The organism is Colwellia asteriadis, assembly GCF_039523295.1.
Classification (GTDB): Bacteria; Pseudomonadota; Gammaproteobacteria; order Enterobacterales; family Alteromonadaceae; genus Colwellia; species Colwellia asteriadis.
On the sequence record NZ_BAAAFA010000004.1, the window covers coordinates 173,014 to 288,356 of the forward strand.

Consider the following 115,343-nt stretch of genomic DNA (forward strand, 5'->3'; position numbering starts at 1 on the left):
TAAAACTAAAATCACACAACTTAACGGTACGGTCAACATTGACGCTGAGCTGGGTGTAGGCACAGTGTTAGAAATTAAAGTTCCTTTAACTTTAGCTATATTACCTACACTAATGGTTGTGGTTGGTAAGCAAACATTTGCTTTACCGCTTGCTTCAGTCAATGAAATATTTCATTTAGATTTATCTAATACCAACAGTGTTGATGGTCAATTAACCATTATAGTTCGAGAAAAGGCTATTCCTTTATTTTACTTAGATCAGTGGTTAGTCAAAGGGTATACATCGAAGCCTCGCGATAAAGGTCATGTTGTTATTGTACAGTTAGGTAATCAACAAGTTGCTTTTGTTGTTGATAGCTTAATTGGTCAAGAAGAGGTTGTTATAAAACCACTCGATAGATTACTTCATGGTACACCAGGCATGGCAGGAGCAACCATTACTAGTGACGGCGGCATTGCACTTATTTTAGATATAGCAAACATATTAAAGTTTTATGCTAGAAAGTCACCGGTTAATAAAAAACTGCGTAGTTAGCTATTGAAGGCGCTTTATTTTCGAGCGCCTTCAACTTACCTATAATCACTCATATAAAAAAGCAGAGATAATAAATGGCCTATAAGGTACTTGTGGTTGATGACTCCAGCTTCTTTAGACGCAGAGTCACAGACATCTTAACTAAAGATCCTCAACTTGAAGTTATTGGTGTTGCTGTAAATGGTCAAGAAGCTGTTGATAAAGCTAAGCTATTAAAGCCTGATGTGATCACAATGGACATAGAGATGCCCGTGTTAAATGGTATTGATGCTGTTAAAAAAATAATGTCTCAGTCACCAACAGCAATACTAATGTTCTCCTCTTTAACCCATCAAGGTGCACAAGCAACACTTGAGGCGCTAGAGGCTGGCGCTTTAGATTTTCTTCCTAAAAAGTTTAGTGAAATAGCTAAAAATACCGATGAAGCAGGGAGCTTGTTACGTCAACGTGTTTTAGAGATTGCCCGTAAACCTAATTTAAGGGCGCGGGTTAGTAAGCCTACGCCACCTGTGAGAAGTGATAGGCCACTAACTCGCGAAGTACCGACGAAAATTGTTGAGAGAAAAGAGGTTGGTACTAGCGTCAAAAAGTCTTCCAATACTATTTCACGTAGTTCTGGTAAAGAGTATAAATTACTAGCTATAGGTACATCTACAGGTGGACCTGTCGCCTTACAAAAAATACTCACGCAATTTAATGCTGATTTTCCATTACCTATTGTCATGGTACAACATATGCCAGCGGCGTTTACTGCTGCATTTGCTAGCCGCTTAGACTCATTATGTAAGATAAAAGTTAAAGAAGCCGCCGATGGTGACGTATTAAAGCCCGGCTGCGCATACTTAGCACCAGGCGGTCGTCAGATGATTATTAGTGGTACAGAGAGTGCAGCTAAAATCAAAATTTTAGAAGATGACTCTCCTAAAATAACCTTTAAACCAAGTGTTGATATTACGTTTGGCTCTGCAGCTAAAACTTTTTCAGGAAAAGTACTTGCCGTTATACTTACCGGTATGGGATCTGATGGAAAAGAAGGTGCCAGAATGCTTAAAACAAAAGGTGCTACCATATGGTCTCAAGATGAACAATCTTGTGTTGTCTACGGAATGCCACAAGCTATTGATAAGGCAGGGATATCTCAACTTTCTTTACCGTTAGATGCGATGGCGCCCTCAATGGTTAAGGAAGTCAGCCGTGGATAAACTCAGTATTGCAGGACTGGTTCTGGCTGTTTTAGCTATTTATATAGGATTTAGCTTAGACGGAGGAAGTTTTTCTGCTTTATTTGAACTACCCGCATTTATTATTGTCTTTGGCGGTACTTTAGGGGCAGTGATGTTGCAATCATCCATGGTGCAGTTTACTCATGCTATTTCATTGCTTCGTTGGGTCTTTTATCCTCCTGTTTATAATATAGAACAAGGCATTGCTGATATTGTACATTGGGCAGAGCTATCGCGTAGTGAAGGTTACTTAGCTTTAGAAGATATAGCTCTTGATATTGATGACCAATATACACAAAAAGGGCTGAACTCATTAGTTGATGGCGTTGAAGTTGACACATTACGTTTATCTTTAGAGCTCGACTTAGATATATACCGAGAGCATAACCTACGCTCTGCTAATGTATTTGAAGCGATGGGGGGGTATAGCCCTACCATTGGAATTCTAGGCGCTGTTTTGGGACTTATCCATGCGATGAATAATTTAACAGACCCCGCCTTACTTGGTACAGGTATTGCGACCGCATTTATTGCAACTATATACGGTGTTGGTTTTGCTAATTTAATTTATTTGCCGGTAGCAAATAAGTTGAGAGCCATTATTCACCAACAAACGATGTATCGAGAAATGATTTCTGAAGGGCTTATTGCACTTGCCAATGGTGATAACCCTCACGCAATTGAAGATAAGTTATCTGCATTTAGGTTGGATAGATGAATCGAGTACGTCGTAAACGGCATGAAGTAGAGCCTGACAATGTTCATCGTTGGTTAGTCTCCTATGCTGATTATATGACGTTATTATTTGCGCTATTCGTCGTACTTTATGCGATGGCTATGGTCAATGAAAAACCGTTTGATATTATTACTGAATCTTTTGGTGGTTTGTTTAAACCGACAGATCTCCACAGTATTAACAGTGGAAGTAGCAATGATATTTTACTGGTAAAGGCCAATGAATCGAAGAAAAATTTATATGGCGATGGCTTATTAGAAGTAGCAGGGCCTGAGCTATTTGATAATAAACAACAGCTTTCTAATATTTCTGATGAGAAGATTGGAAGCCACTTAACTTCATTAGAAGAGGAATTAAATACTGCACTATATGACATTATTGAGTCAGGTTATGCCAATCTACAGATTGATGGCGATTGGTTAGAAATTGAACTTAATAGTGCATTATTATTTCCTAGTGGTTCGTCATCGACCACTAATGCTGCCAAAGATCTTTTAAATGTAGTTTATAATGTTATTAATCAAAGCAGTAACTTTATTCGTATAAGAGGTTATACCGATAACCAAGCCATAAATACTGAAATATTTCCTTCTAATTGGGAGCTATCAGTGTATAGAGCAACAGCAATTCTTCGGTTATTGGAGCAATTTGGTATCGCACCAAATAGAATGGCAATAGAGGGATATGGGCAATATTACCCTACGGCTAGCAACAATACCGCTGAGGGAAGAGCTGAAAATAGAAAAGTGGTTATTGCTATTTCTAAGTTTGGTGTTGATAAAGCGAAACAACCAGTATTATCGAGTGTAGCGCTTGAGACATTAAGTAATAAAGATAATTCGCAAAGTACATCGGTACCTGATGGTAAAGTGAAAACACTTCAACTGAGCAATGGTGGCATTAGAGTTACGACAAGAGCTGACTCTGAAGTACAAAAAGAAAGCTCCGTTGATAATAACAACAACTAGGATGAATCTTTGATAGTTTGGACTGTAGCGAATCAAAAAGGTGGTGTTGGTAAAACCACAACAACTATCTCTTTAGCCGGAATACTGGCTGAGCGTGGACAGCGTGTGCTGCTTGTTGACACCGATCCTCATGCATCGCTAAGTTATTATTTTGGTATTGAATCTGAAGATCTAGATTTAAGCGTTTATGATCTATTTATTCAAGAGTCTTCTAAAGAACAAATTTTACAGAGTTTATGCCCAACTCAGTACGATAATATTGATATTTTACCCGCCACTATGGGGCTAGCCACGCTAGATCGCTCTTTAGGTAATAAAGGAGGGATGGGCTTAGTTTTAAAAAAGGCTATGCTAACATTACAAGCCGATTATGATTATGTACTTATTGATTGTCCACCAGTTTTAGGTGTACTGATGGTTAATGCTTTAGCAGCAGCTGATAGAATTGTTGTGCCAGTGCAAACAGAGTTTTTAGCACTTAAAGGTTTAGACCGTATGATTAAAACATTAGAAATTATGCAGGGAGAGCAAGCTGAAAAATTCAAGTATACTATAGTACCTACAATGTTTGATAAACGTACTAAGGCATCAATATTAGCGTTTAAAAAACTGCAGGATCTTTATGCTAATAAAGTATGGCCAGGTGTTGTGCCTGTTGATACTAACTTAAGAAATGCAAGCTTAGCACAAAAAGTCCCGTCTGATTATGCGGCTAATTCTCGCGGAAGCATTGCTTATAAAAGCCTTTTAAACTATTTAATTAAACAGCATGGCGAGAAAAAAGAGGTTACGTTGTAAATGAGTAAGTCGTTAACAGCAAGTAAAAAGCTGATGCAAAACTATCTATCTGAACTATTGACAGAGTCATCAAGTGAAGATGTTCAACAACCTATGTTGAAAAAAGCAATGTCAGCTCCTAAACCTGCCATTAAAGCTAAAGGTGATGATAATAAGTCACTAACCGAGTTATTAAAAAATGTTACTCCGCCGCTAAAGGTCGAGAGTAATGAGCCGATATTAGAAAATAAAGTACTAACAACCAGAAAAAGTGAAGCAAGTGCTATAATAGAAGAAAGTAAGTCCTATCGAGAGGGTGACTTTCAAGCAATGTTCTTTGATGTTGCTGGCTTGATCATTGCTGTGCCATTAATTGAGCTTGGTGGAATTCATCAGGTTGGAAAAACTAATAGCTTAATGGGTAAACCTGAATGGTTTAAAGGTGTGATGTTGCACCGAGAAGAAAAAATTAATGTTGTTGATACCGCATTATGGGTTATGCCTGAAAAATGTAATGATAAACTAAAAGATTCGCTAAACTATCAATATATTATTATGTTAAATGATAGTAATTGGGGATTAATGGCCGAAAACCTTATTGATACTGTGGTGTTATCACAAGATGAAGTTAAATGGTTAGATACAAAAAATAAGCGACCGTGGCTTGCAGGTTTGGTAAAAGAAAAGATGTGTGCCTTACTTGATGTAAGCGCTTTAATTAAGTTACTCGATAAAGGCAGTAATATATATCAAGAAAAATAATTTGTATGCAGCTACTCTGTAAATAAGCTAATACAAACGGTTATTTAAATAAATTAAGAGGCAAGTGGTATGGCAGACGAAAGACGTAGTTCTAATGAAAAAAATGATGTTAACGATGAAGTGTTGCAATGGGTAACTTTTAAGTTAGAAAGTGAAACCTACGGCATTAATGTTATGCAAGTACAAGAAGTATTACGTTATAGCGAAATAGCCCCCGTTCCAGGCGCCCCTTTATACGTTTTAGGTATAATTAACCTTCGCGGTAATGTTGTGACCGTTATTGATACTCGTGCCCGATTTGGGTTGGAGCCATGTGATGTCACTGATAATACTCGTGTTGTTGTAATCGAATCTGAAAAGCAAGTTATTGGTATTTTAGTAGATAGTGTTGCCGAAGTTGTTTACTTAAAAGCATCTGAAATAGATATTGCTCCTAATGTTGGTAATGAAGAAAGTGCTCAATTTATTCAAGGAGTTTCTAACCGTGAAGGAGAGCTACTCATTTTAGTTGATCTTGATAAATTACTTTCTGATGATGAATGGGATGAATTAAAACAATTCTAGTCATTTTCGAACCAGCTAAGCATACTTCTGCTTAGCTGGTTTTATTTAAGTTTACGGTGAAGTGTTCTAATGTCGTTGTTTACCCCCCCTATCATTTCTATATTTACTTTATTATTTGTCGCTATTGGTAGCCTTTTTTTGGTTTTTTTCCTTTATAAGTTTAATCAAAAATTAAATGAGTTAACGCATAAAAGGCAAACAGATGAACTTATAATACAAGAGTTACAAACGATTAATGAAGAACTTAAAAAACAGCAGTTAACCTTTCAAAAGTCAGCTAATGCTCAATTACTAGAAAGCTCTCAGGTAATGAAGCAACTAGAGCATCGAATTAAGTCACAGCAAGCGATATCTAATAACTTACAGCAACTCATTGAAAATATACAAGATAACCAAGAACAAGATAAGCTGTATAGCCGAGCGTTTAAGTTGGCGGAGAAAGGAGCAGATATTGATGAAATCGTTAAGGAATGCGAGTTACCAATAGCTGAAGCTGAAATGTTGTTATCAGTACATAGGCAGCGAATAATCACTTAAGCTCGATGTTTTATTCAAGAATGCCCCTCTCAATAAAGGTTTTCTAAAAAAGGAGGTTATGTTTACTCCAATACATGCTAAAGTATCTCGGTTTTTTTAGCTGAAATGGCAAGGATTCAAGCCTCGTGAAAGTCGTTCAAACTTCCTTTTATAAATACTTATTTTTCATAACGTTCCTGTTTTTATCAGGTTGTTCAAGCACGCCTCAAGAAAGTGAAGTTGAGGAATACTCAGCCAACACTAGTTTTATTAATGACTCAAGAGATCCCTTAGAAGTCATTAACAGACCTTTATGGACATTTACTTGGGATTATCTAGATAAATATATTGCTAAACCAGCTAGTGATGTTTATACAACTTACACACCGCCATTTTTACGTACTGGTTTATACAATATGGCATTAAATTTAAATGAACCAGCAAGTATCATTAATAACTTATTACAGCTTAAAATAACAGATGCGGCAAAAAGTACAGGACGATTTGTATTAAACTCCACTATTGGTTTACTCGGTTTTTATGATCCTGCGAGTGACTTTGAATGGTCAGGAGAGCAAGAAGAGTTTGGCGAGGTCTTAGGCACTTATGGTGTCGGAGACGGCCCTTATTTAGTTATTCCAGGTTTCGGGCCAAGCTCTGTCAGGGAAGAGGTTGGAGATTATGTCGACGGTCTGTATTGGCCGTTGGCGATTATTGATTTTTGGCCTAATGTAGTGCGTCTAAGTATTATTGGGCTTGAAAAACGAGCCGCGATAAGAGATCAAGAGCAATTAATCATCGAGTCTGAAGACCCTTATGAGTTTGTTAAAAACGCTTACTTTCAAAATATGCGCTATAGACTTTATGATGGCAATCCACCTGTGATTATTGATGAAGCTCAAGAAGCTGAAATTGATGCATTACTTGAAGAATTTGAGTAATTCATTACATAAGATTTATCGTTAAATAGAATAAACGTATACCTAAGTCACTCGTAATTTGCTAGAATTGCGAAAATTTTTTAGAACCTGTTTTATTGGAAATAATTTAAATGAATATTATTGAAGGCTCTTTTGAAGCAAAAGGCAAGAAATTTGCTATTGTTGTATCACGTTTTAATCACTTTATTGTTGATAGTTTATTAGATGGTGCTATTGATGCACTTAAACGTAGCGGTAATGTACAAGACAACGACATTACTGTAATTCGTGTTCCAGGTGCGTATGAGTTACCACTTGTTGCCAAAAAAGCAGCTAAAACAGGTAAATTTGACGCCATTATTGCTATTGGTGCTGTTATTCGTGGCGGCACTCCGCACTTTGATTTTGTTGCTGGTGAGTCTAATAAAGGCTTAGCGCAAGTTTGTTTAGATTCAGAAATTCCAGTGTCATTTGGTGTTATCACCACCGACTCTATTGAACAAGCAATAGAACGCGCTGGTACTAAAGCTGGTAATAAAGGTGCAGAAGCAGCTTTAGGTGCGTTAGAAATGGTTAATGTTTTAGCTCAGCTATAAGCGTACAACATCATTATTAAGTCAATGTAGGGTGTATTTAATACGCCCTAATTAATTTATATGACGCTATAATTTATAGAGTTATTAGCATCATTATTAAAAGTGGAAATATATTGTGAAACCTTCACCAAGAAGAAAAGCCCGTGAACTTGCCGTACAAGCCGTTTATTCATGGCAACTTAGCCAAAATTCAGTAACAGATGTTGAAGTGAACTTTATTAGCGAAAATAGCAAACGTCGTTTTGATATTGAATATTTCCAACAATTGCTTCGTGGTGTAACTCAAAATATTGCAGTGATTGATGAGGTTATTTCGCCTTTTGTTGACCGCCCATTAGACGAAGTTGACCATGTTGAAAAGGCCATTATACGTGTTGCTGTATACGAGTTAAAATATTGTGTTGATGTTCCATATCGTGTCGTGATTAATGAAGCTATCGAATTAGCTAAATCATTTGCGGCAGATGATAGCCATAAATTTGTCAATGGTGTTTTAGATAAGACAGTAAAGATTGTTCGCTCTCAAGAATAATTATTACGAAACTGATAAATATTATGAAAGAGTTTGATCTTATAAAACAATTTTTTACCAATCAAACAGTCAAACACAAAGAAGTTAAACTGGGAATTGGTGATGATTGCGCTGTGATTGCGCCTATCGAAAAGCAAAATATTGTTATTACTACCGATACTTTAGTAGCGGGAGTTCACTTTCCTTTGAATACTTCACCAAGAGCTATAGGTCATAAAGCTGTTGCGGTTAACCTTTCTGATATTGCAGCGATGGGGGCAACGCCTAGCTGGATTTCATTAGCATTAACAGTACCAAGTGTTGATGAGGGTTGGTTAAGTGAATTTGGAGCAGGTGTTTTTGAGTTGTGCGAGTTTTACAATGTTCAGTTGATTGGAGGCGATACAACACAAGGCCCATTAAGTATTACCATTACTGCGCATGGGCTAACTCCAAAAGATAGTTATTTGACTCGCTCAGGAGCTTCAGCAGGTGATTGGTTGTATGTTACTGGTGAGTTAGGTGATGCTGCACTTGCTCTACAACATATTAAGGGCGAAGTTGAATTAGAAGATAGCCTTTTTTCGACGATAAGAACTAAGCTCGATTTTCCTAAGCCCCGTGTACTTGCTGGTCAAGTTATTAGAGAGTACGCTTCATCAGCGATTGATATCTCTGATGGTCTTAGCGTAGATCTAGGCCATATTTGTCAAGCATCAAATGTTGGCGCTAATATTGTATTGGATGCATTACCTTTATCTGCCGTTTTGCGCGAAAGTTTATTGGCCGAAGATGCTGTGAAATTAGCATTGTCTGGCGGTGATGATTATGAGCTACTTTTTACTGTATCTGAAGATAATAAAGTTGGTTTAGAGACTGCATTATCTCATGCAGGAACACCAGTCACCTGTATTGGGCAGATTAATGCGTCCCAGACCATTTCAACCACATTAAACAATAAAGCAATATCAGTTAATATGGCTGGTTTCGAACACTTTTCGTGATCATTATTACACCTGTTATTAACTGAGATAATCATGTCTTCATCAAAAAAATCTGAAAATAAACCAGTCGAATTTAATTTAAAAAATCCTGTTCATTTTTTGGCATTAGGTTTCGGTAGTGGCTTATTACCTAAAGCCCCAGGTACTTATGGTACCTTGGCTGCTATCCCATTATTTTTATTAATGTCTGAGCTTAGTACCATGTATTACGCCTTAGTGGTTTTACTGAGCTGTATTATTGGGGTTTACCTTTGTGGAAGAACCGCAGAAGATGTTGGTGTTCATGATCATGGTGCGATTGTTTGGGATGAGTTTGCTGGTTTTTTTATCACTATGTTTATGATCCCGGTCAGTTGGCAGAGTGTTCTAGTTGGCTTTATGCTATTTAGACTTTTTGATATTATTAAACCTTGGCCTATTTCTGTAGCTGATAAAAAGCTTTCTGGTGGCTTTGGTATTATGTTTGATGATATTTTAGCCGGATTTTTCGCTTTAGCGATAATGCACATTATTTTTTAAAGCATTCAGCTCTAAGAGCAGATATTTACTAGAGAGACTTGAGTGGTAATTAATTACTCTTAATTTAGTGTAACTAGCTAATTCACATCAACGTTATTTTAGTGTCCTTCTTTCTTGCTCGTCTTATTATATAAATTTTATTAACAACGACTTACATGACATAACTTTTTCTTACGTGGTTGTCATAGTATTTTCTTTCTTTATACGCTACTTTAAAGTTAGGTCATTAATCATTTTCGTATACAAAAGCATAATATTTTTAATTAGCCCTTGTTTAATGATTTCTTGCCCTCAGGTTTATTAGTAAGACGGTATATAATTACCGTTTGCTAACTCGTCGTAAAGTAACAGTAAAAAAGGAATACCTATGAAAATAAATCTTTCTGGTCATCATGTTGAAGTTACTGATTCAATTAAAACGCATATAGAAGAAAAACTATCAAAAATAGCGAGCCATTTTCCAACCTTAATTGCCCTCGACGTTATTCTTTCGAAAGTACATAACCAATATCAGGTTGAAATTACAACAAATTACGAAGGTGGCAGAATATCAACTACAGGTATTGATGATGTTATGTTTCCAGCCATTGCTAGTGCAAGTAAAAAGCTAGATGCAGCACTTAAACACCGTAAAGGTCAGCTTAAAGCTAACTTACATAGTAAACCAGAAGCAACTACCCCTGAAATAGCCCATGAAAAAGTACAAGGAATGAACTTAGCGTAATTTACCCTGTTAGTTAATGCTACTATAAAGAGTTAAAGATTCGTCTTTAGCTCTTTTTTACGTTTAGAGTACAAATAATTACTGCATTAATAATCGGCTATGCAATAATCTAATACACATAAAAAACTTAGCATTTTTCTTATAAGGAACCAATTAATGCTTAAGCATTTATTCGAAAAAAATCAATCGGGCAAATTTATTTTCTTAAGTGTCTTAACTTTGGCGCTTACCGCTTGCGGACAAAAAGATGTTGCACCTAAAAAAGCGCCTGCACCGGCCGTTTCTGTTTATCAACTTAAAAGTGAAAAAGTTGGTAGTTATCGTGAGTTTGTAGCTCGAACAGAGGCGTACAAGGAGGCTAACTTGCGGGCGCGTGTTGAAGGCGAGTTATTAGAGCGAAACTTTAGAGAAGGCTCAGTTGTTAACAAAGGTCAGGTTTTATTGAGAATTGATCCAGCTGAATTTAATACTGCGCTCGCATCAGCCAAAGCTGATTTGAGTAGTCGTAAATCAGCACTAGATAATGCTATACGTAATTTAAAACGCGCGAAAGATTTAATTGGCGATGGCTATATATCTCAATCTGATTTCGATCGCTTAACCACTGAGGAGTCACAAGCAAAATCGGCTGTTGAGTCTGCGCAAGCAGCAGTTAAAAAAGCAGAGTTAGATTTGAGCTATACAACTATTGTTGCGCCTTTTACAGGGAGTATTGGTAAAGTAAATTACGATATTGGTAATATTATTGGGCCAAATAGTAATGTGCTAGCCACCTTAACTATTACCGATCCTATTTATGTTAGCTTTCAAGTCGAAGAGAGCGTATATGTGTCTTATTTACAAACCCATCAAAAATCAAATAATGCCGCCAATGTTGCCATTGATTTAGCCCTACGACTGCCTAACAACTCGGCTTACCCTGAGAAAGGAAGATTAGATTTTGCTGATACTAAAATAGATCAAGGTATGGGCACGGTTGAGCTAAGAGCCGAATTCCCTAATGCCGACGGCATTATTCTTCCTGGTTTATTTGTTACCTTGATTGCAGAAAGCACTATTAAATCGGATATGGTTTTAGTACCGCAAGCTGCTGTACAAGAAGGTCAGCAAGGAAAATTTGTACTGGTTGTTGATGATAATAGTTTAGTTAAACAAAGACCTGTTGAATTAGGTCGAAGAATTAATGCTATGTGGGCTGTTGAAAAAGGCTTACAAGATGGTGAAGATGTTATCGTTGAAGGGCTACAAAAAGTTCGTCCAGGTGTTGAAATTAAAGCCGTTATGAAAACCGTTGATGCCATCACCGGAGTTATTACCGATGCTAGTGCGCCAGCACCGAAAAGTTAAATAGGACGATTTCATGATAAGTAAAACTTTTATACATCGCCCTAAATTTGCTTTTGTTATTTCTATTGTTATAACGTTAGCTGGCTTGATCGCAATGAGCGTTTTACCAGTAAATATGTACCCTGAAATAACACCGCCGCAAGTTCAAATTGCCGCTGTTTATCCTGGAGCTAGCGCACAAGTTGTTGAAGAGTCGGTGATTCGCCCCATAGAAGAGCAGGTTAATGGGGTTGAAGATATGATGTATATCGAGTCTTCTGCTTCCAATAATGGTAGTGCTGTTATTACCGTCTATTTTAAGGTAGGAACCGATGGGGATATTGCACAGGTTAACGTGCAAAATCGTGTTGCTTTAGCGACAAGTTCATTACCGTCAGAGGTCACTCGTCAAGGGGTTGATGTTAAGAAAAAATCTAGCTCAATGTTGCTTGGTATTAATTTATATTCAGAGCAAGAAAGTATTGATCAGCTTTTTTTAAGCAACTATGCGACTAATTATTTAACTGAGCCACTAGGGCGTATTAAAGGCGTAGCTTCAGCAGAAGTTATGGGTGAAATGACCTATAGCATGCGTGCTTGGTTAAACCCTGAACGTATGACTTCATTAGGAGTTACTGTTACTGAAGTGCAGCAAGCACTTAATGAACAAAATATGATCGTGGCCGCTGGTAAACTAGGGGCAAGCCCAACATTACCCAACCAACAATTTGAATATTCTATTCAAGCGAAAGGACGCTTAAAAAGTCCTGAAGAGTTTGGCCAAACTATTATTCGTGCACAAACCAATGGTAATTTTGTTCGTCTTAATGATATTGCTACATTAGAGCTGGGCGCAGAAGATTACTCAACTCAAGCACGATTAAATGGTAAGGAAACTGCTTTTTTAGTTATTTATCAATTGCCTGATGCTAATGCGACTGAAGTTGCATCATTAGTTAAAGCTGAAATGAATAAATTGGCTGAGCGTTTCCCTGATGGTTTAAAGCATACTATTCCTTACGACACTACTGAGTTTATTTATCGCTCAATGGAAGAAGTGAAAGTCACTTTATTTCAAGCTGTTGGGTTAGTTATTCTTGTTGTTTTTTTATTTTTACAAAATTGGCGTGCGACCATTATTCCAACCTTAGCTATTCCGGTTTCTTTAGTTGGTACTTTTGCTTTTATGATTTTAATGGGTTACTCCATTAATACCATTACGTTATTTGGCTTAGTATTGGCTATCGGTATCGTGGTCGATGATGCCATTATTGTGATAGAAAACGTGGAGCGAATACTAAAAGAAGAACAGTTACCGATTAAAGAAGCGGTTACTAAAGCCATGGAACAAGTCTCAGGTCCTATTATTGCGACAACGCTCGTTTTGTTGGCAGTATTTGTTCCTGTTGGCTTTATGCCCGGTATTACCGGTGAGCTTTATAAACAGTTCTCGGTTACTATTTCATTTGCGGTAATTATCTCATCTATTAACGCATTAACTTTAAGTCCTGCACTTTGCTCTGTGTTATTAAGCGCTGAAAAAATGAAGCCAATATCTTGGTTGATGCCTTTTGAACGCTTAATTATTAAATCAACAAGTAAATACACTAGTGCCGTTGGATTTTTATTAAAACGTGTTGGTAGAGTAGGCGTTTTGGTTGTGGTTTTATTCTTTGGCGCTGGCTGGTTAACAACTTCGGTTCCAACCGCTTTTTTACCAGCAGAAGATCAGGGTTATTTATTTGTAGATATTCAATTACCTGATGCGGCATCAAGTAATAGAACACAAGGGGTTATGGATAAAGTCACACCTATTATTTTAAATGATCCTGCGGTGGACGATATTATTACTGTTGGTGGTTACTCATTACTTGGCGGGCCAGGCTCAAATAATGGTTTAGCCATTATTATCTTAAAAGATTGGGAAGAACGTACTGCACCAGAGTTAGGGTTGAAACAGACTATTCCACGACTTATGGGGCACTTGTGGAGTATGCCTGATGCTCAAATTATGGTGTTTAATCCGCCTCCAATTCCAGGCTTAGGTAATAGCTCAGGTTTTGAGTTTAAACTTCAAGATAGTGAAGGTAGAGATCCAGCAGAGCTTGCTCAAGTGATGAACGGCTTAATATATGAAGCTAATCAACGTCCAGAACTAACTCAAGTATTTAGTACTTACCGCGCTAATGTTCCGCAGTATTTTCTAGAGGTTGACCGTAATAAAGCGAAAGCACAAGGTGTTGCTCTGTCTGATATTTTTTTGACACTACAGGCACAGTTAGGCTCGTTGTATATTAACGACTTTAGCCAATTTGGTCGAACTTACCGAGTCACTATTCAAGCACAAACTCAGTACCGTAAAGACCCATCAGATTTACGTTATTACTTTGTACGTAACAAAGATGGTGAAATGGCACCACTCACTACTTTTGCTAAGCTGACCCCTATTTTAGGGCCAACTACTATAAGTCACTTTAACTTATATCGTAGTGCGAGTATTACCGGGCAAGCTGCGTCAGGTTTTTCATCAGGGCAGTCTATTGATGTTATGGAAGAGTTAGCAGCTCAATTACCCGCAGGCTATATTTATGAATGGTCAGGGCAATCTAAACAAGAGCTTGAAGCAGGTAATCTTGCGCCAATTTTATTTGGCCTAGCTATTGTGTTTGTTTACCTGTTTCTTGTTGCGCAATATGAGAGTTGGACTATTCCATTTTCGGTTATTGCCGCTGTACCTTTAGCTTTGTTTGGCGCAATGTTAGCTTTGTATACCATTGGTATGGCGAATAATATTTATGCTCAGGTTGGTTTAGTGCTGTTAATAGGCTTATCAACCAAAACGGCGATATTAATTGTTGAATTTGCTATGGAGCAAAGAGCCGCTGGTGAAACTATATTAAATGCAGCACTTAATGCGGCTAAAATGCGTTTTAGAGCGGTATTAATGACGGCATTCTCGTTTATTTTAGGTGTATTACCGTTAGTATTTGCTACGGGAGCTGGTGCTGGTTCTCGAGTATCTTTAGGGGTAACAGTACTTGCTGGTATGATCGCCGCGACTGTTTTTGGTACCTTACTTGTGCCTTATTTCTACTTGTTGATACAGCGTATGCGAGAAAAAATCAAAGGTGAAGCCTCGTTATAGCATAACAAAAACATAACGTTTTTAAGCAAAAAGGGTCGTATTAATACGACCCTTTTTTATACCTAATATTTACGATATTTTTTGGAAAAACTTCAGCGTAAGCTACTTTTCCTGAAAACGTACTACAACTAAACAACGCTTAGCTTTATTAGCTTTCCGTTTTTTTCGTATTTTCAGTAGACTCAATATTTTCGCTATTTACATCGGCTGCTAAGGCCTGCTTTTCGCGTTCTGCTTTTGAAATATATTTAGGCTTATTACTACTATGTAATTTTGCGTTAATCTTTTTCATTTTCTTTTTTAAGATACTGTTAATCTTTTTTTTACGGTTCATAAGTTATTATCTACAGTTAAATGCTGTTTTGGTGTTGGATAGCGTTGATAATTAGCGCGTTACATTAAAGTGCAGCGATAATGCTAATAACCATTAAAGGAATATACGGAAACATCACCGTAGGTTTCAATGCGCTGCTAATATACTCTTGTATCAGTGCGCCACCGCGAGGTCTGTTATCTTGCCAATCACTATAAAGCCGACAAGCAATGCTGTCGTCGTTATCTTTTATAGCGCATTCTAGCGTGATTATAGCATCACTGGTTCTGGCTTGGTAAGTCTTCCAAATACCTTCTTGTAGCCATAAGGTAAATAACAATAATAAGCTAATCATAGTAGGTAGGTTAACGGATATAGCAATAACAACTAAAGCAATACTAAAGAGCTTTATAACTAACGCATAATGTTCATATTTTTCATGATTATTATGTAATGTTTGCCATACTTTTGCTGATAAATTAATAGAATTTGTTGCCATATATTTTGAATAAACTAGGGTTGAACATTGAATACTGTTATTATGCGCGCATTAACTTTCGCTTGAAAGTATTTTGTCATAACTGGGGCACTTACCTTGAGTACATCAAATAATACCGAAAAAAAATCACTGTCATTTACCAATTTAAAGCTAAAGCCTGATTTAACTAAAAATTTAGCATCACTTGGCTACCATGACATGACCCCCATTCAGGCACAATCGTTACCTGATATGCTTAATGGTAAGGATGTGATTGGTCAAGGTAAAACAGGCTCAGGTAAAACTGCCGCCTTTGGTTTAGCTTTACTTGAAAAATTAGAAGTAAAACGTTTTCGTATTCAATCTATGGTGCTTTGCCCAACGCGTGAATTAGCTGACCAAGTCGCTAAAGAGCTTCGTAAACTAGCCCGCGCTGTTCATAATATTAAAATTCTAACCTTGTGTGGTGGTACGCCATTTGGACCACAAATTGGTTCTTTAGAACATGGAGCACATATTATTGTAGGTACTCCTGGGCGTATTGAAGAGCATGTTATCAAAGGAACATTAATTCTTGATGATTTAAACTTATTAGTACTTGATGAAGCTGACAGAATGTTAGAAATGGGCTTTGAAGCAGCGTTAGATAATATTATTGACCGTACACCTGTCGACCGTCAAACCTTGTTGTTCAGTGCAACTTTTCCTGATCAAATTAAAGCGATCAGCCAAAGTATTATGACCGATCCTGTATTAGTAAAAGTGTCGGTGAGTGAAGATAAATCAACCATCAGTCAACAGTTTTTTAAAGTAGATAACGATGAAGAGCGTTTAGATGCCTTGCGTTTATTACTACTTGATAACCCCGTTGAATCCGCCGTGATTTTTTGTAATACCAAAAAAGAAACCCAGCAAGTTGCTGACGCATTACATTTCGATGGTTTTAGTGTTTTAGCCTTGCATGGTGATTTAGAGCAGCGCGATCGCGACCAAACTTTATTACGTTTTGCGAATAAAAGCGCTTCTATTTTAGTGGCAACGGATGTTGCGGCTCGCGGTTTAGATATTGATAGTTTAGACGTCGTTATTAATTATCATGTTGCTCGAGATACTGAAGTGCATGTCCATCGTATTGGTCGAACTGGCCGTGCGGGTAGTAAAGGTGTGGCTTATTCATTATTTAGCGACAAAGAAAGCTATAAAATTGGCTTACTTGAAGACTATCTTGAACACACTATAGTGCCTGAGTTGCTACCGTCAGCTTCAGTACTTAATAACCCGCGTCCTCAAGCTAAAATGGCGACTATTCAAATTGATGGTGGTAAAAAGCAAAAAGTTCGTCCAGGTGATATTTTAGGTGCTTTAACTGGCGATCAAGGTATTAAAGGTGATCAGGTCGGTAAAATAAATGTTTTAGACAATAAAGCTTATGTTGCCGTGACTAAAACATCACTTAAACTAGCCATGGCAAAATTAGCTAAAGGAAAAATGAAAGGACGTAGCTTCAAAATTCGTCACTTAACGGTTTAGCTGACTTTTGTTTTTCTTAAGTGTTTTATTGAACGTTTTTAATCGAGCGTTCAATAATCTATTTATCATTAATTAACGGCCCATTAATCAATCTCAATTACCTCATGTTTAACAAACTAAGTTTTGATCACAAAGAGTTCATCGCATGAAGCTGGCTTATCAAAAACTATTAGATAGTAATGAACTTAGCTTTGATGAAGCGCAGGTTAATGCAGTAGATGCGCTTAACCAACTTGCAGAACAGTTACTAAATGCGGATAAAAGTACAACAGCATCAGCGAAGATCAAAGGCTTGTACTTTTATGGCAGAGTAGGGCGTGGTAAAACCATGCTGATGGACTTGTTTTACCAAAACTTAAGCCTCAATAGTAAAAAACGCATACACTTTCATCATTTTATGGAAGGTGTTCATTTGCAGCTTAATCGGCTAAAAGGCACGCCAGATCCATTAGCAGTGATTGCTAAGCAATGGGCTAAAGAAATAAAACTGCTTTGTTTTGATGAGTTTTTTGTTAGCGATATTGCCGATGCTATGTTGCTCGCGGGGTTGTTTTCTGCATTATTTAAAGAAGGTGTTATTTTAGTTGCTACTTCTAATAGTCAACCTGAGCTGTTATATCGCAATGGTTTGCAGCGAGAGCGCTTTGTACCAACTATTGCTTTAATTAATCAATATTGCAATGTGCTATCTATTGATGGTGATATTGATCATCGTCGTAAAAAGCATTTACCTTTAGATGCATACAAACATTACTTTTTAATTGAGCAAGCAGGCAACGATAAACTCGAACAAAGATTTTTACAGTTAACTCAACTTGATAGCCTTTATCAAGCAGACATTATTAATAATCAAGTTGAGTCAGGCCAAGGGATTAGCAAAGATGTTAGTGATGAAGTCATTAAAAAAATAATCATAAATAATCGTGATATTAGTTATTTATATAAAACTGAAACGGTGATTTGGTTTGATTTCTTTGCTTTATGCTCAGGTCCTCGCAGTCAAAGAGACTATATACAATTAGCCAAAGCTTATAAGACGGTACTCATTAGTAATGTTCCTACATTCTCAGGGAATTTAGTTCCTGCGGTGTTTTCTGGTGTTGAAGATAATTATCAACGTAGTGGCAATTTGTTAAGTGAGCTACGCCAGCTTGATGATGAAGCGCGCCGTTTTATTGCGTTAGTTGATGAGTTTTATGATCAAAATATTGTTTTAATAATCAGCGCTGAGGTAGACATTGAAGCACTTTACCAAGGCCAGCAACTTGCGTTTGAATTTGAGCGTTGTAAATCGCGACTTTATCAAATGCAGAAGTAGCATTCCCCTGCTTATATATTTAATGGTGGCTTTAAGTTAATTGACCAATCATTAGTGAGTTTAACCAATAAAAATAGCGATATTAAAACTTAATATTCTTAAGTTGCTGAAATATAAGTAAAAATAAAGTTGGTGCTAAATTTGTATTAGCTGTATAAGCTGCCTTAGTTGGTATAGATAAAACCAGTGTTATCGGTTTAACTCGTTTACGTGGTTTAAAGCCATTTATTTTAATAAGTATTCAAACTAAGTATTTTGATAATGTCTTTTCAAAGCACTTACATAATGACTTGGTTTATAAGGACACCTTTATGACATTATTTAAAAAAACATTAACCGCTTTTGCTGTAACTAGCTTATTTGTTGCGACTCCTATACTGGCTAATAATTCGTGTAATGTTAATTTATCAGGGCAAGTAAATATTGATAAATCAACTATTGAGTTTTTCGCTGAAGATAATAACAAGCAAAGTTTATATAAAATCGAGAACGATAAAAGTCTGCTTATTAATAACAGCTCAGTATCTTTAACGGCTAAGCAACAAGCCTTAGTGACCCAATACTCTCAAAATATTAAAGCACTTGTGCCACAAGTTGAAACTGTGGTCGTCGAAGGCGTTGAACTAGCGATTGATGGCGTAAACTTAGCGTTTAATGGCTTATTAGGTGAAGGTAATCAATTAGCTAAAAACCTAACGCAAGAGTTAGAAGTTATTCGTGATGATGCATTAGCGCGTTACTCTCTCGAGAAAGGTTTTACGGTTGGTGGAGACAATGATGAATTACAAGCTGATGAATTTGAAAGTAAAATAGAGTCTGCGGTTGAGCGTTCTATTACTAACTCTATGGGGGTTATCTTGATTGCGTTGGGTCAAGAAATGCTCTCAGCCAATGGTGAAGGAGAAAATTTTGAAACGCGCATGGAGAAGTTTGGTGAAACCATTGAAGTTGAAATGGAAAGCCGTACTGAGGCGATAGAAGCAAAAGCCCAAGAGCTTTGTCATGCTATTGCTAAAGTAGATGTTATTGAAGAGCAGTTAAAGTCATCGATTGATGCGTTATCTAACATTAATGTTGTTACTGTGAGTGTTAAGTAATTGAGTTGAAGCCAAAAAAATATTTAATTTATTCATTACCTAACATCAATAAAATATAGTTAGGCGAGCGCTAAGACAATAACCTTAACTATTGCTCAACACTAAGACCTTGTGCTGATATAATCACAAGGTCTTTTTTCAAGTAATCCTCTTTATGCACGCAGTACATCGTTTACACCTATATCGCAAAAGCCAAAGCACCACTACCTATAAATCACGAGGACAACGTGTTGTTCGCTGTGAGTTATGTCAATTAGCTAAACCATTTTGTATTTGTGCATTAGCACCTAAAGCTGAGCAAATTAACACTAATGCAGCTTTTTTATTGCTGATGTATGACACAGAAGTATTAAAGCCTAGCAATACAGGAAAACTAATTGCTGATTTAATTCCTGATACCTTTGCTTACCTTTGGTCACGAACCGAAGAAAATAATGAGTTATTGGCTTTGCTTAATGACGATAAATGGCAACCTTTTGTTGTTTTTCCTCAAGAGTATGCTGAACAAGAGCGCAAAGTTTTTACTAATCAGGTTAGCTGTGATGAAGGAAAAAGGCCATTATTTATTATGCTTGATGGTAGTTGGCGAGAAGCTAAAAAAATGTTTCGTAAGAGCCCATATTTAAATAAATTCCCTATGGTATCTTTTGACGGTAAAGCTGCGTTTAATCAAAAATCAGTAGATGTTAACTATTCACCTGTGGGGGATGAATCACGTTATACAGTTAGAAAAACAGAGCTAGAGTACCAGTTCTCTACTGCCGAAGTTGGCGCAAGAGTGTTAGATATGTTTGGTGAACATGACAATGCTCAGTTGTTAGATTTATGGTTTGATGTATTCAATTTTCAATACCAAAAGGGTGTTTGTCAGCGAAATAAAGGTAATATTAATTCACTGAGTAATTATGATGATTTTTTACAACACTACCTTCACAACGTTACGGCTAAGTAAGGTGCTACAAAGTAAAGTACTACTAAGTAAAGTACTGTTAACTAAATGAGCCGTTAGTAAATAATCCATTAGTAAATTATTCGTTAGTAAATAACCCGCTAGTAAATGTTACGAATAATCATAAACTTAAAAATTTATTTAAGCTTCTACATTAAATAAACCTTATCAGGTAAGTTAACGTTAAGGTAAACATACACTTAGCGTTAACTTGTAAATATTAGTTTGCATGCTTCATGCTCTTTGTCTTCTTTTTAATCACGTTAAAGCTAGTACTTATCAAATTAAAGCCTTAACTTAGCCTTATATCTCCTCACATAATACTTATAACGCTACAGTTGATATTAAGGTTTACTATGACAGTTAAAGAAATTCCCCTCATTATTGGTGGCGAAAAAATTCGCTCAAAATCAGATACTTGGTTAGATGTTTTAAACCCTGCAACCCAAGAAGTTGTTGCGCGGGTGCCTGTGGCAACAAATGATGAAGTCACTGCGGCTCTTAACAGTGCAGCAGAAGCCTTTAAAAGCTGGTCTAAAGTTTCTTTGACCAATAGAATGCGTATTATGTTGCAGTTTCAACAGCTAGTTCGTGAACATACTCAAGAGCTAGCAGAGTTAGTGACGTTAGAGCATGGAAAAACATTACCTGATGCAGTGGGCGAAGTAGGGCGAGCGTTAGAGGCTATTGAAAATGCCTGCTTAATCACGCGTTTACAATTAGGTGAAATGGCTAATAATGCTGCGACCGATGTAGATACTTATACTTTGCATAAACCGCTGGGTGTTGGTTTAGGCATAACTGCGTTCAACTTTCCTTTAATGCTACCTGCCTTTATGTTTCCTGCTGCTATTGCTTGTGGTAATACCTTTATTTTAAAACCGTCAGAGCAAGATCCCTCATCAACTATTCGCTTAGTAGAGTTAGCGATTGAAGCTGGTATACCAGCAGGCGTTTTAAATGTAGTCCATGGTGGTGAAGCTGTTGTAAATCAACTTATCTCCAGTGAAGAAGTTAAAGCAGTTTCTTTCATTGGCTCAACCGCCATCGGCACTCAGGTTTACGATCTTGCGGGTAAACATGGTAAAAGAGCCCAAGCAATGATGGGCGCTAAAAATCATATGGTAATAATGCCTGATGCTAATAAAGATAGAGCTATTAACGATTTATTAGGCTCAGCCTTTGGTGCTGCAGGTCAGCGCTGTATGGCAAATCCTGTGACGATATTAGTAGGAGAAACCCGTAATTGGTTACCTGAAATTGTCGAACGAGCGAAACTGATGAAAGTAGGACCTGGTACTCAACTTGATGCTGATTTAGGGCCTGTAGTTTCACCACAAGCCAAAGCTCGTATTATCTCTTTATTAGATTCAGGCGTTGAGCAAGGCGCGAATATATTAGTTGATGGTAGAAATTGTCAAGTTAAAGGGTACCCTAATGGTAACTTTGTTGGACCAACTCTGTTTACTGGCGTAACTACTGACATGGATATTTATACCCAAGAAATATTTGGACCCGCTTTGTGTGTACTGGAAGCAGATACGTTAGATGAAGCGATAGCGATTATTAATGCTAACCCAAATGGTAATGGTACTTCATTATTTACCTCATCGGGCTGGGCAGCACGAAAATTTGAAAATGATATTGATGTTGGCCAAGTTGGTATTAATGTGCCAATTCCTGTCCCAGTAGCTTATTTTAGCTTTACCGGTTCACGTGGTTCAAAGCTAGGTGATTTAGGCCCTAATGGTAAACAAGTGGTCAGCTTTTGGACTTATACTAAATCGGTCACAGCAAGATGGTTTGAGCCAGATCACCAAGACGGATCAACTGTGCACACCACTATTAGTTTGAAATAGAGTACCCAGTTTATCTTGAGTATATTAGAAAAAAGAGCCGTTACTTTACAATAACGGCTCTTTTTTTAAGGCTTTATTTAGCTAAGGCTAAGTGCTAGCTGTTTTTATTAGTGCAGTATTCTGGCCCGAATTGTACCGTCAATACGTTTTAATTCTTTTAGTGCTAGCTTGCTATCTTGTGAGTCAATATCAATAACGACATAACCAATTTTATCATCAGTTTGTAGGTATTGTGCCGCAATATTAATATCATGCTCAGCGAAGGCTTTGTTAATTTGTCTTAAAACACCTGGCTGGTTGTGATGAATATGTAATAAACGACTAGTATTTCTTTGTCCTGGTACAGAATGCTCTGGTAGTGATACTTCTGGGAAGTTAACCGCAGATAAGCTTGAGCCATTATCAGAGTATTTAGCTAGTTTACTTGCTACTTCTAAACCAATATTTTCTTGGGCTTCTTTAGTGCTGCCACCAATATGTGGTGTTAAAATAACATTGTCAAAACCACGTAATTCAGAGATAAATTCTTCATCATTACTCTTTGGCTCTACTGGGAATACATCAATTGCAGCGCCTGCAATTTTTTTGCTACTTAATGCTTGCGCTAGAGCTGGAATGTCAACCACAGTACCGCGAGAAGCGTTAATGAAAATAGCACCGTCTTTCATTTGTGAAAATTCAGTTTCACCAATCATGTTTTGTGTTTGCTGCGTTTCAGGAACGTGTAAACTTACCACATCAGCTTCATTTAATAGCGCTGGTAGTGATGTTGCTTGGCTTGCATTACCTAAAGGTAGTTTAGTTTCAATATCGTAAAAACGAACACGCATACCTAAGGTTTCAGCCAAAATTCCTAACTGCATACCAATATGACCATAGCCGATAATACCTAGTACTTTACCGCGAGCTTCTACAGAGCCTAATGCTGATTTGAACCATTCGCCGCGATGTGCCTTGGCACTTTTCTCAGGAATGCCACGTAGTAGTAATAATGCTTCACCAAGCACTAATTCAGCAACAGAGCGAGTGTTAGAGAATGGCGCATTAAACACTGGAATACCTTGCACTTGTGCAGCGGTAATATCAACTTGGTTAGTACCAATACAGAAGCAACCAATAGCTACAAGTTTTTTAGCGTGACTTAAGACTTCTTCAGTTAATTGTGTGCGCGAACGTATACCAATAAAATGTACGTCAGCTATTTTTTCAATTAACTCTTCTTTTGAAAGAGAGGTTTTAAGTGACTCAATGTTTGAGTAACCTTTACTTTTTAGTTCTTCTAAAGCGCTGGGATGAAGGCCTTCAAGTAATAAAATCTTGATCTTGTCTTTTGCTAATGAATTCTTGTTAACGTTGTTCATAAAATGGCTTCACTCAATTCTAACTAAATTATTATTAATACCAATTAATAGAAGTAATTGATATAGATGGCTAGATACCTAAAATGGAAGTTTAACATACCATATAGTGCATAAACTCTAAAGCGTTTATTGCTCCTTGTAGTGAATAAATATTCTAACTATATGATTTATTAATCAATGAGGATAAGCTTTTAACGTAAGGGGAGCGAGTTTAATAAATTACTCCCCCGAAAAGGCTATTTATTTAATAACTTTTACACCATCGCTTGAGCCTAATACTAAAATATCTGCGCCACGTAGTGCAAATAAACCGTTAGTAACGACACCCACAATGGCATTTATGCGTGTTTCCATTGCTTTGGGATCGAGAATCTCTAAATTATGAACATCAATAATTACATTACCGTTGTCAGTAACGACGCCTTGTCTGTATGCTGGATCACCACCTAACTTTACTATTTCTCTGGCGACATAGCTACGTGCCATAGGAATGACTTCAATCGGTAACGGGAAATCACCCAAAAGTTTAACTTGCTTAGAGCTATCAGCGATACAAATAAACTTGTGTGCTACTGCCGCGACAATTTTTTCGCGTGTTAGTGCGGCACCACCACCTTTTATCATTGCCATATGCTCAGTAATTTCATCAGCGCCATCAACATAAACATCAAGCACATCAACGCTATTTAAATCAAATACTTCAATACCGTGAGCAATTAAACGCTTAGTAGACTCTTCTGAGCTTGAGACAGCACCAGTGATTTTATCTTTAATTGTCGCTAAAGCATCAATGAAATGATTAACTGTAGAGCCCGTACCTACACCAACAATAGTGTCATTTTCTATAAACTCTAGCGCTTTTAATGCTGCCGCTTTTTTCATTTCATCTTGGGTCATGCTAAATGCCTTTAATTGGAAGTGGTCTACAATTTTGAGGGCTGATTATAACACCCATTTTAGCTTTTTAGGTAGCGCTTACTAGGGGTTATGATTTCAGGTAAAGGGATATCCCATTGTTCAACTGGAATGCTGTCAACTCGTTGGCAGTTGTGGGCAATACCGATTGGGTAAAATAGTGAGTTATTATGTGGTGTTGTACAGTTTGTTGTGTGTGAGCTTTGCTGTGTAAACCACTTTGCTAAAGTTCTATCGTAGAAGCCACCGCCCATGCCTAATCGGTTACCATTGTTATCAAAAGCAACTAAAGGCGTGCATAAGACATCAAGCATTTCAATAGGGCATACCTGTTGAACGTTGAGTTTAGGCTCTAAAATACCGAACCTGTTATTTTGCAGAGAGGTTTTTTCATCAAAACGAAGGAACAATAAATTATGGCGGTTAAATGGGTGAATAACAGGCAAGTACACTTGTTTATTATGTTGCCAGCACCATTGAATAAAAGGCATTGGGTCTAGTTCACCATCATTCGCTAGGTATAGTGCGATGTGACGAGCGTTTTGTATATAAGGTAAATTGCATAGTTGCTGCTTTAGCTGAATACTTGCAAGGTTTTGCTCATCAGGGCTTAAGGCGTTGCGCTTAAGACGAATGAGTTTTCTTAATTCAGTACGTTCTTTGAGAGGGTGTGACATAGGCAATATCAATTCAGGTAATTAAGATGTGGTAAAGCCGCTAATCATCGCGTTAAATATTTCGCTAACTAATGAGGCTGTTGAGCATCTTTAGGCTCAGTGTATTAAACAATATCTTAACCTAAACTCAGCGAGAATAGTAAGTAACCTGAGCTCAGCTTAATAAATGTTGCTCTAGCCGCTATTTTTCCTAACTTCTTCGTTAAATTTACTTGCAATAGGCCAATTGTTGACGCGAAATTTGCCTTGCTTATCATATGAAAAGAAGAAAAACTATCAAGCTAGTGATTCAGAAAAGTAACTTTTGCTGATACTCCAAATTGTTAAATATCTCTTAAACCAAGTTCAGGTTAAGTCGTTAATTTTTTACGCGACAAAAAAAGCTGATAGGTTACGCTATCAGCTTTATATTGTATTTAGACTTGTATGTAGCTAGGAAGATTAGCTGCGTGTTTCAGAAACACCTTCGTGAGTCGCGGTTACTGAAAGCTCTTCTTCAAGTTTGCTGTCAATATCTGAATGCTGATCACCTTCGGCGCCGTGCATCCATTCAACTAACTTGTTCGCACTTAAGAAAATAATAAGCGCCGTGACTAAAGCTGCAACACCCACAGACATAAAGATGTTACCGGCATTAGCGACTTGCTCTTCACCTTCACCAACAAATTGACCAATAAAAGCTGCTAGCTTATTTGATAGTGCAGTAAAGAAGAACCATGCACCCATTAATAATGACGTGAACTTCACTGGTGCTAACTTAGACACTAACGATAAACCAATAGGTGATAAACATAGCTCACCTAACGTATGGAATAGGTAAGCAAATACTAAGAATAACATGCTAACTTTAATGGTTACATCGCCACCTTGAACCATAGTAGCACCAACCATAACAAAGAAGCCTAAGGCTAAAAATACCATAGCTAAAGCAAATTTCTTTGGCGAGGTAGGCTCTTTAGAGCCCATACCAACCCAAATAGAGGCTATTACAGGCGCAAGTAAAATAATAAACATCGCGTTAAGAGATTGGAACCAAGTTGCTGGTACTTCAAACCCCATAAAGTTACGATCAGTAAATTGTGACGCGTAGATATTAAATAAGCCACCGGCTTGTTCGAAGCCAGCCCAGAAGATAACAGAGAAAACACTCATGATAAGAATTACTTTAGTGCGATCTTTTTCTTCTTTAGTTAACGCGCGTGCTTTTAAGTCTTCTTTGTGTTCAGTAACTTTTTTCGCAGAAGGAACAACGCCGATATCACCTAAATATTTATTAGCAAGAGTTAGCTGTAATGCTAAACCAATTAACATACCAACACCGGCAGCAATAAAACCGTAATGCCAGTTTACTTCTTCACCTAATGTACCAACGATAAATGGTGATAAGAATGCACCTAAGTTAATACCCATGTAGAAAATAGTGAATGCACCATCACGGCGATGATCGCCTTCTTGATATAACTCACCCACTAAGCTTGATACGTTAGCTTTAAATAAACCATTACCAATAACGATTAAGGCTAAACCGATATAAAACACGGTTTCTTCCATACCAACAATCATTGATTTTGGAATACCTAGCGTAAAGTAACCTAGGGCAAAAATAATACCACCGTAAATAATTGCTTTACGTTGTCCAATAAAATTATCGGCTAACCAACCACCAATCATAGGTGTTAGGTATACCGCCATAGTAAAGCTACCATAAAGGCCTAAGGCTTCACTGGTAGTCCAGCCAAAACCGCCGTCTTGAACTGAAGCTACTAAATATAATACTAAAAGGGCACGCATGCCGTAATAACCGAAACGCTCCCACATTTCAGTACCAAACAATAGGAAAAGTCCTTTAGGGTGGCCGAAAAGCGTACCCGCATTAGGTTGTGTCATATAATTATCCCAAAAATTTTATTTATTATGTGTTTTGCATTTATTACGCAATTTATTATGTATTTTACGTTAGTTTTTTTGGATTAAAGCCTTAGTAAAGATTAAATCCAAAAGAGTGTTATACCTTTGTGGTGAAATAAAGGCAAGTATAGTGCTGAATCAAGGTAGTAAACGCTTTGGACATTGTAGCGAAATGTTTCCTATGGAGCATCATAATATCAAGGAAATTGAAATGGGGGGTTGTTCTGAAATCATCTTATTAGTAAGTAACTTTAGTTTTTAAGCGTAAACATAAAAATGAAAAATCTTTGGTTTTATATGAAAGGAGCAGTTAAATAAACAAATCCTTTATGAAACAGCGGGTAAATATTGTGTGGTTTTCTATAAGCTGGTAGACTTCTGCGCTAATTAATTTGCAATGAATGTGGCAGCTTCAGTCTGTTTTGTTGTATTTTGAACAGCGTTTAATTTTAAACACTCAATAAATACGTAACAGCTCTAGTTTTGGCCTCGGTTAAATTAAAATTCAAATGAATAACAGGAATTATTTGCACTAATGATGACATCCTTCAAATCGATACTGGCAGCGATCGCCATCGTAGTTTTCTCACAGAATGCTTATTCTCAGCAACAAATCAGCCAAGCTCAAATTGAACAATTTAAAAAATTGCCGCCGGGTCAACAACAAACATTAGCCAAGAGTATGGGGATTGATTACAAAGACTTACAGTCAATGTTATCAGGCAAAACTAAGCTTTCTTCTGACGAAGAAAAAAACAATACTGAAGTTTTTCCTCGAGGAACCATGTTTGATGAAGATGGTAACCCTGTATTTCCTGAGCTTGATGAAATAGAAAAAGAAGAAGAGGAGCTTGAAAAAGAACTCAAACCATTTGGTTATGATGTTTTTGCTAATGCCCCATTTACGTTTTCTCCTACGATGGATATCGCGATTCCAGAAGGTTACATTATTGGACCTGGCGATAAGCTATCTATTCAAGTTTTTGGCAAAGAAAGTATTGATGTTGAAATGACAGTTACCCGTGAAGGTGAACTCGTTTTTCCAGATATAGGGGCGCTCAGTGTTGCAGGTTTAACCTTTGTTGAATTAAAACAGTTTCTTAACAATAAAATTAAAGAACGTATTATTGGTGTAAATGTTGTTGTTGGTATTGCATCTTTGCGTTCAATGCGTGTATTTGTTTTGGGTGATGCTTTTAAGCCGGGTCCTTATACCTTAAGTTCTTTATCAAGTATAACTCATGCATTGTTTGCTGCTGGTGGTATTAATGACATTGGTTCTTTACGTAATATTCAGTTAAAACGTTCAGGAAAGCTTATTAAAACGCTTGATTTATATGAGCTACTCATCAATGGTGACTCGTCTAATGATGTATTATTACAATCAGGAGATGTTGTTTTTATTGCCCCAGCAGGTAGAACAGTAACTGTTGATGGTGAAGTGAGACGTCCCGCTATTTATGAATTAGCCGATGATGACAGCTTTGCCGATGTTATTAATATGGCTGGAGGTTTTTTACCCTCGGCCTTTGCTAAATCAACGATTGTTGAGCGTTATAACCAAAGCCATTTACGAAGCATAGTAAACGTTGATTTAACTAATAAAACAGAACTGGCTAAAAAAGCACAGCAAGGTGATTATATTCGCGTGATGAAAACCGCTGAAATGTTTGAACAGTCGGTTACTGTTATCGGTGCGGTAACACGGCCTGGAAAATATCAATGGCAACAAGGACAGCGTATTAATGACTTACTTGCAGATATAGACTCGCATTTACTTGTTAATGCTGACTTAAATTACACTTTGGTTGTGCGAGAAACTGATTTTGCCCGCAATATTGAAGTACTACAGCTTTCTTTAGCCAAAGCGATTACCAACCCCAATTCAGTCGATAATATTCCGTTATTACCAAGTGATAAAGTGATTGTCTTTTCAAATGTATCTAAGATTAGTGATGAAAATATCACGTTAGATACCCTAGCGTTTACCCAAGAAGAGTTATTTAAAAAAGAAAAGCAATTAGCGAAAGAAAAATATAAAACAAAGTTGTTTTGGGAAAAGTACGGCGAAGAGAATGAGTTATACGATATAGATGTTGAAGCTGAAAAAGCTGCTGAATTAGTTAACCAATCTATTGCCCACTTTACTGGTGGTGAAGTTGAAGAAGAAGTTGACGCTAAAGAGTTAAGCCTTTTCTCTCGTCAACGTCTGCTAATGCCTATTATTCATAAATTAAAACAACAAGGTGGTGCGGGTAAACCTATTCAATTAATTGAAATAGACGGGCAAGTAAAGTACCCGGGTGTTTACCCTTTACCTATAGGTGGTCGAGTTGATGACTTAGTTGCTGCTGCGGGTGGTGTTGACGAGTCTGCTTACTTAGCACAAGCTGATATTACACGTAATGAAATAGGCTCACATGGCGTTAAAAAACACTCATTAAGTGTTAATTTAGCGGATGCACTCAATGAAGATCCTGAAAGCAATATTTTATTAAGCAGCAAAGATCGACTTAATATTCATAAAATTCCTGCGTGGAGTGAAAACCATGTAGTTGAGTTACGTGGTGAGTTTAAGTTTCCAGGGAAGTACACCATTAGGCGTGGTGAAAGTTTATCTGATTTGGTAGCTAAAGCTGGTGGATTAACTGATTTTGCTCATGCTGACGGCTCTGTATTCTCTCGAGTGAAGCTAAAAGAACTTGAGCAAAAAAACCTTTTAAAATTAGCCAATGACCTTCAAATTGAGATGGCTTCGCAAACGCTTACTGATAGCAATTCAACACAGTCTTATGAAGAAGCGCAAATGATGCTATCAGATCTAACTAAAACACAGCCAGTAGGACGTTTAGTTATCGATTTAGATCGTATTATGAATGTCGATAATTATGATGTTTTATTAGAAGATGGTGATGTACTTTATGTACCGACAATGAGTAACTCAATTAACGTGATTGGTCAGGTACAGGTAACATCATCGCATATCTTTGATGAAAACCTCACTGCTGATGATTATTTAGAGCAAAGTGGCGGTAGTAAGAAGCGTGCCGATGAAAGCCGTATTTATATTATTTCGGCTAACGGGCGTATACGTATGAAAGCAGGTGCTAATTGGTTCTCTCAAAATAGCGCATCCACATTGCGCCCAGGAGACACCATTGTTGTGCCATTAGATGCTGAATACATGAATAATTTAGAGCTATGGACCAATGTAACGGGTATTATTTACAACTCAGCAGTTGCTATAGCCTCAATTAGTAATATTAATAAGTAGCTTGTATGAAGTAAGCTACTAGCTATAAGTAAGAATGAATAAAGTGATTTACTTGATAATGCGTAAAATAAGTTAATTGCTTTGTTTTATCATTTAAAATTTTAACGGAATAATAACGGAACAATAACGTGACAGTAACAACATTAGATAATATTAAGATTGCAATTATAGGTTTAGGCTATGTAGGTTTACCATTGGCTGTTGAGTTTGGTAAAAAATACCCAACATTAGGTTTTGATATTAACCAAAAGCGTGTTGAAGAGTTAAAACAAGGTCACGATTTTACACTTGAAGTATCAAGTGAAGAGTTGGCAGACTCACCTTATATTAATTACTCAAGCGATGTTGAAGCACTAAAAGCGAGTAATATTTATATTGTTACAGTACCGACACCAATTGATAAGCATAAACAACCTGATCTAACACCGCTAGTTAAAGCAAGCCAAATGTTAGCTAAAGTTATCTCGAAAGGGGATATTGTTATTTATGAGTCGACTGTGTACCCGGGTGCTACAGAAGAAGTTTGCATACCTGAGATAGAAAAAAATTCAGGACTTGTATTTAATCAAGACTTTTACGCTGGTTATAGCCCTGAGCGTATTAACCCAGGCGATAAAGAGCACCGAGTTACTAATATATTGAAGGTGACTTCAGGCTCTACTCCTGAGATCGCTGACTTTGTTGATAGTATTTATAGTTCAATTATTACTGCTGGCACCTATAAAGCATCATCAATTCAAGTAGCAGAAGCAGCCAAAGTCATAGAAAACACACAGCGTGATTTAAATATTGCATTAATTAATGAATTAGCTGTTATTTTTAACAAGTTAAATATTGATACTGAAGAAGTATTAAAAGCGGCTGGTACTAAGTGGAACTTCTTACCATTTAGACCAGGTCTGGTTGGTGGTCATTGTATTGGTGTTGATCCTTATTATTTAACTCATAAAGCACAAGCTATAGGTTATAACCCAGAAGTTATCCTTGCAGGTCGTCGCATTAATGACTCTATGGGTGAATATGTTGTTTCACAGCTTGTTAAAACTATGCTTAAAGCAAAGTTACCGGTTAACGGTGCTAATGTTTTGGTAATGGGGTTAACGTTTAAAGAAAACTGCCCTGATGTTCGTAACACTAAAGTGGTTGATATTTTAGCCGAGCTTGCTGAATTTGATATGAATGTTGATGTATTCGACCCTTGGGTTAATCCTGAAGAAGCACAACATGAGTATGGCGTTGAATTAATTGAAGCGCCAAAAAGTGGTCATTATGATGCGGTTATTTTTGCGGTTGCTCATGATCAGTTTAAAGTAATGAGCGCCACAGAAATTAAAGCATTAATGAAAGCAGAGCACATTATTTACGATTTAAAATACATGCTCGACCCTCAGTTAGCCGATATTCGTTTATAGACCGATTAAGTTTATATTTACTGACACGCTATAGCTAAACAGGTTATTGATTATCACAGGTTTATTTTCTTTAAAAGAATCTAAGCCTGTTTTTATTTAAGGATATTTACTCGAAATGACTCGTTATCAACAAATACAAAAAACACTGGCAGACAGCCCTAAAACTTGGTTAATTACAGGTTGTGCAGGCTTTATCGGCTCTAATTTACTTGAAACATTATTATTACTCGATCAAAACGTTGTAGGTTTAGATAATTTTGCAACAGGGCACCAGCATAACCTCGATGAAGTTAAGACACAGGTCTCTGAGGCACAATGGTTACGATTTAATTTCATCGAAGGGGATATTCGTCAAGTTGACGATTGCCACAAGGCTTGCGAAGGGGTTGATTATATCTTACATCAAGCAGCTTTAGGCTCAGTACCACGTTCACTGGCCGATCCTATTACCACTAATAGTACTAACATTGACGGCTTTTTAAATATGTTAGTGGCGGCTAAAGAAGCAAGTATCGACACTATGGTTTATGCAGCATCAAGCTCTACCTATGGTGACCATCCTGCATTACCGAAAGTAGAAGACGCGATAGGTAAACCACTTTCACCTTATGCGGTAACTAAGTATGTTAATGAGCTTTATGCTGATGTATTTCAAAAAAGTTATGGCTTAAATACAATCGGATTACGTTATTTTAATGTTTTTGGTAAGCGTCAAGATCCAGATGGCGCTTACGCAGCAGTAATCCCTAAATGGACAGCAGCCATGATTTCTGATGAAGAAATATTTATCAATGGTGATGGTGAAACCAGTCGTGACTTTTGCTTTATTGAAAATGCAGTCCAAGCAAATATTTTAGCCGCAACATCAAAGCAAGAAGCAAAAAATGAAGTTTATAATGTGGCCTTAGGTGATAGAACAACATTAAATTATTTGTTTACCAGTTTACAGCAATCACTACAAGATAACGGGGTAGAATATAGTCAAACTGCTAACTATCGTGATTTTAGAGCAGGAGATGTCAGACACTCTCAAGCCGATATTACTAAAGCAAAAACGTTATTAGGCTTTGAACCTGAGTTTAAAATAGCACAAGGGATTACCAAAGCAATGCCTTGGTATATTGGCTTTATGAAAGCTAGCGGTTAACCTAAATACCATAGAGCTTGTGCACTGTAAGTCGGAACTAATACAAGTTATCGCCAATATAATTATTGGCGATAAACCGCAACAACATGTAAGCTCTATCTCTTTTTATTTTAAAAATGATGACTTACTATAGCTACTAACAATTGCTTTCTTGCAAATTTATTGAACTTTCTTACAATTCCATAACGATATAAGGCTTTATTTCACTTTTATTATATTCACTTATCTTCTATAATAACGCCAATTTCCTTGTTTATAGAGCATAAGCTCGAACAAATGTAAGCTAATTTTACTTTTACTAGCACTCTCATCAGGTCAATAATGCATATACTAGCTACTATTTTTACCACGTTCTGCTTCGCTTTTATTGCTATTAAATTTTTTAAACCCGTTGCTATTGAAGTAGGCTTAGTTGATAAGCCGTGTGAGAGAAAGCAACATGACGGTCACATCCCACTTATTGGTGGTATCTCTATTTTCCTTGCAGTACTGGCTGCCACTTTACTTTGGTTACCTTCAACCCTTGAGTTACGTATGTATTTAATCGCTTCTGCGATGATGGTCTTTATTGGTGCTCTTGACGATAAATTTGATTTACGTGTTCGTGTTCGTATTGTTGGGCAAATTATCATTGCCAGCTTAATGATTTATGGTGTTGGTGGTTATATTTCTAATTTAGGTGATATCCTAGGTCTAGGTGCTATTGATATTGGTGCTTTCGGGATATTATTTACCTATTTTGGTATTATCGTTGTCATTAATGCGTATAACATGATTGATGGTATTGATGGTCTTATTGGTAGCCTTAGCGTAAATACATTTACTTCTATTGCACTGTTATTTTTATTAAGTGGTCAAACCGATTACTTAAGTTACCCGTTAATTTTAGCCACAGCCACCTTGCCATACCTTATGTTTAATTTAGGTTTTTTTAAAAACGAAACTAAGAAAATATTTATGGGCGATGCTGGTAGCATGTTCGTTGGTTTGAGCGTTATTTGGTTACTAACTATGGGGACTCAAGGAGATAGTGCGTCTTTTCGTCCGGTAACAGCATTATGGATATGTGCAATTCCATTAATGGACATGTTAGCAATTGTAGTTCGTCGTTATAAAAATGGTAAGTCACCTTTTAAACCTGACAGAGATCATTTACATCATTTATTACAAAGAGCGGGCTTAAGCTCTAAGCAAACCTTAGTTGTTATCTCATTTGGCGCTGCATTGATGTCGGGTTTCGGTATTGCCGGTGAGTATTTTAATATTGCAGAGTCAATTATGTTCGCAAGCTTTTTATTAATGTTTATCAGCTATGCGTTAAGTATCCGTTTTATTTCAAGACGCGCTTCTTTTAAATAATAGTTTTTGTTGCGTTCACCCATAAAAGCCTAACTCATGGAGTTGGGCTTTTTACGTTTTGCCGTTATGTTTTTAAAGTGCAATCAAAGCAAATCAAAAAGTAGCTTGCAATATAACTTATTGTTAATCAGTTATTTTGTTAATCACTGAAATAACATAAGATAACTCGCTTATTTCCGTTCTAAAATACTAAGAGTCATTTAAGTCATGTATGCAATTCCTGCAGTAAATAGAAGTCAGTTAAGCGCTACTCAAGCTAAAATTGATGGTAAAACAAAACCAGTTGCCGCATTAGGTGAGCTTGAAACTTTAGCTAAACAGCTGATGTTGATTCAATGGCAACGTATGACAGTTAATGAAGGTCATAGTGACTTGGCGTTTAGTGTAAAGACAAAGCTAAGTTTAACTAAGCCAATGATGTTAGTTTTTGCTGGCGATCATGGAATTAATGAGGCGCAAGTTAGTATAGCGCCCAGTGCGGTAACTCGGCAGATGGTTTTAAACTTTTTATCCGAGGGGGCTGCTATTAATTGTTTTTGTCGCAACAATGATATAGGAATGACGGTAATAGATTGTGGCGTACTCGATGCGATTAGCGATAAAGATAAAGCAGAGTACGTAGAGAGTAACGTGAGCTTTGTTGTGCAACGTTTAGGCGCGGGCACGCACAATATCGCAAACCAAGCAGCAATGAGCTTAAGGCAAGTTGAGCAAGGTTTAAGTTACGGTGAAAAGGTCGTTACTCAGCAGTTAGCGTTGGGCTGTGACGTTATTTTATTAGGTGAGATGGGCATTGCGAATACTAGCTCTGCATCGGCGCTAATGTTAGCACTTACTTCTTATTCAGTTGACGATTGTGTTGGTATGGGAACAGGAATTACTGAGCTACAATTAGCGCAGAAAAAACGACTAATAACCCAAGCCTTAGCGCGTATTAATACGCTCAATAACCCTTCTTTAGACGGTGTTGAAGAAGTAGATAATACTGTTTATATCAAAACACTTTTAAGTGAGCTCGGTGGCTTTGAAATAGTACAAATGGTTGGCGCTATTTTAGCTGCCGCTAAAGCGAGTGTTGCCGTAGTTGTTGATGGCTTTATTGTGAGCGTTGCAGCTTTGGTTGCCGTTAAAATAAATGCCAATGTAGTCGACTACCTTATTTTCTCTCATGTCTCACAAGAAAAAGCGCACCAAGGTTTATTAAATGAATTCAAGCAAGATAGTCGCTACCACACTAAGCCGTTATTAAGTTTAGGTTTGCGACTTGGTGAAGGCTCAGGTGCGGCGTTAGCTTACCCACTGCTAACGGCAGCGGCGAGTTTTTATAATAATATGGCAAGTTTTGAAGATGCTGGCGTTACGGTATGATAACTATTGGCCAAAAACTAAGTAGCATAATATGAGTATTATGAAGCACTTGATAGGTAAAGATATTGTTCAGTCTTGTAAGGCCCAGCTTAACTTGTTTTATTTAGCATTAAGCTTTTTCACCCGCATTCCTGTGCCTAAGTCTATGGAATACTCTCCTTCGTTGCTGAATCAAGCCAATCGTTATTTTTCATTAGTAGGCTTATTTATCGGCTTAATATTAGCGAGCTGTGCCTATATTCTAGCGGATTTCTTTCCCGTGACAGTTGTTATCATTTTAGTATTGGCTATTAGTTTGTTATTGACTGGCGCGTTTCATGAAGATGGCTTAGCAGATATGGCAGACGGAATAGGTGGTGCGTTTGAGGTAAGTAAGCGCTTAGCTATTATGAAAGATAGTCGCTTAGGAACCTACGGTGCGGTTACCCTATTTATTGCCTTACTATTAAAGTTTTATTTGTTACATGCGTTAGCGCAAATTAATCTTACCTTGTTTTTAGGTGCGCTTTTTTTAGCTGCTGGACTTTCTCGTGCATTGGCTGGCAGCTTAATCTCAGCGCTCCCTTATGTTACCGAAACAGATAACAGTAAAAGTAAGCCGTTAGCACAGTTTCAATCAAATCAAGAGCGTTTGCTTTTATTAGTCATAGGTATTACTCCTTTATTGTTTTATCCATTGGCTTTAATTTGGATAACGTTGGCTGTGCTTTTTTTGTTTCGTTGGTATTTTAAGTTATGGTTATTAAAACGCCTCGGTGGTTTTACTGGGGATTGTTTAGGGGCTGCGCAACAGTTAAGTGAGCTGTTAATTTATCTTACTTTTGTCGGTTATTTTGGTCATGGCAGTTTTTAGTAATAATGCGCTTATTCATGATACAAGCATAGGAACACTCTAATGATACATTTAGTGTTAGGTGGGGCACGCTCAGGAAAGTCGAGTTTTGCTGAGCAGCAAACTTTGGCTTTGTGTAAAAGTAACAATAAACAGGCAGCTTATATTGCGACGGCAACAGCGGTAGATGATGAAATGCTTGATCGTATTGTTAAGCATCAAACTGACAGAGGGCAAGAGTGGCAGCTAATAGAGTGCCCTTTACTGCTTAGTGAGCAACTACAATCATTGCCTAAAAATCAGGTTTACTTACTTGACTGTTTAACCTTGTGGCTAAATAACCAGCTTTTTTCGGTAGAATATAAGAATAAGACCGAACAAGCACAGCATTTAAATGACGAAATGGATCAGCTAATTGCCACGCTTGCTATTTTAGATATTGATATCGTTATTGTCAGTAATGAAATTGGTTTAGGTGTGATCCCTATGGGGGCAGCTACTCGCTTGTATGTTGACTATTGTGGTTGGCTTAATCAAGCAGTGGCTAAGGTTGCCGATCAGGTAACACTCGTAACTGCCGGTATTCCATTAACATTGAAAAAAGCTTAAGCAGTTTTTTATGATTATCAATTCATTGCTAAGTTATCTAGCCGTTAGGGCAAGCTACCATTTATTCTATAATCTTGTTGGTAATTTATGCTGCAGATAGAGCTGGTACGTCACGTTAAAGTTGAGGGGAAAGCTGCGCTTTACGGAAAAACTGACGTAGCCCCCAAAGCTGCTGATAATGACTTATTAATAGCTGCTTTATTGAAAAGGAGTGAGCTTCGCCAAACTAGAACAGCCACTAATACTCTAAAGCTGCCAGCTATTTATCAGCAAATATTCAGCTCCCCGTTACAGCGCTGCGCTTTAGCTGCTAAACAATTAGCTCAATTAACTCATGCACCTTTATTAATTAAAGACGACTTTCAAGAAATGAACTTTGGTCGCTATGATGGTGTGTTGTTTGATGAGTTACCTTTTGATAAGCAAGAGTCAATATCGGTTTCTGGGTTACATTGGAATACTCTTGAAGAGTTTTTTCAATCACCCGCTAATGTCATATTGCCTCAAGCAGAAAGCTTGGCTGAATTTCATCAACGGGTAATTTCTGCATGGAAAAGTCTCTTAACGCAGCAGCTAAGCTTACAAACTACGCAAGGTTTACAACCACGACGTATTATTATTTTTGCACATGGTGGTGTGATTCGCATGATTCTAGCGCACGTATTACAGCTTAACTGGCAGCAAGCAAGTTGGTATCAAAACTTACATATTGGCTATGGTAGTCTAACTCAACTATCGGTACGATCTATTGATGATAACAGTAGTTCACCTACTCACTCTCAAAACATTGACCAATCAGCCTCTTCACATGATTACTTTACCCAAGTGAATACGATTGCTATGCCTTTACTCGATGAGTAACGCGGATAAAGCTAATTGTGGCAATTTATCAACATTAACTATGCAGTAACCTATTAAATGAATAATAAAACTCCAACTCTGATGGTACAAGGCACCACTTCTGATGCAGGTAAAACGACACTAGTAGCAGGCTTGTGTCGTGTCTTTGCAGATCAAGGTAAGAAAGTTGCACCATTTAAGCCGCAAAATATGGCGCTAAACAGTGCGGTAACACCTTGTGGCGGTGAAATCGGACGAGGACAAGCACTACAAGCTAAAGCGGCCAGAGTTGCGTTGTCTGTTGATTTTAATCCTATTTTACTTAAGCCAAATAGCGATACCGGTGCACAAGTTATCATGCACGGTAAAGCGCTTTCTAATATGGAAGCTAAGCAATACCAAGATTACAAAAAAGTAGCGATGCAAGGGGTGCTAGCTTCACATCAACGTTTAATGGATAACTATCAACTTATTGTCGTGGAAGGTGCTGGCAGCCCCGCTGAAATTAACCTACGTAAAGGTGATATTGCCAATATGGGGTTTGCTGAGGCAGCAGATTGTCCGGTAATTATTATTGCAGATATTGATAAAGGCGGTGTCTTTGCCCAACTTGTTGGCACCTTAATGTTGTTATCACAATCTGAGCAAGACCGAGTGGCAGGTTTTGTTATTAATCGCTTTCGCGGTGATATTCGTTTGCTTGAATCGGGGTTAACTTGGCTCGAAGAAAAAACCAATAAACCCGTTTTAGGTGTGCTGCCTTATTTACATGGCCTTGATGTTTCATCAGAAGACGCTTTAGTTACCCAGCAGAGTGACAAAATAGCGAGTAAAGTAAAAATAGTGGTACTGGTTTATCCGCATATGAGTAATCATACCGACTTTGATGCGTTAAGGCACCATAGTGATATTGATTGTCAGTTCTTATTTGCTAAGGGCGGTGAGGGCGAAGCTACAATTGATAAAGTGGCTATTCCTCCTTGTGACTTATTAATATTACCAGGTAGTAAAAACGTTCGTGGTGATTTAGCCTTTTTACGTGCCCGAGGTTGGCATGATGAAATCGCGCGTCATTTACGTTATGGCGGTAAAGTATTAGGGGTTTGCGGTGGTTACCAAATGTTAGGTGAAATGATTGCTGACCCATATGGTATTGAAGGTGAAGCGGGCACGACTAAAGGGCTAGGTTATTTCCCACTTCGTACTGAATTAACGAAAAATAAAACCTTAGTTAATGTCAGTGGAACGCTTAATCTTGCAGGAAAAACCGCTAACATTAACGGTTATGAAATTCATGCCGGTGAAACAAGCAGCAACAATACTAAAGAAAGCACTAAAGAAAGTATTAAAAGAGCGACTAAAGCAGTTACTAAAGAAGCTGAAGGTAAATATGTTAGTACAGAGCAGCCTAATGAGCTATCAACACTAATTACCGCCGACCTGAAAGCAACGCATTATCCCGAGCCAGGAACGCTAAGCGCTGATGAGCAGGTTGCTGGTTGCTACCTTCACGGTTTGTTTGATCAACCGCAAGCGTTACAGCTGTTTATGCTGTGGCTAAACTTTGAGGTCAGTTTAGCGCCAAGTATTGAAGTGATTGAAGAGGAAGCGATTAATCGGGTTGCTAATGCCTGTAGAGCGCATTTAGATATGAATAAAGTTGAGAAAATACTGGCTGACTGGTATGGCTAACTTATCACAATATTCCGATTAATGGTGCTTGCTACGAGCAAAAAACTAAAAAGCGACATTGGGTCGCTTTTTAGTTTTTATTGTTTTAATTACTATTAATGTTTAGTAATCAATATATTGTCCGTAGTGATTATTTCTACTTAATGCGGCTTGACTACCTTTTAATGAAAATTTATAGCCACACAAGCTAAAATCACCTTTAAATGCTAGCGCTCTAATGAGTGCTTTACTGTCAAGAGGGGAGAATGCAGCGTAATAATGATTAATATTTTCAACATCAACGCGTACTGTGCGAATATCCTCGCCTTTATTAAAATTAATCACATTACAGCTTTTGTCACCTTGAGTTGATAGTTGCGACCATAACTGACCATTTTCAACATCATCAGCTTGCCAATGAATGATCACGCCTTGATGTTGTGATAAATACAGCGTGAAATTATCAGGCATGGGTAACGGCTCATTTCGTATTAACTTATGACTGTTTTCGCCAGCTTTTTCTTGGTTTTGAGCTTCACTTTCTAAAGCTTGTTTACTCGACTTATTATCTATAGCGTTTGCTATTGTAATGCCAATAATAGTAATGAGCAGTAACGCTGCTATTAGTGCTACTCCTAGTTGAAGCTTTTTATTTGTAAATAATGCTAAGCGAATGTTTTCGCCAAGGTCGTTCTGCGGAGTTACTGTGGTGTTTATGGTGTCTTTTTGCGGCTTTATTTGCGCTACAGACTCATTAACAACTTCTGTTGTAATAGTGTCAAACTGTTGATTAGTGATGCCTTGTGAAGCGAGAGTTGGTTCAATACGGCGGTTTTGTAATGGCGCGCTACTTTCTTTAAGGCTCGATAAGTCAACCGGACCGTAATAACCATAGATATAGCTAACTTGACGGTCTGTTAGCTTACTCACATAACTTAGAAAAAAGGCTGAGCTTATTATCGGCAGTATTAATAAGTAGTAGCCATTATCAGCAATAAATAATGTTGCCAGCCCAGTGATAAAAAATAGTACTGCTGGAATAAGTAATAAACGCTCACTTTGTTTCGCGTCGTGTAAACGTCTTTTTGTGGTTAACGCTAATAAACTAGTGCAAAGTAGTAACAGTAAAAAACCAACAAGAAAGTTACCGGTGAAAATTGCTGAGAAAAGCACAAATAAGGCATAGGCTAGCGCAGCTAATGCTAAATATCGGCTGCGGTTATCGTTACCTTTTAAGCAAAAAATAGATTGTAGTAAAAGCAAAATAGCTCCGAAAGTTGATGAGTTAATTTGATATGTTTATTCTAAAAGTTATATATTTCAGTGTTTTTGATATTTTGTTGCACTTATTTTTATCAAAATACTTTGAGTCTTAATAGGGTTCGTTAATTTTATAAGCGGGCAAAACAACTTGCTCTAGTTTTAAGCCGCATAAAGTTAATGTCCCTTGATTATTAGACTCGCCATCACCACTAAACTCAAAGTCAAAAACACTTTTAATGCAAGCGCCGTGCTCTTTAGTTACGCTAAATCGACTAGTGCGTCGTGCTAAGGCGATAAACTGTAATCCTGATTTTTTACAGTAATTATCAACATGTACTTTGGCACACTCAGATACTTTTCGTAAATAAATGAAGTACCAAGCGATTAAAAAAGCGATTAATAAATAATAAATATTTTCCATAGTGCTCTCATTACAGCAAAATTAGGCTAACCAAGGGCTAGGTATCACTTTAAGCAAACCATATCATTGAAGTAACTTTGCTTAAAGGTTAGTGTTTAGCATTTTAGTGAATATATCTTAGCGAGCTCAACTTTATTATTATTGACAAGTCTACTACGAGACTAAGCTTGGTTAAATAACTGTCCAATAGCTTGAGCCAGTGCTGGAGAGCGATTAGGCGCTCGCATACATTGAAATACCACAGGACGAATGGTCGGAATGGCAACTAAATCTTTAAATATACTGGTAAATAGTGGTATGTCATTACTGCTAACTAGATGTTCAAAATAAGCCATTAATCGAGTATTGTCGGCTAATACTGACCAGCAGCGACCAGACAGTGTAATTAATAAGTCAGGGCTAACATATGCTTGTTGTAATAATGAGTCAATAAATTCAATGACATGCTTATGTTGAATGCTGCCTGCTAAAGCACGCAATAAGTGCTGAGCTATTTGCTGACTTGGCTCTTCTTCACTCTCTGTCTGTGTGGCCAATTGTGCTGTATTTTGTAGTTGCGTAGTTAAGCGCGTTAGTATGATGTCGATTAAGTTAACGTCTAAGCTTTCATTTTCTAGTGCGCCGCATAAAGGTAATAAAACTTCTTCGGGTAAGTTGTTGAATGCCTTGCATAAAAGTGCGCTGTTATTATCTTGCTTTATTCTTGCAGTAAAGTCGGTAATACCTTGCACACCAACGGCTTGCCAATTATCCCAACCTAAATCACCGCTGATGTAACTTAAAAATGGTGATAAATACTCACTGGCTGGCTGTTTTAGATCCACTTTAATTTTGCTATTTAAGCTGGCTAATTTGTATTGGGCTGGCGTAAATAAGTACGGGTTACTACTGAGAATATCTTCTTGTTTTTTACTCGCTTCTTGGGTTAAATCAGCGCCGAGAGCTTCTACAATAATGGCGATAAAGTGATTGCGAGCCCCTTGGTTTAATAACCCTCGCTCATCTAGCGGTAATTTTAATAACCATAAGTAAGGCTGAGCAGATTGTTTTTGCCAAAACGCGATTGCGATAAACGCATGGCCTTGTGAAGGTGTCGGGTAGGGGACTTGGTTTAACTCAACTTTTTCAAATAGCTCTTTCGGCACTTTAGTGACTAAGCGACCCATATCATAAAGGCGATATTGTGAACCCGATAGTTTTAGTAATTGAGAAATAGTATCGATGTTTTGGGGTTGTGCGTTGTCAGACATAAAATATCAAAATCATGTTGGTTGAATTAGCCTGATATTATAAGGATAATGGCGCGATTAACATAGTAAAAGTTTGTATTAAACAGAGACCTAATCAGTGAATAAACCCAATGAACACTAATCAAAAAGCACACATCTCGGTGCTATTAAATGATTTAACTCAAGCATTAAAAGCACAACACTTATGGCAAGACATTCCTCCAGCAACAGAAAAGCTTAAGAGTAAGCTGCCTTTTTGTGTTGACACATTATTTTTTGAGCAATGGCTGCAATTTATTTTTCTTCCTAAAATGCAGCACTTGCTTAACGAAAACTTACCTTTACCCAGCTCGATTTCATTATCTCCTATGGCTGAAGAAGCATTTAAACGCTTAGGCAGTGAAGCTAATTCGTTATTAAGTATTATTGCCGCTATTGATTTGTCGTTGACTCAACCAAGTATGCAAGGATAACTATGCTGCCTATTCTTTACCAAGACGAGTATATTATTGTTATTGACAAACCTTCGGGATTGTTAGTGCACCGCTCTATGATAGATAAGCATGAAACGCGTTTTGCCTTACAATTAGTACGAGATCAAATTGGTCAATATGTTTATCCCGTTCATCGATTAGATAAACCTACCTCGGGTGTTTTGGTTATGGCACTTTCTGCTGAAATAGCGGCAAAATTAACCGAGCAGTTTAGTGAGAAAACTATACAGAAAAAGTACATTGCTTTGGTGCGAGGCTATACCCCTGAGAGTGATTGTATTGATTATCCGCTCAAAGAGATGCTTGATAAAATGACCGATAAAAAAGCGCAGCAAGACAAGTTAGCGCAACCGGCAGTTACTGAATATAAAACCCTGTGGCAAGGAGAGTTACCCATTGCTGTTGGGCGTTATGCTACTTCACGTTATTCTCTATTGTCATTAATGCCACAAACCGGAAGGAAACATCAGCTCAGACGTCACATGAAGCATATTTTTCATCCGATAGTTGGAGACACCACGCATGGTGACGGTAAACATAACACTATGTTTAGAGAGCAGTTTAATTTAGAGCGATTATTGTTAGTGGCGAAAGAGATGACATTTGAACATCCGGTCTTACTGAAAAAACTCACCATTAAAGCGAGTTTAAGTCCCGAGTTTACAGAGATATTAACCGCTATAAATTGCCCTGTAGCCGATATTATTGATTAACGCGGATGTAACTATTGCAGTAATTAACCTGAACTCCTAGCCTATTACAAGTAAATTTAGCGAAGAAGTTAGGAGAAGTAGCTGCTAGAGAAACATTTGTTAAGCCGCGCTCAGAGTAATTCGTCTGTTGAAATTCTTTATAGACTCTACTCTGGCATAGCGCTAATGCGAACACTGTTAATATCTTGCTCTATAAAGTTCGCATAAGCATGCTGTGCTCTACCTTGAGTTTTATCAGTACTTTTCTCACCTTTAATTGTGACTTGTGGCATGACGTAGCTGTTAGCATATTGTTCACGGTCGGCTTCAAATTGCTGCATCATCGCTTGATCTGCGGTTACTGAACGATTTAAAAGAGATATCATTATATGGTGATCTGAAACCAACGCCTTTTTTTGAACGCTCTTTCTTGTTAAATAAAAGCCAGTCGTATTATTGCTCGTCATATTATTAGCGTAATAACCATTATTCATTATTGATTTATTATCGCTATAGTCAGTTTGTGTTGAACTGCAGGCACTTAAGAGTAGGCAACCTACTAATGAAAAAAATGTTAATAAATGCGTTTTAATAATTGTCATAATAAACCTAATGCTTGTGTACTCGTGAACTTAGTATCAATAGGGCAAAGGTTATGCCAAGGTTAAAAAAGTGGCAGCTATATAGAGAGTAAAAAAGAAGCTTGGCGATTTTTATATTTTTATTCTGTTGAAAAATAAGCGCTTTATGTTGATTGGTGATTTACGAATTTGGAAGGTATATTTTTATTTATGATGTTATTTTGTACTTTTTTAATTTTTGCTTATTGCTTGTTAAGCCAAGCGTCAATTTTATAACGCTATAGTAAGTGGCTATCTTTTTATGTTTCACTCAAAAATAGAGAGAGAATAAATAGCGGCTAAGTATAGTGAGGTATTGATAAAAATATTATCAGCTATAACGAGTAACGTTCTGTGTTCTACTCGCCATAAGCTGACTATATTTGAGTCCTGAGAATATCAATACACTGGAGATATTTAAGCCCAGGTGATTCTGGGCTTAGCAGGTTTATTACTCTTCAGATACAGAGCGTAATAACTCATTAATGCCTACTTTAGCGCGAGTTTTAGCATCTACTTTCTTGACAATGATGGCAGCATATAAGCTATAGGTACCACATTTTGATGGTAAGTTACCTGGAACAACAACTGAGCCTGCAGGTACTCTACCGTAATGAACTTCGCCTGTTTCTCTGTCAAAAATGCGTGTACTTTGACCAATATAAACGCCCATTGAAATAACTGCGCCTTCTTCAACCACCACACCTTCTACAATTTCAGAACGTGCGCCAATAAAACAGTTATCTTCAATAATTGTTGGACCCGCTTGTAATGGCTCTAAAACGCCACCAATGCCGACGCCACCTGAAAGATGAACATTTTTACCTATTTGTGCACACGAGCCAACAGTAGCCCAAGCATCAACCATGCAGCCTTCATCAACAAAAGCGCCAATATTAACGAAACTCGGCATAACAACTACGTTTTTACCAATAAAGCTACCCGTGCGAACACTAGCACCAGGAACAACACGTACGCCATCAGCTTCAAACATCGCTTGGTTATAATCGCTGTACTTCATTGGTACTTTATCAAAAAAGGTACTTTCAGCGCCGTCAATAACGGTATTATCCCAAATACGAAATGATAGTAAGACCGCCTTTTTTAGCCATTGATGAACATGCCATTGACCATTAATTTTTTCAGCTACGCGTGCACTGCCATTATTTAATGCTGCAAGTGCGTCAAGTACTGCAGTTTTTACTTCAGGTGAAACTTTTGCTGGCGTTATATTCGCTCTGTCGTCAAAAGCCTGTTCAATGATGGTTTCTAGCGTAGTTAAATTTGTCATTATTTTTCCTATCGTTAATTTTTGTTAATCAATTTGTTCGGTAAGTTTTTCGGCTAAATCTTGTTTTTCTTGCTCAGTTAATGCTTCATCATCAAAGGTTGAAATGGTAAAAACATCGTCTGCTTTTTCACCAAAAGTTGTGATCTTAGCTGAATGAATACTAATTTTTTCTTGTTGAAAAACTTGCGCAATATTGGCTAATAAGCCAGGTCTATCTAAAGCAACAATTTCAATCATGGTTCTGGTTTTTGCATGTATTTTAATAAAGCTAACCCGTAAAGGCACTTTGAATTGTTTAACACGTTTTGATGGTGACTGTAGTGGGGTGTCGCAATAATTATCTTCACCTAAACGATCTACTAAATCTTCACAGATCTCTTTGGTGTAGTAGCTTTCATTTAATGCTTTACCACGGCTATCTAGCACAATAAAGGTATTTACAGTGTAGCCAGTTTTGGTGGTAATAATTTTAGCATCGTGAATGGAAAGTTTTTTACTACCTAGAAATGATACTGTGCTGGCAAAAATGTTACGTCTTTCTTTAGTGAAAATGAAAACCTCTGTCCCCCCTCTAAATGGCTTGGGACTAATTAATACTAAAGGTTTCTTTCTATCATGCTTGATAATGTTTTCACTATGTCTGGCAATTTGCTCAGGCGAATAACGTAAAAAATAATCGACTCTAAACTCACTCCATAGCTCTTTAATTAACTGCACGTCAACATCGGCAGAGAATAATATATTCATTGCACCTTGTTGATTTTCACGAATTTTAGAGCGAATTTCTACGGGCTTTTCTAAGCCATGTCTAAATGCTCGTAGCGTATTGAAGTATAAATCTTTAAGTAAGTTTGATTTCCAACTGTTCCATAGGCTTTCGTTGGTCGCTCTCATATCGGCAACCGTTAAACAGTATAGGTAGTTTAAGTGTGCTTCATCGCGTACTTTCTCACCAAAGCTGCGGATAACATTTTCATCAGAAATGTCACGTCGCTGCGCAATAATCGACATCAATAGATGGTGCTCAACAAGCCAAGCTACCATATTGCTGTCATGTTTACTCATTTGGTGTGATAAACAGAAATTAAGTGCGTCTGTTGCGCCTAACTTTGCATGGTTACCACCGCGACCTTTGGCAATGTCGTGAAAAATCCCAGCTAAATACAGTACTTCAGGCTTACGTACTTTTTGTACTATTTTGCTACATAATGGGTACTTATGGTTATGCTCTTTTTGACTAAATTGGTATAAATTTTTGATCACTCGGTAACTGTGCTCATCTACCGAGTAAGCATGAAATAAATCAAACTGCATTTGGCCAACAATATTACGCCATAATGGTAAGTATGAGCCAATAATGCCGTGTTTATGCATTAAGTTAAACGCGAGCCCTAAACCGCGAGGGTGGCGAATAATCTCCATAAAAATATTACGGCATTTTGCGTAATCGATTAATCCTGAAATTAAGCGTCGACGAGCATTACGCATTAAGCGTAACGTATGAGAGTGTATCCCTTTAATGCTTGGCTCTTGGGCGATAATTAAAAAGAGTTCGATCATTTTCACTGGACGCATAAAAATGCGATCGTCACGAGTGTTGATTAATTTATCAACCAACTCAAAATCTTGGTTAATTATCGTGATGTTACTTTGTTCTGGCTTTTTGATAATAGCTTGTTGAAAATGCTGTAAAAGCATAGTGTTAAGCTCAGTAATACGAGAAAGTATTCTGAAAAAACGTTTCATCATACGCTCAACAGGGGCTTTGCCTTCATCACCAAAGCCCATCATTTTTGCGACATCGGTTTGGTAGTCAAACAATAAACGGTTTTCATTTCTTTTAGCGACAAAGTGTAAAGCAAAGCGCATACGCCACAAATAATCTTGTGCTTCAAGTAGTTCGACAAACTCACTAGGATAAAGATAATTGTGCTCTACTAGCTCCTCAAGAGAGTCAGCAAGAAAGTGTCTTTTAGCAACCCAGGCAATAGTTTGAATATCGCGCAAACCGCCGGGGTTAGCTTTTAGGTTTGGCTCTAATGTGTAAGCCGCGCCATGGTACTGCTGATGGCGTTTGTCTTGTTCTTTACATTTGGCGATAAAAAACTTTTCGGACGACCAAAATACATCTTCATTTAATAGCGGTAATAGTTGTTGTGTGAGAATGTCGTTACCCGCTATTTGCCGCATTTCCATTAAATTAGTCGCAATAGTGACATCTTTCGTCGCTTGCTTTAAACACTCTTTAATGGAGCGAACACTTTGACCAATATCAAGCTTTATATCCCATAACTGGGTAATGAAAGCTGATATTTTTTCTTCTAATTCAGGAGCAATTTGCTCTTGTGTTAAAATTAAGATATCAATGTCTGAGTACGGGTGAAGCTCTCCGCGGCCGTAGCCACCAACAGCAACTAAGCTTACTTGATCTTCGTCAAGATGATGTTGACACCAAAGCTTACGCAGTGTTGCATCAACAAAGTCAGCACGGGCGGCGAGTAAATCACTAATATCATTATCAATAAAAGAATCACTTAACCATTGATTAAATTCTTGTGTTAATTGACAAATTTCAGTGCTTGAAAGAGGATCTCCGGCAATAAGTAGGCTGTCGATAAAATATTCAGGAATAACGCGTTTTGATAATGATAGAGTCGTCAAAATAAAGCCTTTTTAATAGAGTTAACCGTATTATTTTACCTAGCAGCCATTCAGCCCGTTACTTTAATTAAGCTTTCCTTAATTAATTATGTAAAACACGTGCAATGGTTTCTTCTTTACGTAAGGTTAATATTTCACAACCTGTTGGTGTTACGAGTAACGTATGTTCCCATTGCGCTGACTTTTTACCATCTGAAGTGTAAACCGTCCAGTTATCTTCTTTATCTAGAATAGTCGTAGCGCGACCTAAGTTGATCATTGGCTCAATGGTAAAGCACATACCCGCTTCCATTTTAGTTTTGTCATTATTTTTATAATGCACTATTTGTGGCTCTTCATGAAAGCCGGCGCCAATTCCATGACCACAGTAGTCTTTTACTATTGAATAACGACCTGATTTTTTAATGAATTTTTGAATGGTTGCACCAATATCACCAAAAAAGGCGCCAGGCTTAACTTTTTTAATCGCTAAGTAAAGCGACTCTTGTGTTAAACGACATAAACGTGCATCTTCTGGTGAAACATCGCCAACGAAAAACATTTTGCTCGTATCACCATGGTAGCCATCTTTAATAACGGTAATATCAATATTAATAATATCGCCGTCAACCAATGGCGTATCATTTGGAATACCATGACAAACGACATGATTTACGGAGGTACAAATTGATTTTGGAAAGTGATGATAATTTAAGGGTGCTGAAATAGCTTGTTGCACTTTTTCAGTATAATCAGCACATAGGGTATTTAATTCATCTGTTGTTACGCCTGCTTTTACATGCGGTTCAATCATCTCTAAAACGTCAGCGGCAAGTTTACCCGCGATACGCATTTTTTCTATTTCTTCTTGGCTTTTAATAATGATGGCCATGTTAAATCTCTTTTTAAGTCGGTGTAAATTTGTTAACTGTCGTAACGCTTTATTAATAGAACACAGTTTTTAGTGTTTTTGATAGATACTTACTAAGTTAATACGTATTTATGCTGATTGTGTTATTTCTAATTTCACTGCATCAATAAAGGCACTAGGGTCATTAAGATAGAAATTATGGTTTAGTAAAATTAACCTATCATCAATGGCTAATAACAGTGCTGGTATTGCTTCGGTTGCAATTATTTCTTGTAGTGCAAATATCTCATGCACTTGCGCTTCGGCATCACTAGTGAGTTTATCAGCTTTAAGGACTTTACTCGACGGTGATAGTTTTAATTGTGCAATAATATTGTCAACTGATGTTGCATCAACAAGTTCGTTCCCAGTGCCAAAATGCGCTTCCTGTAAGGATTTCAGTAGGGAAAAAGCTTGTTTAGGGCTTTTGTTTGCAGCCCAAGTCATTAAATTGGCACACAAGGTAGAATCTTTTGCTTGTGATAAGCTGTCCAAGTATTGGTGAGAAAAGCTAATGTCAGCTAACGATTTTACCGTAGTAATTTGGCTTTTGCTGATTTTAGATTCATTTTCACCGCAAAAGTGAGCGCTATGCCACAAATTAATGTTTACTTCAGGTAGTGCACTTTGTACTGCTTCTACTAGCGGTGTTGCAGCGTAACTCCATGGGCAGTGTGTATCGTAAATAAAAAATAATTCTGTACTCATTGCTTTACTCGACGGTTAGTTGTTTTCGGTCATAATGATTGATTTTACCGCGCTTGAGCGGATTATCCCACCAAAATCATTATTTATTTATCTAGATAAAGGTGCCTGTTTATGGTATAAAGTGCCGCGCTAAATTTTAGTTATTATTCAAATGCTGAATGGTACTGGGTTTAGTAGCACTTAAATCAGCCGTTATTACGATTATGTGATGATGGTTATTACTATAAACTCACATACATCTATAAAGGTATACCGGGGTGCTCGCTTTATTTAATTAGAGCTGATGAGTCGTGTATATTGGGTGTATGAACGCTTAACCCCATTAAAGGAAAAAAAATGTCAAACGTTTCAATGCGCGATATGCTTAAAGCTGGTGTTCATTTCGGTCACAAAACTCGTTACTGGAATCCAAAAATGAAGCCGTTCATCTTTGGTGCTCGTGATAAAGTTCATATCATCAACCTTGAACAAACTGTACCTATGTTTAATGAAGCACTTGCTTTTGTAAACAATGTTTCATCTAAAAAAGGTAAAGTATTATTTGTTGGTACTAAACGTGCTGCAAGTGATGCAATCAAAGAAGCAGCACTTAAGTCTGATCAATTCTTCGTTAATCACCGCTGGTTAGGTGGTATGTTGACTAACTGGAAAACAGTTCGTCAATCAATCAAGCGTCTTAAAGACCTTGAAGTTCAAAGTACAGATGGTACTTTTGAAGCATTAACGAAAAAAGAAGCATTAATGCGTACTCGTGAAATGGAAAAGCTTGATAAAAGCTTAGGTGGTATCAAAAACATGGGTGGTTTACCTGATGTTATTTTTATCATTGATGCTGATCACGAGCACATTGCAATTAAAGAAGCTAACAACCTAGGTATCCCAGTAATTGCTGTTGTTGATACTAACTCAAACCCAGATGGTATTGATTACATCGTACCGGGTAACGATGATGCTATCCGTGCAGTAACTTTATACTGTGATGCAGTAGCTACTGCTGTAGTTGAAGGTCGTGAGAAGAACATCGTTGTTCAAGCTGAAAAAGACGGTTTTGTTGAAGCTGAGTAATTAGCTAAACATTTCGCTCTATCATAAAAGCATTACGGTGTAGTGCTTTTATGACTACCTATTTAATATTATGCCCATGTTGATTAATGGTTTTATCATTGAGTTAGCGTTGGGGATAACAGAAAACTGAGGAACTTACTCATGGCAATTACTGCTGCAATGGTTAAAGAACTTCGTGAACGCACAGCTGCGGGCATGATGGATTGTAAAAAAGCTTTACAAGAAGCTGATGGTGACATGGAACTTGCGATTGAAAATATGCGTAAGAACGGTCAAGCAAAAGCTGCTAAAAAAGCGGGTAACATCGCTGCTGAAGGTCAAATCATCATTAAAGATGGCACGTTAGTTGAAGTTAACTGTCAAACTGATTTCGTAGCAAAAGACGACAACTTCTTAGCGTTTGCTAACAAAGTTGCTGAAACTGCCGCTGCTGAAAAACTTTCTATCGAAGACTTACAAGCTAAGTTTGAAGAAGAGCGTATTGCATTAGTGACTAAAATTGGTGAAAACATCAATGTTCGTCGTGTAGCTTATGTTGAAGGTGCTGCTTTAGCTTCTTACAAACACGGTGCTACTATTGGTGTTGTTGTTGCTGGTGAAGGTGATGTTGAATCACTTAAGCACATTGCAATGCACGTTGCTGCAAGCAAGCCAGAATTCCTAACTCCTGATGACGTTCCAGCTGAAGTTGTTGAAAAAGAAAAAGCGATTCAAATTGATATCGCAATGAACGAAGGCAAGCCTCAAGAAATCGCTGAAAAAATGGTTTCTGGTCGCATGAAGAAGTTTACTGGTGAAGTATCTCTTACTGGTCAAGCGTTCATCATGGAACCTAAGAAAACTGTTGGTGAAGTTCTTAAAGAGAAAGGCATCACGGTTACTTCTTTCACTCGTTTAGAAGTGGGTGAAGGTATTGAGAAAAAAGAAGAAGATTTTGCTGCTGAAGTTGAAGCACAAATCGCAGCTGCTAAAGCTTAATTCATTTTCGAAAAATAATAAAACGTCTACACTGTAGGCGTTTTTTTTTGCTCAAATTTTGTTATGAGTTTCTTTCGTTTTATTGGTTGCTAGCTAAAATGTCGAATATATCGGTAATATCGATGTCTTTTTTATAATTATACTTTCGTGACTGCGCTAAACGTATTAAAATACTCGCGGTTTTTTACGTTTTTAATTTATGCTCAGCTAGCGCAATGTTAAAAAGTAAAAAAACTAATTAGCTCAATTACCCGAATTTATTACTTAATCGCTACAGGAATTTTCCCTATGACTACCAACCCAAAACCCGCTTATCGAAGAATCCTTTTAAAACTTAGTGGTGAAGCGCTAATGGGCGAAGAAGGTTTTGGTATCGACCCCAAAGTGCTTGATCGTATGGCACAAGAAATTAAAGAGCTGGTTGAAATGGGAATTCAAGTCGGTTTAGTTATTGGTGGTGGAAACTTATTCCGTGGTGCTGGTTTAGCCGATGCAGGTATGAACCGTGTTGTTGGTGACCAAATGGGAATGTTGGCAACTGTGATGAATGGTTTAGCAATGCGAGATGCACTCCATCGTGCTTTTGTAAATACGCGTTTAATGTCTGCTATTGATTTAGCCGGTGTATGTGAGCGTTATAATTGGGCTAATGCTATTAGCTTATTAAAGTCAGGCCGTGTTGTTATTTTTTCAGCGGGTACAGGCAACCCTTTCTTCACAACAGACTCTGCTGCCTGTTTACGCGGTATTGAGATTGAAGCTGATGCGGTATTAAAAGCGACCAAAGTTGATGGTATTTATTCAGAAGACCCAGTGAAAAATCCAAATGCTGAGCTTTACAGCGAATTAAGTTATGATGAAGTATTAGATAAAGAATTAAAAGTAATGGACTTAGCTGCCTTTACCCTAGCAAGAGATCATAATATGCCTATTCGTGTTTTTAATATGAATAAACTAGGCGCGCTAAAATCAGTCATTATGGGTGAAAGCGAAGGAACAGTTATTACTCACGCTCAAAGTGAGTAATTTAAATTTATGGTGGTTAGCTCTATGACAGCTGACCTAAATAGACTACGTAAAACTTTAGGAAATAATAACGTGATAGATGAAATTAAAGTAGATGCGCAAGAGCGCATGGCTAAAAGTGTTGAAGCATTAAAAAACAACTTAAATAAAGTAAGAACAGGCCGTGCGCATGCCTCTTTACTTGATAATATTGTTGTTGAATATTACGGTATGGATACACCACTAAGTCAAGTGGGTAACATTTCAGTACCTGATGCACGTAACTTATCAGTAACTGTTTTTGACAAAGGTATGATCAGCGCTGTTGAAAAAGCTATCATGAAATCTGATTTAGGTTTAAACCCACAGTCTAATGGCACTTTGATTCGTATTCCATTACCACCTTTAACAGAAGAGCGTCGTAAAGATTTAGTTAAAGTTGTACGTGGTGAAGCAGAAGGCGGTAAAGTTGCTATTCGTAACATTCGCCGTGATGCAAACTCAGACTTTAAAAGTTTATTAAAAGATAAAGAAATTAGTGAAGACGAGCATAGACAAGCTGAAGATGAAATTCAAAAAATCACCGATACTTTTATTAAGCAAGTTGATGAAGTACTTGTAAAGAAAGAAGCAGAGTTAATGGAAATTTAATTCATTAACATTGCTTAAAACGCCAGAGAATCTATTAAAGATCGCTGGCGTTTTTTGTATTATGTATTTCCAAAAGTTAATTATTCATGGATAAATCATTAAGTGGAAAATAATAAGATAGAGCCGCTAAACGCAATCAGTGCAGAGACTAAAATACCTCAGCACGTTGCTATTATTATGGATGGCAATGGGCGTTGGGCACAACTGCAAGGCAAAGGTCGTGTTGCTGGGCACAAAGCGGGTGTTGAGTCGGTCAGAGCCGTTGTCAGCACTGCCAGAAAACTTAATATTAGTGCTTTAACATTATTTGCCTTTAGCAGTGAAAATTGGCAACGACCAGAGCAAGAAGTTAGCGTATTGATGGATTTGTTTATGTTCGTATTAACCAAAGAGGTTAAACGCTTACACAAGCATAATATCCGTTTTCGCGTTATTGGAGACTTAAGTCGATTTTCTGATAAATTGCAAAAAAGTATTACTAAATCGGAGCAGCTCACTGCAAATAACACTGGCTTAATACTGTCGGTTGCGGCTAACTATGGTGGGCGCTGGGATATTGCTAACGCAGCTAAAAATCTTGCTAGTCAAGTACAAGAAGGGCACTTAGCCGTTGGTGATATTAATGAAAAAACGTTACATCAACAAACCTGCTTGGCTGATGCAGCTCCGTTAGACTTACTTATTCGCACCGGTGGTGATTACCGTATTAGCAACTTTTTATTATGGCAAGCTGCATATGCAGAGCTTTATTTTACCGAAGTGCTGTGGCCTGATTTTAATGAAGCACAATTTGAAAAAGCTATTTGCTGTTTTGACAATAGAGAGCGCCGCTTTGGAAAAACTGGCGAGCAGATCAAGCAGCAATAAAGCTACGATAACTATTGCTGACTTAGTTACTTTGAATAAATAGTTAACATTAAATAATCAATTTCTCTAAATAACCGTTAATATATGTTTCGTGATTAAAGATCAAAAAAAATAATATTATCAAATCACTTTACCTTATTAACGACCATAAACTTATTATAAAAAAGGCCTACATTTGTTAAAACAACGTATTATTACGGCACTAATTTTAGCGCCTGCAGCTATTCTCGCTATTTTTTATTTACCGCTGGTCTACTTTTCTGGCCTGTTGCTAGGTGTTGTCGCCATTGGCGCTTGGGAGTGGGCACCCTTTGTTGGTCTAAAAAAATCACAAGCACGTGTCACTTATACCGCAATTACGGTTATGCTCATTGCATTACTTTGGTACTTGCTGCCGATTGAGCAGCTATGGTCACCTTTGAATGGTTTGCATCAATATGCACAGTTTATTTTATGGGCTAGCGTTGCTTGGTGGGCAATTGCCGCATTTTTGATGCTGACCTATCCTAAAACAACGGCTTTCTGGGAAAAGAACCGCATAATTATTGGCTTATTTGGTTGGTTTACACTTATACCTACTTGGCTTGCTTTTGTTGTATTAAGAAGTCATGACTACCATATTGCTAACTTTCATGGTGCTCAACTGCTGATGTGTTTATTTGTTCTTGTATGGTGTGCTGATATTGGAGCCTACTTCGTCGGTAAATCTATTGGTAAACGAAAGTTAATGCCCAATGTTAGTCCAGGAAAAACACTTGAAGGCTTCCTCGGGGGCGTTGTTTGCGCGGCAATCGTCGTTGCAGTATCGGCTTTCGTATTAGATTGGTCGCAAAAACAATTACTTAGTGCTTTACTCATCACTTTACTGATAACTACCGTCTCAGTATTAGGTGATTTAACTGAAAGTATGTTCAAGCGCCAATCTGGTATTAAAGACAGTGGTACTATTTTACCAGGTCACGGCGGCATTTTAGATCGTATTGATAGCCTAACTGCAACTGCTCCAGTATTTGCGCTTTGTTATGTATTTTTAGGTTGGTAAGTCATGTCTAATCAGTCATCATCAGGCACTTCTACAGTCAAGCGACAACTATGTGTTTTAGGCTCAACAGGCTCTATAGGTACTAGTACCTTAGATGTAGTGCGCTTACACCCTGATAAATTTAACATAGTGAGCTTATCGGCCAACGCTAGCGTAGATATTATTTTTACGCAATGTATTGAATTCTCACCTAAAGAAGTGGTGTTAGCCTCGCCTGAGCATGCTAAAAAATTAATTGCGATGTTAGCGGCAGAAAATATTGCTGATATTACCGTTTACTCAGGTAGTGAAGCATTGATTGATATTGCCCAATCATCTGATGTTGATACTGTTATGGCGGCTATTGTTGGCGCGTCAGGATTAATGCCAACCTTTGCTGCGGTTAAAGCAGGAAAGCGGGTATTGCTTGCTAACAAAGAAGCATTAGTAACTTCGGGTGCTATTTTTATGGCAGCAGTTAAAGCTTCTAATGCAGAGCTATTGCCAATTGATAGTGAGCATAATGCAATTTTCCAATGTTTACCCAGTAATACGCAAATAGGGGAGTGCCAACTATTAGCGCAAGGCATTAGTAAAGTTTTATTAACAGGCTCAGGCGGACCGTTTAGAACTTTACCGCTTAACGATTTTGTTAATGTTACTCCAGAGCAAGCGTGTGCTCACCCTAACTGGGATATGGGACGAAAAATATCAGTAGACTCTGCGACTATGATGAATAAGGGGCTTGAGTTTATTGAGGCAAAATGGCTGTTCAATATAGACGCTGAAGATATTCAAGTTGTTTTGCACCCACAAAGTACGATTCACTCTATGGTGCAATATAAAGATGGTTCAGTGATTGCTCAAATGGGCAACCCTGATATGAAAACGCCTATTGCCCATGCGCTAGCATACCCTGAACGTATTGACTCAGGCGTGGCCCCGCTCGACTTTTTTAATACTGCATCTTTCGAGTTTCAAGCGGTTGACTTTGAACGCTATCCAAACCTAGCACTTGCAATTGAAGCCTGTAAAAAAGGTCAAGGTGCCTGTACTGCCTTAAATGCAGCAAACGAAATAGCGGTTGAAGCATTCTTAAATGGAAAAATTAAATTTACCGATATTTATAAAATAAATGAAACTTCTGTGAAAAAATTTGTCCTACAACAGGTAGATAATATTAATGAGGTTATAAGTCTCGATCATCAGGTGCGATTATATGCCACATCATTGCTTGATAATTTTTCTAGCGCTGATGAACTGATGGTGGAAAAGTAAGATACGATGTTTGATTTTATATGGAACTTAGCTTCATTTGTTGTTGCTTTAGGTATTTTAGTTACGATTCATGAGTATGGCCATTTTTGGGTAGCAAGAAAGAACGGCGTTAAGGTTGAACGTTTTTCAGTTGGCTTCGGCCGAGCGTTATGGCGTAAAACAGGCCAAGATGGTACCGAGTACGTTGTTGCGCTTATTCCATTAGGTGGTTATGTCAAGATGCTTGATGAGCGTGTTGATGATGTAGCTGAACAGGATAAAGATAAAACCTTTAACTCAAAATCAGTTTATCAACGTATTGCTATTATTGCCGCAGGACCATTAGCTAATTTTATTTTTGCATTATTTGCCTTTTATTTAATGTTTTTAATTGGTGTGCCAAGTGTAAAGCCAATTATAGGTGAGCTAACGCCCAACTCAATTGTAGGCCAAGCACAACTAAACCCATCGGATGAGATTATTAGCGTTGCCGGCACTCGAACACGAGATTGGCAAGATGTTAATCTCGCCTTTATTGGTGAGATTGGTCGCGATGAGATTAAAATAGAAACGAAAAGCCAAGACAGCCTGTATATTAAAACTACGTTATTAAATACGCGTGAATGGCACTATGCACCAGAAAAAAGTTCAGCGCTAGCAAGTTTAGGTATTGTGCCATTTAGGCCGCAGGCATACACACAATTGGCAACGGTAGTGCCTGATAGTGCTGCTGAGCAAGCAGGTTTACTTGTTGGTGATACACTATTGGCTGTTAATGGTGAAAAAATTCAGCAAGATTGGCGTAGCTTTTCAGAAAAAATTAAACAGTACCCTGAACAAAAAGTGATGCTCAGTATCGAAAGATCTGGAGAAGTATTGCAATTAGCAATTACGCCTAAAGCCATTAAGCAAGGTGATAAAACGGTTGGTTATGTAGGTATTGCGCCGAAAGTAGATAGTTGGCCAGAGCATTACCTTGTTGATTTAACTTATGGACCTATTGATGCCATAGCACAAAGTGCCATCCGTACCTGGAATATGACCGAGTTAACTTTTGGCATGATTATTAAGTTTATTACTGGTGACGTGTCGGTTAAGAACTTAAGTGGCCCAATTGGTATTGCTCAGGGGGCGGGTAGTAGTGCAGGTCACGGGCTTGTTTATTTTTTAGGCTTTTTAGCCTTAATTAGTATTAATTTGGGAATAATTAACCTTTTACCGTTGCCAGTACTTGATGGCGGACACTTACTCTATTATCTTATAGAGCTTTTAACGGGTAAAGAAGTACCAGAGAAAGTACAAGAAGCAGGGTTTAAGTTTGGCGCTTTAACAATATTAACCTTAATGGCTATTGGTCTGTTTAATGATTTTTCTCGCGTTTTTAATTAAAACAATAAGATAGAATATGAGGGCGAATAGGTATGATGAATTCATCTACGCCATTGGCTTATAACTCACAAAGTGAATAAGAAGTAACGAAGTTTATAATTTATGATAATTAAAAAAATTGCCTTTGCCGTTTTACTTGGCTCTTTGGGCACCACAGTACAAGCCGAGCAAAAATTTCAAGTGGAAGACATTGAAGTTAAAGGCTTACAACGTGTTGCTTTAGGTGCAGCTCTTACCCATATTCCTTTTAATGTTGGTGATACACTCAACGAGTTTCGTATATCTCAATCAATAAAAGCTCTTTATAAGTCTGGTCACTTTAATGATATTCGTGTTTACCGTGATGGCAATCGTTTGGTTTACCGCGTTTATGAGCGCGAAACGATTAGTGAAATTATTTTTGATGGCAACAAAGACCTTAAAGATGAGCAATTAACTGAAAGTTTAGATGGTAGTGATATTCGCGTAGGTGAAACACTTGATAGAACCGTGCTTTCAGGTATTGAAATTGGCTTAGAGAACTTCTACCACAGTGTCGGTAAATACAATGCCAGAGTGACTTCTAAGGTAACACACTTACCACGTAACCGTGTTAATTTAGAATTTAACTTTGTTGAAGGTGACGCAGCTGCGATTAAACAAATTAATATTGTTGGTAATGAAGTTTATAGTGATGCTGAGTTACTGGACCGTATTGAGTTAACATTTGATTCCCCTTGGTGGAATTTTATGGCGCAAGACAGATATCAAAAGCAAACCTTGCAAGGGGACATGGAGACTATTAATAGTTACTACCTTGACCGTGGTTATTTGCGCTTTAAAGTAGACTCAACACAAGTTTCAATGACACCTGATAAACAAGGTGTTTACATTGCCCTTAATGTTAGTGAAGGTGAAACCTATACCATCAGTGAGGTTGACTTTATTGGTGATATGGCAGGTTTCGATAAAACCATTCGTGCAATTAATCCATTACAAGCAGAAGAGCTTTATAATGGTGCTGAAGTTACTTATACCGAAGAGGTTATTAGTAAGTTTTTAGGGCGCTATGGTTACGCTTACCCTAAAGTGACAACGATTCCTGAAATTAATGATGAAGATAAAACAGTTAAGTTATCAATCTCTATAGATCCTGGTAAGCGTGTTTATGTTAATCGTATTAACTTCTCGGGTAACCATGTCACTGCTGATAACGTATTACGCCGTGAAATGCGCCAAATGGAGGGGGCTTGGTTATCTAACAGTGTCGTTGAAGCATCTAAAGCGTGGTTAATGCGTTTACCTTATATGGAAACGGTTGAGTTTGAAACGAAACAGTTACCTGGTGAAGATGATTTAGTTGATATTGACTTTACCGTAAAAGAGCAACCATCAGGTTCATTTACGGCAGGTGTTGGTTATGGCTCACAAACTAAATTAAGTTTAAATGCTGGTGTTCAGCAAAATAACTTTTTAGGAACGGGTAATCAGCTAGGGCTTAACTTAAGCACTAATACTTACTCTAAAAGTGTTTCTTTATCTTATACCGATCCTTATTTTACGGTTGACTCGGTATCGCTAGGCGGGCAGGTTTATTATAACGAGTATGATGCAGGGCAAGCTAACTTAGTTGAATATAATAATAAAACATTTGGCCTTGGTTTAAATTGGGGCTTTCCTGTTAATGAATACTTACGTTTAAACTTTGGTGTTGGTTGGAAATACAATAAAGTTTCTCAACTACAAGCGTACGAGCAAATTCAAACGTTTTATGATATTTATGCAGACCCGCAACACCCTGATGAGTTAGAGCCATTTAAAACCCTCGATTTAAATATGGGACTTTCACGTTCAACATTAAACCGTGGTACCTTTCCAACGGCAGGCTCTCAGCAAAGCTTAACTTATAAAATGACCAGCCCTAAATCTGATTTACAGTACTTTAAGGTTAATTATGACAGCAAGTTCTACTTCCCATTAACACGTAATCAGCGTTGGTCAATATTAACCCGTTTACAGTTGGGTTATGCGAATGGTTATGGTACGGTAAATGGTCACGATCAATTACTACCTTTCTGGGAAAACTTTAGAGCCGGTGGTGCCGATACATTACGTGGTTTTGAAAATAATACCGTAGGACCTCGTGCGGTTTATCGTCAGCCGCAACCATATCGTGGTACGCCAGATCCTACTGGCTCTGGCAGTGGCTGTTGTCTAGGTGCAGATCAAGATGGTGTTTATGCTTCATCTCGTTCGGTGGGTGGTAATGCGATAGCTTTAGCTGGTTTAGAGCTAATTGTACCGACACCATTTTTAGATGAAAGTTTTTCAAATAGTGTTCGTACCAGCTTCTTTGTTGATGTTGGTAATGTTTGGGATACCGAATTTAATATGGAGCATTATGAAGATTTAGTACCTGGTGAATTTGAGAAAATTGATGATTACTCTGACGTAGGTCGTTACCGTAGTTCAGCAGGTTTGTCTATTCAGTGGTTATCACCAATGGGGCCAATGATTTTTAGTTTTGCTAAGTCATTGAAAGAAGTTGAAGATGATGACACCGCATTTTTCAGTTTTAATATTGGTAAAACCTTTTAATAACGTACAGATTTTATGTACATTACATTATGTTATTCGCTCTTTATTGAGCGAATAAAAAGAATAAAAAAGAAGAGGAAAAACATGAATAAAGTTATTAAGTCAATTGTTATGACAACAGCAGCATCAGGTATGTTATTGGCCAGTTCAGTTATGGCTGCTGAACAGAAAATTGCGGTTGTTAATTTCCAAGAGATTATGGGAAAAATCCCACAAACTGCAGCATTAATGCAAACGTTAGAAGCTGAGTTTAAAGACGAAAAAGCGGTAATTACGCAACTTGAAAAAGATATTAAGTACTATCAAGAAAAGAAAAAGCGTGACGGTGCGTTAATGAGCGCTAAAGAAAAAGAAGAGTTAGATACTAAAATGGCTGGTCTTTTTCAAGAATACCAAGTAAAGGGTAAAGAGTTACAACAAAAAGCAGGTGAGCGTCAAAACCAAGAAACTAATAAGCTTATTGCTTTAGTTCGCCAAGCTGTTGATCAAATTGCAGAAAAAGAAGAGTATGATCTAGTATTGTCTCAACAAGCAGTTATCTTTTCTAAGCCTAAAGCAAGCATTACGGATAAAGTGGTTGAACAAGTAAGTAAACTAAACTAATTCATTTGCATATTAGGTAACATGCGTAGCCATTTACCTAGTAAAATAGCTTTAAGTTATAAAGTTAAAGGCAGAGTGTAGGGTAACGCCATGCGTTAATATTCTATACTTTGTCTTTTCGCTATATAGCGTTTAAAAAATTAATCACTTTATTTAACATGGTTGCTAGCAACCTAGCTTTGTTTTCAATTACTTATCAAGAATATACCTATGAGCCATACGCTGAGCGACATCGCACAAAAAATTTCTGCAACGTTAATTCATCCTAGCGCTGACAATAGTACGCTAACAAGTCACGCTACTAATGTTAATTTAGATAGTACGTTAATTACAGGTTTAGCTACTTTAGCTAACGCTCAAGCAGGACAAATTGCTTTTTTAGCGAATAGTAAATATCAGCAGCAATTACTCACTACAAAAGCAAGCGCTGTTATTGTATCAGCAGAGGCAGCAAAAAGTTGTCCAGTGAGTGCACTGGTTATGGATAACCCTTATATGGGTTATGCTATTCTTGCTAACTTATTAGATACAACGCCAGCTGCTGCAGAGGGCATTCATGCAAGTGCTGTTATTTCGCCAACGGCTACTTTAGGTGAAAATGTTAGCATAGGTGCTAATGCTGTTATTGAGTCAGGCGTTAAGCTTGCTGATAATGTCTGTATCGGTGCCGGGTGTTTTATTGGCAAGAATGCTGTTATTGGCGAGTCAACAAAGCTGTGGGCCAATAGTAGTGTTTATCACAGTGTAGTTATTGGCAAACACTGCCTAATTCAAGCAAACACGGTTATTGGCTCTGATGGATTCGGCTATGCGCCAGTACCAGGACAGTATAAATGGCATAAAATACCGCAATTGGGTAGTGTTATTATTGGCGACCATGTTGAAATTGGTGCTAGTACAACCATTGATAGAGGCGCGTTAGATAATACTGAAATTAAAGACGGTGTTATTTTAGATAACCAAATACAAATCGCGCATAACGTGATTATAGGTGAAAATACTGCGATGGCTGCCTGTAGTGTGATTGCTGGTAGTACAGTTATTGGAAAAAACTGTACGATAGCAGGCTTAGTTGGTATTAATGGTCATATAAATATTGCTGATAACTGTGTCTTTACTGGCATGTCTATGGTAACTAAAAGTATTAAAACAGCAGGAGCATACTCTTCTGGTACACCAGTAGCTCCTAATAGCGAATGGCATAAAACTAACGCACGTGTAAAACGTCTTGATAGTCTTAATAAACGTGTTAAAGCACTAGAAAAGCAGCTTAATAAATAGTTTTTCACATTAAAAACCGTTATTCACTAAACAAGTTGCTAGTTTCACTAGCAATAATAGCCATTAATAAATAAAATAGCGGGCATTAAGCGTTGTATACATACAACCAAGTAAGCCATAACAAGGAATAATCATTTGGATACTGTAAAAAAACCAATAGACCTTAACGAAATTAAAACGTTGATCCCTCATAGATACCCAATGTTATTAGTTGACAGAGTACTTGATCATGAACCAGGTAAAACCTTGCATGCAATTAAGAACGTTACTATTAACGAGCCTGTTTTTACTGGTCACTTTCCAGAGCTTGCTATTTTTCCTGGTGTGTTAATTCTGGAAGCGTTAGCTCAAGCAACAGGAATTTTAGGTTTTAAGAGTAGTGAAGAACGCAATAAAGACGAAATGTACTTATTTGCCTCTATCGACAATGCAAAATTTAAAAAGCCGGTATTACCAGGTGATACAATGCACCTTCATGTTGAGTTTATTAAAGAGCGACGTGGAATGTGGAAGTTCTACGGTGAAGCAAAAGTAGATGGCAAGGTTGTTTGTAGTGCTGACTTAATGTGTGCTCGTCGCGCACTTTAATGAAACTCAACCTAATTCTTCAATAGTACTCTGATAAGCTTAAACGATAAAAGGTGATAAAATTATGATCCACCCACAAGCAATAATAGCGCCTGGTGCAGTTATTGGAGAAAATGTAACCATAGGCCCATGGACTTATATTGCAAGTAATGTAGTTATTGGTGATAACTGTAACATTAGCTCTCATGTGGTTATTAATGGCCCAACAACTATCGGCAAAGGCAATCGTATTTTCCAATTTGCTAGTATTGGCGAAGATTGCCAAGATCTTAAGTACGCAGGCGAGCCAACAGAATTAATTATTGGTGATAATAATATTTTCCGTGAATCATGTACTATTCATCGTGGTACAGCGCAAGATAATAGCTTAACGCAAATCGGCAGTAATAATTTATTTATGGCTTATACCCATGTTGCACACGACTGTGTTGTAGGTAACCATTGTATTATGGCCAATAACGCGTCAATTGCCGGTCATGTTCATGTGGGCAATCATGTTATTATTGGCGGTATGGCAGGTGTTCATCAATTTTGTCATATTGGTCAACATAGCTTTGTTGCTGCTAATGCGTTGGTACTTAAAGATGTGCCTGCTTATGTTATGGCATCTGGGCAGCCAGCGAAACCTTTTGGCTTGAATAGTGAAGGTTTAAAACGTCGCGGGTTTGCAAAAGAAACCATTTTAAATATTAAACGTGCTTATAAAGCCGTTTACCGTAAAGGACTTTCTTTAGAAGATGCATTAAGTAGCATTGATGAGCAAGATCAATCCGATGAGCTTTTGGCTTTTTCAGAATCAATTAAAGCGTCTACACGTGGTATTATTCGCTAGGTTCATTACTGAAAAAACCTTTAGATAATCGTTACCACATCAATATTAAAGCGACTTTACTAAGACTAAAGCTCTAGACTTATTAAGTCGCTTTCTTTGTTTCTACACAATGTCTGAATTTTACAATTAAGGACGTCGATAACCACTCATGGTAAATGAAATCACTACTAAAACTCAAGTTCCTATTTTTGCTATTGTTGTGGGTGAACATTCAGGTGACACCTTAGGCGCGGGTTTAATGAAATCATTACGCGTTTATTACCCTGATGCTCACTTTATTGGTATTGGTGGCGATAAAATGAAAGCGCTTGGTTTTGAAAGTTTGTTTGCTATGGACGAACTTGCTGTAATGGGGATCGTTGAAGTTTTAGGGCGAATTCGTCGGTTATTGTTTGTTAGAAAGTCATTAACGCAATACTTTACAGCCAATAAACCCGATGTTTTTATTGGTATTGATGCGCCAGACTTTACTATTGGCTTAGAGTTAAACCTTAAAAAGCAGGGTATTAAAACCGTTCACTATGTTAGCCCGTCAGTTTGGGCGTGGCGTGAAAAACGTATTTTTAAAATTGCTAAAGCAACCAATATGGTTTTAGCACTGTTGCCTTTTGAAAAAGCATTTTATGATAAACATCAGGTGCCTTGTACTTTTGTTGGTCATCCTTTAGCGGATGATATTCCACTAAATAGTGATAAACAAAAAGCACGTTTAGCGTTAAAGTTACCTGAAAACGCTAAAATTTTAGCGCTAATGCCGGGTAGTCGCGGTGGTGAGTTATCACGATTACTTGAGCCTTTTTTCCAAAGCGCCATCGTGTTGCAACAGCAAAATCCCGCGTTAATTTTTATTGCCCCGATGGTCAGTGAAAAACGAGCAAAACAATTTTTGACATTAAAAACACAATTTGCTGACAAGCTTAATGTACAAGTAATTATCGATAAAACGCAAACAGCGATGGCAGCAAGTGATTGTTTGTTGATGGCGTCAGGTACAGTTACCTTAGAAGCTGCACTCATCAAAAGACCTATGGTTATTTGTTATAAATTCAGTCCTATCACTCACTTATTAGCTAAATGGCTTGTGAAGTTAAAATGGTTTTCATTGCCCAATTTACTCGCTAACAAAACATTAGTGCCTGAGTTATTACAAAGCGAAGTTATACCTGACAATATAGTGCCGTTAGTCACAGAGCGTTTGTATGAAGATCAAAGTGCTTTGAATGAAAGCTATTTAAACATTCATCAACAATTAAGATGTGACGCTAGTAAACAAGCAGCACAAGCGGTTATTAACTTATATAAAAGCTGATTAATATACTTTCCAGTACTTATAAAGCCGCTTTGCTCTGCTCAATTTTTGAATGCTGTTTGGGTGTGTTCATACCTAGTAAACACTGTTAATATTCTTTTAGTTTTTAAACGCACGTATTCTTAAATTTTCAATACGCTTTTACCTTTTCTAAAATACAAGATTTATACCTATGGCAACCAAGAAAACCTTTCCTGAATTTGAATACCCTATTGCCTATTGTATCGCTGGCGTTGATGAAGTCGGTCGTGGCCCTTTAGTCGGTGATGTTGTTACTGCTGCTGTGATTCTCGATCCTGATAACCCTATAACAGGATTGATGGATAGCAAAAAGCTCTCTGAAAAAAAGCGTGCATTACTTGCTCTTGAAATTAAAGAAAAAGCGATAGCTTGGTCTATTGGTCGCGCTAGTCCCGAAGAAATTGACACCTTAAATATTTTACACGCCACTATGTTAGCGATGCAGCGAGCGGTTTTAGGGTTAGATGTTTGCCCCGATTATGTTTTAGTCGATGGTAATCGTTGTCCGACCTTTACAGCTGAAACCGGTGTTATTGCTTGTCAGGCCGTTGTTAAAGGTGATGATCGTGTTGCTGAAATAAGTGCCGCGTCTATTATTGCTAAAGTCGCTCGTGATGATGAAATGATTGCACTAGATAAGCTTCACCCAGAATATGGCTTTGCTCAGCATAAAGGTTATCCAACCAAAGCCCATTTAGAAAAAATTATTGAACACGGGGTCCTTGATTGTTATCGACAAAGCTTCAAACCCGTAGCGCGTGTATTAGGACATCTGCATGACTGATTTAACGCCTTTTCCGCAAGAAAATGAGCCAGAGCAAGCTGCTTTTGTAGAGCCTCGCTTTGTGCATTTACGTTTACACAGTGACTTTTCAATGTGTGACGGCTTAAAAAAAGTTAAACCGATAATGGCGCGTGCGGCCGAATTGGGGATGGCAGCACTTGCTTTAACTGACCAAACTAACTTATGTGGCTTGGTAAAATATTACCACGCCGCACATGGCGCAGGTATAAAGCCTATTATTGGTTGTGATTTTTGGGTGAAAAGCGATGAATTAGGTCATGAATTATCGCGCCTGGTGATACTCACTACCAATAATGTCGGTTATAAAAATATCACCGAATTGATTTCAAAAGCTTATTTACGTGGTCATATTCAAAATAGAGCGGTCATTGATAAGTCATGGTTAGTTGAGCATAAAGAAGGCCTAATTTTACTCTCAGGTGGACGAGAAGGTGATATAGGCAAAGTGCTTTTAAAAGGCAACCATGAATTAGTTTCACAAATGGTGAGCTTTTACCAAGAGCACTTTGATAATTGTTATTTTCTTGAACTTATTCGCACAGGACGAAACGACGAAGAAAACTACCTACATTTAGCGGTTGAACTTGCTGAGCAATGTAACTTGCCTGTTGTCGCAACCAACGAAGTGATGTTTTTATCACCGGATGATTTTGATGCTCATGAAATACGTGTTGCCATTCATGACGGTTTTACCCTTGATGATAAACGCAGACCCAAGCGATATAGCGAACAACAGTATTTACGCTCTGAAGAAGAAATGTGTGAGTTGTTCAAAGATATTCCTGAGGCGTTAGCCAACAGTGTTGAAATTGCCAAACGCTGTAATGTTACCGTAACGTTAGGTGAGTATGTCTTACCTGACTTTCCAACCGAAGGATTAGAGATTAATGATTATTTCATTAAAGTCTCGGAAAAAGGCTTAGAAAAACGCCTTAAACAACTCTTTGATGTTAACGCGCCTAATTTTGCTGAAATACGAAAGCCTTATGACGAACGTTTAGCGGTAGAGCTAGAAGTCGTTAATAATATGGGGTTTCCGGGCTACTTCTTAATCGTAATGGAATTTATCCAGTGGAGTAAAGATAACAATATTCCAGTAGGCCCAGGTCGAGGCTCAGGTGCTGGCTCCCTTGTTGCTTATGCGTTAGATATTACAGATCTTGACCCATTAGAGTACGACTTACTCTTTGAACGCTTCTTAAACCCAGAGCGTGTCTCAATGCCCGATTTCGATATCGATTTTTGCATGGACAGACGTGATGAAGTTATTGACCATGTAGCTGAACTTTATGGTCGTGATGCCGTATCGCAAATCATTACTTTTGGTACTATGGCGGCAAAAGCGGTAATTCGCGATGTTGGGAGGGTGTTGGGTCATCCTTACGGTTTTGTTGATAGAATTTCGAAGTTGATCCCGCCAACGCCTGGTATGACTTTAGCTAAAGCATTTGAAGAAGAGCCTAAGTTACCTGAAGTGTACGCGCAAGATAGCGACGTTAAAGACTTGATTGATATGTGTCGTATACTCGAGGGCACAACGCGTAACGCGGGTAAACATGCCGGTGGTGTTGTTATTTCCCCTACGACTATAACCGACTTTGCGCCATTATATTGTGATGATGAAGGTAAAAACCCGGTTACACAATTTGATAAAAATGATGTTGAAGATGCTGGCTTAGTTAAATTCGATTTCTTAGGATTACGTACCTTAACTATTTTGCAATGGGCCATAGAAATGGCTGACGCTAAATTGCTTAAAGCAGGTAAAGAGCCTATTGATATCACTACTATCGATTTAGAAGACAAAGCAAGTTTTAACTTGTTACTCGCGTCAAAAACAACTGCGGTTTTCCAGCTAGAATCTAGCGGGATGAAATCGTTAATTGATAAGCTAAAGCCTGACTGTTTTGAGGATATTATCGCACTGGTGGCTTTATTTCGCCCAGGCCCTCTACAGTCAGGCATGGTTGATAACTTTATTGAGCGTAAGCATGGTCGTGAGGCCATTAGTTACCCTGATGCAACATGGCAGCATGAAGATTTAAAACCGGTACTTGAGCCCACCTACGGCATTATTTTATACCAAGAGCAGGTAATGCAAATAGCGCAGGTACTTGCGGGTTACTCTCTTGGTGGTGCCGATATGCTCCGCCGTGCTATGGGTAAGAAAAAGCCAGAAGAAATGGCGAAGCAGCGTGCTGGTTTTGAAAAAGGCGCGATAGACCGTGGTGTTGATGGCGAGCTTGCGATAAAAATCTTCGATTTAGTAGAAAAATTTGCGGGTTACGGTTTTAACAAGTCTCACTCAGCAGCCTACGCGTTAGTTTCGTATCAAACTTTGTGGATGAAAACACACTTTCCTGCGCCATTTATGGCGGCAGTAATGTCTGCTGATATGGATAATACCGAAAAAATTGTTACCTTGGTTGATGAGTGTAGCAATATGGGGATTGATTTATTGCCGCCAGATGTTAATGCGGGACAATATAAATTCACCGTGAATGATAACGACCAAATTGTTTATGGTATTGGCGCAGTCAAAGGGGTGGGTGAAGGTCCTATTGAAGCCATTATTGCTGCACGACAAGCCGGTGGCCCATTTACCGATTTATTTGATTTTTGCGCGCGTTTAGATTTGAAAAAAACTAATAAACGCGTATTAGAAAAATTAGTTAAATCAGGTGCTATGGACACTTTAGGCCCTAAATACCAAGTAGGGTCAACTAAAGAGCAAGGGGCTAATCGAGCCGCTCTTTTTGAAACGTTGCCAGAAGCGATTAAAGCCGCAGAGCAACACGCAAAGGCTGAGTCATTAGGGCAAAATGATTTATTTGGTCTGATTAACGATGAACAAACTGATTCAAGACAAGCATTTAAAGCGGCAAAGCCTTGGGCTGAAGAAGTATGGCTTGATGGTGAAAAAGAAACATTAGGGCTTTATTTAACAGGTCACCCAATAAATCGCTACTTAAGTGAAATAAAAAAATACTCATCTAATCGTTTGGTTGCGATGCAACCAACAGGTCGTGATAGGCAAGCAGTTGCGGTAGGATTAGTGATAGGTGTTAGGGTTTTAGTCAATAAACGCGGGCGTCGCTGGGCATTAGTCACTTTAGATGATAAGAGCGCACGTATGGATATTCGGCTATTTCCTGATGACTATGATCGCTTTGCAGAGCTACTAGTAACTGATGCAATTTTAGTTTGTAGCGGACAGGTCAGCTTTGATGATTATTCTGGTGGTAATACAATGACCGCTCGGGATATAATGACCGTTATTGATGCGCGTGAAAATTATGTTAGCTCTTTAGATATAAAAATAGATAACGCTTTGATAGATGAAAGCTTTATTGAAAAGTTTACTGAGGTTATGAGTCCATTTAAAGAAGGGACTTGTCCAGTAAGAGTTTTTTATCAGCGCGAAGAGGCATCGGCAATGCTTGAATTAGGCGTTCAATGGCGAATAACGCCAGCTGATGAGTTATTATACGAATTAAAAACACTGCTTGGTGATGACAGCGTCACCATGGAGTTTAAGTAGCAAATTAAAATTAATTAGAATTAATTAGGTAAAGATAAGCATGTCATTAAACTTTTTAGACTTTGAACAACCTATTGCAGAACTTGATGCAAAAATTGAAGAATTGCAATTGGTTAATAAAGGTCAAGATCTTGATCTTGATTTAGAAGAGCAAATCACCCAATTACGTGAAAAAAATAAAGAACAAACCAAAAAGATTTTCGCTAATTTAGACCCGTGGCAAACGGCGCGTGTTGCTCGTCATCCACAGCGTCCTTATACACTTGACTATTTACCACGTATCTTTACTGAATTTGATGAGTTAGCAGGTGATCGTGCATATGCTGACGATAGCGCTATTGTTGGTGGTACTGCACGTTTAGATGGCAAGCCAGTGATGGTTATTGGTCATCAAAAAGGTCGCTCTACTACTGAAAAAGTAAAACGCAATTTTGGTATGCCGCGCCCAGAAGGTTACCGTAAAGCATTACGCTTAATGGAAATGGCCGAACGCTTTAATATGCCTATTATTACTTTTATTGACACGCCAGGTGCATACCCAGGTATTGGTGCTGAAGAACGTGGTCAAAGTGAAGCAATTGCACGTAACTTAAAAGTAATGGCGCGTCTTACAGTGCCAATCATTTGTACTGTTATTGGTGAAGGTGGCTCTGGTGGCGCACTTGCCATTGGTGTTGGTGATCGAGTAAACATGTTGCAATATGCAACTTACTCTGTAATTTCACCTGAAGGTTGTGCTTCGATTTTATGGAAAACAGCTGAAAAAGCGCCTACTGCTGCTGAAGCTATGGGCATTACGGCTAAGCGCATTAAAGAATTAGATCTTATTAATAGTATTGTTGAAGAGCCTTTAGGTGGTGCACATCGTGATATGGATCATATGGCAGCGTTACTTAAAGAAGCATTAAATAAAGATTTAGCTGAATTAGAAAACTTACCAAAAGATGAATTAATCGAAAAGCGTTACGATCGTTTAATGTCGTTTGGTTATTGCTAAACACGTCATTTATCAATGACTGAGTTTTATAAGCTGTATTTAGTTGTGCTAGATACAGCTTTATTATTTTTACTTATCAAGTTTTTACAGATCGCACTTTTATAAATCGTGTTTTACTTTTTTACTAAAACAGTTGAGTGGTTATGTCACTGATTGAGCAAGCGTTAGTGAGTGCTATTTCTTCCCATGCTAATACGCCTATTATTATTGCTTATAGCGGTGGTGTTGACTCACAAGTACTACTGCATGCATTAGCAAGCCTTAAAAAAAATCAACAGCTGACTAACCCTATTACAGTATGTCATGTTAATCATGGTTTAAGTGTTAATGCCTTCGCTTGGCAAGAATTTGCCCAGCAGCAATGCAGTCGCTTAGCATTACCGCTAATTATTAAACAAGTTAATGTACAAGCGAAAGCTCAAAGCTCATTAGAGGCACTGGCTCGTGATGCGCGCTATCAAGCATTAGTGGAAATTAACTCAACAAGCTCATTGATTATTACTGGCCATCATAGTGACGATCAAAGTGAAACCTTTTTATTAGCGTTAAAGCGTGGCGCTGGGTTAAAAGGTTTAGCATCAATGTTAGCAAATTCTACCTTAGGTAAGCATAAACTCATAAGGCCGTTGTTGGGAGTTTCTCGCCAAGCCATTGTGACGTATGCACAAGAGCAGCAACTTAGCTGGATAGAAGATGAATCAAATGATGATACTAGCTTTGATCGTAATTTTATTCGCCAAGAAGTTATGCCACTGCTTTCGGCGCGCTGGGGCAGTATTTCGCAAACAATTAACCGTAGTGCAGAGCACTGTCGAGCAGGACAAGAGTTACTTGATGAGTTAGGAGAGCAAGACTTATTGCACTGCCAACTATCAGCAAGCGTTTTAAATGTTGCGTCTTTGCAAAGCCTTTCAATAGCACGTTTTAATAATCTTATTCGTTACTTTTTAGCTAAACAACAATGTTTAATGCCAAGTACAGAGCAGTTAGAGCAAGTAAGGCAGCAGCTTAGCGCCGATGAAAATAAAAACCCTGCAATTAAAGTCGCTGATCACTATTTAAGACGTTTTAAAAATCAACTTCACCTTACCGCTGAACTAGCTGATATTAGTGGTTGGAGCCAAGATATAAATATCGATGAGTTCAATGATTTTACTCACATGATAAAGGCAGCGATAACCTTACCAGATAATTTAGGTAGGTTATCTATTAGCGCAGGTAACAATAGGGGCAATAATGTTAGGGAAGATGATACTCACATCACTAGCACAGTAATAATAGCTCCTACAGTAGCTCAGCGTGTTAGTGTACGTTTTAGTCATAATAATCCAATTTGTTTACCTGATTATCGTCGTCACTCAAGAGCGTTTAAAAAAGTGCTACAAGAGCTAAACATTCCACCTTGGCAACGTAAACGTATTCCGTTTCTCTATTATAATGATGTACTTGTTGCTGCGATTGGTTTCTTTGTCTGCCAAGAGTTTGTACCTAAAAACTCGCAAGCCGCACTTTATTTAACTTTAGAGCCTGAGGTTAAATAACGCTCGGGATAATAAATTTTTCTCAAGCTGCTATTTTAATCATTAACCGCGCTAGACTTATTTACAATAGCCTCGCTATTGACGCATAAATCCGCTTTGCTGTTGTTGAAAATGATGGCTTAACATGATTACACTGTTTGGCTATTTGGCTATTTGGCTATTTGGCTATTTGGCTAAGTGGTGAGATGCTGCGGCCGAGAAAACAACATCAGTCGAGCTATTTAATGCGGTTTCTGCAGAGTCTTGAATGACACCAATAATAAAGCCAATGGCTACTACCTGCATTGCAATATCATTAGTGATACCAAATAAGCTACAAGCCAATGGAATAAGCAATAACGAACCACCAGCAACACCTGAGGCACCACAAGCTGAAATAGAAGCAACTACCGCTAATAATAAAGCCGTACCAAAGTCGATATCAATATTTAAGCTATGAGCCGCAGCAAGCGATAATACGGTAATGGTAATTGCCGCGCCTGCCATATTAATAGTTGCCCCTAGTGGAATTGACACCGAATATGTATCTTCATGTAAATTAAGCTTTTTACAAAGCGCCATGTTCACAGGTATGTTTGCCGCGGAGCTACGGGTGAAAAAAGCGGTAATGCCTGATTCACGTAAACAAGTGAACACTAGCGGGTAAGGATTTCGTTTAGTAATCGCAAAAACAATAGCCGGGTTTATGATTAAGGCGATAATTAACATCGCGCTAATAAGTACTAAAACTAAATGGCTGTATTGTGCTAAAGCACTGAAGCCTGTTGTCGCTATGGTGTTAGCCACCAAGCCTAAAATCCCTAATGGTGCAAAGCGAATAACAACGCGCACTATGCTCGAGATAGCTTCACTTAAATCATGCACCATCAGCTTACTGCTTTCATTGGCGTGCTTTAATGAAAAGCCTAAGCCTAAGCCCCAAGCTAACACGGCAATAAAGTTACCGTTATTAATAGCACTAATAGGATTCTCAATCACTTTAAAGGCGAGAGTCGTAAGTACTTCTCCTAAACCTTGTGGTGGTGTTGCTACTGCGCTAGCAATATCTAGTGTAAGTGTTGTTGGAAAAATAAAGCTTAATACTACTGCGACGAAAGCGGCACTTAATGTACCAAGTAAATAAAGCGCAATAATCGGCTTTAAATTAGCGTCGCTATTCGCCTTTTGGTTGGCAATAGCAGAAGCAACCAATATTAACACCAATACCGGCGCTACCGCTTTTAAAGCGCCAACAAACAAGTCTCCGAGCAGTGAAAATGACTGGGCTACTTCAGGTAAAGTGACCGCAAGTAATGTACCTAATATGATCGCAATAATAATTTGGCCCACTAAGCCTAGTTTTTTATCAAGAGAGCGTAGGTGAGTTAATAGGGAAGATTGATTAGTTGTTGGCATAATTCTCGTTAGCTTACTTATAATTATTATCAAAGAGGGCTAGTTTTTATCATTTAACGGCTGCAATTGTCTAGGGTAATTCGTTAAACACAGTGAATAAAGAGGTAAGCTGACTTTTACGTAGAAATATAAATCGATGAGCGTATAATTGCGGCACTTAAAGTCCCTATATTTTATCAGGAATTACAATGGCTACTGAAAATGCCTTAAAAAACCGTAGCAATAGCAGTTGCGAGCTTTGTACAGCATCAAGTAATTTATCGGTGTATCCGGTACCTCCAACGAGCGATCTAAGTGCGCAACAGTCGATTTATCTGTGTCAAACGTGTTTAGCGCAAATTGAAGGTGAACAAGCCTTAGATATCAATCATTGGCGCTGTTTAACCGATAGTATGTGGAATCAAGAGCCCGCAGTACAAGTAATGTCGTATCGCCTTTTACATAAGCTATCGTCAGAAAGCTGGGCACAAGACGCCTTAGATATGATTTACTTAGAAGATGATGTCAGAACATGGGCTGAGCAAGGTATTGCGGCTGAGCGCAGCAATGGACCAACCCGAGATAGTAACGGCGCAGAATTACAAGATGGCGACAATGTTACCTTAATTAAAGATCTTAAAGTTAAAGGTGCAAACTTTACCGCCAAGCAAGGTACTATGGTACGTGGTATTACTTTAACGGATAATCCAGAGCACATTGAAGGTAAAGTTAATGGTACTCGTATTGTATTAGTGTCAGCTTACTTGAAAAAAGCTTAATAAAGCTAAAATTATACTGAAATGTGTTTAAAAAAACGGGTATTACCGATGAGAGTAATACCCGTTTTTTAGATTTTTATAGTGATTAGACTACTGATTGCTCTTGCGATAGTTATCACAAGCATCTTGATCTTCACATTCACCGTAAAGGTATAAGCTGTGATTAGTTAGTTTGATTTTATGAGACACAGCAACATCACGTTGTCTTTGCTCAATCACTTCATCTTCAAATTCAACTACTTTACCGCATTTTAAACACACTAAATGATCGTGGTGATTTTTATGTGATAGTTCGAATACTGACTTACCACCTTCAAAATGGTGACGAGTAACAATACCTGCGTCATCAAATTGGTTTAATACACGATAAACCGTAGCAAGACCAATCTCTTCGTTTTGCTCAAGTAATATTTTATAGACATCTTCAGCACTGATATGTTGATTATTAGGCTGTTGAAGAATACTTAAGATTTTGATTCTCGGAAGGGTGATTTTTAAACCCGCTCTTTTAAGCTCTTCGTTTTGTTCAGCCATATTGTAAAGTCTCTAAAAGTTAAAAATAATATATATGCAAAAGTATAGGGGGTTCTGATGCAAGAGAAAAGCTTTAGTTTTAATCTTTGATATTTTGATGCTTTTTGTACAAAAAACATCAAAAAAAAGCCCGTTATTAGGGCTTTTTTCCAATTAAACCTTACAAAAAATAAGGTTTATATTGTTGATATTAACTAAACTCAGCTAAACACATTTCATCATTAAGTTGTTCAACCCATTTTGAAACACGCTCGTCGGTTAATTCACTTTGTCTGTCTTCATCAACACATAAGCCAATGAAAGTATTTTCATCAACTAAGGCTTTTGAAGCTTCAAACTCATAACCTTCAGTTGGCCAATTACCCACAACAATAGCGCCTTTAGACTCAACAATGTCTTTTAATGGCTCCATTGCATCACAAAAATATTCGGCGTAATCTTCTTGATCGCCTAAACCGTATATAGCAACTAGCTTGTCAGTAAAGTCTATTTGCTCTAATTCAGGTAAAAAATCGTCCCAATCACATTGGTTTTCACCGTAGTACCAAGTAGGGATACCTAAAATGATTAAATCAAATTCAGCGATCTCTTCTTTTGTACTTTTTGCGATATCTTTAACATCGATTAATTTTTTACCCAGCTTTTTCTGGATCATTTTACCTACGGCTTCGGTATTACCTGTGTCACTACCGAAGAATAAACCTACGATTGCCATGAATTATTACCTTCTTAATACAAATTTAAATAAACTATTCTGCTTTTGTTGCTAGTGATTCAATCAAAAGCGACTCTATTAATTCACTACGACTTACTTGTTGTGCTTGCGCTAATTCTTCGAGTTTCTCAAACAAGCTATGATGAATTTTAAATTCAACGCGTTTTAAGCCTTTATTTTTATCTCGTTTAACTTGGTTTCTTTTATTAATTCTTATTTGAACGTTACGAGGGTGTGGACTTGTTTTTGGTCTACCTGGACGTTTTTCATCTTGAAATAAGTCAATCGTGGTCAGGTCTGTTGCTTCTTTTGCCATGAACTAACCAACCCCCTGGCTTTCCCAGATGAATTGAATTATGCCTTTAGCAATAAATCCCATACAGCCTAAAAACAAGACAAAATAAACGACTATTTTACCATTTTTAGGTACATTGTTTTTATTCATCACATCATGAATGGATAACCCGATAAAGCCAAAAATAAAAAGAAAAAATAAGTTAAGGCCAATTGCCTCAATAAGCTCTAAATGCTCTGCTAACATAGTGATTTAGGATTTTTAAAATACCAAGCCAAAAAATTAGCGGCATTATAACATATCACCAGCGCCATACCATTAGCATTTAGCGTTACCACTCAAATAAGAATAATAATCGTTTATTATTCTTGTTATTTGTATTTTGATCAAGTGGCAACGACTAAAATTTATTAAGGGTTATCGTTTATGCTAAAAAGTCAGTCACAATTTTGTTAAAAGCAATGGTTTTTTCTGCATGTAACCAGTGACCTGCACCTTGAATTATTTTAGCTTTACTATTAGGGAGTAGTGTAGCAATAGCCGCTTTATGCTCCGCTAGGATATAATTTGAATTTCCGCCTTTAATAAAGAGGGTTTCACCGAGAAAAGGGGGCTCATTTATATTTTGCTTACTCGGTAAGTAGTTTGCTTGCATTATTTGTGGGTAACACTGGGCAATGAAATCTACCTGGCATTTAAAGGCCCATTGTTTATTTTCATTAAGCGCTAGATTACGTAATAAGAACTGTCTAACACCTTTATCATCTACATAAGCACTTAGTTGTTGGTCTGCATCTGAACGTTTTTCTACTCGACTAAAATCAATAGATTGTAAACCTTTAATAATTTCATTATGGTGAGGTGGGTAAGCAACAGGGGCTATATCAGCGACAATTAATTTTTTTACGCGCTGAGGGTGTTCAAGAGCCACTTGCATCGCAATTTTCCCGCCCATTGAATGACCTAATACATAAGCGACATCTATTTTTAAGTGATCCAGTAATTCAATAATATCGAGCGCTAAACGTGAATAATTCATATCGGCGCGGTGAAAAGAATTACCGTGGTTAGCCACATCAACGCTGGTGACACAATACTCTTGAGCAAGCGGTTTTGCTACCATATTGAGGTTTTCTAAGCTGCCAAATAAGCCATGAATTAACACTACGTGTTCACCTTGGCCTTGCTGTTGGTAGTTAAGGAGTTGTTCGGTCATTGTCTTTATATACCTAAAAATAATAATTGTGCGAGCGTCGTAGCCATAGTCGTGCGCTAAAGCGGCAATTTTATCATGAAATGAAACTTTTACCCAAGTGGCTATAGCGAGTTATAACAAAGCTCAGTATAATCGCGTAGTGAATAAAATAAGTTAAGGGTATGAATGAAAAACATTGAGATAGATGAAGAGCTTTATCAATTTATTGCAACCAATACACAATTTATTGGCGAAAGTGCTTCGGCCATTTTACGTCGTTTGCTCAATTTAGAAGAAGCAAAACCAGAAGAACAGGTTAGTGTAACTAAACCTGTGGTAGCTAAAGTCGTTGAAAGCACTAATGATGATGTTGTTGCTGGTAAACCAGCTACTAAAGCGGCAAAAGTAAGTTCTTCTGTAACAGCCAATAAAACAACTACCCCAGCGAGTAAAGAGATTACTTCGACTGATAACATTACCCATGACAGTGTTTTTAACTTCATTAATAAAGAAGAATTAGCAATGCAGCGTGGTGCTGTTGGTCGATTTTTACTTATTTTAGCGGCACTCTATCGTGCACATCCGCAGCAATTTGATGTGGTGACCGATATTAGTGGTCGCGATCGTTTATATTTTGCTGATAGCGAAAGTGAATTGGCCGAAAGTGGTAGTAGTACTAAACCACGCCAAATACCTGATAGTCCTTTCTGGGTTATTACTAACTCGAATACTACACGTAAAAAAATGATGTTAACTAAAGCCGCGATGTCATTAGGTTATAGTGACGCTGATGTAGAAAAAATTCGCGAACTGCTTTAACCATACGGTGATAAATAAGTCACTTTATGTCACTAGCTGTTGCAGCATACAATAGTATTAAGTGAACATGCTTAAATTTTTATAGCTAATAAGGAACATTATGAGTATTCATGCCAGGGCAGGGATGCCAGCAAGCGCCCAACAACGAATGAACGTTGCTCAACTAGTGAGTGATTATTTTTTACTAACACCTGATAGTGAAGCTATTGCGGAGCAAGTGAGCTTTGGTACTTCTGGTCATAGAGGTTGTGCTACTCATAAAAGCTTTAACGAAGCCCATATTGTTGCTATTTGTCAGGCAGTAGCAGAATATCGCCTTGAGCAAGGTATTAAAGGACCTTTATATTTAGGTAAAGATACTCACGCTTTATCAGAGCCCGCTTTTGCAAGCGCATTGTCAGTATTAATTGCTAATGGTGTTGCTGTTATTGTGCAAGCCGATGATGGCTTTACGCCAACCCCGGTTATTTCACGGTTAGTTATTTGTCATAATCGTGAAAACTCAACTGCGTTAGCTGATGGCTTGATTATTACACCGTCGCATAATCCGCCAAGTGATGGCGGTATTAAATATAATCCTCCCCATGGCGGGCCTGCCGAAGGGCATATTACTCAACAAATAGAGCAGCGTGCTAATCAATTGATTAAAATGGGCTTAACGGAAGTATTAACTATTCCTTATGCGCAAGCACAAATTTCGCCTTTATTAACTAAACAAAACTTTATTCAGTTTTATACAGAGCAACTTGCACAAGTAATTGACTTACAAGCAATCGCCAAGGCGAATGTTCGTATAGGGGCAGATCCATTAGGTGGCTCAGGTATTGATTATTGGCCCGTTATTGCTAAGCAATATCAACTCGATATTACCGTGGTCAATGATGTTGTTGATAGTCGTTTTGCATTTATGCCATTAGATAAAGATGGCAAAGTACGCATGGATTGTTCATCGCCTTATGCGATGGCGGGTCTGATTGCAATGAAAGATGATTTTGATATCAGCATTGGTAATGATCCCGACTTTGATCGCCATGGTATTGTTACCAAAACGGGCGGTTTGATGAACCCTAACCATTATTTAGCTGTTGCTATTCATTATTTAATGACGCATAGAAACTGGCCACTAGACGCTAAAATAGGTAAAACTTTAGTATCAAGCGCACTGATTGATAGGGTTGCGAAGAGTATTAATAAAAAAATATCAGAAGTGCCTGTTGGTTTTAAATGGTTCGTTGATGGTTTAGTTGATGGTAGTTATGCCTTTGGCGGCGAAGAAAGTGCGGGTGCTTCGTTTTTAGCACTAGATGGTAGTACTTGGACCACTGATAAAGATGGCTTTATTTTAGGTTTATTAGCCGCTGAAATTTTAGCGGTTACCGGGAAGGACCCTTATCAATATTACCTTGAACTGGTTGAAAATTTAGGACAGCCTTACTTTGGTCGTGTTGAAGCAGTCGCTTCATTAGCACAAAAATCAGCACTTAAATCGTTGTCAAAAAGTGATGTTAGTTCGACAGAGCTTGCAGGTGAAAAAATTATTGATATTCTTTCTCATGCTCCAGGTAATGGCGCCGCAATTGGTGGCATTAAAGTGATTACTGAAAATGGCTGGTTTGCAGCAAGACCATCGGGTACTGAAGATATTTATAAGATTTATGCAGAAAGCTTTATTAGTGATAAGCACTTGCAAAGTATTATTAATGAGGCGCAGATTCTTGTCAGTAAAGCCTTTAGTGATGCCGGTTTATAATCTTACTTTGTGAGCAAGCAGAAACAGTTTTAAGAAAATATAAACAAAGTAAGCATGCAATAAATGCCGCTATGTAAAGCAACATAACGGCGTAAAGCAGCATAACGGCATCATTTTTTACGTAAAAACGCGAATCTCCTTTTAGCTCTTACTTAACATCCACTTCATCATATCTTTTAAGCTTGGCTCTTTACCGTACATACTCATGCCCATTTTAAATAAGTTACCTGCTGAGGTTCTTATCCAAAAACATAACAATAAGGTGATTGTTAAAGACAAGAGCGGCTGCCATAACGGCAGGTCAATTAACGCCATTTTTACGGGCATAGCGGCAAATGCGGTTAATGGAAAAAAGCTTAAAAATGATAATGCCCAGCCAGACGGACTATCCATAGTAACAAAAGCTAGTACCATTGGGAGTAAAGGTAATAGCATAATACTGGTTTTGGCACTGTGATTAGGATCGTCAATAGCGGCGGCAATAGCCGCCATAAATGCGGTACAAAGGTAAACGCCTACTAATGCAAAAGGAATTAACCAAGGCAACAAGGCCCAATCTATAATGCTAAAGCTTAACGCTTTGTTACTGATAACAACGACAGTAAAAGCGTAGCCTAAAGCAGCAGTGATCATCATCGTAAACATTGCTTTTACTGAATGCAGCATTTGGCCAAATATTTTACCATCTATCCAGGTTTGTGGTGACATACAAGCATATAATTGCTCAGTAACTCGCTGCTGCTTTTCGCCAGTGATACTGACAAAAAGCTGACCAAAAGAAGTAAATATTCCCACGGATAAAATAACTAACATAGCAATCGCGGTGGCTTGTCCTGGGCTGCTTTCCGACTTGATGGTATCGTCTAAATAATGCTTTTCAAACGTAGCTGATTGATTTAATAACGCTAATTGCTCAGATGCTAAGCCTAAGCTGCTCGCATATTGTAAGGTGTATTGCTGGTTTAGCGTTTGCTCTAATTCATTGAGCCAACTTTGTTTGTCTTTGCTGTAAATAGAGACTTTTACTTGCATGTCTTTTTGCTGCGCAGGCGCTTCAACTAAGAGAGCATCCCAGCTATCCTCTTGGGCTAACTGTTGTTTAAGCTCTTCAAGTGGCTTATTAGTTGCAATAAACTCAAATTGACCATGGCTTTGTAAGTTGCTGACATGGTTAGGCACGGCAATTTTATATACGGTCATTTGATCATCTTTAATATGCTGCCACAGCATAACGACTAAAGCGAAAGCAATTAAAATCAATTTTGAGATAATTTCTTGCTTCCATTTAAAAAAGTGCATGAATTCCCATGACGTAACTAACCAAACTTGTTGTTTTCTAGTGATTTTATTCATTAACTGATGCTCCATTTTATGTACCGTGGTTAGCAATGGCATTAAGGTATAATTGGTGTAAATCCATTTCTTTACTGTGCAACGCGGTTAAATCGCCTAACGCGGTTATTTTACTTAAAGCATCATTAATCGAGTGTTGAGCTGATAAGCTAAGTAGCAGGGTTGTTGGGTTAAGTAATTGATAATCAGCTTCTTGAAACTGTTGTTTAAGCTGTTCAGTAGTTACTGGCTTTGCAAAGTGCGCGTTAAGTTGAGCTGTGCTACCAACTTGTTGCTGAATATCCGTTAAACTACCATATAAAACCGCTTCACCTAAATTCATTAATAACATTCTATCGGCGAGTTTTTCTACCATCGCCATTTGATGAGCACTTAAAATTACCGTCATACCTTGAGCCTTTAACTCAGATAAAAAGGTCACCACTTTTTCTTGATTAACGGGATCAAGCCCCGAAAAAGGCTCATCAAGAATCACCCACTTAGGTTGGTGAATTACGGCGGTAATTAATTGTACTTTTTGCTGATTACCCTTTGATAGGGTTTTGAGTTGATCATCAATTCTATCGAGTAAATCAAAGCGCTCTAACCAATACTTAGCGCGGGTTAATGCGCTTTTTTTGTCAACGCCATTCAATTGGGCAAAATACAGTAAGTTTTTTACAACGGTTTTTTCTGGATATAAGCCGCGATCTTCAGGTAAGTAGCCTAAAGTATAAGCTGGTATTGAAGTGTGCTTTTCGCCGTCAATAGTTAATGAAATATCGCCGCTATCAGGTGAAGTAAAGCCTGTTAACATTCTAACTAGTGAAGATTTACCCGCACCATTTGGTCCAAGTAAGGCAAATATTTCTCCTTGTTGTACGTTAAATGACAGTTTTTTAATTGCGGTAACATTGGCATATTTTTTTTGTATATTGTTAACCAATAACTCCATGTTTATTCCTTGCTTGTTAGGTTTTATTCGCCAAATTGAATAAATTTATAAATTACTACTGAACATAGTCGTTGGTTTTTCGTTTTTATTACAAAATAATTTGAATTGAAGTTAAATTAAGTAAATTTATTGTTAATGAACATTAAAGAGATGCTACCGATAAAAAAAACTAGCTAGTACGACAAAAATTTTTCACTTTCAATTATCGATAAAAATAGCGACTATCCACCAAAATATTATTCCTCAATAACACAAGAGAAAACCATGAATACTGACTCGACTTCACTAGCGAATGATGAAATTGAATTAGAGATAGCTATGCGTAACGAACACTCACATTCTAAAAAATTTAGAGATAGAGTCGAAGGCGCAGGCCGAAAAAAACAGGCGAGTAAAAAGGCCCGTAAAAAAGGTCATGATGTTTTTGATGATGACGACTATAACGATGATGGCTATAACAACGATTATCATAACTAACATTTTATAGTTACACTGATTAGTGAATATAGGGTTGTTTACAACCCTATTGAAAGGAAAAACTCATTAACGATTCTTTTATTAACAGTTTTATCAATATTGCTCCTTACGATTTGTCCGCAATATTAACCTGTATATTTTGTGGCAGCATGATTGGTTTAGAGCGACAACTTCGTGGCAAACCCGTTGGTATCAGAACATCAACACTAGTGGTACTTGGCACATATATTTTTGTTGCAACCGCGACAATTGTCAGTACGGAAGTTTCAGACCCTTCAAGAATTATTGGTCAAGTTATTACTGGCGTTGGCTTTTTAGGTGCTGGGGTTATGTTGGCAAAAGATGGCGCAGTGGTTGGAGTCACATCAGCAGCAACGATTTGGATATTATCTGCTATAGGTATTAGTATTTCACACGGCTATTATCAAACCTCTATCTTTTTTGCTGCCTTAGTTGTTGGTATTTTATTTGGCGTAGACTTACTTGAAGAGTACTCGCAACTATTTACCCGTGGTGTACATAGCAAATATAAAAAATGGAAAACCAAACCTAGCCGGTTTATCGATACCCACCCTAAATAGCTCACTTGCGGTATGTAAGGTTGGGAGGCACGCAAAGTATTTGTAGTAAAGTGCTTGATATTTGAACCATTGATACCAATCTCATCATAATACTATACTCAGTTTGGCTTACTTATTATGTAAAACCTAAGTCAAATTGAACACCTTACCGAGTGTTTATTATGTTGTCTTATTTATTACCCCTTATTATCGCTATTGCTATTATTGGTACTATGGCAGCACAGCCTTATTGGCGAGAATACCAGCGTGATAAAATAAGGCAGCAGCCGTTTAAAAAAGCTTGGCGTAAAATTCTGCAACAACGTATGCCTTACTTTAGACAAATGCCTGCCGATTTGCAGTTACAGCTTAAACAACATATTCAAGTATTTTTAGCTGAAAAAGAGTTTGTTGGTTGTAATGGGGTTAAAATAACCGATGAAATTAGGGTAACTGTTGCAGCACAAGCGTGTTTGTTGTTACTCAATCGTAAAACAAACTTCTACCCTAAATTACGCTCTATTTTGGTTTACCCAAGCGCTTTTGTGAAAGAACAACAGAGTCTTACTGTTGATGGTTTACAATATAAACAAAAAATTGCGCTAGCAGGTGAGTCATGGGAGTTTGGTAAAGTCGTATTATCTTGGCAAGATACTTTAGATGGCGCTGAACTACCTAATGATGGTCGTAATGTTGTTATTCATGAGTTTGCTCATCAGTTAGATCAAGAAAGCGGTAAAGCTAACGGAGCCCCTATTTTAGAAAAAGGGCAAACATATCAGTGTTGGTCTGAAGTTTTCTCTAAACAATTTTCATTACTGCAACACCAAGCGCAAACTGGGGAGCCTTCAATATTTGATTATTATGGCGCGACTAACCCTGCTGAATTTTTTGCAGTGGCAAGTGAAGTTTTTTTTGAAAAAGGTAAAGCACTTGCACAGCAACACCCTAAACTGTATCGACAATTAAGCCACTACTACCAAGTCGATCCCGTGCATTGGTAAACATTTGTTAAGTATCTCTCAAATCGAGTTCAGGTTAGTTAGCACTTAAGCTTTTCGTTATAATGGTGGGCTTTTCATTACCTCTTTCGTAGGTAATGTATCAAGGTTTTCTTGTGGTTGTGTGGATAAGCGTTTTTTAAACTCTCGTTTTAGTAAATACAAACTCACCGCTGCTTGTATGCAAACAGTGGCTACTGACACATACCAAAGCTGCTCAATGGTAAATTGCGCTTGTTGCGATAACCAAATAGCCGGAATAATAAACGTAGTTAAGCGTACCGCTGTGCTGATTAAAGCCGGTACGGTATTACCTAATGCTTGGAACATGCCTGAGCAGGTAAATGCTAACCCTGATGGAATAAAGTTGAAGCAAATAATTTGCAAAAATACTGTGCTAGTAAGTAGTACGTTATTATTGTCAGTAAACCCTTGTAACATCAATTCGGGCTGAGCTAAGCACGCAAGTGTAATTAAGGTCATAAACGAGCAAGTCATTATTGCGGTCCACGTAAATGTTTCTTTTACGCGAGCATAATTTTTAGCGCCGAAGTTTTGACCTGCAATGGCCGGCGCTGCAAAAGCAATAGCCATCGCAGGTAAAAATAGTGATTGCATAATACGAGAGCCTAACCCAAAGCCTGCCTGAGCATCTGCGCCAAAGGGCTGAATTAGCCAGTAAATACTGCCCATATAAATAAACATTAAGAAAAATTCACCACCAGCGGGTAAGCCAATAACAAGTAACTTCTTAATGCGTGGCAAGTCTATTCGCCATAATGAAAAATCAATATAGATATATTTTTCAGCTACTTTAAAGTAATAACATAACAGTATCACCGCAAAAATAACCGACAACGAGCTAGCCAATCCAGCACCAGCAATGCCCATGGCATAACCTGTTCCAAAGCCTTCAATTAATATTGGTGAGAGAACTATATTAAGTAAAATAGACAAGGTTTGAATGATCATCGTTGGCTTGACGATGCCGGTTCCACGTAAAGCGGCACTGATCGACACCATAACAAACTGTAATGCCATACAAGGAATAAACCAATGTAGGTAAGTTAATCCCATGGCAATGGTTTCAGGGTCTTGAGATATATTACTTAGATAAGTTTCTGCGCTAAGGTAGCCAAGAATACAAACAACCACACCTATCACACTAGAAAGCATCATTGACTGATTAAAAATATCATTCGCTTCATGGTGTTGCTTAGCGCCAACCGCATGAGCAATAAGTGATGCGGTACTTACATTAAGAATTTGCGTTAAAGCGAAAATTAAAAACATTGCATTACCGGCCAAGCTTAAACCGGCTAATGCAGCGGCACCAAGCTTACCAACAAAGTACAAGTCGACAATAAAGTACAGGGTTTGAATAAACATACCTATCATCATTGGCGTGGCCATGGTGATTAAATGTTTAGGGATAGAGCCTTGGCTAAGATCTTTCATGAAGGAAATGTCCGTATATAACTACATTGATAGTGGCGAAGTAAAGCGCTGTAAACAATCCGAGTTCAGGCTAAATAATTGTTAGCAAGATAGCACATTGTATACCTTAGTTGCTATGGATGTGTATTTGATTCTAGGGGCTGTTGCTCTTTAGCGGTTAACTTTTGTCCGAGATAAAAGGCTTTTAATCGCGACGGACAGCGTTTGTTGGTAATTTTTACGTCGTTATAGACTTTTTATGTGGCGCTACATGGATGTAGCCTATTAGACAATGTTGGAACATATTGTCCTGAATAACCACACGACAAAGGCTCTGCCTGGTATAAACACTCAATAAAAAGCTGCAAAAACAATCTCGAAAGCTCAACAGCCCTAGTGAGTTGCTAGCGCATTTATCTCAATAAATACTTTTCGTAAAATTATCTTATAAAAATAATTGTATATATGTTTTTTCGTATATATAGTTGTTTGCATTAATAAGTGAGGTAATTTTATGACAACGCTGAATTCGCCAAAAAAGACGTTACTGTTTTTGTGTACAGGTAACTCTGCCCGTTCGCAAATGGCAGAGGTATTACTTCGCTCTAAAGCTGAAAAATTATTTGACGTATACAGCGCAGGAACACACCCCGAAGGTGTTGATGAAAGAACCCTTACCGCCTTAACCAAGTATGGCTTGCCAACCACCAATTTAACCTCAAAAAGTATTGATACTTTTTCAGGTGTCTCGTTTGATTATGTGATCACCTTATGTGATAACGCGAGCAATGAATGTCGTTCTCACCCGGGTGCTAAAAAACAGCTGGCATGGGATTTTCCTGATCCGAAAAAAATGACTGACTTAGATGCTTTTGCTGTCACATTACATTATTTAGACAAGCGGTTAGCATTATTTTTAGCACTTGAAGTTAAATCAAATCTTAACGAAAGTCAGTTTACTAAAGATACTGTGACAGAAGCATTAGCGACTACAGGTGAAGAGCACAGCGTTAACATTGACCCCGTTAGTTTTTATAAATGTCTCACCGATGATATTCGTCTGAAAACCTTAATGCTAACTAATTATCATGGTGAGTTATGTGTATGTGAGTTAATGGCAGCATTGAGTGAAGAGAGTCAACCAAAAGTTTCTCGTAACTTAGCCGTATTAAAAAAAGCTCAGTTACTGACGGGCAGAAAACATGGGCAGTGGATTTTTTATCGTATTAACCCCGCACTACCTTTATGGGTGAAAAATGTTATTGCTCAAACCACAGAAAATAATGTCTCGTTAATTCAAGCGAGTAATACGCAGTTATCAGTAATGTGTAATAGGCCAAATAAAGTAAGTTTTTGTGATTAAAAGACCTTTAACAATAAAGCGGTAAAAACAGAAGTATCTCAAATACATTTAACGGGAAAATATTATGACAATTAAAATAGGTATTAATGGTTTTGGCCGTATGGGACGTTTATCAATGCGCGCTGCATATGACTGGGATGATATTGAAATAGTACAAATTAATGATCCCGCAGGTGATGCGAAAACATTAGCACACTTAATGACATTTGATTCAGTACACGGCAAGTGGCATCACGAGGCAAGTTATCGTGATAACGTTATTGTAATTAACGGTAAAGAAATTCCTTGTACGCAAAACATTAAGGTAGATGATACTGACTGGTCAAACTGTGATGTTGTTATTGAAGCGTCAGGAAAAATTAAAACTAAAGCACTTTTACAAGCTTATCTTAACCAAGGCGTAAAACGTGTTGTGGTAACAGCACCGGTAAAAGAAGAGGGCGTATTAAATGTTGTCATGGGCGTTAATGAGCAGCTTTACGACAAAGCTATACACCCTATTGTTACTGCGGCTTCATGTACCACAAATTGTTTAGCGCCAGTTGTTAAAGTGATTCATGAAAAAATTGGTATTAAACATGGCTCAATGACAACGATTCATGACATTACTAACACGCAAACTATTTTAGATGCGCCACATAAAGATTTACGCCGTGCACGCGCTTGTGGCATGAGCTTAATTCCAACTACAACAGGATCTGCTACGGCAATTACCCATATATTTCCAGAGTTAAGTGGTAAGTTAAATGGTCATGCGATACGAGTACCGTTAGCGAATGCATCATTAACAGATTGTGTTTTTGAAGTAGCGCGTAATACCAATATTGAAGAGGTTAACCAGCTTTTAAAAACGGCAGCAGCAGGCGAACTTAACGGCATTATGGGCTTTGAAGAACGTCCTTTAGTGTCTATTGATTATAAAACCGATCCACGCTCAAGCATTATTGATGCGCTCTCCACTATGGTAGTAAACGATACCCAAGTTAAATTATATGTTTGGTACGACAATGAGTGGGGGTATGCAAATCGTACTGCGGAGTTAGCTCGTATGGTTGGCTTAGCAGATCAAAGCTAAAAAACGTGCTGTTGAGAGTGGTAAACTTCAATAAATATAAATAAGGTAAACATAACATGGGTCTGTTGTCAGTAAAGGCACTACCAGATCAGGTAAAGCAATATTTAATTATCACAGGTAATTATTGGGCTTTTACCTTAACCGACGGTGCATTACGCATGTTGGTGGTGTTGTATTTTCATCAATTAGGTTACAGCGCGTTTAATATTGCGATGCTGTTTTTATTTTATGAAATTTTTGGCGTTATCACTAATTTAGTTGGCGGCTGGTTAGGTGCAAAGCTAGGGCTGAATAAAACCATGAATATTGGTTTGGGCTTGCAAGTCGCAGCGTTAGCAATGCTCACCGTATCTGCCGATATGCTTACTGTTACTTATGTTATGGCCGCTCAGGCATTATCGGGTATTGCAAAAGATCTTAATAAAATGAGCGCTAAAAGCTCTATTAAGTTATTAGTCCCTGATAGTGCTCAAGGAAAACTGTACCAATGGGTGGCATTATTAACCGGTTCAAAAAATGCCCTTAAAGGCGTCGGATTTTTTTTAGGAGGCGTTTTACTTAGCCTATTTGAATTTCGTGGCGCAATTATCATTATGATGACGCTGCTGTTTATTGTATGGGTATTGAGTTTAGTTTTTCTAAAAGATGATCTTAATTCAAAAGAAACTTCGCCTGAATGTTCAACAAGCAAACCTGAAAATGCTGCGATAAAATTTACACAGCTATTTTCAAAAAGCAAAGCGATTAATGTGCTTTCTGCCGCACGATTATTTCTCTTTGGTGCCAGAGATGTATGGTTTGTAGTGGCATTGCCCGTTTTTTTAGCCACTCATTTTGGTTGGGATCATTGGTGGGTTGGTACTTTTATGGCATCTTGGGTTATTGCTTATGGTGTCGTGCAGTCATTTGCGCCGTATTTTACGGGGAAAAAACAAGGAAAAGTACCAACAGGGCGAGCTGCTTTTTTATGGGCTAGTTACTTAACGCTTATTCCTGGGCTTATTGCGCTAGCACTGTATTTTAACTTTTATATTCAAAGCTCATTGATTATTAGTTTACTTATTTTTGGTGCTGTATTTGCGATAAACTCATCGCTGCATAGCTATTTAATTGTTAGTTATGCTCGTCATAAAGGCGTTTCACTTGATGTTGGCTTTTATTATATGGCTAATGCCATGGGAAGATTAACAGGCACAGTGCTTTCGGGGTGGGTTTATCAGTATCATGGTTTACAAGCCTGTTTGTGGATTTCTAGTGCCATGCTTTTAGTGGCCACCTTGTTATCGTTAGCGCTGCCAAAATCGCGTTAAGCCAAGCTTCTATGAAACGCGTTTAAGTTTATGGTGAATTAGCTAGATTTGGTTCACGTTTTTTAGTACGTTGAAACGTTATTACGGTATAATTTTATTAGACATTTTGGCTCAAAGCTACTTTCTCTAAGCGACTGTACGTGAAACTACGGAACTCTAAAATATTAAGGAACGTTAACCATGAAAAAATTTATACTCTTTACTGCTGTTTTATTGCTTATTGCTGGCGGTGCATTTTTGTTTCTAACAGGTGATGCGATTAATGCATTAGTAAAACAACAAATTGAAAAAATTGGTACCCAAGTTACCGGGCAGTCAGTTCGTGTGGCGAGTGTTGATTTAAAGTTATTAGAAGGGGCGGGCACTATAAAGGGGCTAGTACTCGCTAATCCAGAAAAATATACAGCGCCATCTGCGTTTTCATTAAATGAAGTTACCTTAGATATTAATCTTAAAAGCCTATCAACCGATTTAATTGTTATTGATCGCATTATTATTCATAGCCCAGAAGCGGTGGTTGAGTTTACCGAAAATGCTGGCGCTAACATGCAAGATATTTTAAATGAAATTAAAAAAAATACCGCAAGTGCAGGGCAATCTAACGCTGAAGCGCCTTCACAGAGTGCAAGTCAAGCTGATCCTATTGTTCGTGTTGACCAATTTGTGTTAGCGGGTGTTGCCTTAACGGTAGACTTAACTAAATTAGGTAATAAAGTACATCAAGCTACGTTAGCCGACATTACCTTAAATAATATTGGCGGTGATGCAGGTATGCCAGCAAGTCAACTGGGCGGTGAGTTAGCTAAACAAGCATTATCTTCTATTTTTAAACAAGCTAAAAAAGAACAAACGAACATTTTAAAAGAGCAAGCTAAAGATAAAGCCAAAGAAAAAATTGGTGGTTTTCTTAATAACTTAGGGTAGCGTTTTATTCAGGTAATATTTACCTAGAGCAGCTATTACATTTCTCAGCAACTTAATTGTACCTAGCGTACTTTAGTACGGTTAAGTTGCTGATTATTTTGTTGAGTAAGCATATTGACTATAAAGGGTTTAAATTACTCCTTACTCTCTGAGAAATATCATTTTTATTTAAAGTTCCCTCCCAAAAAGCTATAGATAAGCTACACTAAAAATACCTTGTCCTGTGCTCTTTTTCTATGAAGTTACGTAATCAAGTTTTAAGCGCTCTTATTTTTAGTGGATTATTACCACTTGCTATTGCCTTTTTATATGCTATTTGGCATAGCTCTATAACGACTAATGATTTGGTTATCAAATCAGTAAGCCATCGCTTAGCGCAATCATCAGCTGAGCTGGCAAGTTATTTTTCTGCTCGCGAAACTGAAATTGATTTATTAGCAAGTTTACCGCTTATTCAGTCAATGGACTTTCAAAAAGTACGTCCTTTTTTAATGAATACACTCGATAAAAAAAGTGCTTATTATGAAAAGTTTATTGTTGGTCGCACTGATGGCAGCTTTCATAACACTTCCGGAGGGAACCGCTTTGTTGATATGTTACGTACAGATGACGATAGTCAAAAAGACGGAACCCCTAGGAGTATTGCTCAACGAGATTATTGGTTAGAAACTATTGCTAATAATGTCACTGCAGAGCAAAAAGTTTATATTTCAAACCCGATGATTTCTTATACTACCGAGGTTAAGCAGATTGTTATCGCCGCATCTATTATTAATAATAAGCAGGTAGTTGGATTAATTGGTGGCTCTTTGCCATGGGAAAATATTCAACAGCGTATTAATAAAATACAAGATGAATTTAGTAATGAATTTGGTGGTTTAGCTAAAGTTGCGTTGATCAGTAGTGATGGTACCTATTGGTATCACTGGCAGCCAGATAAAGTTATTCATTTCAAACGGGGTGGTAATAATGATTTTATTTTGAATGCGTCAGGAGAAAAACAAACCGTATCAAGTAATATAAAAGATGAGTTTCCACAAAGCCCAACTAATTTATTAAATACTATTTTAACTGGCAAGAAAGCTTATATTGTTAATGAATTAACTTCATCAACATATCACCACCTATTTCAACCTATTGATAATTCAGGCTATACCTTGCAGCTTACCGTGGATGATAAGGTCTTAAGTGCCCCTACAAGTAACCTAATTAATGTACTGCTATTGATATTAATGATCTCAATTGCTGTTGCTTTGCTTGCAGTATACTTTTTATCTAAAAAGCTCACTCAACCACTATATGATTTTGCTAGCAAAATTAGCCTTGCTAAAAATAAACAACTAGCCCCAATTGCTTATACAACACATACCAAGGAGTTTAATGATTTATTTCAAGAGCTAAACAGGATGATAGTCACCATTTGTGATAATGAAAAAGCACTACGCATTAGTGAAGAGCGCTTTTCTGTTGCGATGAAAGGGGCGAATGATGGTTTATGGGACTGGAATTTACTCACCGATGAGGTCTATTTTTCACCGCGCTGGAAAGACATGCTTGGCTATCAAGAAAGCGAGTTAGCGAATAATGTTTCAACTTGGCAGGATCTTATTTTTGAGGAAGATCTTGAGGAAACATTAGATAGCTCGAATAAACAATTAAATGGGCAAGGTCATTATTACCGTATTGAATTTAGAATGAAGCATAAAAATGGCACATTAGTGAATGTGTTATCACGAGCGAGTATTATTTACGATGTAAAAACGCAGAAACCTATTCGGCTTGTAGGTACGCATGTAGATATTACGGATAGAAAAAAACAAGAATATCAACTTCACGCTATGAATAGTTTACTTGAAGAGCGAGTCGAAGCACGTACGAGTGAGCTGGCTAACTTGAATAGTCAATTAGTAAAAGCGACACAAGTCGCCGAGCACGCCAACCAAAGTAAAAGTTTATTTCTAGCTAATATGAGTCATGAAATCAGAACGCCAATGAATGGAGTTATTGGTTTAATCGAGCTCATTACACGAACCCCTTTAAATGCCCAGCAGCAAGAGTATTTAACTCAGCTACAACTCTCTTCAAATAATTTGATGCATATACTCAATGATATTTTGGATATTTCTAAAATAGAAGCGGGCAAGCTTTCTATAGAGCAGCAGCCTTTTGATTTTAAAGAAATGTTAACTAATGTCGTTAAGGTATTTGAACCTCAAATTCAAAAGAAAAAACTATCGTTAACCGTGAGTATTGCTGATGATATAGAAACAAATGTGATTGGTGATTCAGTGAGGTGCTCGCAAGTACTAACTAATTTAGTTAATAATGCTATCAAGTTTACCGAGGTCGGTGGTATTCGTATTATTGTTAATAACATTGAAAACAGTGAGTTAGTTTCTATAAAAGTTAGCGATACCGGTATTGGTATTAGTGAGCAGCAACAACAACGTTTATTTACATCATTTATGCAGGCTGATGACTCCACTTCGAGAAAGTTTGGGGGGACTGGGCTAGGGCTTGCAATCTCTCAACAGCTTGCCTGTTTAATGGGAGGAGCAATAACCTTACAAAGCAAATTAGGTGAAGGCAGTTGTTTTGAATTTAAGGTAAAACTCCCTATTGATAAAAGTAAACCGAGCACAGACGTTATGTCAGAGTCGAGCCAACATAACAATACGACTAAAAATAAAAGTTATATAGTGAGTGCTTTAATAGGGAAAAGAGTATTACTAGTGGAAGATAACCGAATTAATCGGTTGATTGCGGAGCAAATATTAAAGCAAGCGGGAATGAAAGTGTTCAGTGCAGAAAATGGTTTGCAAGCAGTGCAAATGGCAGAAGAGCACGCTTATGATGTTATTGTGATGGATATACAAATGCCTGTGATGGATGGTTATGAAGCAACACAAAAAATTAGACTGTTAGCACATCATGAAAAAACACCTATTATAGCAATGACTGCAAATGCTATGACTGATGATAAAGAGCGAAGTTTAGCGGTAGGTATGAATAAGCATTTAACCAAGCCTATCAAAGCAAATGAAGTGATAGCGGAGTTAAGCAAGTTTTTTACTTAAGCTGTAATTTAAGTTAGTTAAACTGCCTTCAGCTTAAAATTAAGGATTACTGGCGTGGTGATAACTTCCTTGTTATTACGGTAAAGCCAATAGCTAAACATCATTTATACCACTAACCCACGCTAACTAAATGTAATGGAGATTTTTTGGGCTCTGGCACAGTAACTGATTTTGAGACTCTTTCTTGGTTTTTATAACGATCAAACTCAACCTTTTTAACATCAATCTGCTGTAAGAACGCGGTAAATGCGGCAAAATCATCTCGCTCAAGATCTATGGTTGTATTAGTCATTAAGCCATCTACATAAGCTCTATCACCGTTAACATTAATGGTTGCTATAGCAGAGTAAGGCTTACCATACTCGTCAGCGCGTATAGCCCGTACTGTTTTTACCTCAAAGATCCAGTTATCTATTTTAATGCAACGTGATACTGCATTTAAATCAGCATCAGAAATAGTTTTAGACATGTTCGTTACCTTTAAATTATTAATATTATTAAGGTATTACCATAGTGATATATACCTAGGGCTTGATAAGTTAAATACCACAAGAAGAGAACTTATAAAGTGCATAAAATACGCCAGTTTATTAATTGTTTGTTTTTAAAGTGTTTATTAAAAAGAAGGTGGTAAAGCTGTTGTTATATAGCAACAGTAAGTATAAAAAAACACCATATAAACACTCGCTTTATCTTATTACTTATTTAATATATTTTAAATCATTGATTTATATATTTTTTGTTAACCCTTATTTTGTCGCTAAATGGCGACAGTTTAAGGTGGTTTTATGCTTAATTACTCTATTATAAATTGTTCAATAGACACTTTGCTTGAAGATAAAATAGCTTTAAAGCTCACTAGGTCATAACTTTAAGATCATAACTTTAAGGTAAGACACTCAAGACCATACAAGGTAACCTTAGCCGAATGCGCATAAGTAAACATCATAAGTAAACACCTAGTTGTGTATGTTTTTTATACATCGATGTCAAATTATCATGTGACTGACAACGCTGTCAAATGAGCGATTTTGAAAAATGATGTCAGTGATAACTGAACCTTATACACTATTTAACGAGACAAACTGTTTGACTTTTAGTGCTATGATGCAATTGAGGTAGTTTTAACGATAGTATCTTCAAAATTTCATTAACAATATTTGCTTTTCAATAACTTGAACTTACATTTATTACCCCAACTTATGCCATAGTTGAATTTTTCTTGGTAAATCAAATGTTATTAACAGTTAAGCCAAACAGCCGACTACATCGTTTTGTAGAAAGTAAGCCTTTTCAAAATTTTTTAATTGCGGTTATTTTATTTAATGCGATAACCCTAGGTATAGAAACCAGTGACTTTGGTAAAGCACACTCACAAACGCTCAATATTATTGATACCGTTATCCTCTATATTTTTACCATCGAGTTATTGTTAAAGCTTATTGTTTATCGAGTTTCTTTTTTTCGTTCGGGTTGGAATTGGTTTGATTTTCTTATCGTCGCTATTTCTTGGGCACCAACGAGTGGGCCACTATCCGTACTGAGAGCCTTTAGAATACTCAGAGTCTTAAGGTTGTTTTCAGTGGTACCACAAATGCGCCGAGTTATTGGAGCTTTAGGACATTCATTACCAGGCATGGCGTCGGTGGTTGGTGTACTCAGTGTTATTTTTTACGTTTCGGCCGTATTGGCTACTAAGTTATTTGGCACTAATCCTGATGCGAATATGCAAGAGTGGTTTGGAAGTATTGGTGCCTCGGCGTATACACTTTTTCAAGTAATGACATTAGAAAGTTGGTCGATGGGAATAGTGCGCCCAACTATGGAGCTTTATCCTCAGTCTTGGATTTTCTTTGTGCCCTTTATTATCATCACCAGTTTTGCCGTACTGAATTTATTCATTGGTATTATTGTTGATGCGATGCAAGTGATGCATGAAGAAGAAAGTAAGCCTGAAAAAGTGCAAGCGACTAAAGAAGATATTCTAAAATTAGAAGCGAAAATAGATGCATTGTTGGCTAAAAACAGTTAACAGTAATTGCTTTATTATGTTCACCGTAGCAGCGTTTTTAAATAGGGTAGTTAACCTCAACTTGGCTTAATAAACCTTTTTTAGTGACTTATTTACTAACTTATTTAACTAACTTATTCGTTAGATTTACTTGTAATAGTTCCCTATTGGCGCGTAAATTTTCTTTGAAGCTAGTTAAATATGTGATTTTTAAGTTATTGTTTTTATTTTTCTTTTTGTTTTTTTGACGTTTAGGTTGTTAATTTTTATCGAGAGTGACAACGAAAAAAAATTTTCATGCATAGTTTACTCGTCAATAACGACATTGATTTGAGGGAATAATAATGAAAAAAACAATAGTACTCGCGCTAACACTTTCAACAACCGTAATGGCTAGTAGTGCTTTTGCGAAAACAACGTCATGTAATACGGTTATGGCACCTGCGCAGGTTGCTCATAGCCAGTTTAATTTACATATTGACGCGAGCCAATCAACATTTGCTCCAGGGTTTGCGAGTAAAGGTTTGAAGATTCATGCTTTTGCAGAGCAAGGTAAACTTAATATTAGTGGTTCAGGTGGTAATGACCATGTAAATAGTGACGGCTTGTATTCATATCATCGCTTAAGTAATACCCACGCTATTGAACAAAGTGTGTCATTTGAAAAAGGGGCATATACAGTAGATTACTATTTTGACGATGAAGACTCTGGTGTATTCAAACAAGTTTATTCGGGTGGTCAAACGGTAATACAGGGCGACTTTTCTGTTGAAAATAAGCAAACTGAATTATTAGCACCCGAGAGTTTAGCCGGTTACACCGTTGCCTTACGCATTAAGCATACTGAGTCAGTATTACCTGGCGGGTACCCTAAAGATGCGGTTGTTATTCAGCGCTATGACGTTGATACTATGACCGGACGTGGCTTTGGTAAAGATACGGTAAATTTTACGGGCAATTATCAGTTTAATCGTACCTCCAAAACCACGGCAGTAGAGCAAAATTTGCAAATTACGGAGAACTTTTCATTACCGTACATTATGACTTATCAATTTGAAACGAAAAACTCAGGCACTTGGTCGCAAAATTTTGCCGATGGTTTAATTATTTTTTCAGGCTCGTTTGATCTTTTTGCGAGTGAGTAATAAAGCGCTTTATCACAGCAAGCTCATTTAAGGACACTGTAAATGTTAGTCAATGAACTTAGTCAAGTTTGGTATATTATGAGTGCTACGCTAGGCTTGTGGACTTTTCTAAGTTTATTGCGCAGCCCCCAAGGCGACATTATTGCTAATCGATTAATGTCGCTGTTTGTACTTTGTTTAAGTATACCAAGTATTGACGCTTATCTTTTTCAGGCAGGCTATGAAACGCCATTATGGTTATATCATGCACGGGTTACGTTAACATTACTTTATGGCCCGCTGTTATGGATAATTATTAATCGTATCGTGTTAAATAAACAACCGTGGTATTGGCAGTTAAGCCATACATTACCTTTTGTGTTTTTTAATAGCTTGCTTATTATCAACACTCAGTTTCCTTTTAATGTCTATTTACCGCTATTAGCACTACAGCTACTGAGTTATGCAGTATTATCTATACGAGTATTATTTGAACATAAGCATAAACTGAAAAGGCTTCTTGGCGCGCATAAGTTTACCAGCTTTTATTGGTTATTATTTCTCGCGATGACGCTACTCGGGTTAGTCATTTTTGATGTGGCGATATGGATATATACGCTAACCAGTGGCTCGCCAAATATTTCGCTTGTTAATGTAATAGCTTCACTAATTATCGCATTGACTAATATTATCGCGTTATTTTCGCTATATCAGCCTAATTTATTTTTTAATCACCTCATTAATATTAACATTGAGCAAGCTTCGGCTAATGATAGTCAATCATCTTATGATGGATTTAGTGCTGAAGTATCAACACAATTAGTGCAACAGTTAGCGTCTTTAATGAGTGCTGAGCAGTTATACTTAGATGGCGATATTAGCTTAGCCCAACTTGCAGGAAGGCTTAATATAAGTAGTCATCAGCTATCCGAGTTGTTAAACAACGTCATTAATCAAAGTTTTTATGAGTACTTAAATGAGTGGCGTTTAAATTATGCGTTGGAATTATTAAACAATGATAAATTTAAGTTAACGATGGCTGATTTAGCTTATCAAGCAGGCTTTAATAACAGAACGAGCTTTTATCGGGTCTTTAAACAAAAAACAGGGTTAACGCCAACGGCGTATAAAAAGAAAATGGGTTAAAAATATGTTTATAACATTAGGGCTGTTGATCTTTCGTGATTGTTTTTGCAGTTTTTTACAGCTTTTTGTGTTGGGTATTTATACCAGGCAGAGCCTTTGTCGTGTGGTTATTCAGGACAATAAGCTCCTGCATTGTCTAATAAGCTACATCCATCGTCACATAAAAAGGTGATAACACCGTAAAAATGACCAACAAACGCTGTCCGCTGCGGTTAAAACGCTTTTATCTCGAACAACATTTAACCGCGAAAGAGCAACAGCCCCTAAGCTTTTGCTGATTTTTAAATAGTAATAAGGCTATAATGCGGTGATAAAGTTAATTAACCTGAGCTCGGCTTAACAAATGTTTCTCTAGCAGCTACTTTTCCTAACTTCTTCGTTAAATTTACTTGCAATAGGCCAGCTATTGACGCGAAATTTGCCTTGCTTATCATATGAAAAGAAGAAAAACTATCAAGCTAGAGGTTCATAAAAGTAATTTTTTATTATATTTCAATTTGTTAAATATCTCTTAAACCGAGTTCAGGTTAATTACGTTTTTTAGTTATCTATTTTCAATTAGTTATATTCAACTATTATTTTTTAATAAAGGTTAGCCGTTAATGTTATCTTCGCTGTTTAAAGTAAGCCCTTTTCAAAACCAGCCAGTTGTTGATGAAGCAAGTAGGGCGTGGATTTTTGATAGCTTTGTTTGGTGCATTGAACAACTTGACGGCGATTTTTTTTACCAGCACAGTGAATTAGTGTTGCCCAATAATAGTTTTTACCCAGGCAGCGCTAGCAGTGCGGTTGCCTTAGCCGATATTATTTTTGCTAATACTCTTAAATATAGCGGCATGAGTTCATGGCCAATTAAGTTAGTATCAAATGAAAATTTTTATCCAAAAGCTATGCCGCAGTTGCTTTTTAAAACAGCATTACGCGGGGATACTTGTCAGATAGCAAATCAGGCTGAAATTGACACCATAGACATTCCTTTTCATGTTAGTCAGCTTAATCAACCTCAAGATTTAATAGCCTACTTAGTCCAGCGAAAAGCAGGGATTTTAGTCAATCAGCGTGGAGTTATAGCGCCTGGTGGTAAAGATGCGTTTGCGCAAACTGTTGATCTAGTTTCTTGTTTTATGGGCTTTGGTGTTATTTTTGCCAATACCGCCTATCAATTTAAAGGCGGTTGTGGTTCGTGTAATAATCGTAACCTTAACCGACAAGCGGCATTACCTGAACTAGAAACCGTTTATGCGTTAGCTTTATTTTGTGTGCTTAAAGGTAGTGATATTAAGCCGGTTAAAAAAGCATTAAAAGCACATCTTTATAAGCCGTTTCGCCGTGCTCATAAAGAAATATCACAGTACTTACGTGAAACCTCTCACCCTACTCATGCGCTGTTAGCACTAACTAATCAGCAATTCCTTACGAATAAACTAATTGACTAAAACTAGTCGCTCAAGAGCTTAATATTGCTTAGTGTGTAGGTTTTAATCGTAACTTTTCACTGATAAAATAACGGTGAAATAGACTAATTAAATAAGTTAACAATGAGTGAAATAATGCCCCCTTGTCCTAAATGCCAGTCTGAATATGTTTATCAAGATCAATCATTACTCGTTTGCCCTGAATGTGGGTTGGAGTGGGATCCTGTTGAAGCGAGCGCTGAAGAGAATATTAATGTTAAAGATGCAAACGGCGCTTTATTGGCAGAAGGAGACAAGGTTACAGTGATTAAAGATTTAAAAATCAAGGCAAGTTCACAAGTAATCAAAATTGGTACTAAAGCGTTGATCAGACGCATAAAAGACAGTAAAGATCATGAGCTTGATTGCAAAGTCGATGGTATTGGTGAAATGATGGTCACCGCTAAGTATGTAAAAAAAGCTTAATACACTACTGCGGGGAGTGCAATTGCCTAGTTTAAACGCTGCTTGGTAAAAAGTGTTTTATGGTGGTAGTTAAGTCTTGTTGATATTGCTGTTGTGATTTAGGGGTGAAAAATTGCCCATGTTCACGCTCTTCACCTTCGCGAGTTTGGTAAACGATATTTAACAAAGACTTATTTGATAACAAAGGACTCAAACGCCTTAGTGCTTGTTGTTGATCATCATTCGTCAGTGAGGTGACCGAGCCTTGTGTTTTGTCACTTAATAAATTTTCAAGCCCGATTGTGGCTACTTCTAGATAGGCTATTTGCTCTTTTCTATGTAGTTTATTTAGTTGAACACCGATATTTTCAAGCTGAGTATCACCAAAGCTATATTCTGAAAGTAACGACACGGTCTGCTCTACCATGACAGCAACTGTTTCATGAAGATTATCGCCATAACCTTTTCGGTAGCCAACATCAGATGAATTGAATACTTTCATTTCTAAAAAAGGGTTGGCTTTTAAGGCTAAGTTACCAATGAAAGATAAAATACTGTCTTTGGTGTTCTCGCTTTTATTCATTAGCGCGTTGAGCAATGCTTCTCCTTGTTCTCGGTCAAAGCCTAGAACATTAAGTAATTGGCTTTGTTGAGTTGAAGTGTACTGGTTAAGTTTATTAACTAAAGTAGCCGGCGACTCAGCGTCAATAACCGTGGAGATAAAATTTTGTAAATCATTAGCGCTTGATCTGGGATTGTTATATTCGCCTAACGGAGAATAAGTGACTTGGTTTTTCTTTTGTTCACGGTAAATGTTAACTTGTTCCGTGTATTGGCTTGCGTTTTCAATTAACTGCTCTCGTACTGGGCGTTTACTGTTGGCGAGTACTTCAAGAAATTGTGCTACTTTTTCAGCACCAGAGCGCTTGCCATGTTTAGCATATTCATTTAAATGGGTGTACAGCATGTTGGCTGACACACCAACACCAGCAATAACATCACTTAACTGGGTAAGTTGTTTTTCATCTAAAGAAGGTACCATAGCTAAAAGGTCATCATTGCTGGTTACCCCCATTCTAGCTAAATGAATGAACTTATCTTCAGGAAGCTTTTCGTAAAGTAGCGCCAGCTTTTCTTTTTTTTCATCTGAAAATTCGGCTTGAATAGGCTCTTTTAACCAATTAGCAAAGTTGAAATTAACTTTAGCGACTTCACTGATAAATAATGTTTGTGACGTGGTAGGCGTAGTACTTTCATTGTCGGTGAGCGTTTTTTGGGGGACCGTTAACTTGTCGCTAGCATGGCTGAGAGTCACGGTATTACTAACATATGGGTTAACTGAAAAGTTCACGTTACATTCCTTGTATTGAGAATAGCTTCTTTACAATAAAACGTATCGGCAATGTTGAGTAATACTTGAGCTTTTTATCAGATAAAAAGCTCAAGTATTAATACCTTAACGTTAAAGTTACTAGCACAATACCATGATCAGTACTTTCACCGTCACGATCGAATATTGGGTTAATTAAATGTCTATCATAGGTGTGATAATGACTCACCTCATACAAGCTGTCATGATAACTAGCATCAAATTCACACGAAAGTAAAATATAGTCGAGCACTGAGCTGCTGGCGCCAAAATAGTGAGTGGCATTACGGGTTAGTGTTTTACTTTGGTTTTCATCTTGAGTTAACGCTTTGTGCTTAATTTTATCAGTTTCACCTAGCTCATCGTTTTCATTACTGAGTAGTGTTTGAAATAAGTGCCATGCGTCATATAAGCAATATTTAGCAAGATAAGCCTCACTATCAATTGCAGAAGCAAAGCGTAAGCTGTGGGTGAGTAGGTGGCTTAATACTCCATCTGCTAAGGTGTTGTTAAAATCGCCCATGAGTACCATAGGATGATTGGTAGTTTCACGTCGTTTTATTATATCGACCATTAGTAATGCCGCTTCGCTGCCGCGCTGTACCGTTGAACCCCAACTTCCAGCAACTTGCGCTTTAAGTTGCTCAATAATACTTTGCTCACCAGAATAACTGTTATTACTGTCATCAAAATCTAGCATTGAACGCTTTGATTTAAAGTGCACAACATAGCAATCACAATGCCCAATATGAGGAGCATCAACAGTTGCTCTTAATACTTGTCGACTAAAAGCAAAACCTTCACTTAACCCAAGCACTTTCCCAAGCTCAATGTCGGGCTTTACCGCGTTGATTTCAACAATAGGGTAGCGTGAGGCGAGGGCAACCACAGGGTGTTTATAAATAAAGTCATCAATGACTTGAGGCTCATCAACCACTGCAAAATATTTATAGCCCTGTGCAGCAACTAATACTCTTAACGACTCAACACTAAAAACCTCTTGAAAACCAATAATGTCAGGTTGGTATTCTTGTAAATAGTTGATGATCCATTGCTGCTTTTTCTGCCACTGATCGACACTATAAATACGTTCAAATTCATAATAGGCATTAGGAGGCTCAAGATAATTAAATAAATTGAACGTGGCTATTTTAAGTTGAGAATTTTCAATGTTTTTCAATGATGAAGCATAATTAATAAGCTTTTCATCTGCAGTTTTTTTGGGGTTGATAATGCTAACTCGACTGAAGATTAATGGGTAATTATAGTGTATCAGTTATAGCCTATCACTTATTAAAGTGTTGGGTTGTTTTTTTATTCTATCAACTAAGTAAAACTTAGTTGTATTTATATTATTTAATGTAGCTGTTAGGTTCTATTTTTTATATTTTGCTATTTTTTGAAATTAATTACCTTTTTGCGCTGATTTGTACGTTAATACGCAAAATAAAACTGCCTATGACATGACACAATTATCTTATGAATATTAACGCGAGTAACGCTTAAAAGTCGCTACCCGTATTATAAAGTCACATAAGAGATTTTACCCTGATGATAATGCCTAACAATACGCAACCTTTTAGTTTAGTTTACCTTGATGCTAATGCGACGACTCAAGTGTTACCGCAAGCAGCAGCAGCTGCGCTAACAGCGATGGAAACACAGTTTGGCAACCCAAGTAGTAGCCATATTAGCGGGCTACAAGCAAAAAAAATGATGGATAAAACTCGCCAGCAAGCAAAGGCAGTTATCGGCGCTGATGAAGGGAGCGTTATATTTACCAGCGGAGCTACCGAAGGTATTCAAACTGCTATTTTATCAGCATTGCTTGCTGTGAAAAAAAGTCGTGCTACGCGTATAAATGACGCTAAGAGTTACAGTTTATTATATGGTGCAACAGAGCATAAAGCGGTAGCTGAATCCCTCAAACATTGGAACGATATTCTAGATATTGGTGCGACCGTAAAAGCGATACCGGTCAATAGCAGCGGCCAGCTTGATTTAAGCTTTATTGCGAAAGAAGTTCCGAATGCGTTAATGGTTTGCACTATGGCTGTTAATAATGAAACAGGGGTTTACCAAGATATTGCTTTATTAGATAAAACGATACGTGAACATAATCCTCAAGTTGCATGGATGGTAGATTGCGTACAAGCATTAGGAAAAACACCTTTAAACCTAGCTAGCACCAGTATTGATTATGCTCCTTTTAGTGGCCATAAACTCTATGCCCCTAAAGGCATAGGGTTTTTATATGTTAAAGAGCATGCACCATTTACACCAGTCATTGCTGGTGGTGGTCAAGAAAGTGGCTTACGATCTGGCACTGAAAACCTTCCAGGGTTAGCGGCATTAAGTGTAATTTTTGATATGCTTTTAGCTGTGGACCATCAAACAAATGCGCAGAAAAGTGCGTTAGTAGAAGAACAAGAGCGAAGTAAAACACCTTTTGCTCCCATTGAAACCTTACACTTATATCGTCAGCAGTTAGCTTCTGCTTTGCAAAAAGCTTTTCCGACAATTGTTTTTAATCATCGTTTTGACAACTCGGTGGCGACCACGCTGAATTTTGCCATTCCAGGTTTTAGCTCAAAAGAAATAATGGACTTATTTGATGCTGCTAATGTACGGGTTAGCTCAGGATCTGCGTGTAGCTCTAAGGTGACGCGTAGTTTTGTGCTAGATGCTATGGGGCTACCAGCGTGGCAAAGTGAGTCTGCAATTAGAATGTCTTTTGGCCCAGCAATGACACCTGCTGACATTGATATTGCTTGTGAACGCATCTTGCTAATCGCTCAAACGCTAGCCAATAGCTGCTTAACGCCTGATAGTAAAGTGGCTATCAGTACTGCCGTCAATAGTCATGATGGCAACAGAGATAAAGCCAAAATAAATGGCTTAGTACAATATAAAGTGGGTGGCAGTTGTACTTGGCTATATATTGATAATAAAGCAAAGTTAGCCTTTATTATTGATCCACTAGCGCAAGTAACTAATAGGCTTAGCACTATGCTTAGCTGTCAAGGGCTGCACTTAGCTGCCGTTATTGATACTCATGGTCATGCAGATCATCAATCTTGTCGTACTGACATTGCTAAAGCTTGCTTAAGTACACAGCAGAGTGATGAGTTAGGTTGGCCGCTTAACGCGCATAGTGTGATTTTTGGCGAGCAAGAATACCAATATATAACGATTGGTGATAAATGGTTATTAAGAGTTGTCACGCCAGGACATACCAATGACAGTATTAGTTTGCTGTTGTGTGATCCAGTGACTAAATCATCAACGCATTTAACGGTGTATTATGCCTTTTGTGGTGATTTGATTTTAATGGGCAGCTTAGGTCGTACTAATTTTGATAATAGTAGTGCGCTCGCAATGTATGAAAGTTTACAGCACATACAATCACTTATTGGTGTTAATAGCCTTATTTGTCCTAGTCACGATTATCATCATGAGTTTACTACCAGTATCGCTGGTGAAGTTTCTCGTAATACTCTACTTGCACAAGTGATGAACAATGAAATAAGTAAAGACGAGTTTTCGCGTATAAAGGCGAATTTAGATAAAACCATTATAGATGAAACTGGTCATGAAATTATGTGTGGCGCACTCAGTATTAAGCCATGTACTAATACAAGTATTAATAATGAACATAGCGTTGCTGCGACTAAGCAAAAGACTGTTATAGAGCAATATAATAGTGACTCTCTCGCAAAGGCTATCAAGCAAAAAGAGCTATTACTTATTGATATTCGTGAATCACATGAATACGCCTTACAGCACGACGCACAGTTTACTTATAATGTGCCGTTAACGCGTTTAGTACAGTTTATAAAAGAGCATAGCTACGATAAATCAAGACCATTAGTACTCATTTGTCGTAGCGGTAGTCGCTCTTTACTAGCTGCTCAGGCGTTAGTACGTTTAGGTTTTAATAATGTTGGTAATATGCAAGGTGGTTATGCGCACCATCGTTATTAATATAAGCGTTTATCGTTGAAACTGGTGAGTGAATTAACTAGTCGAGTAAAGCAAAGTCAGCCAAAAAATAACGCCAGCATTTATGCTGGCGTTATTTTATAAATATTAATTCCACAATTAGAAGCGCTAAGGTTAGTTGATTATTTTTTCTTGTGTTTTACTCATGTGATTAGCAATAGTTAGCAAGGCAATACCATCAAACAAAAACGTTACGCCAATAATTAGCCCAACAATCCAAGCGCTGGCAAATGGCCAATTTGTTAGAACAATAACACCGAGTATGAAAGACAATATACCATTGAGTATGTTAAATATTTTGGCTGAAGACTGTAACTGAAAGGCAAGCACAATAGCGCTGAAGCCACTGATTAATAAATAAATGGCAATTAATAAGCCTAATACTCCAAGTATAATTGCAGGGTGCGTAAAAATAATAAGCGCTAGCGCGGTTAGCACAAAAGGTTTAAACCATAACGAGATATTACTGTTTTTGTTATGCCAAGCGTTAAAAGCTAATGCAAATGCTGCTAATAAAAACATAGCACCAACGTAAGCGTTAAGCGCAATGCCTATAAAGCTAGGCGCTAAAATAGCTAAAACGCCAATCAATATCATTATAGTACCAATGGTTTTAGTATTTTTTATTAACGCCAATTTGAATTGTTGTGCGCTGGTTTCGCGTGTTATTTCAGAGGCTTCAGGTTGCTCAGGGGGGGAAATAATGTTGCTCATGTTTTATCCTTAAGTGTGTTTTTATTATTGTCTAACTATTGTTTGACTATTATCTTGATTTTAAAAGCATATTTGTTAGTAGTAAATTTATTTTGTTGGCTTTTCTGATATCCAAAGTTTGATAGTGCCCTTTACAACAACTACATCATTTTCATCATAAGCGGTAATATTAACCAGCATATCGCCGGGCTGCCAATCTTCGGCATTCACTTTGGCGACACAGCGAATATCACTGCCTGCTTTGGCGGTGTAATCTACGGTCATCCCTTTAGGTATCCACCGTAGGTGCTTTGGAATAGATGACTCAGCCATTACGCCCATCGCCATCTCTAAACCGTTACAAATCGCAATAACATGCACGGTTTTTATATGATTAAAAACTTTCTTTCGTTTCTTAATTAAACACGTACATTGATTAGGGGATAACTCTGAAATATACGGGCTAATTGTTGCAAAATAAGGTGCTATACGGCTGACAATTATAGAGAATATTTTTTTACCGAACGGATATTTTTGGAGCTTGTGATACAGGGATAGTGTTTTATTTGTATTGCTCATTATCGCGCTTACCGTTTAATTTAAAGGTGGCTTTAAAGTTAACTTATCACTCGACGTTATTATCTACAAATAATTGTTATTTTATGAGGGTGTTAGCGTGAATTTATAGGTTGGTTTTCACCTTCAGCAGAGGCTGGTAGACAGGTGAGAAAAATTCACCAGTAAAGTGAAATTATCTCGTTTGTTGATGAGGATTGGAAAGCATAAGATAGTTTCACTTTCTTAGTCTCCCCGATTATTTGAAAGTTATTGTTTGTGGTAATTATCTAAAAATTATTTTTTAAGGTAGTTATTAAATTGATAAATTGTTTCATTTGTAGACTTAAGGGCATTTTTATGCCCTTTTTTTTTGCCATTAACCCCTGACTTTATAAGCTAGGCTAAAATGGTGCAAACAATCTTAATTGGTGCAATCTTAAAAATTAAACGACCGTAAAAATAAAAAATATAATTTAAAATCATACTCTTATGTTTTGGAACGTATTTTGCTATATGTGATTGTCGTCATCAATATAGATTAATTATGCCAATTCAAACACCAATACGTGGTTTACGTTCTTTTTGCGTCGCTTCAAAATGTTTAAGCTTTAAACATGCGGCTGCACAGTTATTTTTAACTCCTTCAGCAGTTAGCCATCAAATAAAACAGTTAGAGGAGCAGTTAGGCTTTATTCTTTTTGAACGTGGTACCCGTTCAATTGAGTTAACTCGCTCAGGAAAGCATTTCTATCAGTCAATACAGCCTATTATCCATCAATTAGAGTCAACTATTTCTGAGTTTACTAGCAGCCAAAAAAATAAAACTATTACCATCAGTTTACCTGAGTTTTTTGCTAGTGAGTTGTTTATTCCACGTTTAAACGAATGGTCAGATAAAAACCCAGAAGTTAATCTTCAATTACAAACCATTAAAGCTGGTGATGCAGCAGTACAAACAGCTGACTTATCAATAATGCTTGCAAATGGTAAGCCTAATGCGAGTATCGTTCACGAACTTTTTCCTATGCGTTATGTTGCTGCTTGTAACCAAGAGCTCTATCGAAAATTAAAAATAAAAGGGCACGAAGCGCTAAAAGATACTCCACTAATTTTACATAGTTCTCGTCCTTGGTCTTGGCATAAATGGGCAGATCATGTAAATGTACACGACTTTGACCCTAAACAAATCATTCAGTTTGACAGTATGTATGGCGTAACCCGCGCAGCGCAACAAGGGCTAGGGATTGCATTAGTGCCTATGCCTATAACCAAAACATGGTTTAGTGAACAATTATTAGTGAAGCTGTTTGATGAGGAGTTAAATACAAACGATCGCTATTATTTAATACAGCATGACAATATGGAAAAAAATCTTGAACTCACATTGTTTTCAAATTGGATTAAAGCAACATTTGCACAGTAGTTAAATTAGCTATGTCACTATGGGTGAAAATTATTCACTCAATGGGTTTATTTTGATCGTTTGTCGACTCAATTATTAACTCTTATAGTAAAGCTGCATCAACAAGGTGTGCTGCTTAAGAGAGATAAACATGAATTGTAAACCTATTTATTTAACCACATTATTTTTAGCATTGAGTCATTCAGTTGTAGCTTTTGCAAGTACTCCCCCGTTAAAGGTAGCTGTTATTGAAGGAGCAACGGCAACGAATGACTTAGTAAAAGGAAGTTCTAAAGCGAGCATTTATAAAATAAAAAGTAGCTCTAAGGGTATTACCACCAATGACGATAAAATAAACTTATGCGTTGCTTATTTACAGGCAGGCAAATTAAAAAAGTCTGAGTCAGCTTGTACTGCTGCAATTAATAGTATTGAAGCGATGAGTTTAGAAAGCGAAAAAGCACTCTATTTAACGTCTTTAAGCTATAGCAACCGCGCTATATCTCGTTATAAAAATAATGATATATCTGGTGCTATTGAGGATTTAAATACCGCCGTTTCTATTGACCCAAATACAATTGCGATGAGTAATTTAAATGTAATTAAACAGCATTTATATACGTCAGTTACTGACCGTTTAACAGCAACGTCAAGCTTATAATAGGGTATAACAGTTAATTGGGAGCTTTAACATGCTAAAAGTTATAATTAATAATATTTCTTCTGTAGTAAGTTTGTTAAGTAATATGAACTACTTATCAATTAGCCAGTGGGATGTGGAGCAAACGGACTCGCCAAAATCGACTGATAATATAAAACCTTAAGGTAACTTATAGGTATTAGGCTCAAGAAGATAGGGCGAAATAAAATGAAAAATCTGAACGGTAGCAGCCATTTCATCAATACTGAACGCGTATTATGTGTTGATAAAGTGATACTGCTACCATGATTAAATAAATACCATCGACTTCAAAAAAATAAGACATCAACCTTACCTAAATGCTTTTTCTTGCATTAATATACGAGAGTGTGACATCTTCAATTGATAGTAATTACTTTGTATATAAGCTGAGCCTATCAATATGCCTACTTTTCAATTTCTAACCTTAACGCTCATTAATCGTGTTTTGCATTTACAGCTTGCTCGCCCTGAAAAGGCAAATGCGATGAATAAAGTTATGTGGTTTGAAATAGGGGAGGTGTATCGCTGGATAACAACGCAGAATAATATTCATGCGGTGGTATTAAGCGGTAAAGGTAAACAGTTTTCTTCAGGGGCAGATATTAATTTTTTATTGCAAGTGATGGAGTCAGCAGAGAACTTTCAAGGTGATAAAACTGAACACTTACGTTTAGCTATTTTGAATATGCAACAATCTTTTTCGGCTATCGCTGAATGTCCTGTACCTACTATTGCCGCAATTCATGGGGTATGTGTTGGCGGTGCTATTGATTTGATTTCTGCCTGTGATATTCGCTTAGCGTCATACCGCTCTTATTTTAGTATTATGGAGACTCAATTAGGTATTCCTGCTGATATGGGAACCTTACAACGGCTACATAGTAACTTATCTAATGGGCAACTACGTGAATTAGCTTTTACTTCCGCTATTTTTTCAGGGCGAAAAGCGAAACAATGGGGCCTAGTCAATAATATCTATTTCACGCGTAAAGGGTTAATGAAAGCCGCTTTTAAATTAGCAAATACTATTGCCGAATTACCTAGCTATGCGGTTCAGGCAACTAAGTGTAGTTTAAATGTAAATACCAATGCTATTGTTGCTGAAGGGCTAGATACCATCGCAACCATTAATGCTGAATTGTTACCTTCACCAGCAGCAACCTCGCAAATAGCAGCACTTAAAACAAAGTTAAAAAAGTCGTAGACTTAGGGTCAGCACTAAATAACTTACCTAATAATATAACCCAACAGTTACTTAATGGTTATTTAACTTGATGAGCAATGGTAGTGGTTATTACTCGTTAGCTAGAAAACTATATTTCTTAGAAGTGTGGACGACCTCACCTCTCGATAACTTACCAGGGGACGACCCCTATATTAATAGAGGTGTATATGAGTTGGTTTATTCTTTTCATAGCGGGGCTGCTTGAGATTTTTTGGGCGATTGGGCTTAAGTATTCTGATGGTTTTACCAAGTTTTGGCCGAGTGTTGGTACTGTATTATCGCTCGTCGCCAGTTTTATATTGTTAGGTATCGCAATGAAAGACTTACCTGTTGGTACAGCTTACGCAATATGGGTAGGTATTGGCGCTGTTGGCACAGCTATACTAGGTATTATGCTGTTTAATGAGTCAGCAGATATACTTAAAATAGTGAGCCTGGGTTTTATTTGTGTGGGTATTGTTGGCCTTAAGTTGGCGCATAATGCTTAGTAGTTATTTTTGGGGGCTACTTAGGCGGTTATTTGAGGAGAAATAATCGCTTATTTTTGTCACTTGATTTTTATGTTTCATTGCAACTGTCTGAAATAATACCCGTTTACACTGAACCCCAGTACCGCTCAATCTTTGTTAGTAATAAGTAAAATATTTTTGCTATCTCTAATACTATTGTTGTAACCTTCATTGGCTTTTTCATGTGAATTATTGCTAGTTATTTACCTTTAGTTATAGCCAACCAGTGTCAATGATTTATGGTGGCGTGTAGTGCTTAGCAAAAAATTCAGGTTAAGTTAATTATTTTTGCCATGGTTTATGGCATCAGGCAGTATAAGGGTATTTTATGCCATACCCAAATGGACCTGAATGGTCAGCGTTACAAAATAGAATCATCACTAATGAAGATGGTAAAATTGAGCTAAGTACTGTTGCTTGTGGCAAGTTAAAACTTCCTTCTGGGCAGTTAATGGTTTGTGACCCTTTTGCTGCAATGAGTAAGTCAGGTAATGCATTTATTCAAATTAAACCAGGGGAGTACGAGGTTATTGTAACCGTTGCTGATGTTAGTGCTGATTTAGATGGTAGTCATTTTCGTGAAGCTTACGCGAGTTTAATTCTTGATGAAACCCAGGCTGAAAGTACGCGACAACCTCTTGAGCTTACCCTTACAGAGGAGCCATCTCAACAACCTCTACAAGACGGTGAGTTTTATGGTTACGGTGTTGATGCTGGTACCGCTTGCTTTGCGGATGCACAAACTATTAAGTCGGATATGCCTGACGAAGATACATGGTATGACGATTTATTTGAAAGTGAAAACCGCGATAGTTGGTTTGACCAAATGGATGATGAAAAATTAATCCGTCGTGGTATTGCTAATATTAGGCTGCCGTTAACTAATAGTGATAATAATTTAATATTATTTCACTCTGGTTGGGGAGACGGGTTTTATCCCGTTGTTGGTGGTTACAGTGCAGATGGCACTCTTATTGCGATACATACCGATTTTCATGTTGTTGAATTGTCTGAATATGAAGATGAAGATGAAGATGAAGATAAAGATGAAACCACCGATTCAGCTACTCAACCTTTAGTAACTGAGTCCTCAGTTAACGCTGAGGTCATGACTAGAGAGACTAAACCATGGTGGAAATTCTGGTCATAGTACTGCTAAATTATAGCGCTTTCCTCGTTTATTATTTATGTTAACTAACGGTCAAAACCGCGTTATGTGGGGTTAAATGGATTTTAGATTATATGATTAGAATTGCAACCATGCATGACTTAGAGGGCGTTCTTCGCCTATACAAGGAACTCCGTCCTTTTGATCCAAAGCTAGAGGCTGACTTTGTCAAAGAAAAGTGGGCCGATATCATTAATGACAGCCAAACATTTATCGTGGTCGCCGATATTAACGGTCAATTAGCCTCAACATGCGCTTTGAGTCTCAATAAAAGTATTGCTAATCAAGCAAGGCCTTTTGGCATTATCGAACACGTTATTACGTTAAATAAATTTCGCCGCCAAGGGTTAAGTAAAAAAACGCTAGAGTTTGCAATTTCTTTAGCTTGGAAAAGTAACTGCTGTAAAGTGATGCTGTTGTCTGGGGAGCAGTTACAAGGGGCTCATTCTGTCTATGAAACTGTAGGTTTTAAAAGCGGTATAGAAAAAGGTTTTGTTATTAAACCCTAGGAATAATATAGAGTTTACTAATGTTTATGTGAGAATACTCTAACTATATGTTCAATTAAATTTTTCGGCACTATGTGCCTTTTTTGCAAAAGGATTTCACGATGAAAACGGTATTACTTTTATTAATCACGGTATTTTCAGGAGTAGTTATGGCAACACAAAGTACAGAGCCTTTGCCTCAACATTTACAAGAAGAAGTGTCGGTAGACATTAAAGAAAGAACACTATATCCCATTATTAAGCCCGGTGACTGGGTTGGAGTAAAACATGGTGCGGTTTATTCAACCTTGGTTGGCACTAAAGAAAGCCCCGAAGTAGTCATAGGTTTTGGTTACGAGACCACTGACAATTTTATATTTTTAACGCACCAAGAGAGTAAAAAGATTGACTTAAATGTTGCGGTTGCAACAGCCTTTAGCAATATTGATGCAATGGACGTCACTTTTATCGCCGCTGAGGCACTTGATAACCAAGTGCTAACCGCCAGTGGTCAATCTTTTAGTAGTGAAGCGATATTATCTAAAAAGCAGATGTTAAAAGCTCACAAGATGTTAAAGGCTGAAAAATTACTGGTTTCAATTGCAAGAAGAACAGGCTTGATGGTGATATCAAAAGAGGCCTCTGAAGAGTTATTAAATATGTTTGTCTATTTACATCACGATGCATGGAGTGATGATAGTTACGGTAATGCTCCTATAGCGAATATGCTCTTTGTTATGGAAGAAGGGGAAATAGTGGGAACTATTCCATTAAGTACTAGCGAGTAACACCTTTAGCAAGCAGTAAAGACGGGGTAAGCTAACTCTTCTCACTCGAGCTAAGCTTTTCTAGTCAAATAGGTATTCGCCACTGAATGAGGCGTTATTTTTATTAAAATATAGCGTTAGTAGAATTAACTTAATATCCTACGAGAATTTTCTCGCGACCCATTAGTTGCGTAAAACTTAAAGGAGTATGTGGTGAGCACATCTGAAGAATTAATTAAATCATTTATCGTTGATTACAAAATATGGAATGACACTCCGGTTGAACTATTGTTAGATGACAATATGACAAGTTTTACAACTTACCCTGCTAAAATGTCGCAAGTCTTTACCAACATCATATCAAACTCGGCAGTACACGCTTTTGAAGCAAACGAGGAGAGTAATGAGGGCAAAATTATTATTTCAGCAAAGGTCTGTAACGATATTTTGTCGATTAACATTAGTGATAACGGTCAAGGGATGACAGATGAAGTGAAAAGTCATATCTTTGAGCCTTTTTACACCACAAAGCGTGGTAAAGGTGGAACCGGATTGGGCTTAAGTATTGTTCATAATATTATTAAAAATAATTTAAATGGTGAGTTCAAAGTAGAGTCAACTTTAGGTAAAGGCACGTGCTTTAATTTAGAGCTACCTTCATTGAGCAATATTAATAAAAGTCTTAGCCATAAATCTGCTGTTTAATTATTTAATGTTATTTCTCATGTGAATCGATTATTTAGCTACAGTATTAAAGTTAGTGATTAGTCGTAGTTGCGGAAAGTCGATATATTTCTAATTAATATAATCGTTAAAGTAATTGACTACAAAGCTTTTAAACAATTCATGAGAGGTTGCTAACTGTATATTTTTATGAAATATCATGTTGAAATCTAACGTTCGGTATTGGAAATGATGTGGCTCTGTAATTTGCCATACACTTTGCTCTTCAAGCTCATCTTTAATAAAGAAATCCAGAAATATTCCCACTCCCATACCAGCAAGTACCGCGTTCTTATAACTAAAAGCGTCGTTAATCGTAGTGAATTGATCAAGAGGTTTTTTAATGCCAATTTTTTGCAAATAAGTGCGTAAGGTTGATAAGTTGACGTAAGAGGGGATTAGCAGTGTGTCGGTTATCATTCGTAGCTGATCAGCTGGGGCTAAGTTTTTGGTAAAGCTAGCAGGAGCACATAAAATAGTACAGGCTCTAAAGAGTTTAGTAGAGCGTACTTGAGAGTCACTTAAAAAGCCCCCTCGAAAAGCAAAGTCAATATCTTGCTCAATTAAATCCAAATTATTGTTGGAGGTTATAATGTCGAGTTTTATTTGTGGATATTGCTTAGTAAACATTGCTAACATTGACATAACGCGACCTTGGGTCAATATTTGTGGCAAAGTGATGCGTAGGATACTCGCGGTATTTCGTGTATCGTTGGAAAATACCGACTCAGCTTGGGCTAAGCTCGTTAATACACTTTTACATTGATGATAAAAAGCCTTACCTTCACCCGTTACCTTGATGTTTTTGGCATCACGTATAACTAAATCTGTACCATAATATTTTTCTAATATTGATAGGTGCTTACTCACCGCTGATGGGCTTAGATTTAAGTAATGAGCCGCATTTTTTAAGCTTTTCTTGTCGATTATCGCTACATAGCTTTTATAGTAAGTTAATTTATCCATCTGACTTCTCTTTAAGGTTCCATTTGTTCACCTTTATTGTGATTATACATCACTTTTTTTCATTTTTTAACTGCCCTATACTTGGTTCAACTTAAAGAGGAGTTCAAAGATGAAAAAATTAATAAGCAAAATAATAACAGTGTCTTGCGTAATGCTGTTGTCAGCAACCGTAAGTGCTAAGACTATATCTATAGAAAGTTTAAACGCTAAAAGTACGGTAAAAATTAAACTTTATGTACTTGACTGTGGCACGATTCAAGCGAGAGATATGTCACTGTTTAACCCTTTGCTCTCTACGCGAAAACCGATGAATATGGCTGTTCCTTGCTATGTTATTAAACACCCCACTAAAGGTATATTGGTGTGGGATGCTGGTTTACAAGATGACATCGCGAAATCTAGCCATGGTGTAGAAGCGCATCAAGGCGTGTTCCATTTAACTGTAAAAAGAACGATGCTCTCCCAGTTAAAAGAAATAGGGGTCGAGCCAAAAAATGTTACTTATTTTGCTCCCTCCCACTTGCACTTAGATCACAGTGGTAATGCTAATTATTTCACGCAGAGTAAATTATTAATGCAAAACAGTGATTACCAGTTAGCTTTTTCAAAAGATGCTGCTAAGTATGGTTTTGATGTTAATCACTACTTTGAACTTAAAAGTGCTGAACATGTGCCGCTTAATGGTGACTATGATGTTTTTGGTGATGGCTCTACTATTATTTTAAGTACTCCTGGGCATTCACCTGGACATCAGTCACTGTACCTTAAACTAGTGAAAACAGGCGATGTTATCTTAAGTGGTGATCTTTATCATTTTGCAGAAAATAGAGCGAATTATGGTATACCAGTATGGAATGATAAAAAACAAACAATTCAATCATTTGCCAAAATTGACCATATTTTAGATAATACCTCAGCCAGTTTATGGATTCAGCATGACCCAGAAGAAGCTAAATTAAAAAACATGTCACCTAACTTTTATGATTAGCAATAGCAAGCGGTTAGATATTTATACAACTAAAAATTATTAGTAAAACTGTCGCTGAAATACAAGTCGCTAAGAAGGTTTTAGTTACTTGTATTTCAGCGGTTAATTTCGATTAAATGTTAAATGCTAGTTCAGGTTATTTGCTAAGATATTTATAATTACGTTAAGCTGTGCTTAGCTAGCAATTTTCAGAGTTTGGTTAATATCTTCAACTTGGTTATGAACTTGTAATGATATTTCACGAGCGAGTTCTTTGGATTGTCCAACCTCTTTATTTACACGTAACATTGCTTGCTCAAAGGCGTGGAAGTGCGACTTTTGCTCTGTGATATGTCCTAAAGTTTCGCGGGCT

At 37.5% G+C, this 115,343-nt stretch carries 107 protein-coding genes (2 of these 107 only partly in view); 77 read left to right on the forward strand and 30 right to left on the reverse strand.

Features of this window, described 5'->3' with window-relative positions; all coding sequences use genetic code 11:
* From ABD005_RS07250 to ABD005_RS07325, 16 genes are all read left to right on the forward strand, one after another.
* Positions 1–535, forward strand: the final stretch of a protein-coding gene (locus tag ABD005_RS07250; RefSeq protein WP_343816647.1) for a chemotaxis protein CheA. Its footprint begins 1,643 nt before the window's first position; only the last 535 of its 2,178 coding nucleotides appear in the window; the start codon falls outside the window, past its left edge; it ends in the stop codon at positions 533–535.
* Positions 536–609: 74 nt separating this feature from the next.
* Positions 610–1,737 carry a protein-glutamate methylesterase/protein-glutamine glutaminase gene (locus tag ABD005_RS07255; protein WP_343816649.1) on the forward strand — a complete coding sequence of 376 codons (1,128 nt, stop codon included), beginning with the start codon at positions 610–612 and terminating at the stop codon, positions 1,735–1,737.
* Complete coding sequence (locus tag ABD005_RS07260; protein WP_343816651.1) at positions 1,730–2,476, forward strand: flagellar motor protein; 747 nt, start codon at positions 1,730–1,732, stop codon at positions 2,474–2,476. Before ABD005_RS07255 ends, ABD005_RS07260 begins: the two co-directional genes overlap by 8 nt.
* Entirely contained in the window at positions 2,473–3,462 is a 990-nt protein-coding gene (locus tag ABD005_RS07265) for a flagellar motor protein MotB (protein ID WP_343816653.1), read from the forward strand. Before ABD005_RS07260 ends, ABD005_RS07265 begins: the two co-directional genes overlap by 4 nt.
* Before the next feature lie 9 nt (positions 3,463–3,471).
* Positions 3,472–4,260 carry a ParA family protein gene (locus ABD005_RS07270; RefSeq protein ID WP_343816655.1) on the forward strand — a complete coding sequence of 263 codons (789 nt, stop codon included), beginning with the start codon at positions 3,472–3,474 and terminating at the stop codon, positions 4,258–4,260.
* Positions 4,261–5,001, forward strand: a complete 741-nt coding sequence (locus ABD005_RS07275; protein WP_343816657.1) for a chemotaxis protein CheW — start codon at positions 4,261–4,263, stop codon at positions 4,999–5,001.
* A 69-nt stretch (positions 5,002–5,070) separates the two neighbouring features.
* A complete protein-coding gene (locus ABD005_RS07280; protein ID WP_215979835.1) occupies positions 5,071–5,565 on the forward strand; it encodes a chemotaxis protein CheW in 495 nt (164 codons plus the stop codon).
* Positions 5,566–5,634: 69 nt separating this feature from the next.
* Positions 5,635–6,102, forward strand: a complete 468-nt coding sequence (locus ABD005_RS07285) for a DUF2802 domain-containing protein (RefSeq protein WP_343816659.1) — start codon at positions 5,635–5,637, stop codon at positions 6,100–6,102.
* A gap of 125 nt (positions 6,103–6,227) precedes the next feature.
* Complete coding sequence (locus ABD005_RS07290) at positions 6,228–7,022, forward strand: MlaA family lipoprotein (protein WP_343816661.1); 795 nt, start codon at positions 6,228–6,230, stop codon at positions 7,020–7,022.
* Between the two features lie 110 nt (positions 7,023–7,132).
* Positions 7,133–7,597 (forward strand): 6,7-dimethyl-8-ribityllumazine synthase, encoded by a 465-nt coding sequence (gene ribH / locus ABD005_RS07295; RefSeq protein ID WP_343816663.1) that lies wholly within the window; start codon positions 7,133–7,135, stop codon positions 7,595–7,597.
* Between the two features lie 115 nt (positions 7,598–7,712).
* On the forward strand, positions 7,713–8,129 hold the full coding sequence (gene nusB / locus ABD005_RS07300) for a transcription antitermination factor NusB (protein WP_343816665.1): 417 nt from the start codon (positions 7,713–7,715) through the stop codon (positions 8,127–8,129).
* A gap of 23 nt (positions 8,130–8,152) precedes the next feature.
* Positions 8,153–9,112, forward strand: a complete 960-nt coding sequence (gene thiL / locus ABD005_RS07305; RefSeq protein ID WP_343816667.1) for a thiamine-phosphate kinase — start codon at positions 8,153–8,155, stop codon at positions 9,110–9,112.
* 33 nt (positions 9,113–9,145) lie between these two features.
* A complete protein-coding gene (locus ABD005_RS07310) occupies positions 9,146–9,631 on the forward strand; it encodes a phosphatidylglycerophosphatase A family protein (protein WP_343816669.1) in 486 nt (161 codons plus the stop codon).
* A gap of 367 nt (positions 9,632–9,998) precedes the next feature.
* A complete protein-coding gene (gene hpf / locus ABD005_RS07315; RefSeq protein WP_215979842.1) occupies positions 9,999–10,355 on the forward strand; it encodes a ribosome hibernation-promoting factor, HPF/YfiA family in 357 nt (118 codons plus the stop codon).
* A gap of 156 nt (positions 10,356–10,511) precedes the next feature.
* The gene (locus ABD005_RS07320) at positions 10,512–11,702 is read left to right on the forward strand and encodes an efflux RND transporter periplasmic adaptor subunit (RefSeq protein WP_343816671.1); all 1,191 of its coding nucleotides are present in this window, start codon (positions 10,512–10,514) and stop codon (positions 11,700–11,702) included.
* A gap of 13 nt (positions 11,703–11,715) precedes the next feature.
* Positions 11,716–14,826 (forward strand): efflux RND transporter permease subunit, encoded by a 3,111-nt coding sequence (locus ABD005_RS07325; protein ID WP_343816673.1) that lies wholly within the window; start codon positions 11,716–11,718, stop codon positions 14,824–14,826.
* A gap of 148 nt (positions 14,827–14,974) precedes the next feature.
* On the opposite strand, the gene ABD005_RS07330 is transcribed toward ABD005_RS07325, so the two are convergent.
* Both ABD005_RS07330 and ABD005_RS07335 read right to left on the reverse strand, forming a co-directional pair.
* Complete coding sequence (locus ABD005_RS07330) at positions 14,975–15,160, reverse strand: DUF2986 domain-containing protein (protein WP_215979845.1); 186 nt, start codon at positions 15,158–15,160, stop codon at positions 14,975–14,977.
* A gap of 64 nt (positions 15,161–15,224) precedes the next feature.
* Positions 15,225–15,638, reverse strand: coding sequence for a hypothetical protein (locus tag ABD005_RS07335; RefSeq protein ID WP_343816675.1), 414 nt, complete (start codon positions 15,636–15,638; stop codon positions 15,225–15,227).
* 96 nt (positions 15,639–15,734) lie between these two features.
* Between ABD005_RS07335 and dbpA the strand changes: the two genes are divergently transcribed.
* The 5 genes from dbpA (at position 15,735) to ABD005_RS07360 (ending at position 22,370) form a co-directional block, all read left to right on the forward strand.
* Positions 15,735–17,147 (forward strand): ATP-dependent RNA helicase DbpA, encoded by a 1,413-nt coding sequence (dbpA, locus tag ABD005_RS07340; RefSeq protein ID WP_425544887.1) that lies wholly within the window; start codon positions 15,735–15,737, stop codon positions 17,145–17,147.
* 145 nt (positions 17,148–17,292) lie between these two features.
* On the forward strand, positions 17,293–18,465 hold the full coding sequence (zapE, locus tag ABD005_RS07345) for a cell division protein ZapE (RefSeq protein WP_343816677.1): 1,173 nt from the start codon (positions 17,293–17,295) through the stop codon (positions 18,463–18,465).
* Between the two features lie 311 nt (positions 18,466–18,776).
* Positions 18,777–19,562 (forward strand): DUF2884 family protein, encoded by a 786-nt coding sequence (locus ABD005_RS07350; RefSeq protein WP_343816679.1) that lies wholly within the window; start codon positions 18,777–18,779, stop codon positions 19,560–19,562.
* Between the two features lie 154 nt (positions 19,563–19,716).
* Positions 19,717–20,514 carry a tRNA-uridine aminocarboxypropyltransferase gene (locus ABD005_RS07355; RefSeq protein WP_343816681.1) on the forward strand — a complete coding sequence of 266 codons (798 nt, stop codon included), beginning with the start codon at positions 19,717–19,719 and terminating at the stop codon, positions 20,512–20,514.
* A gap of 353 nt (positions 20,515–20,867) precedes the next feature.
* Positions 20,868–22,370 carry a CoA-acylating methylmalonate-semialdehyde dehydrogenase gene (locus ABD005_RS07360; RefSeq protein ID WP_343816683.1) on the forward strand — a complete coding sequence of 501 codons (1,503 nt, stop codon included), beginning with the start codon at positions 20,868–20,870 and terminating at the stop codon, positions 22,368–22,370.
* 107 nt (positions 22,371–22,477) lie between these two features.
* Here the strand turns inward: ABD005_RS07360 and serA are convergent, their stop codons facing one another.
* From serA to ABD005_RS07380, 4 genes are all read right to left on the reverse strand, one after another.
* Positions 22,478–23,731, reverse strand: a complete 1,254-nt coding sequence (gene serA, locus ABD005_RS07365) for a phosphoglycerate dehydrogenase (protein WP_215978792.1) — start codon at positions 23,729–23,731, stop codon at positions 22,478–22,480.
* 240 nt (positions 23,732–23,971) lie between these two features.
* A complete protein-coding gene (rpiA, locus tag ABD005_RS07370) occupies positions 23,972–24,628 on the reverse strand; it encodes a ribose-5-phosphate isomerase RpiA (RefSeq protein WP_215978793.1) in 657 nt (218 codons plus the stop codon).
* Positions 24,629–24,687: 59 nt separating this feature from the next.
* The gene (locus ABD005_RS07375) at positions 24,688–25,323 is read right to left on the reverse strand and encodes a 5-formyltetrahydrofolate cyclo-ligase (RefSeq protein ID WP_343816686.1); all 636 of its coding nucleotides are present in this window, start codon (positions 25,321–25,323) and stop codon (positions 24,688–24,690) included.
* Between the two features lie 441 nt (positions 25,324–25,764).
* Positions 25,765–27,210, reverse strand: a complete 1,446-nt coding sequence (locus ABD005_RS07380) for a peptide MFS transporter (protein WP_215978795.1) — start codon at positions 27,208–27,210, stop codon at positions 25,765–25,767.
* A gap of 556 nt (positions 27,211–27,766) precedes the next feature.
* Between ABD005_RS07380 and ABD005_RS07385 the strand changes: the two genes are divergently transcribed.
* From ABD005_RS07385 to ABD005_RS07425, 9 genes are all read left to right on the forward strand, one after another.
* The gene (locus ABD005_RS07385; RefSeq protein WP_343816688.1) at positions 27,767–30,505 is read left to right on the forward strand and encodes an SLBB domain-containing protein; all 2,739 of its coding nucleotides are present in this window, start codon (positions 27,767–27,769) and stop codon (positions 30,503–30,505) included.
* A 128-nt stretch (positions 30,506–30,633) separates the two neighbouring features.
* Positions 30,634–31,917 (forward strand): Vi polysaccharide biosynthesis UDP-N-acetylglucosamine C-6 dehydrogenase TviB, encoded by a 1,284-nt coding sequence (tviB, locus tag ABD005_RS07390; RefSeq protein ID WP_343816690.1) that lies wholly within the window; start codon positions 30,634–30,636, stop codon positions 31,915–31,917.
* Positions 31,918–32,032: 115 nt separating this feature from the next.
* On the forward strand, positions 32,033–33,064 hold the full coding sequence (locus ABD005_RS07395; RefSeq protein ID WP_343816692.1) for an NAD-dependent epimerase/dehydratase family protein: 1,032 nt from the start codon (positions 32,033–32,035) through the stop codon (positions 33,062–33,064).
* Between the two features lie 321 nt (positions 33,065–33,385).
* Positions 33,386–34,423, forward strand: coding sequence for a UDP-N-acetylglucosamine--undecaprenyl-phosphate N-acetylglucosaminephosphotransferase (gene wecA / locus ABD005_RS07400; protein ID WP_343816694.1), 1,038 nt, complete (start codon positions 33,386–33,388; stop codon positions 34,421–34,423).
* A 207-nt stretch (positions 34,424–34,630) separates the two neighbouring features.
* Positions 34,631–35,791 carry a nicotinate-nucleotide--dimethylbenzimidazole phosphoribosyltransferase gene (cobT, locus tag ABD005_RS07405; RefSeq protein WP_343816696.1) on the forward strand — a complete coding sequence of 387 codons (1,161 nt, stop codon included), beginning with the start codon at positions 34,631–34,633 and terminating at the stop codon, positions 35,789–35,791.
* A 31-nt stretch (positions 35,792–35,822) separates the two neighbouring features.
* Positions 35,823–36,644, forward strand: a complete 822-nt coding sequence (locus ABD005_RS07410) for an adenosylcobinamide-GDP ribazoletransferase (protein WP_343816698.1) — start codon at positions 35,823–35,825, stop codon at positions 36,642–36,644.
* 42 nt (positions 36,645–36,686) lie between these two features.
* A complete protein-coding gene (gene cobU / locus ABD005_RS07415) occupies positions 36,687–37,232 on the forward strand; it encodes a bifunctional adenosylcobinamide kinase/adenosylcobinamide-phosphate guanylyltransferase (protein ID WP_343816700.1) in 546 nt (181 codons plus the stop codon).
* A gap of 87 nt (positions 37,233–37,319) precedes the next feature.
* Positions 37,320–38,093 carry a histidine phosphatase family protein gene (locus tag ABD005_RS07420; RefSeq protein ID WP_343816702.1) on the forward strand — a complete coding sequence of 258 codons (774 nt, stop codon included), beginning with the start codon at positions 37,320–37,322 and terminating at the stop codon, positions 38,091–38,093.
* 57 nt (positions 38,094–38,150) lie between these two features.
* Positions 38,151–39,764, forward strand: coding sequence for a cobyric acid synthase (locus tag ABD005_RS07425; protein ID WP_343816704.1), 1,614 nt, complete (start codon positions 38,151–38,153; stop codon positions 39,762–39,764).
* Between the two features lie 102 nt (positions 39,765–39,866).
* Here ABD005_RS07425 and ABD005_RS07430 read toward each other — a convergent pair whose 3' ends face one another.
* The 3 genes from ABD005_RS07430 to ABD005_RS07440 form a co-directional block, all read right to left on the reverse strand.
* Positions 39,867–41,006 carry a hypothetical protein gene (locus tag ABD005_RS07430; RefSeq protein WP_343816706.1) on the reverse strand — a complete coding sequence of 380 codons (1,140 nt, stop codon included), beginning with the start codon at positions 41,004–41,006 and terminating at the stop codon, positions 39,867–39,869.
* Between the two features lie 109 nt (positions 41,007–41,115).
* Positions 41,116–41,427 (reverse strand): DUF3301 domain-containing protein, encoded by a 312-nt coding sequence (locus tag ABD005_RS07435; RefSeq protein ID WP_215978805.1) that lies wholly within the window; start codon positions 41,425–41,427, stop codon positions 41,116–41,118.
* A gap of 161 nt (positions 41,428–41,588) precedes the next feature.
* Entirely contained in the window at positions 41,589–42,677 is a 1,089-nt protein-coding gene (locus tag ABD005_RS07440) for a DUF3549 family protein (protein ID WP_343816708.1), read from the reverse strand.
* 110 nt (positions 42,678–42,787) lie between these two features.
* Here ABD005_RS07440 and ABD005_RS07445 point away from each other — a divergent pair, with 110 nt between their 5' ends.
* A complete protein-coding gene (locus tag ABD005_RS07445; RefSeq protein ID WP_343816710.1) occupies positions 42,788–43,129 on the forward strand; it encodes a YqcC family protein in 342 nt (113 codons plus the stop codon).
* 2 nt (positions 43,130–43,131) lie between these two features.
* Complete coding sequence (gene truC / locus ABD005_RS07450; protein WP_343816712.1) at positions 43,132–43,863, forward strand: tRNA pseudouridine(65) synthase TruC; 732 nt, start codon at positions 43,132–43,134, stop codon at positions 43,861–43,863.
* 146 nt (positions 43,864–44,009) lie between these two features.
* On the opposite strand, the gene ABD005_RS07455 is transcribed toward truC, so the two are convergent.
* The 5 genes from ABD005_RS07455 to ABD005_RS07475 all read right to left on the reverse strand — a co-directional run bounded on the left by ABD005_RS07455 (position 44,010) and on the right by ABD005_RS07475 (position 50,011).
* Positions 44,010–44,444 (reverse strand): hypothetical protein, encoded by a 435-nt coding sequence (locus ABD005_RS07455; RefSeq protein ID WP_343816714.1) that lies wholly within the window; start codon positions 44,442–44,444, stop codon positions 44,010–44,012.
* Between the two features lie 469 nt (positions 44,445–44,913).
* On the reverse strand, positions 44,914–45,753 hold the full coding sequence (dapD, locus tag ABD005_RS07460; protein WP_215978810.1) for a 2,3,4,5-tetrahydropyridine-2,6-dicarboxylate N-succinyltransferase: 840 nt from the start codon (positions 45,751–45,753) through the stop codon (positions 44,914–44,916).
* 24 nt (positions 45,754–45,777) lie between these two features.
* A complete protein-coding gene (gene glnD / locus ABD005_RS07465; RefSeq protein WP_343816717.1) occupies positions 45,778–48,414 on the reverse strand; it encodes a [protein-PII] uridylyltransferase in 2,637 nt (878 codons plus the stop codon).
* An 82-nt stretch (positions 48,415–48,496) separates the two neighbouring features.
* Complete coding sequence (map, locus tag ABD005_RS07470) at positions 48,497–49,342, reverse strand: type I methionyl aminopeptidase (protein WP_343816797.1); 846 nt, start codon at positions 49,340–49,342, stop codon at positions 48,497–48,499.
* 51 nt (positions 49,343–49,393) lie between these two features.
* Positions 49,394–50,011 carry a hypothetical protein gene (locus tag ABD005_RS07475; RefSeq protein WP_343816719.1) on the reverse strand — a complete coding sequence of 206 codons (618 nt, stop codon included), beginning with the start codon at positions 50,009–50,011 and terminating at the stop codon, positions 49,394–49,396.
* Positions 50,012–50,347: 336 nt separating this feature from the next.
* Between ABD005_RS07475 and rpsB the strand changes: the two genes are divergently transcribed.
* The 18 genes from rpsB to tilS all read left to right on the forward strand — a co-directional run bounded on the left by rpsB (position 50,348) and on the right by tilS (position 72,339).
* Entirely contained in the window at positions 50,348–51,076 is a 729-nt protein-coding gene (rpsB, locus tag ABD005_RS07480; protein WP_215978814.1) for a 30S ribosomal protein S2, read from the forward strand.
* A 141-nt stretch (positions 51,077–51,217) separates the two neighbouring features.
* Positions 51,218–52,054 (forward strand): translation elongation factor Ts, encoded by an 837-nt coding sequence (gene tsf, locus ABD005_RS07485; protein ID WP_215978815.1) that lies wholly within the window; start codon positions 51,218–51,220, stop codon positions 52,052–52,054.
* Positions 52,055–52,342: 288 nt separating this feature from the next.
* Complete coding sequence (pyrH, locus tag ABD005_RS07490) at positions 52,343–53,080, forward strand: UMP kinase (protein WP_215978816.1); 738 nt, start codon at positions 52,343–52,345, stop codon at positions 53,078–53,080.
* Positions 53,081–53,152: 72 nt separating this feature from the next.
* Positions 53,153–53,710 carry a ribosome recycling factor gene (gene frr, locus ABD005_RS07495; RefSeq protein WP_215978817.1) on the forward strand — a complete coding sequence of 186 codons (558 nt, stop codon included), beginning with the start codon at positions 53,153–53,155 and terminating at the stop codon, positions 53,708–53,710.
* Positions 53,711–53,812: 102 nt separating this feature from the next.
* A complete protein-coding gene (gene uppS, locus ABD005_RS07500) occupies positions 53,813–54,577 on the forward strand; it encodes a polyprenyl diphosphate synthase (RefSeq protein WP_343816722.1) in 765 nt (254 codons plus the stop codon).
* 175 nt (positions 54,578–54,752) lie between these two features.
* Complete coding sequence (locus ABD005_RS07505) at positions 54,753–55,619, forward strand: phosphatidate cytidylyltransferase (protein WP_343816724.1); 867 nt, start codon at positions 54,753–54,755, stop codon at positions 55,617–55,619.
* A gap of 3 nt (positions 55,620–55,622) precedes the next feature.
* Positions 55,623–56,876: a 1-deoxy-D-xylulose-5-phosphate reductoisomerase gene (ispC, locus tag ABD005_RS07510; RefSeq protein WP_343816726.1), complete on the forward strand. Its 1,254-nt coding sequence runs from the start codon at positions 55,623–55,625 to the stop codon at positions 56,874–56,876.
* A gap of 6 nt (positions 56,877–56,882) precedes the next feature.
* Positions 56,883–58,244 (forward strand): sigma E protease regulator RseP, encoded by a 1,362-nt coding sequence (gene rseP / locus ABD005_RS07515; protein ID WP_343816728.1) that lies wholly within the window; start codon positions 56,883–56,885, stop codon positions 58,242–58,244.
* Positions 58,245–58,346: 102 nt separating this feature from the next.
* Complete coding sequence (bamA, locus tag ABD005_RS07520; protein ID WP_343816730.1) at positions 58,347–60,821, forward strand: outer membrane protein assembly factor BamA; 2,475 nt, start codon at positions 58,347–58,349, stop codon at positions 60,819–60,821.
* A gap of 84 nt (positions 60,822–60,905) precedes the next feature.
* Positions 60,906–61,424: an OmpH/Skp family outer membrane protein gene (locus ABD005_RS07525; protein ID WP_215978822.1), complete on the forward strand. Its 519-nt coding sequence runs from the start codon at positions 60,906–60,908 to the stop codon at positions 61,422–61,424.
* A 210-nt stretch (positions 61,425–61,634) separates the two neighbouring features.
* Positions 61,635–62,705, forward strand: a complete 1,071-nt coding sequence (lpxD, locus tag ABD005_RS07530; RefSeq protein WP_343816732.1) for a UDP-3-O-(3-hydroxymyristoyl)glucosamine N-acyltransferase — start codon at positions 61,635–61,637, stop codon at positions 62,703–62,705.
* A gap of 135 nt (positions 62,706–62,840) precedes the next feature.
* Complete coding sequence (gene fabZ / locus ABD005_RS07535) at positions 62,841–63,293, forward strand: 3-hydroxyacyl-ACP dehydratase FabZ (protein ID WP_215978824.1); 453 nt, start codon at positions 62,841–62,843, stop codon at positions 63,291–63,293.
* Positions 63,294–63,357: 64 nt separating this feature from the next.
* A complete protein-coding gene (lpxA, locus tag ABD005_RS07540; RefSeq protein ID WP_215978825.1) occupies positions 63,358–64,125 on the forward strand; it encodes an acyl-ACP--UDP-N-acetylglucosamine O-acyltransferase in 768 nt (255 codons plus the stop codon).
* 160 nt (positions 64,126–64,285) lie between these two features.
* Positions 64,286–65,434 carry a lipid-A-disaccharide synthase gene (gene lpxB / locus ABD005_RS07545; RefSeq protein ID WP_343816798.1) on the forward strand — a complete coding sequence of 383 codons (1,149 nt, stop codon included), beginning with the start codon at positions 64,286–64,288 and terminating at the stop codon, positions 65,432–65,434.
* Positions 65,435–65,606: 172 nt separating this feature from the next.
* Positions 65,607–66,239: a ribonuclease HII gene (rnhB, locus tag ABD005_RS07550; RefSeq protein ID WP_343816735.1), complete on the forward strand. Its 633-nt coding sequence runs from the start codon at positions 65,607–65,609 to the stop codon at positions 66,237–66,239.
* On the forward strand, positions 66,232–69,801 hold the full coding sequence (dnaE, locus tag ABD005_RS07555; protein ID WP_343816737.1) for a DNA polymerase III subunit alpha: 3,570 nt from the start codon (positions 66,232–66,234) through the stop codon (positions 69,799–69,801). The genes rnhB and dnaE overlap by 8 nt, the downstream gene beginning before the upstream one ends.
* Positions 69,802–69,841: 40 nt before the next feature.
* The gene (gene accA / locus ABD005_RS07560; protein WP_215978829.1) at positions 69,842–70,798 is read left to right on the forward strand and encodes an acetyl-CoA carboxylase carboxyl transferase subunit alpha; all 957 of its coding nucleotides are present in this window, start codon (positions 69,842–69,844) and stop codon (positions 70,796–70,798) included.
* A 143-nt stretch (positions 70,799–70,941) separates the two neighbouring features.
* Positions 70,942–72,339 carry a tRNA lysidine(34) synthetase TilS gene (gene tilS, locus ABD005_RS07565; protein WP_343816741.1) on the forward strand — a complete coding sequence of 466 codons (1,398 nt, stop codon included), beginning with the start codon at positions 70,942–70,944 and terminating at the stop codon, positions 72,337–72,339.
* Between the two features lie 165 nt (positions 72,340–72,504).
* Here the strand turns inward: tilS and sstT are convergent, their stop codons facing one another.
* On the reverse strand, positions 72,505–73,734 hold the full coding sequence (sstT, locus tag ABD005_RS07570; protein ID WP_215978831.1) for a serine/threonine transporter SstT: 1,230 nt from the start codon (positions 73,732–73,734) through the stop codon (positions 72,505–72,507).
* Between the two features lie 188 nt (positions 73,735–73,922).
* Here sstT and ABD005_RS07575 point away from each other — a divergent pair, with 188 nt between their 5' ends.
* The gene (locus ABD005_RS07575) at positions 73,923–74,492 is read left to right on the forward strand and encodes a PhnA domain-containing protein (protein WP_343816744.1); all 570 of its coding nucleotides are present in this window, start codon (positions 73,923–73,925) and stop codon (positions 74,490–74,492) included.
* Between the two features lie 90 nt (positions 74,493–74,582).
* Here ABD005_RS07575 and fur read toward each other — a convergent pair whose 3' ends face one another.
* The 5 genes from fur to ABD005_RS07600 form a co-directional block, all read right to left on the reverse strand.
* A complete protein-coding gene (fur, locus tag ABD005_RS07580) occupies positions 74,583–75,026 on the reverse strand; it encodes a ferric iron uptake transcriptional regulator (protein ID WP_215978833.1) in 444 nt (147 codons plus the stop codon).
* Between the two features lie 190 nt (positions 75,027–75,216).
* Entirely contained in the window at positions 75,217–75,741 is a 525-nt protein-coding gene (gene fldA / locus ABD005_RS07585) for a flavodoxin FldA (protein WP_215978834.1), read from the reverse strand.
* A gap of 34 nt (positions 75,742–75,775) precedes the next feature.
* A complete protein-coding gene (ybfE, locus tag ABD005_RS07590; RefSeq protein ID WP_215978835.1) occupies positions 75,776–76,057 on the reverse strand; it encodes a LexA regulated protein in 282 nt (93 codons plus the stop codon).
* Positions 76,058–76,060: 3 nt separating this feature from the next.
* A complete protein-coding gene (locus tag ABD005_RS07595; protein WP_215978836.1) occupies positions 76,061–76,282 on the reverse strand; it encodes a DUF2788 domain-containing protein in 222 nt (73 codons plus the stop codon).
* 178 nt (positions 76,283–76,460) lie between these two features.
* Positions 76,461–77,252, reverse strand: coding sequence for an alpha/beta fold hydrolase (locus tag ABD005_RS07600; protein WP_343816746.1), 792 nt, complete (start codon positions 77,250–77,252; stop codon positions 76,461–76,463).
* 165 nt (positions 77,253–77,417) lie between these two features.
* On the opposite strand from ABD005_RS07600, the gene seqA reads away from it, so the two are divergent.
* Positions 77,418–78,050: a replication initiation negative regulator SeqA gene (gene seqA / locus ABD005_RS07605; RefSeq protein ID WP_343816748.1), complete on the forward strand. Its 633-nt coding sequence runs from the start codon at positions 77,418–77,420 to the stop codon at positions 78,048–78,050.
* Positions 78,051–78,150: 100 nt separating this feature from the next.
* Positions 78,151–79,800, forward strand: coding sequence for a phosphoglucomutase (alpha-D-glucose-1,6-bisphosphate-dependent) (pgm, locus tag ABD005_RS07610; protein ID WP_343816749.1), 1,650 nt, complete (start codon positions 78,151–78,153; stop codon positions 79,798–79,800).
* A 141-nt stretch (positions 79,801–79,941) separates the two neighbouring features.
* On the opposite strand, the gene ABD005_RS07615 is transcribed toward pgm, so the two are convergent.
* Both ABD005_RS07615 and ABD005_RS07620 read right to left on the reverse strand, forming a co-directional pair.
* Entirely contained in the window at positions 79,942–81,153 is a 1,212-nt protein-coding gene (locus ABD005_RS07615; protein ID WP_343816750.1) for an ABC transporter permease, read from the reverse strand.
* 16 nt (positions 81,154–81,169) lie between these two features.
* Entirely contained in the window at positions 81,170–82,087 is a 918-nt protein-coding gene (locus tag ABD005_RS07620; protein WP_343816751.1) for an ABC transporter ATP-binding protein, read from the reverse strand.
* A 264-nt stretch (positions 82,088–82,351) separates the two neighbouring features.
* Here ABD005_RS07620 and ABD005_RS07625 point away from each other — a divergent pair, with 264 nt between their 5' ends.
* The 3 genes from ABD005_RS07625 (at position 82,352) to ABD005_RS07635 (ending at position 84,128) form a co-directional block, all read left to right on the forward strand.
* Positions 82,352–82,564 carry a hypothetical protein gene (locus tag ABD005_RS07625; RefSeq protein ID WP_343816752.1) on the forward strand — a complete coding sequence of 71 codons (213 nt, stop codon included), beginning with the start codon at positions 82,352–82,354 and terminating at the stop codon, positions 82,562–82,564.
* 65 nt (positions 82,565–82,629) lie between these two features.
* Positions 82,630–83,145 (forward strand): MgtC/SapB family protein, encoded by a 516-nt coding sequence (locus ABD005_RS07630; protein WP_215978852.1) that lies wholly within the window; start codon positions 82,630–82,632, stop codon positions 83,143–83,145.
* A 161-nt stretch (positions 83,146–83,306) separates the two neighbouring features.
* The gene (locus tag ABD005_RS07635; RefSeq protein ID WP_343816753.1) at positions 83,307–84,128 is read left to right on the forward strand and encodes a M90 family metallopeptidase; all 822 of its coding nucleotides are present in this window, start codon (positions 83,307–83,309) and stop codon (positions 84,126–84,128) included.
* Between the two features lie 57 nt (positions 84,129–84,185).
* Here the strand turns inward: ABD005_RS07635 and ABD005_RS07640 are convergent, their stop codons facing one another.
* Positions 84,186–85,583: an MATE family efflux transporter gene (locus ABD005_RS07640; protein WP_343816754.1), complete on the reverse strand. Its 1,398-nt coding sequence runs from the start codon at positions 85,581–85,583 to the stop codon at positions 84,186–84,188.
* 493 nt (positions 85,584–86,076) lie between these two features.
* Between ABD005_RS07640 and ABD005_RS07650 the strand changes: the two genes are divergently transcribed.
* From ABD005_RS07650 to ABD005_RS07670, 5 genes are all read left to right on the forward strand, one after another.
* On the forward strand, positions 86,077–86,925 hold the full coding sequence (locus tag ABD005_RS07650; protein ID WP_343816755.1) for a metalloregulator ArsR/SmtB family transcription factor: 849 nt from the start codon (positions 86,077–86,079) through the stop codon (positions 86,923–86,925).
* Positions 86,926–86,989: 64 nt separating this feature from the next.
* On the forward strand, positions 86,990–88,000 hold the full coding sequence (locus ABD005_RS07655; RefSeq protein ID WP_343816756.1) for an ArsJ-associated glyceraldehyde-3-phosphate dehydrogenase: 1,011 nt from the start codon (positions 86,990–86,992) through the stop codon (positions 87,998–88,000).
* 56 nt (positions 88,001–88,056) lie between these two features.
* Positions 88,057–89,310 (forward strand): organoarsenical effux MFS transporter ArsJ, encoded by a 1,254-nt coding sequence (arsJ, locus tag ABD005_RS07660; RefSeq protein ID WP_343816757.1) that lies wholly within the window; start codon positions 88,057–88,059, stop codon positions 89,308–89,310.
* A gap of 180 nt (positions 89,311–89,490) precedes the next feature.
* Positions 89,491–90,234, forward strand: coding sequence for an AsmA family protein (locus tag ABD005_RS07665; RefSeq protein ID WP_343816758.1), 744 nt, complete (start codon positions 89,491–89,493; stop codon positions 90,232–90,234).
* A 236-nt stretch (positions 90,235–90,470) separates the two neighbouring features.
* Positions 90,471–93,311: a response regulator gene (locus tag ABD005_RS07670; RefSeq protein WP_343816759.1), complete on the forward strand. Its 2,841-nt coding sequence runs from the start codon at positions 90,471–90,473 to the stop codon at positions 93,309–93,311.
* Between the two features lie 112 nt (positions 93,312–93,423).
* On the opposite strand, the gene ABD005_RS07675 is transcribed toward ABD005_RS07670, so the two are convergent.
* The gene (locus ABD005_RS07675) at positions 93,424–93,780 is read right to left on the reverse strand and encodes a hypothetical protein (RefSeq protein WP_215980458.1); all 357 of its coding nucleotides are present in this window, start codon (positions 93,778–93,780) and stop codon (positions 93,424–93,426) included.
* Between the two features lie 765 nt (positions 93,781–94,545).
* Here ABD005_RS07675 and ABD005_RS07680 point away from each other — a divergent pair.
* The 5 genes from ABD005_RS07680 (at position 94,546) to ABD005_RS07700 (ending at position 99,472) form a co-directional block, all read left to right on the forward strand.
* A complete protein-coding gene (locus ABD005_RS07680; RefSeq protein ID WP_215980456.1) occupies positions 94,546–95,343 on the forward strand; it encodes an ion transporter in 798 nt (265 codons plus the stop codon).
* 323 nt (positions 95,344–95,666) lie between these two features.
* Positions 95,667–96,467: a hypothetical protein gene (locus ABD005_RS07685; RefSeq protein WP_343816761.1), complete on the forward strand. Its 801-nt coding sequence runs from the start codon at positions 95,667–95,669 to the stop codon at positions 96,465–96,467.
* Between the two features lie 42 nt (positions 96,468–96,509).
* The gene (locus ABD005_RS07690; protein WP_343816762.1) at positions 96,510–97,592 is read left to right on the forward strand and encodes a helix-turn-helix domain-containing protein; all 1,083 of its coding nucleotides are present in this window, start codon (positions 96,510–96,512) and stop codon (positions 97,590–97,592) included.
* Positions 97,593–98,194: 602 nt separating this feature from the next.
* Complete coding sequence (locus tag ABD005_RS07695) at positions 98,195–99,028, forward strand: hypothetical protein (RefSeq protein WP_343816763.1); 834 nt, start codon at positions 98,195–98,197, stop codon at positions 99,026–99,028.
* A 102-nt stretch (positions 99,029–99,130) separates the two neighbouring features.
* A complete protein-coding gene (locus ABD005_RS07700) occupies positions 99,131–99,472 on the forward strand; it encodes a zinc ribbon domain-containing protein YjdM (protein WP_343816764.1) in 342 nt (113 codons plus the stop codon).
* Positions 99,473–99,503: 31 nt separating this feature from the next.
* Here ABD005_RS07700 and ABD005_RS07705 read toward each other — a convergent pair whose 3' ends face one another.
* Entirely contained in the window at positions 99,504–100,802 is a 1,299-nt protein-coding gene (locus ABD005_RS07705) for a hypothetical protein (RefSeq protein WP_343816765.1), read from the reverse strand.
* 97 nt (positions 100,803–100,899) lie between these two features.
* The gene (locus ABD005_RS07710) at positions 100,900–102,000 is read right to left on the reverse strand and encodes an endonuclease/exonuclease/phosphatase family protein (RefSeq protein ID WP_343816766.1); all 1,101 of its coding nucleotides are present in this window, start codon (positions 101,998–102,000) and stop codon (positions 100,900–100,902) included.
* Between the two features lie 371 nt (positions 102,001–102,371).
* On the opposite strand from ABD005_RS07710, the gene ABD005_RS07715 reads away from it, so the two are divergent.
* Positions 102,372–104,804, forward strand: a complete 2,433-nt coding sequence (locus ABD005_RS07715) for an aminotransferase class V-fold PLP-dependent enzyme (RefSeq protein ID WP_343816767.1) — start codon at positions 102,372–102,374, stop codon at positions 104,802–104,804.
* A gap of 132 nt (positions 104,805–104,936) precedes the next feature.
* Here ABD005_RS07715 and ABD005_RS07720 read toward each other — a convergent pair whose 3' ends face one another.
* Positions 104,937–105,536 carry an HdeD family acid-resistance protein gene (locus ABD005_RS07720; RefSeq protein ID WP_343816768.1) on the reverse strand — a complete coding sequence of 200 codons (600 nt, stop codon included), beginning with the start codon at positions 105,534–105,536 and terminating at the stop codon, positions 104,937–104,939.
* Between the two features lie 87 nt (positions 105,537–105,623).
* A complete protein-coding gene (locus ABD005_RS07725; RefSeq protein ID WP_343816769.1) occupies positions 105,624–106,094 on the reverse strand; it encodes a hotdog fold domain-containing protein in 471 nt (156 codons plus the stop codon).
* 529 nt (positions 106,095–106,623) lie between these two features.
* Between ABD005_RS07725 and ABD005_RS07730 the strand changes: the two genes are divergently transcribed.
* From ABD005_RS07730 to ABD005_RS07770, 9 genes are all read left to right on the forward strand, one after another.
* The gene (locus ABD005_RS07730) at positions 106,624–107,496 is read left to right on the forward strand and encodes a LysR substrate-binding domain-containing protein (RefSeq protein WP_343816799.1); all 873 of its coding nucleotides are present in this window, start codon (positions 106,624–106,626) and stop codon (positions 107,494–107,496) included.
* A 130-nt stretch (positions 107,497–107,626) separates the two neighbouring features.
* Positions 107,627–108,136 (forward strand): tetratricopeptide repeat protein, encoded by a 510-nt coding sequence (locus tag ABD005_RS07735; protein WP_215980448.1) that lies wholly within the window; start codon positions 107,627–107,629, stop codon positions 108,134–108,136.
* Between the two features lie 31 nt (positions 108,137–108,167).
* Complete coding sequence (locus ABD005_RS07740; RefSeq protein WP_343816770.1) at positions 108,168–108,299, forward strand: hypothetical protein; 132 nt, start codon at positions 108,168–108,170, stop codon at positions 108,297–108,299.
* Between the two features lie 258 nt (positions 108,300–108,557).
* On the forward strand, positions 108,558–109,361 hold the full coding sequence (locus tag ABD005_RS07745; protein WP_343816771.1) for an enoyl-CoA hydratase-related protein: 804 nt from the start codon (positions 108,558–108,560) through the stop codon (positions 109,359–109,361).
* A 188-nt stretch (positions 109,362–109,549) separates the two neighbouring features.
* Positions 109,550–109,870: a quaternary ammonium compound efflux SMR transporter SugE gene (gene sugE / locus ABD005_RS07750; RefSeq protein WP_343816772.1), complete on the forward strand. Its 321-nt coding sequence runs from the start codon at positions 109,550–109,552 to the stop codon at positions 109,868–109,870.
* A 349-nt stretch (positions 109,871–110,219) separates the two neighbouring features.
* Positions 110,220–111,041, forward strand: a complete 822-nt coding sequence (locus ABD005_RS07755) for a DUF4241 domain-containing protein (RefSeq protein ID WP_343816773.1) — start codon at positions 110,220–110,222, stop codon at positions 111,039–111,041.
* A gap of 92 nt (positions 111,042–111,133) precedes the next feature.
* The gene (locus tag ABD005_RS07760) at positions 111,134–111,568 is read left to right on the forward strand and encodes a GNAT family N-acetyltransferase (RefSeq protein ID WP_343816774.1); all 435 of its coding nucleotides are present in this window, start codon (positions 111,134–111,136) and stop codon (positions 111,566–111,568) included.
* Between the two features lie 101 nt (positions 111,569–111,669).
* Positions 111,670–112,335, forward strand: a complete 666-nt coding sequence (locus ABD005_RS07765; RefSeq protein WP_252738913.1) for a hypothetical protein — start codon at positions 111,670–111,672, stop codon at positions 112,333–112,335.
* Positions 112,336–112,527: 192 nt separating this feature from the next.
* Positions 112,528–113,019, forward strand: coding sequence for a sensor histidine kinase (locus ABD005_RS07770; RefSeq protein ID WP_343816775.1), 492 nt, complete (start codon positions 112,528–112,530; stop codon positions 113,017–113,019).
* Between the two features lie 90 nt (positions 113,020–113,109).
* Here the strand turns inward: ABD005_RS07770 and ABD005_RS07775 are convergent, their stop codons facing one another.
* Positions 113,110–114,003, reverse strand: a complete 894-nt coding sequence (locus ABD005_RS07775; RefSeq protein WP_215980442.1) for a LysR family transcriptional regulator — start codon at positions 114,001–114,003, stop codon at positions 113,110–113,112.
* Positions 114,004–114,112: 109 nt separating this feature from the next.
* Here ABD005_RS07775 and ABD005_RS07780 point away from each other — a divergent pair, with 109 nt between their 5' ends.
* Positions 114,113–114,991, forward strand: coding sequence for an N-acyl homoserine lactonase family protein (locus tag ABD005_RS07780; protein WP_343816776.1), 879 nt, complete (start codon positions 114,113–114,115; stop codon positions 114,989–114,991).
* 174 nt (positions 114,992–115,165) lie between these two features.
* Here the strand turns inward: ABD005_RS07780 and ABD005_RS07785 are convergent, their stop codons facing one another.
* Positions 115,166–115,343: the 3' portion of a methyl-accepting chemotaxis protein gene (locus tag ABD005_RS07785; protein ID WP_343816777.1), read on the reverse strand. The gene runs 1,760 nt beyond the window's last position; 178 of the gene's 1,938 nt are visible here — the last part of the coding sequence; its start codon lies beyond the right edge, outside the window — the gene reads right to left on this strand; it ends in the stop codon at positions 115,166–115,168.

Coding starts and splice junctions, on each gene's coding strand:
- ABD005_RS07350 (WP_343816679.1), top strand. CDS start 18,777: ATGACATTATTTAAAAAAACATTAACCGCTTTTGCTGTAACTAGCTTA.
- ABD005_RS07320 (WP_343816671.1), top strand. CDS start 10,512: ATGCTTAAGCATTTATTCGAAAAAAATCAATCGGGCAAATTTATTTTC.
- ABD005_RS07640 (WP_343816754.1), bottom strand. CDS start 85,583: ATGAAAGATCTTAGCCAAGGCTCTATCCCTAAACATTTAATCACCATG.
- ABD005_RS07280 (WP_215979835.1), top strand. CDS start 5,071: ATGGCAGACGAAAGACGTAGTTCTAATGAAAAAAATGATGTTAACGAT.
- thiL (WP_343816667.1), top strand. CDS start 8,153: ATGAAAGAGTTTGATCTTATAAAACAATTTTTTACCAATCAAACAGTC.
- ABD005_RS07620 (WP_343816751.1), bottom strand. CDS start 82,087: ATGGAGTTATTGGTTAACAATATACAAAAAAAATATGCCAATGTTACC.
- ABD005_RS07765 (WP_252738913.1), top strand. CDS start 111,670: ATGAAAACGGTATTACTTTTATTAATCACGGTATTTTCAGGAGTAGTT.
- ABD005_RS07715 (WP_343816767.1), top strand. CDS start 102,372: ATGATAATGCCTAACAATACGCAACCTTTTAGTTTAGTTTACCTTGAT.
- ABD005_RS07685 (WP_343816761.1), top strand. CDS start 95,667: ATGAAAAAAACAATAGTACTCGCGCTAACACTTTCAACAACCGTAATG.
- ABD005_RS07675 (WP_215980458.1), bottom strand. CDS start 93,780: ATGTCTAAAACTATTTCTGATGCTGATTTAAATGCAGTATCACGTTGC.
- lpxA (WP_215978825.1), top strand. CDS start 63,358: ATGATCCACCCACAAGCAATAATAGCGCCTGGTGCAGTTATTGGAGAA.
- zapE (WP_343816677.1), top strand. CDS start 17,293: ATGAAGCTGGCTTATCAAAAACTATTAGATAGTAATGAACTTAGCTTT.
- ABD005_RS07615 (WP_343816750.1), bottom strand. CDS start 81,153: ATGAATAAAATCACTAGAAAACAACAAGTTTGGTTAGTTACGTCATGG.
- truC (WP_343816712.1), top strand. CDS start 43,132: ATGCTGCCTATTCTTTACCAAGACGAGTATATTATTGTTATTGACAAA.
- ribH (WP_343816663.1), top strand. CDS start 7,133: ATGAATATTATTGAAGGCTCTTTTGAAGCAAAAGGCAAGAAATTTGCT.
- lpxD (WP_343816732.1), top strand. CDS start 61,635: ATGAGCCATACGCTGAGCGACATCGCACAAAAAATTTCTGCAACGTTA.
- ABD005_RS07355 (WP_343816681.1), top strand. CDS start 19,717: ATGCACGCAGTACATCGTTTACACCTATATCGCAAAAGCCAAAGCACC.
- ABD005_RS07635 (WP_343816753.1), top strand. CDS start 83,307: ATGTTGTCTTATTTATTACCCCTTATTATCGCTATTGCTATTATTGGT.
- ABD005_RS07600 (WP_343816746.1), bottom strand. CDS start 77,252: ATGACCGAACAACTCCTTAACTACCAACAGCAAGGCCAAGGTGAACAC.
- ABD005_RS07595 (WP_215978836.1), bottom strand. CDS start 76,282: ATGTTAGCAGAGCATTTAGAGCTTATTGAGGCAATTGGCCTTAACTTA.
- dnaE (WP_343816737.1), top strand. CDS start 66,232: ATGACTGATTTAACGCCTTTTCCGCAAGAAAATGAGCCAGAGCAAGCT.
- ABD005_RS07745 (WP_343816771.1), top strand. CDS start 108,558: ATGCCTACTTTTCAATTTCTAACCTTAACGCTCATTAATCGTGTTTTG.
- cobT (WP_343816696.1), top strand. CDS start 34,631: ATGTATGCAATTCCTGCAGTAAATAGAAGTCAGTTAAGCGCTACTCAA.
- rpsB (WP_215978814.1), top strand. CDS start 50,348: ATGTCAAACGTTTCAATGCGCGATATGCTTAAAGCTGGTGTTCATTTC.
- ybfE (WP_215978835.1), bottom strand. CDS start 76,057: ATGGCAAAAGAAGCAACAGACCTGACCACGATTGACTTATTTCAAGAT.
- ABD005_RS07435 (WP_215978805.1), bottom strand. CDS start 41,427: ATGGAAAATATTTATTATTTATTAATCGCTTTTTTAATCGCTTGGTAC.
- ABD005_RS07690 (WP_343816762.1), top strand. CDS start 96,510: ATGTTAGTCAATGAACTTAGTCAAGTTTGGTATATTATGAGTGCTACG.
- accA (WP_215978829.1), top strand. CDS start 69,842: ATGTCATTAAACTTTTTAGACTTTGAACAACCTATTGCAGAACTTGAT.
- ABD005_RS07665 (WP_343816758.1), top strand. CDS start 89,491: ATGAAAAAATTTATACTCTTTACTGCTGTTTTATTGCTTATTGCTGGC.
- arsJ (WP_343816757.1), top strand. CDS start 88,057: ATGGGTCTGTTGTCAGTAAAGGCACTACCAGATCAGGTAAAGCAATAT.
- ABD005_RS07780 (WP_343816776.1), top strand. CDS start 114,113: ATGAAAAAATTAATAAGCAAAATAATAACAGTGTCTTGCGTAATGCTG.
- rseP (WP_343816728.1), top strand. CDS start 56,883: ATGTTTGATTTTATATGGAACTTAGCTTCATTTGTTGTTGCTTTAGGT.
- sugE (WP_343816772.1), top strand. CDS start 109,550: ATGAGTTGGTTTATTCTTTTCATAGCGGGGCTGCTTGAGATTTTTTGG.
- fldA (WP_215978834.1), bottom strand. CDS start 75,741: ATGGCAATCGTAGGTTTATTCTTCGGTAGTGACACAGGTAATACCGAA.
- ABD005_RS07285 (WP_343816659.1), top strand. CDS start 5,635: ATGTCGTTGTTTACCCCCCCTATCATTTCTATATTTACTTTATTATTT.
- ABD005_RS07420 (WP_343816702.1), top strand. CDS start 37,320: ATGCTGCAGATAGAGCTGGTACGTCACGTTAAAGTTGAGGGGAAAGCT.
- hpf (WP_215979842.1), top strand. CDS start 9,999: ATGAAAATAAATCTTTCTGGTCATCATGTTGAAGTTACTGATTCAATT.
- ispC (WP_343816726.1), top strand. CDS start 55,623: ATGTCTAATCAGTCATCATCAGGCACTTCTACAGTCAAGCGACAACTA.
- sstT (WP_215978831.1), bottom strand. CDS start 73,734: ATGCCAACAACTAATCAATCTTCCCTATTAACTCACCTACGCTCTCTT.
- ABD005_RS07275 (WP_343816657.1), top strand. CDS start 4,261: ATGAGTAAGTCGTTAACAGCAAGTAAAAAGCTGATGCAAAACTATCTA.
- pyrH (WP_215978816.1), top strand. CDS start 52,343: ATGACTACCAACCCAAAACCCGCTTATCGAAGAATCCTTTTAAAACTT.
- ABD005_RS07325 (WP_343816673.1), top strand. CDS start 11,716: ATGATAAGTAAAACTTTTATACATCGCCCTAAATTTGCTTTTGTTATT.
- ABD005_RS07735 (WP_215980448.1), top strand. CDS start 107,627: ATGAATTGTAAACCTATTTATTTAACCACATTATTTTTAGCATTGAGT.
- ABD005_RS07725 (WP_343816769.1), bottom strand. CDS start 106,094: ATGAGCAATACAAATAAAACACTATCCCTGTATCACAAGCTCCAAAAA.
- ABD005_RS07375 (WP_343816686.1), bottom strand. CDS start 25,323: ATGTCACACCCTCTCAAAGAACGTACTGAATTAAGAAAACTCATTCGT.
- pgm (WP_343816749.1), top strand. CDS start 78,151: ATGAGTATTCATGCCAGGGCAGGGATGCCAGCAAGCGCCCAACAACGA.
- ABD005_RS07475 (WP_343816719.1), bottom strand. CDS start 50,011: ATGAGTACAGAATTATTTTTTATTTACGATACACACTGCCCATGGAGT.
- ABD005_RS07695 (WP_343816763.1), top strand. CDS start 98,195: ATGTTATCTTCGCTGTTTAAAGTAAGCCCTTTTCAAAACCAGCCAGTT.
- ABD005_RS07335 (WP_343816675.1), bottom strand. CDS start 15,638: ATGGCAACAAATTCTATTAATTTATCAGCAAAAGTATGGCAAACATTA.
- ABD005_RS07775 (WP_215980442.1), bottom strand. CDS start 114,003: ATGGATAAATTAACTTACTATAAAAGCTATGTAGCGATAATCGACAAG.
- rpiA (WP_215978793.1), bottom strand. CDS start 24,628: ATGACCCAAGATGAAATGAAAAAAGCGGCAGCATTAAAAGCGCTAGAG.
- ABD005_RS07440 (WP_343816708.1), bottom strand. CDS start 42,677: ATGTCTGACAACGCACAACCCCAAAACATCGATACTATTTCTCAATTA.
- ABD005_RS07255 (WP_343816649.1), top strand. CDS start 610: ATGGCCTATAAGGTACTTGTGGTTGATGACTCCAGCTTCTTTAGACGC.
- ABD005_RS07395 (WP_343816692.1), top strand. CDS start 32,033: ATGACTCGTTATCAACAAATACAAAAAACACTGGCAGACAGCCCTAAA.
- ABD005_RS07445 (WP_343816710.1), top strand. CDS start 42,788: ATGAACACTAATCAAAAAGCACACATCTCGGTGCTATTAAATGATTTA.
- ABD005_RS07410 (WP_343816698.1), top strand. CDS start 35,823: ATGAGTATTATGAAGCACTTGATAGGTAAAGATATTGTTCAGTCTTGT.
- ABD005_RS07670 (WP_343816759.1), top strand. CDS start 90,471: ATGAAGTTACGTAATCAAGTTTTAAGCGCTCTTATTTTTAGTGGATTA.
- ABD005_RS07265 (WP_343816653.1), top strand. CDS start 2,473: ATGAATCGAGTACGTCGTAAACGGCATGAAGTAGAGCCTGACAATGTT.
- ABD005_RS07700 (WP_343816764.1), top strand. CDS start 99,131: ATGAGTGAAATAATGCCCCCTTGTCCTAAATGCCAGTCTGAATATGTT.
- ABD005_RS07525 (WP_215978822.1), top strand. CDS start 60,906: ATGAATAAAGTTATTAAGTCAATTGTTATGACAACAGCAGCATCAGGT.
- ABD005_RS07720 (WP_343816768.1), bottom strand. CDS start 105,536: ATGAGCAACATTATTTCCCCCCCTGAGCAACCTGAAGCCTCTGAAATA.
- ABD005_RS07625 (WP_343816752.1), top strand. CDS start 82,352: ATGAATACTGACTCGACTTCACTAGCGAATGATGAAATTGAATTAGAG.
- ABD005_RS07655 (WP_343816756.1), top strand. CDS start 86,990: ATGACAATTAAAATAGGTATTAATGGTTTTGGCCGTATGGGACGTTTA.
- tilS (WP_343816741.1), top strand. CDS start 70,942: ATGTCACTGATTGAGCAAGCGTTAGTGAGTGCTATTTCTTCCCATGCT.
- seqA (WP_343816748.1), top strand. CDS start 77,418: ATGAAAAACATTGAGATAGATGAAGAGCTTTATCAATTTATTGCAACC.
- fur (WP_215978833.1), bottom strand. CDS start 75,026: ATGGCTGAACAAAACGAAGAGCTTAAAAGAGCGGGTTTAAAAATCACC.
- ABD005_RS07385 (WP_343816688.1), top strand. CDS start 27,767: ATGATGACATCCTTCAAATCGATACTGGCAGCGATCGCCATCGTAGTT.
- dapD (WP_215978810.1), bottom strand. CDS start 45,753: ATGACAAATTTAACTACGCTAGAAACCATCATTGAACAGGCTTTTGAC.
- serA (WP_215978792.1), bottom strand. CDS start 23,731: ATGAACAACGTTAACAAGAATTCATTAGCAAAAGACAAGATCAAGATT.
- bamA (WP_343816730.1), top strand. CDS start 58,347: ATGATAATTAAAAAAATTGCCTTTGCCGTTTTACTTGGCTCTTTGGGC.
- ABD005_RS07575 (WP_343816744.1), top strand. CDS start 73,923: ATGGCTACTGAAAATGCCTTAAAAAACCGTAGCAATAGCAGTTGCGAG.
- ABD005_RS07680 (WP_215980456.1), top strand. CDS start 94,546: ATGTTATTAACAGTTAAGCCAAACAGCCGACTACATCGTTTTGTAGAA.
- tsf (WP_215978815.1), top strand. CDS start 51,218: ATGGCAATTACTGCTGCAATGGTTAAAGAACTTCGTGAACGCACAGCT.
- ABD005_RS07455 (WP_343816714.1), bottom strand. CDS start 44,444: ATGACAATTATTAAAACGCATTTATTAACATTTTTTTCATTAGTAGGT.
- rnhB (WP_343816735.1), top strand. CDS start 65,607: ATGGCAACCAAGAAAACCTTTCCTGAATTTGAATACCCTATTGCCTAT.
- ABD005_RS07380 (WP_215978795.1), bottom strand. CDS start 27,210: ATGACACAACCTAATGCGGGTACGCTTTTCGGCCACCCTAAAGGACTT.
- ABD005_RS07740 (WP_343816770.1), top strand. CDS start 108,168: ATGCTAAAAGTTATAATTAATAATATTTCTTCTGTAGTAAGTTTGTTA.
- wecA (WP_343816694.1), top strand. CDS start 33,386: ATGCATATACTAGCTACTATTTTTACCACGTTCTGCTTCGCTTTTATT.
- ABD005_RS07755 (WP_343816773.1), top strand. CDS start 110,220: ATGCCATACCCAAATGGACCTGAATGGTCAGCGTTACAAAATAGAATC.
- ABD005_RS07425 (WP_343816704.1), top strand. CDS start 38,151: ATGAATAATAAAACTCCAACTCTGATGGTACAAGGCACCACTTCTGAT.
- ABD005_RS07360 (WP_343816683.1), top strand. CDS start 20,868: ATGACAGTTAAAGAAATTCCCCTCATTATTGGTGGCGAAAAAATTCGC.
- ABD005_RS07330 (WP_215979845.1), bottom strand. CDS start 15,160: ATGAACCGTAAAAAAAAGATTAACAGTATCTTAAAAAAGAAAATGAAA.
- ABD005_RS07650 (WP_343816755.1), top strand. CDS start 86,077: ATGACAACGCTGAATTCGCCAAAAAAGACGTTACTGTTTTTGTGTACA.
- cobU (WP_343816700.1), top strand. CDS start 36,687: ATGATACATTTAGTGTTAGGTGGGGCACGCTCAGGAAAGTCGAGTTTT.
- ABD005_RS07760 (WP_343816774.1), top strand. CDS start 111,134: ATGATTAGAATTGCAACCATGCATGACTTAGAGGGCGTTCTTCGCCTA.
- ABD005_RS07310 (WP_343816669.1), top strand. CDS start 9,146: ATGTCTTCATCAAAAAAATCTGAAAATAAACCAGTCGAATTTAATTTA.